This window comes from Wenyingzhuangia sp. 2_MG-2023, assembly GCF_030548295.1.
Classification (GTDB): Bacteria; Bacteroidota; Bacteroidia; order Flavobacteriales; family Flavobacteriaceae; genus Wenyingzhuangia.
Genome location: NZ_JAUOSB010000001.1, coordinates 519,041 through 634,383 on the forward strand (window position 1 = coordinate 519,041; position 115,343 = coordinate 634,383).

General features: G+C 31.5%; 87 protein-coding genes (2 of these 87 running past the window's edge). 37 read left to right on the forward strand and 50 right to left on the reverse strand.

Going from position 1 to position 115,343, the window contains the following annotated elements; all coding sequences use genetic code 11:
• Positions 1-1,445: the 5' portion of a Fe-S cluster assembly protein SufB gene (gene sufB, locus Q4548_RS02035; RefSeq protein ID WP_303450874.1), read on the reverse strand. Its footprint begins 4 nt before the window's first position; the window shows 1,445 of its 1,449 coding nt (coding positions 1-1,445); it begins with the start codon at positions 1,443-1,445; its stop codon lies off the left edge, out of view.
• A 329-nt stretch (positions 1,446-1,774) separates the two neighbouring features.
• A complete protein-coding gene (locus tag Q4548_RS02040; protein ID WP_303450876.1) occupies positions 1,775-2,104 on the reverse strand; it encodes an iron-sulfur cluster assembly accessory protein in 330 nt (109 codons plus the stop codon).
• 197 nt (positions 2,105-2,301) lie between these two features.
• On the opposite strand from Q4548_RS02040, the gene thiL reads away from it, so the two are divergent.
• Positions 2,302-3,366, forward strand: a complete 1,065-nt coding sequence (gene thiL, locus Q4548_RS02045) for a thiamine-phosphate kinase (RefSeq protein WP_303450878.1) — start codon at positions 2,302-2,304, stop codon at positions 3,364-3,366.
• Positions 3,367-3,399: 33 nt separating this feature from the next.
• Here thiL and Q4548_RS02050 read toward each other — a convergent pair whose 3' ends face one another.
• From Q4548_RS02050 to Q4548_RS02070, 5 genes are all read right to left on the reverse strand, one after another.
• Entirely contained in the window at positions 3,400-4,650 is a 1,251-nt protein-coding gene (locus Q4548_RS02050; RefSeq protein ID WP_303450880.1) for an ATP-binding cassette domain-containing protein, read from the reverse strand.
• Between the two features lie 2 nt (positions 4,651-4,652).
• A complete protein-coding gene (locus tag Q4548_RS02055) occupies positions 4,653-5,438 on the reverse strand; it encodes an alpha/beta fold hydrolase (protein WP_303450884.1) in 786 nt (261 codons plus the stop codon).
• 122 nt (positions 5,439-5,560) lie between these two features.
• Positions 5,561-5,935 (reverse strand): hypothetical protein, encoded by a 375-nt coding sequence (locus Q4548_RS02060; protein ID WP_303450887.1) that lies wholly within the window; start codon positions 5,933-5,935, stop codon positions 5,561-5,563.
• 101 nt (positions 5,936-6,036) lie between these two features.
• A complete protein-coding gene (locus Q4548_RS02065) occupies positions 6,037-6,228 on the reverse strand; it encodes a hypothetical protein (protein ID WP_303450890.1) in 192 nt (63 codons plus the stop codon).
• Positions 6,225-6,869 (reverse strand): hypothetical protein, encoded by a 645-nt coding sequence (locus tag Q4548_RS02070; RefSeq protein WP_303450892.1) that lies wholly within the window; start codon positions 6,867-6,869, stop codon positions 6,225-6,227. Before Q4548_RS02070 ends, Q4548_RS02065 begins: the two co-directional genes overlap by 4 nt.
• 299 nt (positions 6,870-7,168) lie before the next feature.
• On the opposite strand from Q4548_RS02070, the gene mfd reads away from it, so the two are divergent.
• A complete protein-coding gene (gene mfd, locus Q4548_RS02075; RefSeq protein ID WP_303450895.1) occupies positions 7,169-10,492 on the forward strand; it encodes a transcription-repair coupling factor in 3,324 nt (1,107 codons plus the stop codon).
• A gap of 51 nt (positions 10,493-10,543) precedes the next feature.
• On the opposite strand, the gene Q4548_RS02080 is transcribed toward mfd, so the two are convergent.
• The gene (locus Q4548_RS02080) at positions 10,544-10,936 is read right to left on the reverse strand and encodes a hypothetical protein (RefSeq protein ID WP_303450897.1); all 393 of its coding nucleotides are present in this window, start codon (positions 10,934-10,936) and stop codon (positions 10,544-10,546) included.
• 134 nt (positions 10,937-11,070) lie between these two features.
• On the opposite strand from Q4548_RS02080, the gene Q4548_RS02085 reads away from it, so the two are divergent.
• Positions 11,071-12,363 (forward strand): aminopeptidase P family protein, encoded by a 1,293-nt coding sequence (locus Q4548_RS02085; protein ID WP_303450899.1) that lies wholly within the window; start codon positions 11,071-11,073, stop codon positions 12,361-12,363.
• Positions 12,364-12,504: 141 nt separating this feature from the next.
• Here Q4548_RS02085 and metE read toward each other — a convergent pair whose 3' ends face one another.
• Complete coding sequence (gene metE, locus Q4548_RS02090) at positions 12,505-14,820, reverse strand: 5-methyltetrahydropteroyltriglutamate--homocysteine S-methyltransferase (RefSeq protein WP_303450901.1); 2,316 nt, start codon at positions 14,818-14,820, stop codon at positions 12,505-12,507.
• Positions 14,821-14,977: 157 nt separating this feature from the next.
• On the opposite strand from metE, the gene Q4548_RS02095 reads away from it, so the two are divergent.
• Positions 14,978-15,439: an Lrp/AsnC family transcriptional regulator gene (locus Q4548_RS02095; RefSeq protein ID WP_303450904.1), complete on the forward strand. Its 462-nt coding sequence runs from the start codon at positions 14,978-14,980 to the stop codon at positions 15,437-15,439.
• A gap of 9 nt (positions 15,440-15,448) precedes the next feature.
• Here the strand turns inward: Q4548_RS02095 and Q4548_RS02100 are convergent, their stop codons facing one another.
• Together Q4548_RS02100 and Q4548_RS02105 are read right to left on the reverse strand one after the other, a co-directional pair.
• Positions 15,449-17,704 carry a BamA/TamA family outer membrane protein gene (locus Q4548_RS02100; RefSeq protein WP_303450907.1) on the reverse strand — a complete coding sequence of 752 codons (2,256 nt, stop codon included), beginning with the start codon at positions 17,702-17,704 and terminating at the stop codon, positions 15,449-15,451.
• Positions 17,701-22,677, reverse strand: a complete 4,977-nt coding sequence (locus Q4548_RS02105) for a translocation/assembly module TamB domain-containing protein (protein WP_303450910.1) — start codon at positions 22,675-22,677, stop codon at positions 17,701-17,703. Before Q4548_RS02105 ends, Q4548_RS02100 begins: the two co-directional genes overlap by 4 nt.
• A gap of 240 nt (positions 22,678-22,917) precedes the next feature.
• Here Q4548_RS02105 and Q4548_RS02110 point away from each other — a divergent pair, with 240 nt between their 5' ends.
• The gene (locus tag Q4548_RS02110) at positions 22,918-23,370 is read left to right on the forward strand and encodes a CBS domain-containing protein (protein ID WP_303450912.1); all 453 of its coding nucleotides are present in this window, start codon (positions 22,918-22,920) and stop codon (positions 23,368-23,370) included.
• Positions 23,371-23,474: 104 nt separating this feature from the next.
• Here Q4548_RS02110 and Q4548_RS02115 read toward each other — a convergent pair whose 3' ends face one another.
• On the reverse strand, positions 23,475-24,779 hold the full coding sequence (locus Q4548_RS02115; protein ID WP_303450916.1) for an esterase-like activity of phytase family protein: 1,305 nt from the start codon (positions 24,777-24,779) through the stop codon (positions 23,475-23,477).
• 219 nt (positions 24,780-24,998) lie between these two features.
• On the opposite strand from Q4548_RS02115, the gene Q4548_RS02120 reads away from it, so the two are divergent.
• Positions 24,999-27,995 carry a gliding motility-associated C-terminal domain-containing protein gene (locus Q4548_RS02120; RefSeq protein ID WP_303450919.1) on the forward strand — a complete coding sequence of 999 codons (2,997 nt, stop codon included), beginning with the start codon at positions 24,999-25,001 and terminating at the stop codon, positions 27,993-27,995.
• 2 nt (positions 27,996-27,997) lie between these two features.
• The gene (locus tag Q4548_RS02125) at positions 27,998-28,909 is read left to right on the forward strand and encodes a type IX secretion system membrane protein PorP/SprF (protein WP_303450922.1); all 912 of its coding nucleotides are present in this window, start codon (positions 27,998-28,000) and stop codon (positions 28,907-28,909) included.
• On the opposite strand, the gene metG is transcribed toward Q4548_RS02125, so the two are convergent.
• Entirely contained in the window at positions 28,906-31,008 is a 2,103-nt protein-coding gene (metG, locus tag Q4548_RS02130) for a methionine--tRNA ligase (RefSeq protein ID WP_303450925.1), read from the reverse strand. The two genes, Q4548_RS02125 and metG, sit on opposite strands and share 4 nt — an antisense overlap.
• A gap of 153 nt (positions 31,009-31,161) precedes the next feature.
• Here metG and Q4548_RS02135 point away from each other — a divergent pair, with 153 nt between their 5' ends.
• Positions 31,162-32,094, forward strand: coding sequence for an LD-carboxypeptidase (locus tag Q4548_RS02135; RefSeq protein ID WP_303450928.1), 933 nt, complete (start codon positions 31,162-31,164; stop codon positions 32,092-32,094).
• Between the two features lie 42 nt (positions 32,095-32,136).
• Here the strand turns inward: Q4548_RS02135 and Q4548_RS02140 are convergent, their stop codons facing one another.
• Entirely contained in the window at positions 32,137-32,283 is a 147-nt protein-coding gene (locus Q4548_RS02140) for a hypothetical protein (protein ID WP_303450930.1), read from the reverse strand.
• Positions 32,284-32,359: 76 nt separating this feature from the next.
• Positions 32,360-32,482, reverse strand: coding sequence for a hypothetical protein (locus Q4548_RS02145; protein ID WP_303450933.1), 123 nt, complete (start codon positions 32,480-32,482; stop codon positions 32,360-32,362).
• Positions 32,483-32,752: 270 nt separating this feature from the next.
• Here Q4548_RS02145 and Q4548_RS02150 point away from each other — a divergent pair, with 270 nt between their 5' ends.
• Both Q4548_RS02150 and Q4548_RS02155 read left to right on the forward strand, forming a co-directional pair.
• Positions 32,753-33,115, forward strand: coding sequence for a YraN family protein (locus Q4548_RS02150; RefSeq protein ID WP_303451551.1), 363 nt, complete (start codon positions 32,753-32,755; stop codon positions 33,113-33,115).
• 51 nt (positions 33,116-33,166) lie between these two features.
• A complete protein-coding gene (locus Q4548_RS02155; RefSeq protein WP_303450936.1) occupies positions 33,167-34,273 on the forward strand; it encodes a TlpA disulfide reductase family protein in 1,107 nt (368 codons plus the stop codon).
• A 1-nt stretch (position 34,274) separates the two neighbouring features.
• Here Q4548_RS02155 and Q4548_RS02160 read toward each other — a convergent pair whose 3' ends face one another.
• A complete protein-coding gene (locus Q4548_RS02160; protein ID WP_303450939.1) occupies positions 34,275-35,591 on the reverse strand; it encodes a TlpA disulfide reductase family protein in 1,317 nt (438 codons plus the stop codon).
• Between the two features lie 32 nt (positions 35,592-35,623).
• Positions 35,624-35,965, reverse strand: a complete 342-nt coding sequence (locus Q4548_RS02165; protein ID WP_303450941.1) for a hypothetical protein — start codon at positions 35,963-35,965, stop codon at positions 35,624-35,626.
• Between the two features lie 79 nt (positions 35,966-36,044).
• Between Q4548_RS02165 and Q4548_RS02170 the strand changes: the two genes are divergently transcribed.
• The gene (locus Q4548_RS02170) at positions 36,045-36,572 is read left to right on the forward strand and encodes a CvpA family protein (protein ID WP_303450944.1); all 528 of its coding nucleotides are present in this window, start codon (positions 36,045-36,047) and stop codon (positions 36,570-36,572) included.
• Entirely contained in the window at positions 36,553-37,365 is an 813-nt protein-coding gene (locus Q4548_RS02175) for an NAD(P)H-binding protein (protein WP_303450947.1), read from the forward strand. The genes Q4548_RS02170 and Q4548_RS02175 overlap by 20 nt, the downstream gene beginning before the upstream one ends.
• Here Q4548_RS02175 and Q4548_RS02180 read toward each other — a convergent pair.
• Complete coding sequence (locus Q4548_RS02180; protein ID WP_303450949.1) at positions 37,362-38,264, reverse strand: TIGR01777 family oxidoreductase; 903 nt, start codon at positions 38,262-38,264, stop codon at positions 37,362-37,364. The two genes, Q4548_RS02175 and Q4548_RS02180, sit on opposite strands and share 4 nt — an antisense overlap.
• 116 nt (positions 38,265-38,380) lie before the next feature.
• On the opposite strand from Q4548_RS02180, the gene Q4548_RS02185 reads away from it, so the two are divergent.
• Positions 38,381-39,211 (forward strand): mechanosensitive ion channel family protein, encoded by an 831-nt coding sequence (locus tag Q4548_RS02185; protein WP_303450952.1) that lies wholly within the window; start codon positions 38,381-38,383, stop codon positions 39,209-39,211.
• Positions 39,212-39,266: 55 nt separating this feature from the next.
• Here the strand turns inward: Q4548_RS02185 and Q4548_RS02190 are convergent, their stop codons facing one another.
• The 9 genes from Q4548_RS02190 to Q4548_RS02230 form a co-directional block, all read right to left on the reverse strand.
• Complete coding sequence (locus tag Q4548_RS02190; protein WP_303450955.1) at positions 39,267-39,821, reverse strand: NUMOD4 domain-containing protein; 555 nt, start codon at positions 39,819-39,821, stop codon at positions 39,267-39,269.
• A gap of 147 nt (positions 39,822-39,968) precedes the next feature.
• Positions 39,969-40,721 carry a tetratricopeptide repeat protein gene (locus tag Q4548_RS02195; RefSeq protein WP_303450958.1) on the reverse strand — a complete coding sequence of 251 codons (753 nt, stop codon included), beginning with the start codon at positions 40,719-40,721 and terminating at the stop codon, positions 39,969-39,971.
• Positions 40,722-40,732: 11 nt separating this feature from the next.
• On the reverse strand, positions 40,733-42,529 hold the full coding sequence (locus Q4548_RS02200; protein ID WP_303450961.1) for a BatD family protein: 1,797 nt from the start codon (positions 42,527-42,529) through the stop codon (positions 40,733-40,735).
• Positions 42,513-43,346, reverse strand: coding sequence for a tetratricopeptide repeat protein (locus tag Q4548_RS02205; RefSeq protein ID WP_303450965.1), 834 nt, complete (start codon positions 43,344-43,346; stop codon positions 42,513-42,515). Before Q4548_RS02205 ends, Q4548_RS02200 begins: the two co-directional genes overlap by 17 nt.
• Before the next feature lies 1 nt (position 43,347).
• On the reverse strand, positions 43,348-44,388 hold the full coding sequence (locus Q4548_RS02210; protein ID WP_303450968.1) for a VWA domain-containing protein: 1,041 nt from the start codon (positions 44,386-44,388) through the stop codon (positions 43,348-43,350).
• A 2-nt stretch (positions 44,389-44,390) separates the two neighbouring features.
• Entirely contained in the window at positions 44,391-45,392 is a 1,002-nt protein-coding gene (locus tag Q4548_RS02215; RefSeq protein ID WP_303450971.1) for a VWA domain-containing protein, read from the reverse strand.
• Positions 45,379-46,314, reverse strand: a complete 936-nt coding sequence (locus tag Q4548_RS02220; protein WP_303450974.1) for an LPXTG cell wall anchor domain-containing protein — start codon at positions 46,312-46,314, stop codon at positions 45,379-45,381. The genes Q4548_RS02215 and Q4548_RS02220 overlap by 14 nt, the downstream gene beginning before the upstream one ends.
• Position 46,315: 1 nt before the next feature.
• A complete protein-coding gene (locus Q4548_RS02225) occupies positions 46,316-47,182 on the reverse strand; it encodes a DUF58 domain-containing protein (RefSeq protein ID WP_303450977.1) in 867 nt (288 codons plus the stop codon).
• 71 nt (positions 47,183-47,253) lie between these two features.
• Positions 47,254-48,243 carry a MoxR family ATPase gene (locus Q4548_RS02230; RefSeq protein ID WP_303450980.1) on the reverse strand — a complete coding sequence of 330 codons (990 nt, stop codon included), beginning with the start codon at positions 48,241-48,243 and terminating at the stop codon, positions 47,254-47,256.
• Positions 48,244-48,436: 193 nt separating this feature from the next.
• Here Q4548_RS02230 and Q4548_RS02235 point away from each other — a divergent pair, with 193 nt between their 5' ends.
• Positions 48,437-49,855: a sulfatase-like hydrolase/transferase gene (locus Q4548_RS02235; RefSeq protein WP_303450984.1), complete on the forward strand. Its 1,419-nt coding sequence runs from the start codon at positions 48,437-48,439 to the stop codon at positions 49,853-49,855.
• 14 nt (positions 49,856-49,869) lie between these two features.
• On the opposite strand, the gene Q4548_RS02240 is transcribed toward Q4548_RS02235, so the two are convergent.
• Genes Q4548_RS02240 through Q4548_RS02250 form a run of 3 tightly spaced genes read right to left on the reverse strand, consistent with a single transcriptional unit; the run spans position 49,870 to position 52,608 of the window.
• Positions 49,870-50,622, reverse strand: coding sequence for a UDP-2,3-diacylglucosamine diphosphatase (locus Q4548_RS02240; RefSeq protein WP_303450987.1), 753 nt, complete (start codon positions 50,620-50,622; stop codon positions 49,870-49,872).
• The gene (locus Q4548_RS02245) at positions 50,622-52,178 is read right to left on the reverse strand and encodes a S41 family peptidase (protein ID WP_303450990.1); all 1,557 of its coding nucleotides are present in this window, start codon (positions 52,176-52,178) and stop codon (positions 50,622-50,624) included. The genes Q4548_RS02240 and Q4548_RS02245 overlap by 1 nt, the downstream gene beginning before the upstream one ends.
• Complete coding sequence (locus Q4548_RS02250) at positions 52,162-52,608, reverse strand: deoxycytidylate deaminase (RefSeq protein ID WP_408068624.1); 447 nt, start codon at positions 52,606-52,608, stop codon at positions 52,162-52,164. The genes Q4548_RS02245 and Q4548_RS02250 overlap by 17 nt, the downstream gene beginning before the upstream one ends.
• 116 nt (positions 52,609-52,724) lie before the next feature.
• Here Q4548_RS02250 and Q4548_RS02255 point away from each other — a divergent pair, with 116 nt between their 5' ends.
• A complete protein-coding gene (locus Q4548_RS02255; RefSeq protein WP_303450993.1) occupies positions 52,725-53,651 on the forward strand; it encodes a formylglycine-generating enzyme family protein in 927 nt (308 codons plus the stop codon).
• Between the two features lie 136 nt (positions 53,652-53,787).
• A complete protein-coding gene (locus tag Q4548_RS02260; RefSeq protein WP_303450996.1) occupies positions 53,788-55,947 on the forward strand; it encodes a tetratricopeptide repeat protein in 2,160 nt (719 codons plus the stop codon).
• Between the two features lie 57 nt (positions 55,948-56,004).
• On the opposite strand, the gene Q4548_RS02265 is transcribed toward Q4548_RS02260, so the two are convergent.
• From Q4548_RS02265 to Q4548_RS02275, 3 genes are all read right to left on the reverse strand, one after another.
• Positions 56,005-58,650, reverse strand: a complete 2,646-nt coding sequence (locus Q4548_RS02265) for a leucine-rich repeat domain-containing protein (protein ID WP_303450999.1) — start codon at positions 58,648-58,650, stop codon at positions 56,005-56,007.
• Positions 58,651-58,882: 232 nt separating this feature from the next.
• A complete protein-coding gene (gene rpiB / locus Q4548_RS02270) occupies positions 58,883-59,314 on the reverse strand; it encodes a ribose 5-phosphate isomerase B (protein WP_303451002.1) in 432 nt (143 codons plus the stop codon).
• Positions 59,315-59,356: 42 nt separating this feature from the next.
• Positions 59,357-60,664 carry an NAD(P)/FAD-dependent oxidoreductase gene (locus Q4548_RS02275; RefSeq protein WP_303451003.1) on the reverse strand — a complete coding sequence of 436 codons (1,308 nt, stop codon included), beginning with the start codon at positions 60,662-60,664 and terminating at the stop codon, positions 59,357-59,359.
• Between the two features lie 691 nt (positions 60,665-61,355).
• On the opposite strand from Q4548_RS02275, the gene rnr reads away from it, so the two are divergent.
• The 4 genes from rnr to Q4548_RS02295 all read left to right on the forward strand — a co-directional run bounded on the left by rnr (position 61,356) and on the right by Q4548_RS02295 (position 66,048).
• A complete protein-coding gene (gene rnr / locus Q4548_RS02280; RefSeq protein ID WP_303451007.1) occupies positions 61,356-63,566 on the forward strand; it encodes a ribonuclease R in 2,211 nt (736 codons plus the stop codon).
• 38 nt (positions 63,567-63,604) lie between these two features.
• Positions 63,605-64,264, forward strand: coding sequence for a GIN domain-containing protein (locus Q4548_RS02285; RefSeq protein ID WP_303451010.1), 660 nt, complete (start codon positions 63,605-63,607; stop codon positions 64,262-64,264).
• Between the two features lie 67 nt (positions 64,265-64,331).
• Positions 64,332-64,526: a twin-arginine translocase TatA/TatE family subunit gene (locus tag Q4548_RS02290; protein WP_303451013.1), complete on the forward strand. Its 195-nt coding sequence runs from the start codon at positions 64,332-64,334 to the stop codon at positions 64,524-64,526.
• A gap of 136 nt (positions 64,527-64,662) precedes the next feature.
• A complete protein-coding gene (locus Q4548_RS02295) occupies positions 64,663-66,048 on the forward strand; it encodes a DUF5723 family protein (protein WP_303451015.1) in 1,386 nt (461 codons plus the stop codon).
• Position 66,049: 1 nt separating this feature from the next.
• On the opposite strand, the gene Q4548_RS02300 is transcribed toward Q4548_RS02295, so the two are convergent.
• Positions 66,050-66,946: an SPFH domain-containing protein gene (locus Q4548_RS02300; RefSeq protein WP_303451018.1), complete on the reverse strand. Its 897-nt coding sequence runs from the start codon at positions 66,944-66,946 to the stop codon at positions 66,050-66,052.
• Positions 66,947-67,036: 90 nt separating this feature from the next.
• Entirely contained in the window at positions 67,037-68,551 is a 1,515-nt protein-coding gene (gltX, locus tag Q4548_RS02305; RefSeq protein ID WP_303451021.1) for a glutamate--tRNA ligase, read from the reverse strand.
• Positions 68,552-68,690: 139 nt separating this feature from the next.
• Between gltX and ybeY the strand changes: the two genes are divergently transcribed.
• The 3 genes from ybeY to Q4548_RS02320 all read left to right on the forward strand — a co-directional run bounded on the left by ybeY (position 68,691) and on the right by Q4548_RS02320 (position 72,644).
• Positions 68,691-69,104, forward strand: a complete 414-nt coding sequence (gene ybeY, locus Q4548_RS02310) for an rRNA maturation RNase YbeY (RefSeq protein ID WP_303451024.1) — start codon at positions 68,691-68,693, stop codon at positions 69,102-69,104.
• A 66-nt stretch (positions 69,105-69,170) separates the two neighbouring features.
• Positions 69,171-71,048, forward strand: coding sequence for a tRNA uridine-5-carboxymethylaminomethyl(34) synthesis enzyme MnmG (mnmG, locus tag Q4548_RS02315; RefSeq protein ID WP_303451027.1), 1,878 nt, complete (start codon positions 69,171-69,173; stop codon positions 71,046-71,048).
• 588 nt (positions 71,049-71,636) lie between these two features.
• On the forward strand, positions 71,637-72,644 hold the full coding sequence (locus tag Q4548_RS02320; RefSeq protein ID WP_303451030.1) for a bifunctional 2-polyprenyl-6-hydroxyphenol methylase/3-demethylubiquinol 3-O-methyltransferase UbiG: 1,008 nt from the start codon (positions 71,637-71,639) through the stop codon (positions 72,642-72,644).
• A gap of 143 nt (positions 72,645-72,787) precedes the next feature.
• Here the strand turns inward: Q4548_RS02320 and Q4548_RS02325 are convergent, their stop codons facing one another.
• From Q4548_RS02325 to Q4548_RS02350, 6 genes are all read right to left on the reverse strand, one after another.
• Complete coding sequence (locus Q4548_RS02325; protein WP_303451033.1) at positions 72,788-73,165, reverse strand: hypothetical protein; 378 nt, start codon at positions 73,163-73,165, stop codon at positions 72,788-72,790.
• 13 nt (positions 73,166-73,178) lie between these two features.
• Entirely contained in the window at positions 73,179-75,449 is a 2,271-nt protein-coding gene (locus Q4548_RS02330; protein WP_303451036.1) for a TonB-dependent siderophore receptor, read from the reverse strand.
• Complete coding sequence (locus tag Q4548_RS02335; RefSeq protein WP_303451039.1) at positions 75,449-76,345, reverse strand: FecR family protein; 897 nt, start codon at positions 76,343-76,345, stop codon at positions 75,449-75,451. Before Q4548_RS02335 ends, Q4548_RS02330 begins: the two co-directional genes overlap by 1 nt.
• 11 nt (positions 76,346-76,356) lie before the next feature.
• Entirely contained in the window at positions 76,357-76,872 is a 516-nt protein-coding gene (locus Q4548_RS02340) for a sigma-70 family RNA polymerase sigma factor (RefSeq protein ID WP_303451042.1), read from the reverse strand.
• Positions 76,873-76,932: 60 nt separating this feature from the next.
• Positions 76,933-78,162, reverse strand: a complete 1,230-nt coding sequence (locus Q4548_RS02345) for a hypothetical protein (RefSeq protein ID WP_303451045.1) — start codon at positions 78,160-78,162, stop codon at positions 76,933-76,935.
• A gap of 81 nt (positions 78,163-78,243) precedes the next feature.
• Positions 78,244-78,582, reverse strand: a complete 339-nt coding sequence (locus Q4548_RS02350) for a hypothetical protein (RefSeq protein ID WP_303451048.1) — start codon at positions 78,580-78,582, stop codon at positions 78,244-78,246.
• A 283-nt stretch (positions 78,583-78,865) separates the two neighbouring features.
• Here Q4548_RS02350 and Q4548_RS02355 point away from each other — a divergent pair, with 283 nt between their 5' ends.
• The 3 genes from Q4548_RS02355 to Q4548_RS02365 all read left to right on the forward strand — a co-directional run bounded on the left by Q4548_RS02355 (position 78,866) and on the right by Q4548_RS02365 (position 82,929).
• Positions 78,866-79,381, forward strand: coding sequence for an RNA polymerase sigma factor (locus Q4548_RS02355; protein WP_303451051.1), 516 nt, complete (start codon positions 78,866-78,868; stop codon positions 79,379-79,381).
• Positions 79,382-79,444: 63 nt separating this feature from the next.
• Positions 79,445-80,353, forward strand: coding sequence for a FecR family protein (locus Q4548_RS02360; protein WP_303451054.1), 909 nt, complete (start codon positions 79,445-79,447; stop codon positions 80,351-80,353).
• A gap of 2 nt (positions 80,354-80,355) precedes the next feature.
• Entirely contained in the window at positions 80,356-82,929 is a 2,574-nt protein-coding gene (locus Q4548_RS02365; protein WP_303451057.1) for a TonB-dependent receptor domain-containing protein, read from the forward strand.
• 680 nt (positions 82,930-83,609) lie between these two features.
• On the opposite strand, the gene Q4548_RS02370 is transcribed toward Q4548_RS02365, so the two are convergent.
• Entirely contained in the window at positions 83,610-84,734 is a 1,125-nt protein-coding gene (locus Q4548_RS02370; protein WP_303451059.1) for a DNA polymerase III subunit delta', read from the reverse strand.
• 325 nt (positions 84,735-85,059) lie between these two features.
• On the opposite strand from Q4548_RS02370, the gene Q4548_RS02375 reads away from it, so the two are divergent.
• Positions 85,060-86,244, forward strand: coding sequence for a phosphoglycerate kinase (locus tag Q4548_RS02375; RefSeq protein ID WP_303451062.1), 1,185 nt, complete (start codon positions 85,060-85,062; stop codon positions 86,242-86,244).
• 76 nt (positions 86,245-86,320) lie between these two features.
• Here the strand turns inward: Q4548_RS02375 and Q4548_RS02380 are convergent, their stop codons facing one another.
• The 4 genes from Q4548_RS02380 to Q4548_RS02395 all read right to left on the reverse strand — a co-directional run bounded on the left by Q4548_RS02380 (position 86,321) and on the right by Q4548_RS02395 (position 90,794).
• Entirely contained in the window at positions 86,321-87,103 is a 783-nt protein-coding gene (locus tag Q4548_RS02380; RefSeq protein WP_303451067.1) for a hypothetical protein, read from the reverse strand.
• 108 nt (positions 87,104-87,211) lie between these two features.
• On the reverse strand, positions 87,212-88,759 hold the full coding sequence (gene pgi / locus Q4548_RS02385) for a glucose-6-phosphate isomerase (protein WP_303451070.1): 1,548 nt from the start codon (positions 88,757-88,759) through the stop codon (positions 87,212-87,214).
• Between the two features lie 11 nt (positions 88,760-88,770).
• The gene (locus Q4548_RS02390; RefSeq protein ID WP_303451073.1) at positions 88,771-89,994 is read right to left on the reverse strand and encodes a peptidoglycan DD-metalloendopeptidase family protein; all 1,224 of its coding nucleotides are present in this window, start codon (positions 89,992-89,994) and stop codon (positions 88,771-88,773) included.
• A 41-nt stretch (positions 89,995-90,035) separates the two neighbouring features.
• A complete protein-coding gene (locus Q4548_RS02395) occupies positions 90,036-90,794 on the reverse strand; it encodes a DUF3108 domain-containing protein (RefSeq protein WP_303451076.1) in 759 nt (252 codons plus the stop codon).
• Positions 90,795-90,897: 103 nt separating this feature from the next.
• Between Q4548_RS02395 and Q4548_RS02400 the strand changes: the two genes are divergently transcribed.
• The 7 genes from Q4548_RS02400 to Q4548_RS02430 all read left to right on the forward strand — a co-directional run bounded on the left by Q4548_RS02400 (position 90,898) and on the right by Q4548_RS02430 (position 103,088).
• Positions 90,898-92,145 (forward strand): 3-deoxy-D-manno-octulosonic acid transferase, encoded by a 1,248-nt coding sequence (locus Q4548_RS02400; RefSeq protein WP_303451078.1) that lies wholly within the window; start codon positions 90,898-90,900, stop codon positions 92,143-92,145.
• Positions 92,142-92,543: a hypothetical protein gene (locus Q4548_RS02405; RefSeq protein WP_303451081.1), complete on the forward strand. Its 402-nt coding sequence runs from the start codon at positions 92,142-92,144 to the stop codon at positions 92,541-92,543. The genes Q4548_RS02400 and Q4548_RS02405 overlap by 4 nt, the downstream gene beginning before the upstream one ends.
• Before the next feature lie 85 nt (positions 92,544-92,628).
• Positions 92,629-95,721, forward strand: a complete 3,093-nt coding sequence (locus Q4548_RS02410) for a two-component regulator propeller domain-containing protein (RefSeq protein WP_303451085.1) — start codon at positions 92,629-92,631, stop codon at positions 95,719-95,721.
• Between the two features lie 36 nt (positions 95,722-95,757).
• The gene (locus Q4548_RS02415; protein ID WP_303451088.1) at positions 95,758-96,348 is read left to right on the forward strand and encodes an AraC family transcriptional regulator; all 591 of its coding nucleotides are present in this window, start codon (positions 95,758-95,760) and stop codon (positions 96,346-96,348) included.
• A 182-nt stretch (positions 96,349-96,530) separates the two neighbouring features.
• On the forward strand, positions 96,531-99,602 hold the full coding sequence (locus Q4548_RS02420; protein ID WP_303451091.1) for a TonB-dependent receptor: 3,072 nt from the start codon (positions 96,531-96,533) through the stop codon (positions 99,600-99,602).
• A gap of 23 nt (positions 99,603-99,625) precedes the next feature.
• Complete coding sequence (locus tag Q4548_RS02425; RefSeq protein ID WP_303451094.1) at positions 99,626-101,221, forward strand: RagB/SusD family nutrient uptake outer membrane protein; 1,596 nt, start codon at positions 99,626-99,628, stop codon at positions 101,219-101,221.
• 67 nt (positions 101,222-101,288) lie between these two features.
• Positions 101,289-103,088, forward strand: a complete 1,800-nt coding sequence (locus Q4548_RS02430; protein ID WP_303451097.1) for an alkaline phosphatase — start codon at positions 101,289-101,291, stop codon at positions 103,086-103,088.
• Positions 103,089-103,165: 77 nt separating this feature from the next.
• On the opposite strand, the gene Q4548_RS02435 is transcribed toward Q4548_RS02430, so the two are convergent.
• From Q4548_RS02435 to Q4548_RS02450, 4 genes are all read right to left on the reverse strand, one after another.
• Positions 103,166-103,810: a DsbA family oxidoreductase gene (locus tag Q4548_RS02435; RefSeq protein ID WP_303451100.1), complete on the reverse strand. Its 645-nt coding sequence runs from the start codon at positions 103,808-103,810 to the stop codon at positions 103,166-103,168.
• 26 nt (positions 103,811-103,836) lie between these two features.
• Complete coding sequence (locus tag Q4548_RS02440) at positions 103,837-104,412, reverse strand: haloacid dehalogenase type II (protein ID WP_303451102.1); 576 nt, start codon at positions 104,410-104,412, stop codon at positions 103,837-103,839.
• A gap of 201 nt (positions 104,413-104,613) precedes the next feature.
• Positions 104,614-105,162: a carboxymuconolactone decarboxylase family protein gene (locus tag Q4548_RS02445; RefSeq protein WP_303451105.1), complete on the reverse strand. Its 549-nt coding sequence runs from the start codon at positions 105,160-105,162 to the stop codon at positions 104,614-104,616.
• A 69-nt stretch (positions 105,163-105,231) separates the two neighbouring features.
• On the reverse strand, positions 105,232-105,795 hold the full coding sequence (locus Q4548_RS02450) for a TetR/AcrR family transcriptional regulator (RefSeq protein WP_303451107.1): 564 nt from the start codon (positions 105,793-105,795) through the stop codon (positions 105,232-105,234).
• Between the two features lie 284 nt (positions 105,796-106,079).
• On the opposite strand from Q4548_RS02450, the gene Q4548_RS02455 reads away from it, so the two are divergent.
• The 3 genes in view from Q4548_RS02455 to sprA are tightly spaced (at most 5 nt apart) and all read left to right on the forward strand, a layout consistent with a single transcriptional unit that may run on beyond the window.
• On the forward strand, positions 106,080-108,344 hold the full coding sequence (locus tag Q4548_RS02455) for an NADP-dependent malic enzyme (protein ID WP_303451109.1): 2,265 nt from the start codon (positions 106,080-106,082) through the stop codon (positions 108,342-108,344).
• Positions 108,345-108,347: 3 nt separating this feature from the next.
• A complete protein-coding gene (ruvA, locus tag Q4548_RS02460) occupies positions 108,348-108,929 on the forward strand; it encodes a Holliday junction branch migration protein RuvA (RefSeq protein WP_303451110.1) in 582 nt (193 codons plus the stop codon).
• Between the two features lie 5 nt (positions 108,930-108,934).
• Positions 108,935-115,343, forward strand: partial view of a cell surface protein SprA gene (sprA, locus tag Q4548_RS02465; RefSeq protein ID WP_303451112.1) — the 5' portion only. Its footprint extends 602 nt past the window's final position; 6,409 of the gene's 7,011 nt are visible here — the first part of the coding sequence; the start codon lies at positions 108,935-108,937; its stop codon lies off the right edge, out of view.

The window sequence follows — 115,343 nt, forward strand, 5'->3', positions numbered from 1 at the left end:
CCAACCGATCCTTCTAAACTGATTTCTAATAATTTTTGTGCTTCTACCGCAAACTCCATTGGCAACTTGTTTAATACATCTTTACTAAACCCGTTTACAATTAAAGCAATTGCTTTTTCAGTATCTATTCCACGTTGGTTACAGTAAAACAATTGGTCTTCTCCAATTTTACTTGTCGTTGCTTCGTGTTCTATTTGTGCTGATTTGTTTTTTACTTCAATGTATGGAAAAGTGTGTGCTCCACATAAATCTCCCATCAATAAAGAATCACATTGTGAAAAGTTACGTGCATTTTCTGCTTTTGCATTTACTTTTACCAAACCACGATAACTATTGTGAGAGTGACCCGCAGAAATACCTTTAGAAATAATGGTACTCTTGGTGTTTTTACCCAAGTGAATCATTTTAGTTCCTGTATCTGCCTGTTGGTAATTGTTAGTGACTGCAATGGAATAAAATTCACCAGTAGAATTGTCTCCTTTTAAAATACAAGAAGGATATTTCCATGTTACTGCAGAACCTGTTTCTACTTGTGTCCAAGATACTTTTGCATTTTTCTCACAAACTGCTCTTTTGGTTACAAAGTTGTAAACTCCACCTTTACCCTCTGCATTTCCAGGAAACCAGTTTTGCACTGTAGAGTATTTAATTTCTGCATCATCTAAAGCTACTAATTCAACCACCGCTGCGTGTAACTGATTTTCATCTCTACTTGGTGCTGTACATCCTTCTAAATAACTTACAAAAGAACCTTCATCTGCAACAACTAATGTTCGTTCAAATTGTCCTGTTCCTCCTTCGTTGATACGGAAGTAAGTAGACAATTCCATTGGACATGTAACTCCTTTAGGAATGTAACAGAAAGATCCATCTGTAAACACGGCCGAATTTAAAGCTGCATAAAAGTTATCTGTTTTTGGAACTACAGATCCCATGTATTTCTTCACCAATTCTGGATGCTCTTTAATAGCCTCAGAAATTGGACAGAAAATAATTCCTTTTTCGTTTAAAGTCTTTTTAAAAGTAGTAGCTACAGAAACTGAATCTACAACAATATCAACCGCAACGTTTTGTAATTTCTTTTGCTCGTCTACAGAAATTCCTAATTTTTTGTACATCTCTAACAACTCTGGATCTACATCATCTAAAGTTTTGTTAGGATCTGATTTTTTAGGTGCTGAATAGTAACTAATTGCCTGAAAATCTGGCTTTTCATAACGCACATTTGCCCATTCAGGCTCGTCCATGTCTAACCATTTACGAAAAGCGTCTAAACGCCATTCCGTCATCCATTCAGGCTCTTCCTTTTTTAAAGAAATTGCTCTAATTACATCTTCATTCAGTCCTTTAGGAAAAGTTTCAGCATCTAAATAAGTATAAAATCCATATTCATACTCTTTCGTTTTTAGCTCTTCTCTTAAATTGTCTTCTGTATACTTACTCATTTTAATCTTATTAAAAGATTTAAGAATTGAAAGATTAAAAAATTATTTAATCTTCCTATTTTTCAAATACTTGATGAAATTTGCTAATTGCGTTTGCTATTTCCATCATTTTCTTTATTATTTCATCCCCATTATATTTAATGCGAATTTGTTTCAAACGAACTGCAATAATAATCAAAATTCTACATTCCTCACAGGTCTTTTGTCATATCTAAAAACTTAACAAAATTCTGCTTAATTGCAATTCAAAACCTCCAGTTATATCAATTAAATACTGATAAAAATTGTATTTGATGTTATTAGCTTTTTTGTCTATTTACATCAAACAATTACAAAGAGAAACTCTCTCCACATCCACAAGTTCTGTTAGCATTAGGATTGTTAAACACAAATCCTGTTCCATTCAAACCTCCAGAATATTCCAAAGTAGTTCCTACTAAGTACAAAAAGCTTTTTTTATCAACAATAATTTTCACACCATTGTCTTCAAATACTTTATCGCCATCTTGTTGCTCTTTGTCAAACTTTAGATCGTATGACAATCCAGAACATCCTCCACTCTTTACTCCTACCCTAACAAAATCTTGGACAGCATCATAACCGTCATCGGTCATCAATTCTACCACTTTTTTCTTAGCTATATCTGATACTTTTATCATAACTTTATAGATTAAATCTAAACTTGATGCAAATTTACCATTTTTAAACTGATTTTTATCATAAGCTAGATGAATAATATTTATATCACCATAGACATCATCAATCTAAAATGTATCTTTGCAACCCTTAATTTAGACACATTAATAATTGTCTATTTAGTAGGATAAATCATCAAACCTTTCAACCTTAAAAAATTATGTTAGAAGATAAAACACCTCAAAGAACAGACATTGCTAGTCTTGGAGAATTTGGATTGATTCAACATTTAACAGAACACTTTAACATACATCATTCTTCTACTGTCAAAGCCGTTGGTGATGATTGTGCTGTTTTGGATGCAAAAGGATTAAAAACGTTGATTACAACCGATTTATTGGTAGAAGGAGTTCATTTTAATTTGTCTTACATGCCTTTGAAGCATTTGGGTTACAAAGCTGTAATGGTCAACTTATCGGATGTATATGCCATGAATGCTGAAGCTTCTCAAATCACCGTTTCCATTGCTTTGTCTAACAGATTTCCTTTAGAAGCCGTGGAAGAATTGTACAGCGGAATTTTATTGGCTTGTGACAAATACAATATTGATTTGGTAGGTGGAGATACAACATCGTCCACCAAAGGTTTGTTGATTAGTGTAACTGCTATTGGCCATGCTGATGAGAAAAAAATAACCTACCGAAACACCGCTAAAGAAAACGATTTATTGGTGGTTACAGGAGATTTAGGTGCTGCTTATTTAGGATTTCAGGTTTTAGAACGCGAAAAGCAAGTGTTTGAAGTAGACCCAAACAACCAACCCGATTTGGATGCTTATACGTATTTGATAGAACGACAATTAAAACCCGAAGCTAGAAAAGACATTGTTAAAATTTTAAACGATTTGGAGGTAGTTCCAACGTCTATGATTGATATTTCCGATGGATTGTCTTCTGAAATTATACATATTTGTACGCAATCTAAAGTGGGTTGTAACCTGTACGAAGATAAAATTCCTTTAGACCCACAGGTAATTTCTGTGTGTGAAGAATTTGATTTAAACAGCACTACCGTTGCCTTAAGTGGTGGAGAAGACTACGAATTGTTATTTACCATTGCCCAAAGTGATTTTGATAAAATTAAGGGAAACCCACACTTAACCGTAATTGGTCATATGACCGATGCTAATAACGGTATGAATTTGATTACAAGAGGAACAAATCAGGCAGTACCACTAACAGCACAAGGTTGGAACGCTTTGTTAGACAAAAACGAAGAAAACTAAAACTAAAAATCCTCAGCAGATGCTGAGGATTTTTTATACCACTACTTTTCCTACAGATCCTTTTTCTGTTGGAATCAGTTCATACACTTTATCCGGATGTAAACCTACTAACATTCTATGAGATACGTATAAAATAGCCGTATCTGTTTCTTGATGAATTTTATTGATAAAAGCTGTTAACATAGAAGTTGCATAATCATCTAATTCATTAGTAGGTTCGTCTAAAATTAACAAAGGAGGCTGTTTTACCATGGCACGAATAATCAATATTATTCTTTGCATTTCTGGAGATAATCGCACAAAATAGGATTGTTTTTTTTCTTTTAACCCCACCAAATCTAACCATTTATCGGCTTCATAAATTTCATGGCCTGTAGGTTTTTCATACAGTCCTATAGAATCGTAAAAACCAGATAACACCATATGTTGAACTGTGAATAATTTGTTGAAATTAGCTATTAAATTGGGTGAAAAATAGCCTATTTTTTTCTTAAGCTCCCAGACAGTTTCACCTGTTCCTTTTTTTTGTCCAAACAAGATAATGTCTTCTCCAAAAGCTTTGGGATTGTCACCTGTTATCATGGTTAACAAGCTTGTTTTTCCAGATCCGTTAGGACCTTTTAAATGCCAAAACTCACCTTTATTTATAGTCCAATTAATGTTATTTACAATTTGTCTAGTTTGCTCGTAAAAAATATTCACATCCGTAAATTTTACCAACGGATTTTCTACTTCAATTTTGTTTAGTACTAATGGCAAATTCTTCTCAAAAACGTAAGGCTTTAATTGTGTGTAAAAATGAATATCATATTCTTTAGCAGAACCCGAAAACAAAATTTCTTTTTCATCTACCAAATAAAACTCATCGATAAAAGGCAAAACCTCATCTCTAATTTTAAACAACTGAATAAAGATTACTTCTTCAGATAGTTTTATCAATTCCTTTTCCAAATCTTCTTGAGAGGCAATGTCTAAACAGTCATAAGGTTTGTCTAAAACTAAAAAATCATAATTCTGTTTTCTTAAATAAGCTAACAATAATTGTTTTTGTTGACCGCTAGAAAACGATGTCAAACTTCTTACATTCCCATTACCATCTATTTTATGATTTGTTAGTGTAAAATCATCGTGTTTTTGCTCTTCTTCTATAAATTTCTCAATCACAGAAAGACTGAATACTCCTCCTTTTCTCTCCTTGAATTCAGGAAACAATTTTCCTTTTAATAGATTATTTACCACCGTATTTTGCGTGGTTGATTTGTTAAAAACAGCTATGTGATTCATAATTAATTTTTTTTCACAAACTCTAAAATAGCTTGTTCTGCAGCTTCTTTGTCTTCTATCAAACTCATATGACCATTTTCTAACTCTACAACTTCAGTATTTGCCCCATGAGTCTGAGCAATCAAATCATCATAATTTAAAACAGGATCTTTCTTTCCTAGAATAATCATACTTGGATACGGTCCAAAATGCAATAAAACCTCTCTATCTGATCTCAATTTCATCCCCTCTAAAGCGGCAATAATTCCTTGCCTAGAAGTTGCCAATGCTTCTTTTTTTACCTCAGCAATTTGTTCTGCATATATTTTTCTACACTTAGACCTAAACAACATAGGAATTGAAGTTCTTATAAACGATTTGTGATTTTCTTTGACCACAGCAATAGCTCTATCTCTACCTATTTTCTTTTGTTCAGAATCTGGTCTAGCCGTTGAGTTTAATAAAATCAACCCTTTTACATTGTCTGGATACAAATCTGCAAAGGCCAATGCTACGTATCCTCCCATAGAATGTCCTACAAAAAAAGAACGACGAACATTCAACTCGTCCAAAACAGCTTTCACACTCTCTGCCATTTCACTCATGGTGTGTACATAACCTAAGTTTTCAGATTTTCCATGGCCTAATAAATCCACACAAATCACACGGTATTTTGTTGCTAACAATGTTTCTAGACTTTTCCACATAGAAATATTTTCTAAAAAACCATGCAACAAAACAATTGCAGTTCCTTTTCCGGTTTCAGTATAATGTATTGGGGTATTCTTGTAATTTACAAATGCGCTCATGCTGCAAAAATATCAATAGTAAACGGATAAAAAAAAGTCTAACCTATGAATAGATTAGACCATAATGCCTGAGTAAATAATAGGGGTAATTATTGTTTATCTTTTAGGCATCAATTGATATTTCAATCATCAGATATTATGTAACTCAAAGCAGCATTTTCATCTGTAAAAAACTTTACTTTGCTTCTAGTATAAGATATGTAAATACGAAATAATAAGGACAACATTCCCACAGCACCTACTACAGCGGACTTTTTAATTTTGGGCTGTACCTCCATCCCTATTTTTAATACTTTTCGTAATGCGGTTGGGGTTAATTTACCCCCTTTAGCCAATCCAATAATGATGACACTTTTGTCAGGGCAAAGCAAACACATTTCATAAGCCTTATGTAGAATACGTATTCCCAAATCGTCATTAGTAACATTTGTAAAATCTATTATTAAGTATTTTACATTTTTATTAACTGACCAATAAGAATAGTCTTTATCATCCATATGATACTTTAGTATAACGACGTATAAAACAAAACTAAATTCTTTTCTAAAAAATTTAAATAAAACACCGTGTGAATAAATAAATGTCTCCCAAATGTCTCCTAAATATTAAATAAAAATGCTCTTAATGAATCTTTGGGACTTAAATCTAACTTAAGTTTCAATCTTTGGATTGATTTTTTTACAGCAGCTAAAGAAATGTTTAATAAAAAAGAAATTTCATTATTATTAAAACCCATCTTTAAAAAAGCTAATAATTTTAAATTATTGTCTGTTAATTTATAGTTTATCATAAATAACTTTTTATAAAAAGAGGATGAACTTCTTCAAAATGAACTTTAAACAATTGATAGTGATACTCTTTATTTAATTTTTGGTCTATTTCAGATATTAAGTATTTTAAATGTTTAGCAGAAACCTCTTCTTGTAAATTTATCAACTTTTCAAGCTTACTTTTAGTTTCTTCAAGTTGCTTATTTTTAGCATCAATAATTAAATAATTTGTACTTAGTATTCTATTTAATTCGTTTGCTTTAAGTTGTTCTTTTTTAACTTTTTTACCCTGGATTATTGCAGAAGTACAAAGTATAGACAATTGATCTAGTTGATGATTATTTACAACACCAAAAAGGCCTTTGTTTAGTAACTTTAAAAGTGATTTTTTGTTTAAAAAACAAGATGTTATTAAAATAAAAGGAAGGTCTTTAAAAACATCTATCTTTTTAATTTTTTTCCATTCTTTCTCCCAATCATCTAAACAATTGCTATTCAACACTATTAAATCTGGACTAGCTAACCAATCATCAACAGAATCAGGAGCTTTGTTTAAGTTTAAAACTTCTTTACTACATCTTGTCAACTCTTCTTTAATTTCTAAATTTTCAACACTTCCTATATAAGCAATTAGTGTTTTTTCTTTTCCTCTAATATTCATATTTGATTAGAAATAATAAATTTTGTTGCTATCTATAAAGCATTATATGTAACAAATTACGGGATTTAATGGTAATATAAATTAACGATCAATATCTAGTTACATTATTTTAGGTTAGAATTTATAACTTTCAACAGAAAAAAATATCAAAATAAATTACATCTCAATAAAATATTAAAGGAATATTAACAAACATTATCCAAAAAGGTCTCTTGTATGTCTTCTATAGAAAGTAATATAAAGAGACTTGTTTTAAAACAAATTCAGAATCCTACATTTGTATCAAAATTTATATAGTCTTGAAAATTCAATCTCTTCTAGAAAAAATTCAGAATGCTAGCAGTACACAAGCATTTGTTTCTCAAATCTCTCAAGAAAAATCGCACAGTATTTTAAGCAAATATCACGGTGCTTTTTTGTCTTTTTTAATTGCCGAAGCTTTTGCCAAAACAGACAAAACTTTGTTGCTTATTTTTGATGATAAGGAACAAGCTGCTTATCATTTAAATGATTTGGAAAAGTTGATCAACGACAAAGATGTCTTGTTTTATCCGGGTTCTTACCGTAGGCCATATGAAATAGAAGAGGTAGACAATGCCAACGTGTTGATGCGTGCTGAAGTATTGAACCGATTGAATTCTAGAAAAAAACCAGCCATTATTGTTACCTATCCAAACGCATTGTTTGAAAAAGTAGTTACCAAAAAAGATTTGAATAGCAATACGCTTAAAATTACCCAAGGTGATGAATATAGTATTGATTTTATCAACGAAGTTTTGTTTGAATACAAATTCAACCGAGTAGATTTTGTAACTGAACCTGGTGAATTTGCCGTGCGTGGAGGAATTGTTGATGTATTTTCTTTTGCCAATGATGAACCTTATCGTTTGGAATTTTTTGGAGACGAAGTAGATAGCATCAGAACCTTTGATGTGGAAAGTCAGCTGTCTACAGGCAGACCTAATAAAATCAACATCATGCCCAATGTGGAAAACAAACAATTTTCCGAAAAAAGGGAATCATTTTTAAAATTTATTCCCAACAACAGTGTGATTTTCACACTTAATATGGACATTTTACAAAACGATTTGAACACCCTTTTTGAAAAAGCAATTCAGCGTTTTCAAAACCTATCCGAAAACCTAAAACATGCTTTGCCAAGCGATTTGTTTGTGGATGGAATTCAAATCAAAGAACAACTCAATCACTATAGCAGAGTAAGCATCAGCAATAGCAACAATAATAACGCTATTGACGGAAATACCACGCCTCAACCCTCTTTTAACAAACAGTTTGATTTGTTGATAGACAATTTAAGAGAAAATACAGCTAAAGGATATACCAACTATTTATTTTGTGCCAATGAGAAACAGGCACAACGTTTTCACGATATTTTTAGCGATGCAGAACACGAAGTGGAATACGAAACCGTAGTTTTTCAGATTCACGAAGGCTTTGTAGACCATACTCATAAAATGGTGTGTTATACCGATCATCAAATTTTTGAACGTTATAATAAATTTCAATTAAAAAATGGTTTTGCCAAAAAACAAGCAGTTACTTTAAAAGAAATAAACAGTTTAGAGATTGGTGATTTTGTAACTCACATAGATCATGGAATTGGAAAATTTGGAGGTTTGCAAAAAATTGATGTTAGTGGAAAAAAACAAGAAGCCATCAAACTGATTTATGGTGATGCAGATGTTTTGTACATCAGTATCCACTCACTTCATAAAATTTCTAAATTCACTGGAAAAGATGGTAAAATACCTAAAGTTCACAAACTAGGTTCCCCAGCGTGGAAAAAAGCCAAACAAACTGCCAAAGCCAAAGTAAAACAAATTGCTTTTGACTTGATTCAACTCTACGCAAAACGAAAAAATCAAAAAGGATTTAGATACGATCCGGATAGTTATTTGCAACACGAACTAGAAGCTAGTTTTATGTATGAAGACACTCCAGATCAATTTACCGCTACCCAAGATGTAAAAACAGACATGGAAAATGACAAACCTATGGACAGATTGGTTTGTGGTGATGTCGGTTTTGGAAAAACAGAAGTTGCCATTCGTGCTGCTTTTAAAGCGGTAGACAATGGTAAACAGGTAGCCGTTTTGGTGCCTACAACCATCTTGGCTTTTCAACATTTTAAGTCTTTTCAAAAAAGATTGGAAGATTTTCCTGTAAACATCAATTACCTAAACCGTTTTAAAACTGCCAAACAGAAAAAATTGGTATTAGACGATTTGGCAAGTGGAAAACTAGACATTGTTATAGGAACACATCAATTGGTTTCTGATAAAATTAAATACAAAGATTTAGGTTTGTTAATTATTGATGAGGAACAAAAATTTGGTGTGGCTGCCAAAGACAAGTTAAAAACCATCAAAGAAAATGTAGATACGTTAACCCTAACCGCAACCCCAATTCCAAGAACGTTGCAGTTTAGTTTGATGGCTGCAAGAGACTTGTCCGTAATTGCTACTCCACCTCCCAACCGCCATCCTATAGAAAGTAATGTAATTACATTTAGCGAAGAAACCATTCGTGATGCCGTCATGTATGAAATTTCTCGTGGAGGTCAGGTTTTCTTTATTCACAACCGAGTTGACAACATTAAAGAAGTAGCTGGAATGCTACAACGTTTGGTTCCTGATGCCAGAATTGGAATTGGTCATGGTCAGTTAGAAGGAAGAAAACTAGAAGAAATTATGGTAAATTTTATGGATGGAAGCTACGACATTTTAGTAGCTACTACCATTATAGAGTCCGGATTGGATGTACCGAATGCCAATACCATTTTTATCAACCATGCCAACAATTTTGGATTGTCTGATTTGCATCAAATGCGTGGTCGTGTAGGTCGTTCTAACAAAAAAGCTTTCTGCTACTTTATTTGTCCTCCTTATCACATGATGACCGAGGATGCTCGTAAACGTATTCAAGCATTGGAAATGTTTAGTGAATTGGGTAGCGGAATCAATATTGCCATGAAAGATTTAGAAATTCGTGGAGCAGGAGATTTATTAGGAGGTGAACAAAGCGGGTTTATTACCGATATTGGTTTTGATACGTATCAAAAAATACTAGAAGAAGCCGTAAAAGAATTGAAAGAAAAAGAATTTAAGGAATTGTACGATGAAGATACTACCGATAAAGAGTTTGTTTCGGACATTCAAATAGATACTGATTTTGAGATTTTATTTCCTGACGATTATGTAAATGCCATTGCAGAGCGATTGAATTTGTATAAAAAATTAGGAGAGATATCCGATGAAAAAGAACTGCAAGAATTTGAAAAACAATTGACCGATAGGTTTGGGGAACTTCCAACGCAAGTGGTTGATTTGTTAGACTCAGTAAGAATAAAATGGTTAGCTAAAAAACTAGGATTAGAAAAAATTGTGCTGAAACAAAAACGTATGATTGGTTATTTTGTGTCTGATCAGCAGAGTGAATATTACAGTACTCAAGCTTTTACCAATGTATTAAAATACGTTCAAAACAATTCTAAAATGTGTGTAATGAAAGAAAAAGAAACCAAAGCAGGCTTGCGTTTGTTAATTACTTTTATTAGGATTGATAGTGTGAAGAAAGCTTTGAGTATTTTGGAGAATATCTAATAAAAAAAGGGAGTAGTCTTCACTACTCCCTTTTTGATTATTTGCTATGATTTATTCTACAATAACTTTAGCTGTATTAACAGTAGTAACTTGATGACCACTTAACCATTGATTAAATGCTTCTTGTCCCATTTTCGCAACCATTGTTTCTGAATTTACAGCAGTTCCTTCAACCTTTATAGTAGCTACAAAAGGAAAACTAGAATATCTAACAACTCCATCAATCAACATATCATATTGAGGACCTGCCTGTTCTAAAGCTTTATCTATTCCATCTTTAATATTCCATCCAATTCCTAAAAAATAACTTTTTGATGCTTCTACTCTTACACCTTCAGACTTTTTAATCCCTGCTAAGTTTACATTTTTACTACTAATTACAGTAAAATCAACTAATCTCATTGAACAACTTGTCATTACTAGCCCTACCAGTACAAATGACATTAATAATACTTTTTTCATATATTTTTTTTAGCACCTACTCTTTAATTAAGGATTTTCGGCATGCTCCTTTTAATTGATAACAATTATAGTAATAAATAAAAAAATAAAAAATAAGTTTGTTATATTTTTACATTATGAAATACACTCCTATCAATCCGAAACTTTTTGTAGAAAACAGAAAGCATTTTACGGCTAAAATGGAAGCCCATTCCATTGCCATTTTTAACTCCAATGATATTTTTGTAACTGGAGCAGACAGTACCGTTCCTTTTCATCAGCACAGAGATATTTTTTACCTGAGTGGAGTAGATCAAGAAGAATCTATTTTGGTCTTGTTTCCAGATGCTCAAAATCCCAACCACAAAGAAATTTTATTTCTCAAAGAAACTAGTGAACTTATCGCTATTTGGGAAGGTGAAAAATTGAACAAAGACCAAGCTACACAAACTTCTGGAATAAGTACCGTTTATTGGCTTTCTGAGATGGAAGATGTTATAAGTGCTCTTATCAAAGAAGCAACAAACATTTACATCAATGAAAATCATCACAAACGAGCTCCTCGCTACATGCAATCTCGTGAAGATAGATATGTGGCTCAGTTAAAACAAACCTATCCTGCGCACAACTACTTGTCTTCTTTTGATATTTTATTTGAGATAAGAGGAGTCAAATCTCCTATAGAAATCGCATTGATTGAACAAGCTTGTAACATTACTAAAAAAGGGTTTGACCGTGTGTTGAACTTTGTAAAACCCGATGTTTGGGAATACGAAATTGAAGCAGAATTGATTCACGAATTTGTACGCAATCGCTCCAAAGGTTTTGCCTACACTCCCATTATAGCTTCTGGTTATTCTGCTTGTGTGTTGCATTATATTGAAAACAATCAACAATGTAAAAGTGGAGATTTAATTTTAATGGATACCGCTGCAGAATATGCCAACTATTCTAGTGATTTGACACGTACCATTCCTGTAAATGGTAGATACACAGATCGACAAAAAGCTGTTTATCAATCTGTTTTAAATGTAAAAACCGAAGCTTCTAAACTACTGCGTGAAAGTTTACTTTGGAAAGATTACAATGATGAAGTTGCTAGATTGATGACTGCCGAATTGCTTTCTTTAAAATTATTAGACAAAGCAGATATCCAAAATCAAACAAAAGAAAACCCAGCTTATAAAAAATACTTTATGCATGGAACTTCTCATCATTTAGGTTTGGACACGCATGATTATGGAGATTTTGAAAACGAAATGAAAGCAAATATGGTTTTAACTGTAGAGCCTGGAATTTACATTCCCGAAGAAAATTTAGGAATTAGATTAGAAGACAACTTGGTGCTTCAAAAAAATGCAGAACCTATCAATTTGATGAAAAACATTCCTATTGAAATTGAGGAAATTGAAAGTATTATGAATGCTTAAAACCTAGAGTTGATCCATCTTAAGTTCTCAAATCCATTCAAACACCACGATGAACTGGTGAAGTCGAAATGAAGAAACTATTACTGTTATTCTCAATTAAAAAATCCCAGATTCCATTTTGGAATCTGGGATTTTTTAAACCTAACAACTAACTACTACTTTTTCTCTTATTTGTTGTGCTGCTTTTACCATTATTTCCAAAGCTTTTTTGGTTTCTGGCCACTTTCTGGTTTTTAAACCACAGTCTGGATTGATCCATATATTTTCTTTAGGAACATACTTTTCTGCTTTCTCTATCAAATCTACTACCTCATCTACCAAAGGAACTCTTGGGGAATGAATGTCATACACTCCTGGTCCAATTTCATTAGGATAATTAAATTCTGCAAAAACATCTAGCAATTCCATCTGGGAACGAGAACATTCAATAGTAATAACATCGGCATCCATATCTGCAATAGATTCAATAATGTCATTAAACTCAGAATAACACATATGTGTATGTATTTGCGTTTCATCTTTTACGCCGCTCGCAGAAAGCCTAAAAGCTTTTACCGACCAATCTAAATATGTATTCCAATTGGCTTTTTTTAATGGCAAACCTTCTCTAATTGCAGGTTCATCTATCTGAATAATTTTAATTCCTGCTTTTTCCAAATCAACCACTTCATCTCTAATGGCCAATGCAATTTGGTTACAAGTAGTTTTTCTTGGCTGATCGTCTCTTACAAACGACCATTGTAAAATAGTAACAGGCCCTGTAAGCATTCCTTTTACATACTTTTTAGTCAATGATTGTGCGTATACTGTCCAACCTAAAGTCATGGACTTTAATCTTTCTACATCTCCAAAAATAATAGGTGGTTTTACACAACGTGTTCCATAACTCTGTACCCAACCAAATTGTGTAAATGCAAAACCTTCTAATTGTTCTCCAAAATACTCCACCATATCGTTTCTTTCAAACTCACCATGTACCAAAACATCTAGACCTATTTCTTCTTGAAATTTGATAGATGCTGCTGTTTCTTCTTCTAACAACGATTGATATTCTTCTTGAAACAACAAGCCTTTTTTGTACTGAGCTCTCCAACTTCTTACCTCTGGGGTTTGAGGAAAAGAACCAATAGTTGTTGTTGGGTACAAAGGCAAATCTAAGGCTTGTTTCTGAAGTTGTTTTCTGTGCACAAAAGCACTTGTTCTTTGCGCATCTTTTTCTTCAATAAAACTTTCACGATTTTTTACATGAAACTTGTGAATTCTCACAGATTCTCTTCGTGTTTCAATGGCTTTTTTATTCGCTTCTAAAGCCAACAAATCTGCGTTAGAAGGATGTGTTCCTAAGTTAGAAAGCACAACAACTTCTTCTAATTTTTGAGTTGCAAAACTCAACCAAGAGAGTAATTCTTCATCTAACTTTTGCTCACTTTTTAAATCTACCGGTACGTGTAACAAAGAACTAGATGGAGCTATCCAAACACGATCATTTCCTAAAATTTCTTTGGCTTTGTTTATTTTTTTGATGGATTTGCTAAAATCATTTTTCCAAATATTACGTCCATCTACCAACCCTAATGATAAAATAGTGTTTTTATTTTTAAAGTCTGATTTTAGAATCTTTTCCAATTGCAATTCGTCTCCTCTTGTAAGATCTACGTGCAATACTTTTACTGGCAACGTTATGGCTAATTCTAAATTGTCTACAACATCGTCAAAATAAGTGGTGATGATGATTTCAACCTTAGGAAAACTCTTTGCTAAAAATTGATGTGTTTTTTGAATTACAAATTTTTCTTTGTCAGACAATGTCAACGCTAGAAAAGGTTCATCTATCTGAATTTGTGTAGCTCCTAAGTCTTGTAATTCTTCTATAATTTGTTTGTATACGAACAACAAATCGTCTATCAAATCCAATTTATCAAAACCATCTTCTTTTTCTTTACCCAATAACAAATAAGAAGCTGGACTAATCAATACTGGTTTTGCATTGATGCCTAAAGCAACGGCTTCTTTATATTCTCTACTTATTTTTTTTGATAAAAACTGAAAGGATTGATTTTTTACAAATTCAGGAACTATATAATGGTAATTGGTATCAAACCATTTGGTCATTTCCATGGCTGTAATATCGTGTTTTGCTGTTTGCAATCCTCTAGCCATTGCAAAATACAAATCCAACTCTGACACGTTTTCATCGTTTGCCAATTCCTGATATCTTTCTGGAATGGCTCCTAGAGTCAATGTCAAATCTAACACCTGATCGTAAAAAGAGAAATCATTTACAGGAATCAAATCTATTCCTGCATCTTGTTGTTTTTTCCAATTGTTTGCTCTAATATCGGCAGCTACTTTTTGCAACTCATTTTGATCACAATTTTTAGCCCAATAGCTTTCAATGGCTTTTTTCAACTCTCTTTTGGCTCCAATTCTAGGAAATCCTAGCGTATGATTTTTCATAGTATTTATAGATAAAAATTCTACTACAAAACTATATAACAACTATTAAAATCTAAAAAAACAGTCCAAATACAGATAATAAACCTAAATTTGAACATCGTATAGAATTTTAATCTATATTGAAATACTGAACATACTTTTAAAAGAAATATTTTCTATGTACATACCAGACAGCATTGATTTATTACTGCTAAAACAATTGCAAAAAAACGCAAGAATCACCATTAAGGAACTTGCCAACATCATAAACTTATCTAACACACCTGTACATGAGCGTGTTAAAAAACTAGAAAAAAATGGTTACATCACGAAACATGTAGCTTTATTGGATAGAAATTTATTGGGGAAAAAGCTTATTGTGTTCTGTAACATCAAACTAAAAGAGCACACTATGGAAATAGGAAAACAGTTTGTAAAAGACATTACCTCTCTAAAACAAGTTACTGAGTGTTATAATATTTCTGGAGATTTTGACTTTTTACTAAAAGTGATGGTAAATGACATGGAAGCTTATCAAGATTTTGTATTAAACCATTTGGGAAGTGTTAAAAATGTAGGAAGCGCTCACAGTACTTTTGTAATGGGAGAAATTAAAAATACTACTGAAATTCCAATTTAAGAAAACATCTTAAAAAGGATAACCAATAGCAAAATTTAACACCGATTCTTTTAACTGAATTTTTTCTATGGTAGGAGATGTTGGTAATTTTATAGGAGTGGCATAATCTAACCTAATCACAAAACTCTGAATGTCTACTCTCAAACCAACTCCTGCACTGACTGCCATTTCATTTAAAAATTTTGACGAAAATTGTCCTTCTCCATCAACTCCATTTTGACCGTACAACCAAACATTTCCTGCATCTGTAAACAACGCTCCTTTTAAAACTGAATAGACAGGAAAACGATATTCTAAATTTGCTTCTAAACGAATATCTCCCGATCTATCAAAAAAGGAATTGTCGCTACTAGTTCCCGCATAAGCTCCTGGCCCTATAGATCTTGAACTAAATCCTCTGACACTATACGGACCTCCTGAAAAAAATTGCTTTGTATAAGGCAATACTTCTGAGTTTCCGTACGGAATTCCAATTCCCCCATACAATCTACTAATCAGTTGTTGCTCTTTGCCCAAGTCTATGTAATGTCTAAAATCTGCATCTATTTTGGCATATTGGGCATATTCCAAGCCTAAAAACTCTTTCTCTCCACTTGCTGATTTTGAACTCATCAAACTTAATACGTTACCCGCAACATCCAAATTAGAAGAAAAATAAACTTGGTTTTTCTTAGAAGATCTTCCAAGCTCATTGTACGTAAAATTAAATGTAAGTCCTGCTATAAATTGTTGATCAAAACTACTTTGTAAAAAAGTGTTGTTCTCCAAAATTTCTTCAAATTCTGCAGTTGTGTTAGACAGCTTAACATAATTTATATTGATAGGATTCAACTGATAACTTAAGTATTTATTGGCATCCCAAGTGTACCCAAAAGAACTTGTAAACGATGTTAGGTTGTACAAATTAGACCTGTCTAAATATTCAATATCCAAGGCTACTTTTGTTTTTGGAATTCCATATTTAAAACGTCCATTGTAGTTTCCAGGAAAAATCAATCTAGGAAAAACCAAACTTGTATTCAATCCCAATTGTGTTCCATTCAAATCTTCCGAATTGTTTCCTACTTGCGTTTCATAAGCTGCCGTTGCCATAATGGTTAACAACTCTCCCCCTTTAAATAAGTTTCTATTTCGATAATTGACAGACAAACCTGGACCCGAAAAATTGTTAGACTTGGTGACCGCTTGTAATTCTATTCCCAAAGCCCTTTTGTTTAATGGAGATAAATAAATATCTGCATTTAAATGACCAACGCTATCTACGTTTTTGTATTCTTCAAACTGTATGTTTACATATTTATAAGTTCCAATAGACGACAGTCTTTTGCTTGTTATTTTAGAATTGTACGGATTGTAAAAATCATTTTCTTTAAGCAATAAATAGTTTCTTAATCTTTCTTTTTTAAAGAAAACGGTGTCTTGCAAAAAATAAACATCTTTGTATTTAAGAGTGTCTTGTGTGCTTTTCTGTGAAGCTAAATTATAATTAGGATGCACCGTTACTCTATCTATTTTATAAGGAATTGTAGCTTTTTTAGGTGTTTCTTTTTTCAACCTCAAATACAAATCAAATTTTTTCTTTTGATATTGATTGGTATCTGCTTCAAAAATTAAAAAATCTTGATTAAAGTTGTAATATCCTTTTGCTTTTATCTTATCGTCTATTTCAATTCTTTCTTGTTTAAAAGCCTCTAAGCTGTATCTCGTCCCTTTTTTGAGCAATGTTTTTTCTAAATTCTTTTGAATTTCTTTGTAAATAGGCAAACTATCATTTTCTAGCTGATAGGTTTCTAACGTATAAGGTTCCGCCAATTCTACTATATATATTACACTTTTGGATAGCTTTTTCTCTTGAACACTGCTTGTTACTTTGCTATTGAAAAAACCTCTATTGTCTAATCTATTTTTAATCAAATCTAAAACCCTACTTTGAGAAATATCTGAAAAATATACAGGCTCTTCTCCTATTTTTTTATCTAAATATTTGGTGATAAAACCTTTTTCCTCTTTTTGAGCTTTGTAATGGTAAAACAATCCCACTCTAGAACCTAAAAATTTACTGTTAGGTTCTGGTCTTAGCAACTCATTTAATTCTGCTTCTATTCCCGAAATCTTTTTTACGTGATTGCTATTGATGATTTTTATTGTAGCTCCTCCGTACAATTTTTCGTTTTCGGGTATAAAACGTTTTACACGACAAGCATTAATTGTAAAAACCAACAACATCAGACTTGTACCGTATAGAAATTTCTCCTTTATTCTCATTTGCTTTCTGATGTTTCTTTAGAAAAAAGTTCTCTAAATTTGTTAAACTCTCTATTAAACAACAAAGCGATTCCGGTAGCAACAACTTGTCCATCTATCACGCTTTCAAACTCATTTTTACGGAATCCTTTCAATCTATATCTTCTATTTTCTGTTAAGGCATATTCTATTTTTACATTTCCGATAATTGGGGTTTTTTCATCAGAACTGGCTGCATTGTTTTCTATTTCAAAACCACTTCCAACCTGTACTGTTAGCCTATCATTAAACAAACGTTTTTGCGCACTTACGTTTAGTTGTGTGTTGTTTTCTTCTCCACTATCTGTGTAATCGGTATAGCTATCTAGTTCAAAATCCAATTCAATTCCTGTGTTTCCTACCAGTTTATTGGAATAATTATTCAACTGATTGGACAGTACTTTATTTACATTGTTACGTGCAATTGACAGTGAACCACCGCTACTTCCATCGCTCATATTAGAGGAGAAAAATTGATTTAAAACCAATAATGAAAACACTTGTTTGTTCAATTCTTCTTCTCTATTGTTCAATTGCTGAACTTGTGTGTATACCTGTCCTCCTAATTCTCCTCTTGATTCTTCGGGGATGTCTAGGTCAAACGAAATTTCAGGTTTTAAAAGTTCTCCTCCTAAATTTAAATAGACCCAGAAAGGCATTTTTTTTCTGTACTGATTTAATTCTGATGCTTCTAATCCTGATGTTACGGCAGCCATCAATCCACTTGCCGAAGCTTGAACTTTATAAATTGCTTTGATGTCCATATTTGCATCAATCGGATCTCCTTGCCAAGTAATGGTACTTCCTTTTGCAATGTCAAACTTACGTTTTACCAAATTGTACAAACTAGCTTCGTAATGACCATCTTTTACTTCATATTTACCCGATAATGTGGTAATTCCGTTCGGATTCATTCCAAAATTTAAATTTGCTATTCCTTGTAATTTAAGATTGTCTCCCGTTTTTTTATCTACAACTACATTCAAAACCGCATTCTTGTCTATCTCTAAAACAGTTTCAATATCCAATCCTGTTAAAACTTTTGAAGAAGATTCTTCCTCTGTATTAGATGTTAATACACTATTTTTAATTTCCTTGTTTACAAAAATCACCACTCCGTCTCTTTCCACAGCATCAACAGTAGTTTCTGGAATGACATACGTAAAGTCTGTGTCTTTGTTTATTTTTAAGGTTCCAGATATTTTTGGAATGTTTAAATCTCCTCCTATTTTTAAATCAGTATCCAGAAACAATTTTCCATAATACAAATCGTTGTCTTTTTCTGTGGAGTTTAAAACTTGCAAACCATTTGTTTTCAGAGTCAAATCAAACTTAGGATTTGTAATTTCATCTGTCGTTACTTTTCCGTCCAACACAAAAGCATTTTTATTACTATCTAAAATGCTAAATTTTTGCAACACAATGCTAGAATTATCTACTTTAATGGATTCTTCTGGAAGTGTAAAATCTGTATTAAACATTTTCACCTTTAACTTTGCATTGTTAAAATTTACCTTCCCATCATAAATAGGTTTTGCAAAAGATCCTTTCATTTTAAAATTGGCTGACAAATTTCCTGAAGGATTGGAAATATAATCCTTAGCAAAAGAAGCTACAGTGCTCAATCCTAAACTATTTAATTTTACATCTAAATTTAAAGGAGTCTCCGCTATAGCAGAGTTGTAACTACCCGCCACTTCTAAATCAATGTTTTTAGAATCTTTTAAACTCAGTTCTACATCCACGTTTTTATTGTCTACGGTTTTTGCATTTAGTTTTAACAATCCTAAAGGTGTTTGCAAAACGTTTAGTTGATTTATTTCTAAATCCGAAGTCAGTATGTGAGCTTGGTCTAACTGACGAGTTTCCACTTTTCCAGAAACCAATCCGCTAGCCAATTCATTTTCTGTATTTAAAAAACTTAATAAATTGATCAAATCAAAATCATCAAAATCAATTCCAAAAATTTGATTCGAATTTTCACCTGCTTCTGCCCGCAATTTTAACGATTGTTGATTTCTAGACAATGTAAAATCAGTCGCTATCACTTTTTCATTTTCTAAAACAATCTTATTGCTTTCTGCTATTTTCCACGGTTTTTTATTAAAAATTAAATTTAGCGGATGTACATGAACTTCTATTGCTTTGTCTGTTTTAGAAATTTCTGTGTTGATGTTGATAATTTTATCCGAAGCATCTGAAGTGAAAAAATCTAAGTGAAGAACTTCTTCTTTTACGTTTCCTTGCAAAGACAAATTTTGAATGTCAATAGGATTGTATTTAATGTTGTCTACATTAAAACTCAAATTAAAATCTTCTTTAGAACTATTTAAAGAAAAAATTGCATTGTTAATGTTACTTCCTTGATATTCTATATGAGGAATGTCAAACGTAGAAATCATACTTTGATTGGCTTCCGAAAATTTAAAATCAAAATGCAACGGTTCAAAACTCTCCAATCCTTCTAAAAAAACTTGGTCTAAAAGCGGATTTTGTGTCAACGTAAAAGAAGCTTTCAACATCGTATTTTGAACTACAGACTCTTCATTATTTTTTTGGTTGATTTTAAAATACGACTGAAGGTGATTGTTGACCGCCTCCATAAAAATTTCTGGACTTTTATTGGATGTCATTTTAAAGTTGATCAAATCACTCTCAATAGTGACCAAAGTAGAATCGTTCGCTATTTTTGTATCAATGTCAAAATTGCTAATAGGTATAGATTCTTCGTTGTAAATTATAAGTCCGTTTTCTGTCTGTGCTTTTAACTTAAAACCTTCAGAAGTATTTTTTAAATTTGCGGCAACATCTGTTCTAGCTTTTATATTTTTTTGAGTCAACCCTAAGCCTTGACAATTGATTCCTTTGATCGAAATGTTCGTTTTTACATTTGATGTTAAAGAGTCCAATTGAAGATTGGTTTTCATCTCAAAATCCAAATTATCATCTTTAAACGTTGTGTTTACAACTCCTTTTCCATCTTTAATTTCCACATTTAATTGCAAAGGCTTGTAATTGTATTCATTGTAAACCAAACTGTTAAAGGTAGTATTGATGTTTGCGCTTAACGTTTGTATATCTTTTCCTAAAAGTTTCAATTCCGATGTAAAATCTAACAAACCTATTTGTTCGTTTTTTAGAATTTTCCCCAATTGCAATTGACTCACATTTAATTTTCCTTTAAAAGCTTTCAACTCTTTGTTCTGAATCAATCCTTGCAGTTTTATAGTCCCATCACTAGTCTTCAATTCGGTTTGGGTTTTCATTCCTTTAAAAGTTCCATTAACTTTAGAAGTCAATGCTATTTCGTTCGGAATTCTAATTCCTAAACTATCTTCTTGTATTAACTTTAGTAAATCTTTTCGTTTTGTTTTCAATTGAAAATCAGGAATGTCTACAAACAAACTATCTGGTAACATGCCGTTTTTAATGGTTCCATTCAGCCCAACAGAAGTAGATGCTCCCCAAGAAAAATTAAAAGCGTTCACCTTTATATTTTCCAAATTTCCTTCTAGATTTAAGTTTCCCGTTAAATTTTGTTTTGAAAACTTGTTAAGAATTTTATTTTGCTGTAAACTGTCTTTAAAATAAAATGCATCTTTCGGATTCAAAACTGCTTTGTTAATATTTACAGCAAATTTGCTTTTTTCAGGATTGTTGATCAAATCATTTACAGAGGCATATTTTAATTCTAACGTAGACAACAATTCATTGTAATTTGTTGCTACTTCAAAAGATGAAATATCTGTCTTTCTATCATTGATTCTAGCGTTTAAATTCAACTTATTCAACACAAAGCCACTTTGTTCTACAAAAGAAACTTCTTTAAAATGAAACCTCAATCTTTTTGATTCCAAGGCTACGTCTTGCAATAAAATGTTACTATTGGTGACTTTGATGTTCTCAGGATTAAAAATTCCTTTTTTAGTGATAGATTCCCCTGTTTTTACAGCAATGTCATTGTTTTTAAAATTCAATTTTTGCAATTTCACTCTCCAGTCTGGCCAAACAAAATCTGTTTTTTCAGCCTCCAAATCATTCGTTTCCTGGTTAGGTTTGCTCGAATTTAACAACACTATGTTTGCAGAAGTGTTATTTAAACCAATAAACCCAATACCCAAATGTTTCTTAGTCAAATCCAACAAAGTGTTCTCTATTTTAAAAACACCTAAATTTACATTTGCACTGGTTTTATCTACCTTATTCTGGTAGGCTACTACAATATTTTCTAACTCTAAATCATCTATTTCCACATAAGGCAAAGTAGATTCTGTCTCAGAATCTTGCGAAGCAGCAAACGGTTTGGTTTGTAGATACTCCACATTTGTAGTAGAGAGTCTAAATTTTTCTACAGGAAAATGGGAAGTCTTTAAATTGAATTTCTTTCCAAAACTCAACTTCAAATTCTTTAATTTTAAATGAGTATCCACCCCCATTACTAAATCTTTAAAACGGAGATCAAAGTCAGAAAAATCCAGTTTTCCTATTTTAATTTCAGGAGATACAGTAGTTGTATCTTTTTCTACTTCTGTTGCTTCAGAATCTGAAAAAGCTTTTAGAATGTAATCAAAATTGTACCCATGCAAACTGTCTTTTTTACGAACATTTGCTTTTAAACCTTGCCATTCTACAGATTTTATATTGATTTTATTTTTAGTTATAATAGGCAAAATAGATGTAGAAACTTCTAACCTTTTACTATACAGTAACGTATCCTGTTGCTGATCTTCTAAATACAATTCTTCAAGAATCAAATTCCCAGTAAAAGTCAGATAAAGTCTTTTGATCTGAAAATCCGTATTTATTTTATCTGCAACAAAAGAGGTTATTTTTTCTTTGATGATATTTTGACCAAAAGGACTACGGATGAATAAGACCAGAATCGTAAATAAAAGTAAGACACCTAAAAATATCCATTTGATAAAATGAAATGTTTTGATTAAAATTTTGTTCAAATTGTAGTTGATTTTTACCCCATTAACATATAAAGATAAGTTCTTACCCAAAGATAGTTATTGCTTTTAACAATTATAAACATTCACAAAGAATGATTACGAATGTAAATTACTCAAACAAAACCTACTTTAAATGAATAAAATCCACAAAAAAACAAACTTATCAGAAAATAAATCAAAAAAAGTATTGATTTAATGTAAATTTAATAGTATCTTAGGATTGAAGATAAAAAGAATACAATGGCGATAAAAAATTACAAAGCACCCAACTCTAATGCAATAGTTCTTACAGATAAAATAAGAGTTTCCGATTATATGGTTCCTAGAAATAGGTTGATTACATTTTCGGAAGATTTAAGAGTTGTTGAAGCTATGGAAATTTTAGTTTCTAATAATATTTCTGGAGCCCCTGTTGTAGATGAAAATGATCATTTATTAGGAATGATTTCTGAAGGAGATTGTATGAAAAAAATTGCCAATAGTAGGTATTACAACATTCCATTACACGATCAAGTTGTGAAGGAATATATGGAGTCTATTGTAGAAACCATAGAAGGAGAAACCAATATTTTTGACGTAGCACATATGTTTTGCACGTCTAGAAGAAATAGATTTCCCGTAATGAGCGGTAACAAAGTTGTAGGACAAATTAGTAGAAAAGACATCCTAAAAGCAGCTTTAGAAATCAAATGATTTATAAACATTACTACCCTGAACTAAACTATAAATAAAAAAAAGAGCTGTATAAATTTATACAGCTCTTTTTGATTTTAATTTGTTGTATTTAATCCTTATGATTAAAAGTTTACAATGTACAGTGTGTTTCCATCAATGTTCTCCGTAGTTTCAGTTCCTGAAATATATTTTTGAGTGGTTGCACTATTCTCTCCTGTCCAAACAGCAAAATCATCATCGTTAATAACACCAATAGTGCTATCATTAATCAACCAAATTCCTTCTAACTTGTCGTGAGGATAATCTCCCAAAACAGCAATTAAATCAACCGCTAACGTTTTGGTTGCTGGTAAAATTCCTGCAGTTTCCAACTCACTCCAAGTACATTGTTCAATTGTTTTTCCGTCAATCAACTTTCCATTTGCAGAATCTTCTGAATCTGAAACATCTGTTGCATTAGAGATATCAATTTTATAAATATGTTTTTGAACTGTGCCTTTGTCTGTATCTTTTGTAAAAGCTCCATCCCTTTCTACAATTAAAAATTCTGTATTGCTCAAAGCAACAATTTCAGAATTAGAATTTTTAGCTTTTTCTTGTTTGTGCAAATATTGCTTTGTAGCTCCTGTTGCAATGTCAAAAGTTACAATTCTAGTAATGGTGAAATCTGCTACATCTGCCTTTGATGGATTGTACAAAGTAGATTGCATAATTCCTACCAATGTTTTTTCATCAGGAGTAATTGCCAAACCTTCCATACCTCTATTTGCCCATCTTGTAGCAAAAACGGCTGGTAATTTTCTATCACCTGCATCTCCATTAATTCCTTTTGGACTCAATCTCTCTAGTTGATTCCCCTCTGCATCAAAATGTGCAACATGAGGTCCGTATTCATCAGAAACCCAGAAAGAACCATCTTTCATAGCAACCAAACCTTCACTATCCAAACCATAATTATCTGTAGCTAAAACTGTAGTTTGATCTTCATCGTAAGCAATTTCTCCCGTTGCTCCGTATCCTGCTGCATTAGGTCTACCGCTAATTAAGTTTCCTGATGGATCTTTGAACAAAATTTCTTTTACCTTTTCAATAGTTCCCTCAGAAGTTAATTTAAAGTGACCAATTCTAGGAGTGTAATCTGGTGTAGGAAAAATTTTATTGCTTCCAAAAGAAATATTTGCTCCTCTATCTGTAAGTGCGTAAAATTCTCCCTCGTTGGTTGGATGTGCAGTAGCAGCAGAACCAAATCCACCGTTTCTTATTTCCACATTGTCTTCTGTTGTTCTCAAAACCGTATATGGCAATTTGATTCCAGAATTTGAAACCTCAGGTAATTCCCATGGTTTAGAATCATCATTGTTACAAGAAGTAACCAAAGTAGAAACCCCAATTGTCAATAGGACTGTTTTCAATAAATTTTTTTTCATTTTTCTAAATAGTTTGTATGAGGGGCTAAACTAAGTGACATATGTTAAAAAACAGAAGTGTTAAGGTTAAGGGATAATTATTCTTATGTGACCTAAAAAAAATTATTGTTTATTATTTAATTTGTAAATTCATTTTTATTTAATCAACTAGTACCCCTTTTTTATTATTACAATACTCCAGAACCTAAATCATTACGATTTCATGAAAATTAAAGCTGTATGATTCAAAAATTACTTTTAGTATGCTTGAGTCTTTTTTCTTGTATTGTTTACGCTCAATTAGATAGCACACACTATTTTCCTCCACTAAAACAGGAAGGAAATAATTCCATTGTAGAACAAGCGTTTTATATTTCTACTCCAGAAATCACACCTTTTGACATAGAGATTTATACAGGAAATTCTACCATTCCAATAATTTTATCAGGACTGTCTAACATGAACCCTATAAAATATACGGTTGCCAATGGAACTAATGATATTACTGTAGTTTCAGATGCAAACACGGGTATTGTCATTCATAATAGTGGTTTACGATTTGTAGCACCTGGCGGACAAAAGTTTTATACAAACTATCGATGTAAATCTGGAGCTCAAGCAGGTTCTCTTACCTGTAAAGGACAAAGAGCACTAGGAACTGATTTTAGATGGGGAGGTATTCCTAGCGTAACAAGTTCTACTGCCATAGACATACAAAACTCTTTAGGAATAATGGCGTCAGAAGACAATACCGTTATTACCATTAGTGGATACAATTCTAATTGTACATTTAGACAAGGAGCCAACCCTAGTGGTTTGAGTGAAGACACAATTACCATAACCTTAAATGCATATGATTCTTTTGTATTAGAAGCCATTCCTCACGTAACTTCTCAAAACTTTGAAGGTTGGCTAGGTGCAACCATCAGTACTACTAAGCCTATTGCAATTAGCTCTGTAGGATTAACAGGATTAAGCGGAGGTACCAAAGATTTGACCATGGATCAAATTGTTCCAACAGATGTAATTGGTCAATTGTATGGATTTATAAGAGGAAACGGAAGTAATGCATCTGAATTTCCACTTATTGTAGCAACAAAAGACAACACCGAAATTCGAGTAAATGGTACTCTGTATCAAACCATAAACAATGGAGATTTTCTAATTGTTCCAGGAAGTTTTTATTCTGATTCAACCTCTGGTGCCAATCTTTTGGTGGAAACAAACAAAAAAGTATATGCATATCAATGTTTGACTGGAGAAACAAACGACATCAAAACCATTGGAATGAATTTTATTCCCCCTTTAAGTTGTTTACTTCCTACTAATTTTAATCATATTTCTGACATTTCCGACATTGCAGGAACACCTTCAGCATCTTCGGCAATTACCGTAATTGCATCTAATGATACTAGAAACGAAGACATTAAAGTATATCAAAACAATATAGAAATTACAAAACCCTCCCCTATAAATTTTCAGGGAACAGCAGATTGGAAATCTTTTTTTATAGACAATTTATCTGGAAACATCAAAGTGATTTCTACAGGTAATATAGCTGTTGGTTTTTTTGTAAATGATGGAAATTCTGCAGGTTATGCTGGTTATTTTTCTGGGTTTGATTCCGTTCCTGACACCGAAATTGTACTTGTGACCGAAGGAGGTTGTCTTCCTAATGGGAAAATTAGCATCAAAGATACAACCCTTACCTATCAATGGTATAAAGATGGAATCATAATTCCTGGAGCTACTTCCTATGAATTAGCACTCACCGATATTGGCGATTATTATGCAGATATTATCACTTCTTCTGGTTGTGTGTATAAATCTGAAAGTTTCAATGCAAAATATTGCTACGATCTTGAAGTTCAGAAAACAGCAGATAAAAATATCCTACTAGAAGGGGATCAAGTTACCTATACCATTCATATAGAAAACAAAGGGGCTTTACCCCTAACCAATTTGAACATTTCTGAAAACGTTCCTAAGGAGTTGTTGATTGATTCACAAAGCAGTACACTTGGTGTGTGGAATTCTCCTAATTGGGAATTTACAAGTTTAGAAGGGGGAGAAACTGCAGATTTGATCTTAATTTGCTCTAAAACTCCTGAGAGTAAGACAGCTACTGTTACTAATAATTTAATAATTACGTATGATGAAAAAGATTTAGATAGCAATACTAGTCCTGATGATTTAGAAGAAACTATACAAATTGTAAATGGAGAAATTGAAATAAACACTATAAGTGCTGAGTTAGAAAATCCCTACAGAATTGTTCAAGGGGATGTTTTAAATTATACGTTTACAGTTAGAAATACAGGAGATATATTACTTTCTTTAATTCATTTATTCAATAATATTTTTGATTTTGAATTGAATGAAGTTTATGTCAGTGGAGATACCAACTCGGATGGAATTCTTGATTTTGATGAAACATGGCTTTATAAAACACCTTATAATATTACTCAAAATCAAATAAACAAGCTAGAAGTAAATAGTAACACAGAAGCTTACGGTGAACAGAATAATTTCTACAACCAAACTCATCTATTAAACCACGTATTTCCTATTGACCCAAACTATGTAGTTCCTTACAATGACTTGTCTTTGCAGTTAAAAAGCGATAAAACAGAAGTCTTTTCTGGAAACGAAGTTCATTTTGAATTGTTCATAAATTCAGATGACACATCTGATGTTACTGATTTGGAAATTTTAACAGAGCTACCTTCAGGATTCGAATTTGTAGATTACACTAGCTCCGTTGGTTCTTATAATTCTACAACTGGTATTTGGAAAATTGATCATTTAGAAAAAAACGCAGAAGAAGTTTTAAATTTAAATGCAAAAATATTCTATGAAGGAAACCATACGTTAGAAGCCGAAATTATGACTTTTAATGAATTGGACAGTATTACAGAAAACAATAAAACTAGTCTGACAATTACTCCTATTTGCGAAAAAATATTTAATGAATTTTCTCCAAATGATGATGGTATTAATGATTATTTAGTAGTACAATGTGATGAATTTATTTCTAGAATAGCTATCAAAATTTTTAATAGATCTGGTACTATGGTTTATGCAAATAATAATTACAAAAATGACTTTAATGGTTACGGAAACAGCGGAATTTACATCAACCAAAACAAAGCCTTACCTAATGGAACTTATTTTTACGTTTTAGAGACCAGTAGCGAAAACGGAACTAAAAAAGGTTGGATATACATCAATCGATAATTATGAAAAAACACAAATTTTGTTTTCTGTTATTGGTTTCTCTTATCAGTAAAATTTGTTTTGCACAACAAGAAACACAATACACACAATATACTTATAATTTGTCTAGCATCAATCCTGGTGCTTTGGGGCTACACAATGAAGTTAAAATTTTTGGAAGTGTTCGTTCTCAATGGACAGGTGTTGAAGGTGCTCCGCAAACACAGTATTTAAGTATTGAAACTCCTCTTAATTATAAAAATCTAAGTCTTGGGCTTAGTCTTATCAATGATAAAATAGGACCTTTGACAGCTACTGAGTTTGTAGCGAATGTTGCTTATCAAGTACCTATTGATCGGTTTAAAAAAATATCATTTGGAGTTAGAATTGGTGCTAGAGCTTTTAATGTTGATTGGAGCAAAGGGACTCATCAAAATGACGATCCTTTATTTTCACAAAACATTCAAGAATACTTAATGTCTTTTGGTGCTGGAATCTATTATGAAGGCGAAAAATTATTTGGGGGAATTTCAAGCAACAATTTACTTCCTAACCAACTGACATCTGCAAACGATGCTTATGAAATTCCACATTACAACATTTTACTAGGTTATAAATTAGCTCTAAAAGAAGACCTAATCGTAAAACCTACACTATTTACCAAAATTGTAGATGGTGGAGCAATTAACATTGAGACCTCAGCGATGGTGGAATACCAAGAAAAACTGTTTGGAGGTCTGTCGTACAGGTACAAAAGTGCTGTTGCACTAACTGCTGGAATGCAAATAACCCACTCTATAAAAGTGGGTTATTCTTATGATATTTCTATTTCTGAAACAAGTTCATTAAACTCTAGTGCTCATGAAATTTTATTAATTTACATACTTAAAAAAGAAAAATATAGCAAAAAATATCAGCGAGAAAACAGGTATTAACTTACAAATTCTCCATTGGCAACATTCTCTTCAGAAGGAGCTATAAATGACAACTTTCCATCTTTGGTATCTGTCATTAAAATCATTCCTTCACTTTCTACACCTCTTAATTTACGTGGAGCTAAGTTTACCAAAACAGAAACTTTTTGACCTATGATGTCTTCTGGCTTGTAACTTTCTGCTATTCCAGAAACAATCGTTCTTACATCAATACCTGTATCAACTTTTAACACCAATAACTTTTTAGCTTTTGGCATTTTTTCAGCTTCTATAATGGTTCCTGTTCTGATGTCTAATTTGGTAAAATCTTCAAAACCGATGGTTTCTTTCTGAGGTTCTACTACTTTAGCTTCGGCAGCATTGGCCAATTTGGTTGCTTCTAACTTGTCTATTTGTGCTTGAATTTCTGCATCTTCTATTTTTGCAAACAACAATTCTGCTTTTCCAATTACATGACCAGGAGCAATTAATTCCTCTTTATTCTCTACATCTTCCCAAATTAAGCCTGACATATCGACTCCATCTTGACTACGCTCGATAACCACACTCGATGATTCTAACTTTAAAATTCCCTTTAATTTTGTAGCGCTAAATGGTAAAAAAGGCTCTGATAATACAGACAATGCTGCGGATATTTGTAAAGCAACATACATAATAGTTTTGGTGCGTTCTTCATCTGTTTTCACCAATTTCCAAGGTTCTTCATCTGCCAAGTATTTGTTACCCAAACGAGCCAAGTTCATCATTTCTCCTAAAGCTTCTCTAAAACGGTAACGCTCCATAGATCTTGAAATAATATTTGGAAACTCTCTTACTTGTGATAACACATCTTCATCCAATTCTGATAAACTTCCTGGTGTTGGCACTTCTCCATTATAATATTTGTTGGTTAACACCACTACTCTATTGATAAAGTTTCCGAAAATAGCTACCAACTCATTGTTATTTCTTGCCTGGAAATCTTTCCACGTAAAATCGTTATCCTTAGTTTCTGGTGCATTGGCTGTTAAAGCATAACGTAAAACATCTTGCTTATCTGGAAAATCTTCTAAATATTCATGCAACCAAACCGCCCAGTTTTTAGAAGTAGACAATTTGTTTCCTTCTAAGTTTAAAAATTCATTTGCTGGTACATTGTCCGGCATAATATAATCTCCATGTGCTTTTAACATGGCAGGAAAAATAATACAGTGAAACACAATATTATCTTTTCCTATAAAGTGTACTAGTTTGGTGTCTTTATCTTTCCAGTAAGGTTCCCAATCTTTTCCGTTGGCTTCTGCCCATTCTTTAGTGGATGAAATGTATCCAATAGGAGCATCAAACCAAACGTATAATACTTTTCCTTCAGCATCTTTTAAGGGAACTGGAATACCCCAATCCAAATCACGAGTTACCGCTCTTGGACGTAATCCATCATCTATCCAAGATTTTACTTGTCCGTAAACGTTAGGTTTCCAATCATCTTTATGCCCTTCTAAAATCCATTCTTTTAAAAATGCTTCATGCTTATCTAAAGGTAAAAACCAGTGTTTCGTTTCTTTTACTGTAGGTACATTTCCAGTAATAGCCGACTTAGGATTGATCAAATCTGTAGCATTGTGAGACGTACCACATTTTTCACATTGATCTCCATAAGAATTCTCATCCCCACATTTTGGGCAAGTTCCTAGTACAAATCTATCTGCTAAAAATTGATTGGCTTCTTCATCGTACAATTGAGATTCTACTTTTTCTATAAACTCTCCTTTTTCATACAATTTTGTAAAAAACTCAGAAGCTGTTTGGTGATGAATAGGTGCAGAAGTTCTAGAATAATTATCATAAGAAATTCCAAAATCTTCAAAAGATTTTTTAATAATTCCATGGTACTTATCTACAACATCCTGCGGCGTAACTCCCTCTTTTTTTGCTTTTATCGTAATAGGTACTCCGTGCTCATCCGATCCTCCAACAAATGCAACGTCTTTCCCTTTGTTACGCAAATAGCGCACATAAATATCAGCAGGTACGTAAACACCCGCTAAATGACCAATGTGAATGGGTCCGTTGGTATAAGGCAAAGCCGTAGTAATGGTATATCTTTTAGGATTGTTCATCGGATATCTAAATTTTAGACCGCAAAAATACAATTATGAACGGAAACTTTACAAAATAGGTAGTTGAAAGATTGTAAATTGCTTATTTTCGAATCTCAAATCAATGGTATGAAATCCTTTCTTAGGCTCATTTTATTTTTTTCAGTCAGTTTTATGAACAGTCAAAACATCACTTTTACGCAACCTGATTTTTTACAACAAGGAGATTTGATTCTTATTGTGGCCCCTGCGGGTATTGTAAAACAAGCCGAAGCCATTTTAAAAGCCAAAGAAACTTTTGAAAACATGGGCTATCAAGTAGCATTGGGTAAACATGTTTTTAAAAGTGCTCATCATTTTGCAGGAACCGATAAAGAACGACTAGAAGACATGCAATGGGCTATAAATCATCCTACCGCAAAAGCCATTTGGTGTGCCAGAGGAGGTTATGGTTCCGTAAGAATTATAGATGATTTAGATTTTAGCCAATTTGCCAAACAACCCAAATGGATGGTAGGCTATTCAGATTTCACCGTGTTTCACAACAAACTACACAATCTAGGTTTTCAGAGTTTGCACGCTCCTATGCCTATCAATTTTAAAGAACCTTGGCTAGAAATAGAAGAAAGCATTCAACAATTACATTCTATTTTAGAAGGAAATTTAACTTCTTATAAAATTACAAACAACCCCAACAACATAAAAGGAACCTGTAAAGGAATACTGATTGGTGGAAATTTGACCATTTTAGAAAATATGATTGGTACCGAAAGTTGCATTTCAACCAAAAATAAAATTCTATTTATTGAAGAAATTGGAGAGTACAAATATCAAATTGATCGATTGTTTAGAGCTTTAGACAGAAAAGGATATTTTAAAAATTGTAGTGGTTTGATTTTGGGAGATTTTACCAACATCAAACAAAACAGTCCTTCTTTTGGTCAAACTATTGAAGAAATTGTTTTACAAATTGTAAAAAAATATAAAATTCCTGTTCTTTTTGATTTTCCAGCTGGACACGAATATAAAAATATGGGGCTTATTTTTGGACAAGAAATAATCTTAAACGTGAACAAAGAAAATTCATCTATTAAATTTACAAAATAAAAATCACGACAACTCAATATTAGCAGTCGTGATTTTTAGTGCCTAAATAAACAAGATAGGTTCATCATCTCCACCATTTTCTTCTTCCAAAAAATAAGGTCTAGGGTAAAGTCTTTTTGCAATGATTTCTGCATTGCTTATAAATCTGTTTTCTATAATTCCGTTGATTTTATTTATTATTGTATTCATTTTATTTAAATTTTGCTCAATAAAAAAGACACTTTAAAAAGTGCCTTTATAAATATTGAATATGTTGATAATTAAGTTATCTATAATCTGTTTTATAAAGGACTATGTTTTTGGATTTGACCTGTTGTAAAGCCATCATAAACTTTACTGCCAAAGCCTGTTTTGATTTTAAAATAGAGATGTGTGAATGTGTGTTCATGATATAAAAATTTAGGATTGGTGTTAAACGAAAAAAAGCATCCGAATGGATGCTTTTATATATTGTTGATTTTAATTTTCTTAAAATTTAGAAATACACAATAACATCCCAGCAGTATGGTTCTTGACCATCATGGCTTGAAATAATGACTTTGTAGAAGTAATTAATTGGGTGTTATGTAAAATATGCTTTCTCATTGTTAGTACAAAATTGAAAAATTTTTATTTGATAACCAAATATTTACTTAAAAAAACTACTTTAGAAAATAAAATGGCATCTCATAACGATTTAGGAAACTTAGGTGAAGTTTTGGCTACTGAATATTTAATAAAACAAGGTTATTCAATTCTTGATAAAAATTGGAGATATCTAAAAGCTGAAATAGATATTATTGCTCAAAAAGAGAATACGCTTGCTATTGTAGAAGTAAAAACTAGAACTACTGATTTTTTTGGAAATCCCGAAGAGTTTATTACCAAAGGAAAAATAAAGTTATTAATTGCTGCTACTGATGCATATGTACAACAAAAAAACATAGATGTAGAAGTTCGTTTTGATGTAATTGCTATTGTAAAAAACAACAAAGAAACAAAGCTTAACCATATAAAAGAAGCTTTTTTGGCTTTTGAATAACAATTGTTTTGGCTCTTTAAAAACAATATATTTAGTAAAAAAATTGCAAAAATGAAAAACAGCCTTATTCTCTTTACTTTACTCTTTATTTTAAGTAGTACCTCTGTCTTTTCTCAGTGGAAATATGAGAACCTTAAAAACTTAAAACAAGATGTAGTTATTAATTATACCATTACCTACGATAAAAAACCAACAGACAAACAAAAGACATCCTCTAGCTATGCAAGAGAAATTGTAGTAATTTTAGACCAAGATCATTTATTAGAAAGGAAAATTGGAAATGGTAAATCTTTAGGAAACTTTAGTCTTTACAATTATAAAGAAGAAAAATACTATCAATGTTACGAATCTAGTAGCTCTAAAAATGCCATTTCTTTTGATTTTAAGGAACCTATAATTGAAGGTGTTTTACAAGAAGGAGAACAAAAACAAATAGCAGGTTTAAAATGTGATAAATACATAAGTCTGTTAAAAGGAAAACCTGTAGAAGTGTACACCACTAAAAAAATGGGGCTTAGATATATTAAAAATTACAATATTCCAGGTTTGCTTATGCAATATAGAGGTTATAGTAAATATTTAGGATTCTATACTGTAAAAGCCACCAAAATACAATTTCTTAAACTCCCTAAAGAAACATATTCTATTGCTGATTATAATGTAATAAGTAACAAAGAATATCAGGATAGAATTAAAGAATCTAAGCAAAAAAGAGAGAAGCTTTTAGCAGAAAGTATTGGTAAAAAAAGTCCTAGTTTTTATGCCAGAACTATAGAAAACAAAAAAATATCGACAAAAAAAATGTTAGAAAACGATATTGTTGTATTGAATTTTTGGTTTACTGCTTGTGGCCCTTGCAAATCCGAAATTCCAAAATTGAATGCTTTAAAAGAACAATATCAAGATTCTGAAAATGTAAAATTTATTGCTATAGGTTTGGATAACAAAGACGCTATAGAAAAGTTTCTGATAAAGTATCCTTTAACTTATGATATTGTAGATGAAGGAAGGTGGATAGCCTCAAAATTTGATATTACATCTTACCCAACAAATATTATTATAGACAAACAAGGGAACATTCAGTTTTTTGAAATTGGATACAAATCCAGCATTAAAAGCATGATGACTAACAAAATTGATGAATTATTAGATGAATAAATTATTTCATTAGTTGTTTCAACGCACCCAAACTTTGAGGCTTAGAAATGATGCGTTTGTCTTTGTTTAGTAAAAAATAAGAAGGTGTAGCGCTTACGTTATAATCATCAGCTGCTTTACTTTCCCATTTTCCAATAGCGATAGTGTGTTTCCAATTTGGGAATTTACGTGACATTTCTTGCCACTTTTTTTGATCTTCTTTGTCTTCAATTCCCACAGCAACCACTGTAATGTTGCTTTTAGTCGTCAATATTTTTTTCACCTGAGGTAATTCTTGCAAACAATGAGAACACGTACTACTCCAAAAAATTACTAAATATTGATCTGTAGCATTCAAATCATACAATGTTTCTTGTTCTGAAATAGTAATATTGGGAGCTATTACTCCCAACATAACTTTGGCAAACCTATTAGTTTCATTAATAAACATCTGTTTTTGAACTTCTTTTGGCAAACCTTTATATATTTCCATCGTTTTCACCAACACTTCATAATTTTCTTTTTCAACCACCGTTTGCATCAAAAAACGTAGAATTTCTTCTTTTAAAGAAGCATCTTCAGTAAGAGACAGAACGGTATTCATTGCATTTAAAAGTAGTTTATTTTGTTGTCCAACATCTTGTGATTGATGCAAATAAAATACATATTCAGAAATTTTATTTTTTAAAAAAGAGGCATTTCTTAATCGTTCATCTTTAAAATCTACAAAATCAAAATAATGATGTACCAAACTCTCTAAATATTCTCCTGGAAGAGTAAAAGGCAAAGGAGCATTGTATCTTTTAGACGCTTTTATTTCTCCCAAGCAATAATCATTTTGTGCTAAATCTTCGTAATATTTTTGAGCTCCATCAACTTTAGATTTTACTTCTTTGTACAAAACCACATCTCCGTTTGGATGGTTGAAAAAAGAAAACTGAATAGAGTCTAACTTTCTCTGTAAAGTATTCATATTGTATTGATAAGCACCTAGAAGTTGATTTTCTCTTGACGCTAAAAACCCTACCGAAGACTGACCAACTCTACTATCTACTTCAAAAAGAACATTCTCTTTGTTGTAAATAAAATCAACATATCCTGTTTTTACATTTTTGTACAAAGCTCTATAGTATCCTTTGGTCAAGTTTGCCATAGAAATGCGAAAAGTATCTTTTTTTACCTTGGTGAATTTTAAATACCTTGGTTCTCCATTTTCTATTTTGTACAAAGCAATGTTCTCAACTTTGTGTAAAGAATCCGTAAAAACTCCCGTTACCGTGTACTCTTGACTTTGTGCTGTTATAAAAGCAAAAAAGAATAAAAATATAAATTGTTTCATACTAAATTTTAAACAAATAACATTCCAAAAAATTACTCATCAAAATAACGAACAATGGCTTCTTTCATCAACAAAGTTTGTTCTCCTGGTTTTAAACTTGGCAACGCTTCTAAAGCTTTATAATGTGGCCATCCTTCTTCATCAAAATACTCAAACTCATAATATCCATAAGGTTCTAACAACCTACAAATAGCTATGTGCATTAAATTTAACTTTTCGTCTTTTTTAAAAACTTTATATCCTTGCCCCAATTCTTGTACTCCTATTAAATATAAAATAGCGTCTACATCTAGTGTATCTCCATCTGCAAACTTGTTAGACAAGTCTTTTACCACCTCGTGCCAACGCAATTTTAATTGCTCGTCATTAACCATCTTTACTTTTTTGAACAAATATAAGAAGACCTAAAGCCTAAAATCGATAAAACTGTATCTTTGAATCAAATTAATTTAGATGGAAGTTATAGACATCATTCTTGGAATTGTATTATTATATGGTCTTGTCAAAGGAGTTGCCAGAGGTTTCTTAGGAGAAGTTGCTGCGTTGGCTGCTCTCTTACTAGGAATTTACTGTGCCATTCACTTTTCTTTTTATGCAAAAGATCTCTTAGTAGAATACATTGATTGGGATCCAAAGTACATTTCATTGATCGCTTTTGCAATTACCTTCATCTTAGTCGTAGTTGCCATTTCGCTTATGGGAAAATTATTGACCAAATTGGCTAAATTAATTTCCTTAGGTTGGCTAAATCAAGTATTGGGAGGTCTATTTGGTCTGATAAAAGTAGGATTGATTTTAAGTATATTATTAGGTTGGGTAGAGCGAATTAATGGTATTATTCCTTTTGTTGAAAAAGAACAAATGAGCAATTCTATACTATATACCCCTGTTAAAAATTTGGCTCCTACTATTTTTCCAACTTTATTAGACGAACTAGGCAAACACACAAACAGTGTCAAAAATGAAAAGCAAAGTATTTAGTGTTTTAGGTTGTGGTTGGCTGGGATTGCCTTTGGCAGAAGCCTTAATTGAAGATGATTTTACCGTAAAAGGAAGCACCACTTCTGTAGAAAAATGTGAACTTTTATTAAGCAAAGACATTCAGCCTTATGTATTGATTATTGATGAAGATATTGAAGGAAATCTAGAGCATTTTTTGCAAGCAGATATCTTATTCATCAATGTTCCTTTTAGGAAACAAAAACCATTTTTAAAAAACTATAAAAAACTAGTCAACGCAATAGAAATTTCTTCAGTAGAACATGTTGTTTTTATCAGCTCTACCTCCGTTTATCCCGATGTAAATGGAGAAGTAACCGAAGACATGCATTTTGATGTAAATCCTGCTAAAAAGGAATTGATTGCTTTTGAAAACTTGTTTTTAGACAACCCCAACTTTAACACTACCATTATCCGTTTTGCTGGTTTGATTGGTGGTACAAGAAACCCCGGAAACTTTTTTAAAGATGACCGAATTGTAGAAAATGCTTTGGCTCCTGTAAACTTAATTCATTTAGAAGATTGCATTGGTATTGTAAAAGCCACTGTAAAACAACAAAAATGGAATGTTACCTACAATGCAGCTGCAAGCACACATCCGTCTAAAGCTAGTTATTACAAAAAAGCAACAGAGCAATTAGGAAAAAAACCTGCAACCTTTGTTGAAGAATTAAAGACTTTTAAAGTTGTTTCCAATCAGAAATTAATCAAAGAATTGAATTATAAATTTGTTTATCCTGATTTGATAGAAGGTCTAAAAGAATTTAAAAACTAAAGAGAAGCTTCTATTATTTGAGTCAAATTGGAGTATTGAAATTCAAAACCTGTATTTTTTATTTTTTCATTACTAATGGCACTTCCTTCTAATAAAATAGAAGCCATTTTACCAAAAATAAGATGTAAAACAAATGCAGGAACCTTAGGTATCCATAACGGTTTCTTTGCTTTTTTTGCAATTTCTTGGGTAACATTGTTATTGGTAGGGTTTACAGAAACAGCATTGTAAACTCCTTGTAAATCTGTATCTAAGATTGCTTTGATGTACATTTGACACAAGTCTTGAATGTGAATAATTGGCATGATTTGCTTACCAGAACCAATTGCAGATCCTACTCCCAACTGAATAGGTGTTGCCATTTTTTGCAAAGCAGATTTTTCTTTAGCAAAAACAACTCCCGTTCTCAAACTCACTGTTCTTATCCCTAATTTGTCAAATTGCAAAACAGATTGTTCCCAAACTTGACAAACTTTTGCTAAAAAATCATCACCCAAAGCATCTTTTTCATTAAATACCTGATTTGTAGTTTTTGTTCCATAATAGTTAACTCCCGATGCAGAAACAATACTTTTTACTTGATGTTCATTTTCAGAAAGTGTTTCATACAATAGGTTTGCACTTTTTACACGACTATCAATTATTATTTGCTTTTGTGCATCTGTCCATCGTTTATCAGCTATACCAGCACCAGCCAAATGAACAATACAATCCGCACTACAAATAGTTTCTTCATCCAAAACTTTGTTGTCTATATCCCACTTTGCAAATAAAAGTCCTTTTGTGTTTGATACTTTTGCAGATCTAGACAAAACAATAACCTCCATATTTTTGGCTAGCAGTAATTCTTGTAAATAAGATCCTATCAAACCTGTTCCTCCTGTAATCAGTACTCTCATTTCTAATAATTTAATGAACATTAAAGCTATAAAAACAAGTTGAATTACTAAAATTATGTTAAATGTTGGTCCTATTTAAATTCATTATATTTGAAACCTAACTTAAATTAAAAAAAATGGATATTACAAACATGTGGCAAACAGTAACAACTACTGGTTCTGAATATATTACAGAATGGGGAATGAAACTAATAGCAGCTATTGCTGTATGGGTTATAGGAGGATTTATTGTAGGAGCGCTTGTAAAAGCTTTTAGTAAAATGCTTGATAAAAGTAAAACAGATGCCTCTTTAAAACCTTTCTTAAAAAGTATTATTGGGGTTTTATTAAAAGTTCTTTTGGTCATTACCGTAATGTCTACTTTAGGAATTGAAATGACATCATTTATTGCAATTTTAGGAGCTGCTGGTTTGGCTGTAGGTATGGCTTTGTCTGGAACTTTACAAAACTTTGCTGGTGGTGTAATGATTTTAATTTTTAAACCATTTAAGGTTGGAGATTTTATTGATGCGCAAGGACATGCTGGTTCTGTTAAAGAAATTCAGATTTTTAACACTATTTTAAAAACTCCAGACAACAAAACAATCATTATTCCTAACGGAGGCTTATCTAACTCTTCTATGGTAAATTATTCTACTGAACCTACACGTAGAGTTGATTTTACTTTTGGAATTGGTTATGGAGATAGTATTGAACAAGGAAAAGAAGTTTTATTAAACATCTTAAAATCTGACCCTAGAGTATTAAGTACTCCTGCTGAACCTTTTGTAGAAGTAACTGCTTTGGCAGATAGCTCTGTTAATTTTGCAGTTAGAGTATGGGTAAATGCAAGTGACTACTGGGGTGTTTATTTTGATACAAACGCTAAAGTTTACAACGAGTTTAATAAAGTTGGTTTAAACATTCCTTATCCTCAAATGGATGTGCATGTTCACAAAGCCAATTAATACATAACCATCTTTATAAAAAAAGGCTATTTGAAAAATTTCAAATAGCCTTTTTTTAATCATCTATGGTAACAGAACCCCAATTTTCACCTGTTTTAATTCGGTGAATTTGCATGTCTGAAACACCAAATTGTTTGGCAATCATTTTCAAACGAGTTTTGTTATTTGGATCTGCTAATTTCCTTTTGATAATTTTTACCCTACCTTCTGTTAACTTTGCGTAAGTACGTTTGGGTTTAGACTTTAAATACTCTTCATTTGCATATTGATGCAATTCTTTTTCTCTTTTAGTTGCCCATTTTAAATTATCTACATGATTATTTTTCTTGTCATAATCTAAGTGAATAACATACTCATCTCCTTCTTTTTTTTCTAGAAAATGCTGAGCAACCAACTTGTGAACATACCTACTTGTTCTCTTTCCGTTTGCTTCTTGGGTTAATGGAATGGATGTATACCCATTGATATGATGGTATCTTAAAATCTCATTTTTTCCGTCCTTACAATTTAATATTCGTCCGTAATTAGAAATTTTATACTTCTCAAATTTGGCTATCACACTGTCAAATTCCACGTCCTTCCACTCTTCATTTCTATAACCATTAATCATAATTTAAGACTTTAAAACATTAATAATATGCTCAAGAAAAAATCTCAAACAACATTTAAAAATCTTAATCATAGCAGTGATTTGGGCATAAGACCCAAAAGATTATATATTTTTTGAATAAAAAAAAGTAATACTATTGTACCAAATTTACAATTTTTTTATAAACTTTTTTAAAATCCATCCAACTTGTCCATCGGCTATCTTAATTTTTTGCCAATCTCCAACAACATCTAACACGCGTAATTTGGTTCCTTCATGCAATATAAATAATTCAGAAGCACTGTCTCTAGGTGCGTTTTTTATAGATACTTCTTCTGAAAAAACTATAGCAAAAAGTGTGTTTTTTGTTCTGTTGTATTGCTGAACGGTAATGACAAAACTTGTCAAACAACTTAGAGTAACAATGATAGACATTGTAAAATATACTTTTTTAATTCCTGGCTGTGTACTAAAGAAGAAAATCATCCAAAATAAACCAGCCAGCAATGAAGTTACAACGGTAATTTTAGACCAATTATTGTATGAAAATATACCTAAAATATTTTTATTTAGCTTCTCATATAAAGATTTTGGAACTTCTTTAATACTATCAATAATACCACGATTGGCATACTCTAAATTTACATTCGCATCCTTATTAGATGGGTCTAGCTTCAAAGCTTTTTCATAATGGTAAATAGCCTCTGCCAATTGATTGGTTTTGTAATAAGAATTACCCAAATTAAAATATACTTCAGATGACTCTAAACCTTGATCTAAGATGTTTTGGTAAGATTCAATTGCCAAATCATAAGCTTCTGTCTGATATTGACTATTGGCTTCTTCAAATAACTTTTGTGAATCCTGAGCACTCACAAAACTAAAGGTGAACCATAAAATTCCAAATATAAAATTTTTCATTTTTTCCTGTTTTATAAGTTTTTATCAATCAATGTGATGGCTTGTTTTGCTTTTTCAAAATCCTCTTTCATCTTTTCTTCAGAAGAAGGAGCATACCTAGCAAACTCACAAGCACTAAACACCTCAATAAATTGTGTTGTAATCTCTTTAGAAACCCCTCTAGACTCTAGCATATCTACAATCTTATCTTTGCTAATATCTGTAGTTTCTACGCTTAATTTAGCCTTTAAGTAGTTGTGTAATGCTTTTTCTAAAGAACTATAAAACGTTTCTTTATTTCCTAATTCTTTTCTAGCACTTGTTAAATATTTTTTGGTCAATTTGTCTGCGTTTTTCAATTTATTACGCGTTTTATCTTTGCTCAATTCTCTTTGTTTTTGAGAAGCGAAAATTCCTAAAGGCAATACAAAGAAGGGCAACAACAACAAAATATAAAACAGTTTAGAGGCATAAAAATCTTCTTTTTCTATTGGTTCTAAATTTGTAGTCGTTTGAATGTATCTAAAATCATTTCCTGTAGCTTTTACCGTTTGTTTGATGGTTCCACTAGTAAAATCTTCAGAAGCTGTAGCAACCAATTCTTTTCCTTCTGTTACATCCAATACAATTTCATCAGAAGTAATGGTGTGGTATTTTTCATCCTTAGGATTGAAATAAGAAAATGTAGTTGAAGGTATGATAAACTTCCCTTTGTACTGAGGAACCACCGTATATGCATTTTCTAAACTACCTGACATTCCTGAAGAAGTAACTGCAACTTTTTCTTTTCTTTCCGGATCGTAAACTTCCAATTCTTTTGGCGTTTTGATGGCCGGAATTTCAAACAATTTGATGTTTCCTTTTCCTTCAACCTTTACTTTTATTTGAGCCGATTCGTTGGCTTTAAATACCGCTCTACTTGTGTTAACATCATAGCTATAAGTACCAACTGCTCCGGTAAAATCTAACGGTTTTCCTTCTAATGGCAATGGTTTTACCTGAATGGTTCTTTGTTCAGAGGCTAATTTTTGATTTACATTTCTGCTAATCATATTTCCAAAAAAATCTCCTCTTCCCGTAGGAACAGCTACTACAATATCTGCAGACATGGAATTTACGTTCAGCTTTCCTTCTCTTTGTGGAATTAACAATACTTTGTGTAAAACAGCATATTGCCATTGTTCTCCCTTAAAATCACCATCTCTAAACTGTGGTCTTTTGTTTTCTATATTCTGGCTCCAAAATCCTTCGTAATTAGGTGGTGTGTCCACATCAAAACCATTGATTCCCATTTGATTAACATACAAACGGTATTCCGCATAAATAGGCTCTCCTACATAAGGGGTTTCGTTAGAAATTGTTACAACCATTTTTACATTTTGACTGGCAATGTAATTTGGGTCGTTAGGATTTACAGGAATGTCTACCGGATCTACCACATTTATAGTTATGGCGTTAGATTCTATTCGATCTCCTTTGTACTCAATACTTGCTGGGGGTAACGTAAACGTTCCTTTCCTCTTAGGTTCTAAAATATACGTATAGGTTTTGCTAAAATTACTTTTAAGTTTACCATTCGTAATTGAATATGAATTACTAACCGATTGACTCGGTCCTTGGACTACTTTAAAATTTTTGAAATTTGGCAATTTAAAATCATCCGCCTCTTGATTGTTGATTTGATATTCTAATCTTAAACGTTGATTTTCTCCTAATGTTTTTTTACTTACGGATGCTTTTAATTCTACTTGAGCCACAATATTGGCACTCACTAAAAACAATAGTAAAAAAATAGATTTGAATAAAAATGTGTTACCAGTCTTTTTCATTTTTGTTCACTTTTGCTTTTACTTTTTGAGCATTCACTTTTTTCTGAGTTTTTTGCTCTTCATTACTCATAGACTCTAACAATTGCTCCATTTGCTCTGGAGAAAGTTTGGATTTTTGAGGTTGAGGTTGTTCCTTTTTCTCATCATCTCCCTTGTTGTCTTTTTTATCTTCAGGATTCTCTTTTTGATCATTTTTATCTTGATCTTTTTTGTCATCTCCCTCTCCTTTATCGTCCTTGTTATCCTTATTATCTTTGTTGTCCTTATCTTTATTTTTATCGTCTTTGTTATCTCCTTTATTATCCTTATTGTCCTTGTTTTTATCGTCTTTATTATCTTTCTGATCGTCCTTTTTTTGTTGATCGTCTTGCTTCTGTTTTTCTTGTTTGGCAGCTATAAATTTTTCACGTAAAATATCATCCGTAGGATTTTTTAACAAGGCTTGTTTGTAAGCTTCTAACGCTTTTTCTAGCTCTTTTTGCTTTTTAAAAGCATCTCCTATTAGTTCACTTGTTTTGGCCTTATTCTCTTTCTCTTTAGCTAACTTGTTTGCTAATTGGTACTGTTCTATTGCCTCTTTGTATTTTTTTTGCTGAAAATACGCATTTCCTAAATTGTAGGCTCCTTTGTAATACGTTCCGTCTTCGGCCAAACTTTTTTGATAGGCTATAGAAGCTTCTGAAAAATTCCCTTTTTCATAATCATCATTTCCTGCTCTCAATTGTTTTTTTGCTTCGTACAATTTTTCTTTTGGCAATTCCTGTCCAAAACTCAAACACGTGGTGATGATAAAAATGAAGGCTATTGTTTGTCTCATCTTACTTTTCATTTTCGTTAAACAAATTGACACTCTTTACCCATTTTGTTTTCTTTTCAAATACAAACAAGTCTAAAATCAACCACAAAATACCCAAACCAATAAACCATTGAAATTGACTTTTATAATCTGAAAATTGTTTGGTTTCAAATTCTGTCTTTTTAGCTTTGGATAAAACCTCAATAATTTTATTTACCGATGTAGCCGTTTTGTTACCATCCACATAAAACCCTTTTGTGTTTTCTGCTACTTCTTTTAGAACTTGTGCATGTCTTTGGGTAATAACAACTTCTCCGTTTTTATCCTTTTTCAATCCTTTGTTGTAACCATTAATCATGTCTGGAATTACACCTCCTTTTTCTGTACCAATTCCAATTGTAATTACTTTAATTCCTTCTTCTGCCAATTCTTTAGCTTTGTCAATAGTATTTTCTTCATGATCTTCACCATCGGATAAAATCACCAAATATTTATTGGTTTGCTCTTCGTTATTGTAATAATTTTTGGCAGAATTTAATGCTTCGTTAATTGCTGTTCCTTGACTAGAAACCATGTCTGGAGATGCATTTTTTAAAAACAATTTTGCTGCAGCATGATCTGTGGTAATAGGCAATAGGGGATAGGAGTTCCCTGCATAAATAATAATTCCTATTCTATCACTACCTAATTGATCTATTGTTTTTAAAATAATTTGTTTTGCTTTTTCCAATCGGTTAGGAGCAATGTCTTCGGACAACATACTTTTAGAAACATCCAAAGCAAACACAATATCTACTCCTTCTCTTTTTACGGTTTCTAACTTGGTTCCTATTTTAGGATTGACCAATGCAATAACCAAAAAAGCAATTGCCAACGCTAAAAACACATATTTAATGGTTGCTTTGTACACCGAATAATCTGGAGCTAATTTTTGAAGCAATTCGTGTTTTGCAAATACTTTTTGTGTTCTTTTTTGCCACCAAAATTTATACAACAAAACCACCAATAAAAAAGGTAGCAATGCCAAAGCATAAAAATATATAGGTTCTTCTAATCTTTGCATATTTATATAAAACTTTTAAATAGGGTGTTTTTTAACAAATATTCAAGTACCAATAAAGCCAAAGCCATCAATACCAAACCTCTGTACATTTCTTGATAATTGTAATATTTAAACTCTTCTATTTCTGTTTTCTCCAATTTATCAATTTCGTCATAAATGGTTTCTAACTTCGTGTTTGACGTAGCTCTAAAATATTTTCCTCCTGTTTCAGTAGCTATATAATTCAACAATTTTTCGTCAATTTCTACTTGCATTGGTTGGTACAACAATCTACCATTGTAATCTTTTGCATAAGGCATTTCTGCCATACCGTTAGTTCCAATTCCAATGGTATATACTTTAATTCCAATTCCTTTAGCCAATTCCGTTGCCAATTTAGGATCTACAGAACCCGCAGTGTTTACTCCATCCGTTAGCAAAATAATTACTTTGCTTTTTGCTTTGCTATCTTTCAATCTGTTAACGGCCGCACCCAATCCCATTCCAATAGCAGTTCCATCTTCTATACCACCATATTCAATAGTTTCAATGGTTCTTTTTACGATAGATTTATCACTAGTTATAGGAGTTTTTGTATAACTTTCACCTGCATACAAAACAATTCCAATTCTATCATTTGGACGTTTGTCAACAAATTTTTGTGCTACTTCTTTTAGTGCTTCTAATCTATTTGGCTTTAAATCTCTGGCCAACATAGATCCTGAAACATCCGTAGCCATTACAATATCAATTCCTTTGTTTTTTTTGTTCTTAGTAGTAACGGCAACATTTCTAGGTCTTGCCAATGCTACAATTAACAATGCGATTGCTGCCAATTTTAACAACCATAAAAATCTATAAATTACTGCATACACAGAAGGTTTTTGAATAGATTTTGTAGAAGCAATAGACAACTTAGCTTGATTTCTATTTCTGCTCATGTACAGCCAAACTGCTAACAAAGGAATGACTAACAATGTCCATAAAAAAACAGGATGTGTAAATTCAAAATTACTGTACTTCATCTTTCTCTTCTGTCTTTTTTGATTCTACTATTTCATGAATGGTGTTGATAACAAGTTCCGCATCAGACTGATGTCCTTTGATGTCACTATCCAAAGGTTTTTGTTTGGCAAATTTCACAAAATCCGCTTGCGATAAGAACGATTTTAATCTAAGTAAAACTTCTTTGTCCAAACCTAAACTACGTTGTTTATTTTCCGATGTTAACAACAACATCAATTCATCCGTTGTAATTTCCATCGCTTGTACCATCAACTCATCACCAATATATTTTCTTACAATATCTGTTAGTTCAGAATAGTATTCTTTTATTTTATTGTTTTGCCAAAGTTCTTTGTTTTCTAATTCTTCCAATTCTTTTTTAGCTGCTATGTAAGGTGGAATTTTAGGAACAACCACACGTTTTTCTTCCTTCTTTTTACGGAACAAAAAGTACAAGGCTAATAAAAATGCCACAATTCCCAAGGCTATATACACATATGTTTGACTTCTGTACCACAGTTCTGCCAATGTATACGATTCTTTTTCAAAATCTTTTACCGTGTAATAAGGAGCTAATTTGGTGGTATCTACTTGAACTGTAGCAACATTTACTAACAAAGAATCTGTAAAATACGCTTTTGCATCTATAAAAACTTGTTGTTTTTTAATGTAAAAAGCTCCACTATCAAAACCTGTAATTAAATACTTTTTCACCAAGTTGTTGGTCAATGTATCTACTGGTAAATCTTCTGCAACTTCTAATCCTTGTAAATTTAACTTTGGAAAAATTACCTTTTCTTGATTAGGAGTTGAAATTGAAAACGTTAATTGTTCTCCTATTTTAATATTTGTGGTGTCTGTTTTAACGGTGATTGAAGGCTCTTTTTGTGCCATCATTTGCAATCCTAACGCTAAAAACAAACAAGTAATGATCTGTTTCATTTTACCCTCTTTGTTTAAAATATGTCAACAATTTTTTAGCATAATTCTCTTCCGTTCTACAACTTAATATTCCAGCTCCACTTTTTTTGAAAGCTGTTTCAAAGTTGTTTTTCCAGTGTGCAAATTGCTGTTCGTATTGATTTCTAACTTTTTTAGACGATGTATTTACCATAACTGTTTGACCAGATTCAGCATCTACCATAGGCACCAACCCAATTTTAGGAAGGGTAGCATCGTATTGATCGTAGATTCTAACACCCGTTACATCGTGTTTGTTTCCCACAATTTTTAATGTATGCTCATAACCTTCATCCATAAAATCAGACAATATAAAAACGATGGCTTTCTTTCTCATTACATTAGAAAGATATTTTAACGCTTCATTAATATTGGTTTTTTGACTCTTAGGTTCAAATTCTATCAATTCTCTAATAATACGCAATACGTGACTTTTTCCTTTTTTAGGAGGAATGTACAATTCTACCTCATCAGAAAACAACAACAAACCTACTTTGTCATTATTTTGAATGGCAGAAAAAGATAAGGTTGCAGCAATTTCTGCAATGGTTGCTCGTTTGAACTGCTCCTTAGTTCCAAAATTTCCAGAACCACTAATATCAACCATCAACATCATGGTCAATTCTCGTTCTTCTTCAAAAACTTTTACATAAGGTTCATTGTAACGTGCAGTTACATTCCAATCTATACTACGAACATCATCGCCAAAACCATATTGCTTTACCTCACTAAAAGTCATACCACGTCCTTTAAAAGAACTGTGATATTCTCCTGAAAAAATATGATCGGACAAACGACGTGTCTTGATCTCTATTTTTCTAACTTTTTTTAAGATTTCTTTGGTTTCCATTTTCTTTTGGCTTTTGGCCATTAGCTTTTGGCCATTAGCTAAAGACTAACAGCTAAAGACTAAAAGCCATACTATGGTACTTCTACTACATTCACTATTTGGTTTACAATATCTTCTGCTGTTACATTTTCTGCTTCAGCTTCGTATGTAATTCCTACTCTGTGACGTAAAATATCTAAAACTACAGCTCTTACATCTTCTGGAATTACATAACCTCTACGTTTGATAAATGCATGACATTTAGCGGCTTTTGCTAATGAAATACTACCACGTGGAGAAGCTCCAAAAGAAATTAATGGTTTTAAGTTTGCCAATCCATATTTTTCAGGATAACGAGTTGCAAAAATCAAATCTAAAATATATTTCTCAATTTTCTCGTCCATGTAAACCTCTTGAACCACTTTACGAGCATTGACAATTTGTTCTAAAGATACTACCGGATTTACTTTTTCATACGTTCCTGATAAGTTGGCTCTCATAATCAATTGTTCCTCTTCTAACTTAGGATAATCAATAACAACTTTTAGCATAAAACGATCCACTTGCGCTTCTGGTAATGTATAAGTTCCTTCTTGATCTACAGGGTTTTGAGTTGCCATTACTAAAAATGGTTCGTCCAATTTAAACGTTTCATCACCAATGGTAATTTGACGTTCTTGCATGGCTTCTAACAAAGCAGATTGTACTTTTGCAGGAGCACGGTTGATTTCATCTGCCAACACAAAATTTGCGAAAATAGGACCTTTCTTTATAGAAAAATTATTTTCTTTCATGTTGTATATCATGGTTCCTACCACGTCAGCAGGCAACAAATCTGGTGTAAATTGAATACGGCTAAAAGCACCGTCTACAGCTTTTGCTAAAGTATTAATAGCTAAAGTTTTTGCCAATCCTGGAACCCCTTCTAATAAAATATGTCCATTCCCTAGCAAACCAATCAACAAACGGTCAATCATGTGTTTTTGACCTACAATTACTTTGTTCATTTCCATGGATAACAAATCCACAAATGCACTTTCTCTTTCAATTTTTTCGCTGATAGCTCTAACGTCTACTTCCATTGTTTTATAAGGTTTTATTCTTAATATAGTACTGTCCAATCAATTTGCGTACCAAAATACAATATTGATTGCAATTAAGTAAATATGACAGATTAATAATTACTATTCAAAATATTCTTAACTCACATTATTCAAATAGATTTAATTTTGTTTATTTTGATTTAAAATTCCATTTAAAAAAGAAAATTCCACAATGTATAAAACTTTAAAATCTATTCTTAAAAAAAGTGCTCTACTTACTATTTTACTAATAATATCTTGTAAATCTAGTAATAAAAAAGACTCTTTATTAAAACAACCAAACATTATTGTTATTCTTATTGATGATGCGGGTTATGTAGATTTTGGTTTTATGGGATCTAACGATTTAGAAACTCCTAACATAGATAAATTAGCAAAACAAGGAGTTGTTTTTACAGATGCACATGTATCAGCTACCGTTTGTGCACCTTCAAGAGCAGGATTAATTACTGGAAAATATCAACAGCGTTTTGGTTTTGAAGCAAACAATACAGGCGATGAAAAAACTGGAGATATTGGCCTTTCTGACGATGTAGTTACCATGGCTGATGTTTTTAAAGAAAATGGATACAAAACAATTGCCATTGGTAAATGGCATTTAGGTTATCATGAATCTGACCATCCAAACAATAGAGGTTTTGATGAGTTTTATGGTTTTGAAACTGGAAGCAGATCTTATTTTCCTATTAAAAACCCATCAAAAAAAGTCATGTTACAACACAACGGAAAAAAAGTAACTTTTGATGGATATATGACAGATGTTTTAGGTGATAAGTCTGTAAAGTTTATTGAAGAAAATAAGGATAAACCCTTTTTTATGTATTTAGCCTACAATGCCGTACATACTCCAATGCATGCCAAAGAAGAACATTTAGAGAAATACAAAAATCATCCTAGACAAAAATTAGCCGCTATGACTTGGTCTTTAGATGAAAATATTGGAAAATTACAACAAAAGTTGAAAGAACTTAACATTGAAGAAAATACTTTGATTTATTTTTTAAGTGATAATGGGGGAGCAGCTAATAATACCTCAAGCGGTGGTCCTTTAAAAGGATGGAAAGGTAATAAATTTGAAGGAGGGCATAGAGTTCCTTTTATTGTAAGCTGGCCATCACAAATTAAAGGAAATCAAACATTTTCTGGACTGTCTTCATCTTTAGATATTTTTACCACATCTTTAGCTGCAGCTACTATTAAAAAAGACAAAAATCTTCTATTAGATGGTGTTGATTTATTGCCTTATTTGAAAGGTAAAAAACAAGGAAATCCGCACAACAAACTCTTCTGGAGAAAATTAGAAGAAGCTGGTGCCAGAGTAGGAGATTATAAAATGATCCGTTTACAAAATTATGGAGCAACCTTATATAACTTAAAAAATGATATTGGAGAAACTGTAAATCTTAAAACAATAGATACGCTACAATATCAGCTATTACAAAAGGAACTGACAAACTGGGAATCTAAAATAATGCCTCCTTTATGGGCAGAAGAACGCAATTGGATGGATGTTACTTATCATATTCACCAAAGATTAATGGAAAATAAAAAAGTGCTTTACAAAAGTCCTTCTGAAATGAAAAATAATTAAAGATCGCTAAAAAACTATATTTTAAACTCCTTTAAACTAAACACGCCATTTACTAAAACTCCATACGTAAAATAGGTAATCCAATCTCCAGTATTTACATATTTTGAGTTTTGTGGCAAATCAAAAATCATGGGTAAATGCCTGTGTCCAAACACAAAATAGTCGTAGTGTTTTTCTTCTAAAACTTTTTTACAATGTTGAATTAAAAACTCTTTTTCTTCTCCTAAAAATTTAACATCTTCATCTCCAGAAATCAATTTGTTTTCTACAGACATATATTTTGCCAAACCTACACCCAAATCTGGATGAAACCATTTAAAAAGCCAATTACACAAAGGACTAGTAAATACTTTTTTCATCATTTTATAGCCCTTGTCACCAGGTCCCAAACCATCTCCGTGACCTATTAAAAATGTTTTATTTTGCAATGTAAACTCTTTAGGTTGATGGTATACTGGAATATTTAATTCTTGTTCAAAATAACCATTCATCCACAAATCATGGTTTCCTACAAAAAAATAAATTTGTATTCCCGCATCTTTCAATTCTGCCAATTTTCCTAAAACACGTACAAATCCCTTAGGAACAACATGTTTGTATTCAAACCAAAAGTCAAACAAATCACCCAATAAAAATATAATTTCTGCATCTTGTTTAACGGTATCCAACCACTTTATAAAAAGCTGTTCTCTAGGAAAACTTTTTTCAGAATTTGGAGCTCCAAAATGTTGATCGGAAGCAAAATATATTTTTTTAGTCATCGTCATTACTCTTCATGTTTGTGTAATGAAAGTACCTTTTTAATATAAGGATCTCTTTTCTGAATCAATTTGTAATATACCTCATCGTTGATCAAAGTAGAAGCAAAATTTTCTTTCAACAACATTTCAATTTCGTCTTGATTTTTTAATTTATAAGGTCTAATATATTTATCAAACTGATTTTTAATTTCTGGAGTAATTTTAAAAGAATCTATAAAATTATTTTCGTTGTAATTTGCCAATTCCTTTCTGTGTGTATCTACATATTGATACACAAAATTATTGATCATATTCAACTCATAATAATTAGCACCACCCATAGTGTCTAAAGGAATAAATACGTCGGGAGTAATTCCTCCACCACCGTAAACAACTTTTCCTTTAGGCGTAGTATATTTTAAAGAATCTATAACTTTAATACTGTCTTTGTAAAACAATTCTCCACTTTTAAACCTACTAGAAACTTCATTATCATAATTGTTATCACCGTATGGCTTTTGAATAGAACGACCAGTAGGAGTGTAGTACCTAGCAATGGTCAGCCTCATGGCAGAACCATCGTTAAAATCCATTTCTTGTTGCACCAATCCTTTTCCAAAAGTTCTTCTACCTACAATGGTAGCTCTATCATGATCTTGCAAAGCTCCAGAAACAATTTCACTTGCCGAAGCTGAATTTTGATCTACCAAAACATACACATATCCTTTTTCAAAAGAACCTTCTGAAGTGGCAACTGAATTTTTTTGACGTCCTTTTTTGTTTTTTGTGTACACAATCAATTGACCATCTTCTAAAAACTCATCCGAAATTTGATCAGCAATGTGCATGTATCCTCCAGGGTTTCCTCTTAAATCTAACACCAAATCTTTGATTCCTTTTTTTTGTAAAGTATCCAATGCCGTTTTAAACTCATCATAAGAAGTCATGGCAAAACGATCTAGTTTTATATACCCCAAACTGTCTGTTAACACATAAGAAACTGGCACACTTTTAATGGCTACTTTTCCTCTAGTGATGTTTATATCAATTAAGTTTTTTTCTCCCGGACGATAAACTTTTACAAGTACTTGAGTATCTTCAACACCTTTTAATTTGCTAACAATATCATTGCTATCTAAATTTTTACCAAACAAAGTATCTTTGTCTGCCATTAACAATCTATCACCATCTCTTAACCCTGCATTTTTACTTGGTCCGTCTGGTATTACTTTTACCACCACAACGGTGTCTTTTTTAACTACAAACTGTACACCAATTCCAACAAAATTACCATCCATGGTTTCTTTTGCATACTGCTGCATTTCTTTAGGTAAATAACTAGAATGGGGATCTAGTTTGCCCAACAAATCTGTAATAATTTCTTCGGTCATTTTTTCTGCATCTACATCGTCTACATATTCGCTTTCAATGTATTTTATAACCGCGTTTAGTTTGTTTTCAGATTTTTTTTGAGAAGGCTCGTAAACCGTTCCTGTATTTTTTATGTTAAAAAAACTTCCTATCATAATCCCTAATGCAATAGAGATTCCCATAAAAAGAGGGATATTATTGTTCTGTTTCATCAATTTCTAATTTCAATAGTTGTACACCTGCTTTTCTTAAAAAATCTATACCTGTGGTGTCTTTATATTCTTTGGCATATACTACTCTTTTAATTCCGGATTGGTGAATTAATTTGCTACAATCTTTACAAGGAGATAGTGTAATATACAACGTTGCATTTTTAGTAGATTGTGTAGATGCCGCTACTTTTAAAATAGCATTGGCTTCTGCATGCAAAACCATCCATCTAGTTTCGTTATTTTCATCTTCACAACAATTGTCAAAACCTGAAGGAGTTCCGTTGTAACCATCAGAGATAATCATTCTTTCTTTAACAATTAAAGCACCCACTTTTTTTCTTTGGCAATGAGACAACTTTGCCCATTCAAAAGCCATTCTCAAATAAGCTTTGTCGTATTTTAATTGTTTTTCATCCAACACTTTATTCATTCTCAATCATTTTAAATAAAAATAATGACACAAAAATAGTATCTTATTCATACTTCCTATCAAAAATATAGATATAAATGGATAATATTGCATTTACATTAAACATATATATCAAAATGAAATATTTACTAAGTCTATTCATTGTTGCTTCTTTATTTTCTTGTAAAAATGACAAACAAACTAAAGATGCACAAACAGATAAACATATTGTATCACCTACAGAAACCGTTATACCTGATCAAGCCGTAAAACCCGTTAGCGATACTTCTGAAATGGTTTATTTTGAAGGAGGAACTATTACGATTGGTGCAAATGATAGAACCCCTATAGAAACTCCAAGTTTTACCACAACTGTAGCTCCTTTTTATTTGGATGTAAATTTGGTAACAGTTGCTGATTTTAGAAAATTTATTGAAGCTACAAATTACACAACGGAAGCAGAAAATTTTGGAGATTCAGGAGTTTTCAACTTTCAAACACTTAAATGGAATTTAGAAAAAGAAGTAACTTGGGAATATCCTTTTGGTCCTAATGGAGATAAAGCTCCTGACAATCATCCGGTAACGCACGTAAGTTGGAACGATGCAAATGCTTATGCAAATTGGATAGGAAAAAGATTGCCTACAGAAATAGAGTGGGAGTACGCTGCAAAAAATGGAGAAAATTTAAAATATCCTTGGGGAAATACCGTTATGGTAAATAAAAAATTCATGGCCAATGTTTGGGATGGTAAAACTATAGAGGATCAAAATGTACTAGATGGTTATCTATATACTTCTCCTGTAGGTACTTTTCCTAAAAGTAAAAGTGGAATTTACGATATGGTAGGAAATGTTTGGCAGTGGACTTCTTCTGTTTTTGAACCTTATGACAAAGCTGCACCTTTTCAAAAAAATCCTCAAATTGTAACAACAAGAGGAGGTTCTTTTATGTACGATCAGGCATTAGAATTGAGCTTTACCACAACTTTTAGAGGTCAAAATACCATAGAATCTTCTTTATTCAATACTGGATTTAGATGTGTAAAATCAGCAAATAAATAAAACACTATTTAGTATTTTATTTGTATTTTTAGCTACCTAATAAATCTTACGTCTTTTGAAAAAAATAGTTTTCCTTTTCGCATCTCTCTTGTTTATTGTTTCCTGTCAGAACAAAAAAGAAGAAACTTATAAAAAAATGGATCCAATGTCTGTTTTTACCAATACAGATAGTATTCCCAACAAACATTATGTAGGAAGTAAAAAATGTGCTGAATGTCATCCTGATCAATTTAAAGACTGGGAAGGATCTCACCACGATAAATCCATGCAAAAAGCCAGTAGAGAAAGTATATTGGCTCCTTTTGATGGAGAAGTTTTTAAAAGTCAAGGTGTTACTTCTACTTTTTTTCAAAAGGACGGAAAATTTTATGCAAACACAGAGGGTAGAGATGGTAAAAATCATGATTTTGAAATTATCTATACTTTTGGATTTACACCTCTACAACAATACATTGTTTTGTTTCCTGATGGACATTACCAATGTTTAAGAACAGCATACGATACGGTAAAAAACAAATGGTTTGATTTGTATCCAGATTTTAAAGTGGTACATGGCGAATGGTTGCATTGGAGTAGAGGTGGACTGAACTGGAATACCATGTGTTCAGATTGTCACAGTACCAATGTAAAAAAGAACTACAACGAAAAAGACCATACTTATGAAACCAATTATGCAATTATAAATGTAAGTTGTGAAGCTTGTCACGGACCTGGAAAGGAACATGTTTCCAAAGCTGTTATACAAGGTGATAGGTATGAAAATGATGGAACCATGCAAATGACCAACTTGGGTTCTAAAGAATTGGTAGATGCTTGTGCTAGATGCCATGCAAGAAGAGAAAATATAAGCTTATTTCACACACCACAAGGAACATTTTTAGATCATTATTTTCCACAGTTGCTAAGAGAAAATTTATACCATGCTGATGGACAAATTTTAGATGAAGACTATGTGTATGGTTCTTTTACACAAAGTAAAATGTATCATGAAGGTGTAAGCTGTAAAGATTGCCATAACGTACATTCTACCAAACGAAAGTTTGACGACAATAGATTGTGTTTGCAATGTCACGAAGGTCCAAAATTTGACACACCAAGTCATCACAAACACACCATGGGAACTGAAAGTGCTTTGTGTATCAACTGCCACATGCCAGGAAAATATTACATGGGAAATGATTTTAGACGTGATCATAGTTTTAGAATTCCTAGACCAGATTTAAGTTTAAAATACAATAGTCCGAATGTTTGTTCTGGTTGTCACAAAGACAAAAACGATGAATGGGCTTATGAAAATTTTGTCAAATTATACGGAGAACCTAAAAAGAATCATTTTTCTGATAAGTTAGCTCCAGGAATAACAGGAGCAGAAGGAGGAAATGATAGTTTGATTTTATTAGCAAAAGACACTACTTATCCTAACATTGCAAGAGCATCGGCAGTGTCTAATTTGGTCAATTACACCAATGTTATAAACATCAATCAAGTTCTTCAATTTTTGAATGATAAATCTCCGCTGGTAAAAGGAGCTACAGCAGATTTGTTATTTGATATGAAAGCCGGAACTGAGTATTACAAAGCATTGTTGCCTTTGTTAAAAGATGAAAAAAGAGCAGTTAGAGTGAAAGCTTTTTATGCATTAAGTGCTGTACCTAGCGCTAATATTCCAAAAGAATACAAGGCTTTTTATGACAAAGTACGAATTGAATTTGCCAACAACTTGAAAGTTACTGGAGAATTTTCTGGAGGAAAAATGAAACGTGCTCAATATTACATAAGTGTTGGTAAAACCGTAAGTGCTATAAAAACACTAGAAGAAGCTTTAATATTAGATCCTATCAATAATATTGTGAGAACATCACTTGCTAACTTATATTATCAAAACAAGCAGTACAAAAAGGCTGAGGAGGCTTATAAAACAATTTTGGAACAAGAACCTGGTTTTGGATTGACTAATTTTGATTACGGTTTGTTATTAAACGAAATGGGCAGACCTATGGATGCTATTGTACAACTAAAAGAAGGACTTAGATTGTTACCAAATAATGATAGAATAGCTTATAATTTAAGTTTACTGTACTTTCAAAACAAACAAACAAACAACGCATTTAGTGTTTTGAAAAAACAATTGAAAAAGAATCCTGAAAATACAGACTTAATTTATTTGTTGGCTTATATCTATCAACAAAATAAACAAACAAACTTAGCAAAAGAACAAGTTGAAAAACTATTGCAATTGCAACCAAACAATCAGCAATACCAACAGTTTTATCAGATCTTAAGATCTGATAACTAAAAATAAAAAGCTCACCAAATGGTGAGCTTTTTTAACATTTGATAAATTCTTAAAAGATTACTGTCTACCTATTTTCTTTACAAAAACACCTTTGTCTGTACTTACTTTTAAAATGTACATTCCTACAGAGACATTTGATAAATCAATTACATTAGTCTCGCTTAATTTCACAACCTTTCCGTTAATACTTAACAACTGAATCTCTTCTATATTGATTCCTGTTTTAGATTGGATATCTATGTTATTTTGAACATATTGAATGGTAAAATTCTCCTGGAACTTAATTTCTTTTGTACTCAACGAAGGATCTTCTATAATGGTTCCAAAATCTTGCCAAACATTCGAAGTTTCATATGTTGTTTTGGTAGATGGAGGTACATTTAAAATTACTGATGATAGAGTAACATTGTTAAATATAGCTGAAGAAATAGCCAATGGACTTGTATGGTAAACACTTACATTTTCTAAAGGACAAGAATTAAATGCATCTTCTCCTATACTGCTAACAGTATTAGGCAAAGTAATGTTTTTTAAAACCGCACAATAATAAAAAGCAGCATTTCCTATAGTTTCAAGTCCCTCAGGTAACTCAACGGTTGACAACGCATAACAAGAATTAAAACTTCCATCTCCTATACTAGTAACAGAACTAGGAACTACCACATTATTCAAAGCCCAACAACCAGAAAAAACAGTATTTTCTATACTTGTCATAGAACTAAAAAGACCGATACTGCTTAATTTTTTACAATCCTTAAAAGCAGACTCTCCAATACTAATAACTGAATTTGATAGATCTACACTCGTTAAGTTTTCACAACCCTCAAAAGCTTTATTTCCGATGCTTTGAATTGAAGTAGGAAATGTAACACTAGACAAACCAATACAACCATAAAATGTATCTGCTGCTATACTGGAAACAGAATTAGGAATTGCTATACTTGTAAAGCTACTACAATACAAAAAAGCCTCGTTTCCAATAGTTGTCAACGTATTTGGAAGCGTAACATTATTTAAGGCATAACATGCTTTAAAAGCTCCAGATCCAATAGTTTCAATCGTGTTTGGCATGTTTGCATTTTGTAAACTTGTACAACCATAAAAAGCTTCAACACCAATACTTTTAATAGTATTCGGTAAATTTAAAGTTTCTATCTTATCACAAAAGTAAAAGGCCTCATCTCCAATACTTGTCAACGTAGTTGGAAGACTTACATTTTTTAAGGCGTAACATTCTCTAAAAACTCCAGTTCCAATACTTGTAACTGAGTTAGGAATACTAATATCTGTCAGAACCCAACAATCTAAAAATGCAGTATTTCCAATACTAGAAATAGAATTTGGAAGATTGATAGCTCTTAATTTTTTACATTTTTCAAAAGCAGATTCTCCTATACTAAGAATCGTATTAGGAAGTACCACATTTGTCAAACTGGTACATTCATAAAAAGCATAATAACCTATACTTTCTAACGTATTTGAAAGCGTAATACTTGATAATTTTTCACACTTGAAAAAAGCAGATGGTCCAATTGTTTTGATAGAATTTGGAAGTACTAATGAAGTCAAATTTCCACAAGCTACAAAAGCTGAATTTCCAATACTTGTTACAGAATTTGGAATATTTACAGTTGTCAAAGCTGGACAACCATAAAATACATAATCTCCAATACTAGACATAGAAGTAGGAATAGAAACACTCACCAAACTAGCACAGTAAAAAAATGCTGCTTCTTCAATGCTGGTAAGAGACGTAGGAAGATTGATACTTTCTAAAAAATAACATTCTCTAAAAGCAGCTTTACCAATTGTTTCAATAGTAGTTGGAAGTACTAAGTTTTTTATACCCCAACAACCTAAAAAAGCTTCTTCACCTATAGTCTCTAGAGTATTTGAAAGTGTAATATTTGCTAAAATAGTACATCCTGAAAAAGTAGATTCTTCTATACTTTTTACAGTATTTGGAATCACAATACTCGTTAAACTAGTGCAATAATAAAAAGCATATTTACCTATACTACTCAAAGAAGTAGGTAGAATAACATTATTCAACTTATAGCATTCACTAAAAGTATACTCTTTAATTGCATCTACAGAGCTTGGAATATTAATACTACTCAAATTACTACAACCCTCAAAAGCATTGGTACCTATACTAGAAACAGTATTTGGAAGTACAATACCTGTCAATCCTGTACAATATTTAAAAGATGAATTTCCTATAGCGGTCACTGAAGTAGGCAAAGTAATAGTAGTTAATAAACTACAACTATCAAACATGTTATTTCCTACAGTATCCATAGAATTTGGAAGACTTACACTGGTCAAACCACTACAATATCTAAAAATTGCATTTCCAAAAGTAGTTACTGTTTCTGGAATACTCACACTCGTTAATGAAGTACAACCTTCAAAAGCGTTGTTCCCTATTTCAGTTACATTACTTGGAATAGAAATACTTGTCAAACCAGAAGCATATTTAAAAGCAGTATCCCATATTTTAGTAACATTGTAAGTAGTTACATGATTTACTGTATTGGGTATGACCATATCACCACTATAAGTTCCAGAAGCAAGAGGGATGACCTCAACTGTAGTACTACTAGTGGTATTGTAATGGATACCATCCACCATAAATGTCTCTGCTTTTGCCATATAGGCACAAAGAAATAGAGACAAAATCAATAATAATTTTGTTTTCATAGCTATGTTTTTTTTTAGCTAATGTATACCCTAGTTGTAGAAAATAAAAATAAAGTTATATTAATTATTTGTTAAAAATTAACAATTATCATTTAGATAAAAAATTACAATATATTTAACATATATCATTATTTTTTAAAATTTTGAGAGTAGAATGATAATCTTTATCACGCATAAAAAAACCCGCTAAATTTCAAATATTTAGCGGGTTTTAACTTTTTGTAATAAAAATCTAACTACATGCTATTTTACTAACTCTATTTTGATGTCTTCCTCCTTCAAAATCCGTATTTAAAAAAGTTTCAACCATTTCTAAAGCTTGTTGCACTGCCGTAAAACGAGCAGGTATACACAATACATTTGCATTGTTATGTTGTCTTACCAAAGAAACAATTTCTTTAGTCCAACATAAACCAGCTCTTACATTTTGGTATTTATTAGCAGTCATAGCCACACCATTGGCACTACCACAAATTAAAATTCCAAAATCAACAACATTGGTATCTACATCTTTGGCTACTTTGTGTGCATGATCTGGATAATCTACGCTATCAAAAGCATCTGTTCCATGGTTTACAACTTCAATGCCTTTATCTTTTAACAATTTAACAATAGCTAACTTGTAATCTGGTCCTGCATGATCATTCCCTATGGCTATTTTCATTTTTTATATTTTATAATTTGCTACAAATTTACGTAAAAAAGGCTACAATTCTGCGTTGGTTCTTACTCTACGTTTGGTGACACTAAACCTTCTAATAATTAAACGAGCTCCTTTGTTGTAATTGGTATAATTGTAAATCCAACTAATTAAAATAACCATTCTATTTTTAAAACCTACCAAAGAAATTAAGTGTACAAACATCCAAATTAACCAAGCTATAAATCCACCAAATTTTAATTTATTGATATCTGCAACAGCTTTGTTTCTTCCTATAGTAGCCATAGAACCTTTGTCTTTGTATGTAAAAGATTTTAGATTATGAGTTCCTTTTAATATTTTAGGAAAGTTTTTAGCCAAATTATTTGCTTGTTGAATGGCTGGTTGTGCAACCTGAGGATGTCCTCTAGGATAATCTTCAGAAACCATTAAAGCTACATCACCCAAAGCAAAAACATTTTTGTATCCTTTAATTTGATTAAATTCATTTACAAAATACCTTTTACTACGCGGTTCTGTACATTCTTCTGGTAAACCTTTTATATTGTTTGCAATTACTCCTGCAGACCAAATTAAAGTACGGGTAGCAAATTCTTTTCCATCTTTAGTTTTAGCCAACTTCCCATCGTATTCTGTAACTATAGTACTAGTGTGTATTTCTACACCTAACTCTTTTAAAAATTTTGTAGATTTTTTAGAAGCATGTTCACTCATAGGAGGCAAGACTCTATCTCCACCTTCTAACAAATTTATTTTCATTAAACTTGGATCCAAATCAGGATAATCTAAAGGCAGCACACTTTTTTTAAATTCTGCAATAGCTCCAGCCAACTCAACTCCAGTAGGACCTGCACCTACAATTACAAAGTTTAATAAAAACTTTTTAGTTTCTTCATCAACTTCTACAGTAGAACGTTCAAAGTTCTGTAAAATTAAACTTCTCAAATTCAATGCCTGAGGAATTGTTTTCATCGGCATTGCATGTTTTTTAATTTCTTTATTTCCAAAATAATTTGTTTTGGTACCTGTATTGATGATTAAATAATCATAAGACAAATTACCTATATCAGATTTTATTATTTTAGTTTCAGGATCTACCTCTTTAACATCCGCCATTCTAAAATAAAAATTCTGCTGTTTTTTGATAAACATCCTTAATGGATACGCAATGGAATCTGATTCTATACCACTTGTAGAAATTTGATACAACAAAGGTTGAAAAGCATGATAATTGTGTTTATTGATCATTACCAATTGTATAGGTAATTTTCTCAATCTTTTTACCAAAGTAAGACCTGCAAATCCTCCTCCAATAACTACAACTCTAGGTAAATCTGATTTAGGTACATTCATATAAATTATTTTTAAGCCGCTAAATTACAAAATGGTATACTTGTGTATGCATTTGAACACAATTTATTTAATTGACTTGCTTTCAAGGATTCATATTATTGTATATTTAATTTTAGTACTATTTTTTTACGTTTTTAACATCTTAACTAGTTATTAACATTAAAAATGATAACTTTAATAGAATTGGTTTAAAATCAATGGTTTATAAAAACGGTAGTTTTGTTAATAACATGTTATAAAAAAGAGCAAACTAAATTTTGATTTTCATCTTTAAAAAACAATACAGCGAACGACCAATACAAGCCAAATTTATTTACTATAAAGTTACCACAGGTTGTTAACAATTTATTCACACTTTATCAAGATTATCAAACTGTAATTTTATAAGCTAATTGTAAAAAAAACAGTTATTAACAACTGTGGATAACTATACATAATCCCTTTAATTACAAATATTTATTACTTTAAAAACTTGTTGATAAAGTAAACTTAGTGTTAAGTAAAAATATTTTAATGTTAATTTACTGTGTAAGTAAACAGCTAATAATACTCCATAATTTGTTTTATAAATTTTAAAAAAGAAAAAATTAAATATTATATAGTTGTTGAAAAGGTTTACATAAAATTTATTTAGATCAACTTTCCTTATACGTATTTGCTGTACCTTTATCGGAGATAATAAATAAAAAATATGCCAAGAGCAAAAAGAAAAGGGCTTTTTAAGAAAAAAGGTGGAGTTGTAAAAGATTTGACTCGTAAAGTATTTAAAGTACTTAATGAAAATAGTAATAAAGCTTTAAATTATAAACAAATTGCCGCTGCTTTAGATTTAGAAGATCATGGTAGCAAACAACAATTGTTGTTAAAATTAGAAGAGCTCAAAGCTCAAAAAAAAATTATAGAACAAGATAGAGGTAAGTATCTTTTAGATGCCACTAAAAACTATCATATAGGTACTTTAGATTTAACAAGTACAGGAAATGCTTATTTTATTTGTGACGATTTTGAATCAGATGTTTTTATAAATAAAGCTGATGTAAATGGAGGTTTGAATGGTGATACCGCAAAAGTTTATGTTTACAAACGCAAACAAAGAAATAAATTTGAAGGTGAAGTTGTAGATATATTAGAACGTAAAAAATCTGAATTTGTTGGTACGTTACAATTGAGTGCTCGTTTTGGTTTTGTGGTTACTGATGACCGTTCTATGCCTAACGATATTTTTATACCAAAAGATAAAATTTCTACTGCTGTAGATGGTGATAAAGTGGTTGCCAAAATTACAGATTGGTCTGGTGATTCTAAAAATCCTTATGGAGAAATTACAAGAGTTTTAGGACAGGCGGGTGAACACAATACAGAGATTCATGCCATTTTAGCGGAGTACGATTTGCCTTACGAATTTCCTCCTGGTGTAGAAGCAGCTGCTGAGCAATTGGATGTTGCTATTACAGAAGAAGAAATTGCCAAACGTAGAGACATGCGTGATGTATTAACATTTACCATCGATCCACGTGATGCCAAAGATTTTGACGATGCTTTGTCTTTTCAAATTTTAGAAAACGGAAATTACGAAATAGGAATTCACATTGCTGATGTTTCTCACTATGTAGCAGAAAATTCTATTTTGGATGAAGAAGCTTACAATCGTGCAACTTCTGTTTATTTGGTTGATAGGGTAGTACCTATGTTGCCAGAAATGCTGTCTAACGGTGTTTGTTCTTTACGTCCAAATGAAGAAAAATTAACGTTTTCTGCCGTTTTTCAAATGAATGACAAAGCTGAAATTAAAAATGAATGGTACGGTAGAACCGTTACTTATTCTGACAAACGTTTTGCTTATGAAGAAGCCCAAGTTATTTTAGAACAACCTGATGAGAAGAATCATAGTATTCCTGCTGAAATTTCTTTGACGGATGAAGCTTATGATGTAGATGTTAAAATTTCTGAAGCAATTCTTAAAATGGATATTTTGGCAAAAATTATGCGTGGTAAAAGATTAAAATCTGGAGCTTTGGCTTTTGATAAAGTTGAAACCAAATTTAATTTAGACGAAAATGCCAATCCTATAGGTGTCTTTTTTAAGGAATCTAAAGATGCTAACAAATTGATTGAAGAATTTATGTTGTTGGCCAATAGAAAAGTTGCTGAATTTGTAGGTAAAACAAAATCAGGAGAAGCTAAAAAAACATTTATTTATAGGGTTCATGATGAACCTAATATTGATAAATTAGAAGCTTTAGGAACTTTGGTTTCTAAATTTGGATATGGCATCAACACAAAATCTAGAATGACTACTTCTAGTTCTTTAAACAAATTGTTAAGTGATGTACATGGGAAAGCAGAATCTAACATGATTGAAACGCTTACCATACGTTCTATGAGTAAGGCTGAATATACAACTGAAAATATTGGACATTACGGTTTGGCTTTTGATTATTATAGCCATTTTACATCGCCAATTAGACGTTACCCAGATGTAATGGCTCATAGATTGTTACAACATTATTTAGACAAAGGTAAATCTGTATCTACTGAAGAGTATGAAGAAAAATGCAAACATTCTTCAGAAATGGAAATGTTAGCTTCTAAAGCTGAGCGTGATTCTATCAAATACATGCAGATAAAATACATGCAAAACTTTACTGGTATTGCTTTTAAAGGTGTTATTTCTGGAGTAACAGAGTGGGGAATTTATATTGAAATTATTGAAAACAAATGTGAAGGAATGGTAAGAACTAGAGATATTACTAGTGATCATTTTGCCTTTGATCAAGACGAATATGCTTTGGTAGGTCGTAAGTATGGACAAATTTACCGTTTGGGTGATGAAGTTTGGATAAAAGTTAAAAATGCTGACTTAGAACGTAAGCATTTAGATTTTTATTTAATTGAGGAATAGTTTTTGTTCCTTATTCATTTATTGAAATTATAAATATTATGAAAAAATTATTATTGCTGTTATTGATTACTAATTTTGTTTCTGCTCAAGATTTAAAACAAAATTTAAAAGAATTCAAATCAATAACAATTAGTAGTGACATGGATGTTGAGTTGATTGTTTCGGATTCTTACAAAATAGAAGTTTATGGAAATGATGTAGATAAATTAACTATTGATAACAAAGGACATGAATTAAAGTTGACAACATCTTTAAGTGCAAAATTCAAAAGTGATTTAAAAACCAAAATTTATTACAAACCTGGAATTCGCTACATCAAATTGTCTAACAACGTAAAAATTACTTCTGCGGATGTAATTCAAGAAAATTTTCTTGAATTAGAGTTGATTAACAACGTTAGAGCAGATTTAAAGCTAAATACAGTTGATTTTATAGCCAAGCTTGAGTTAGGTAGTGATATTGTCTTAAATGGCGTTACTGAAAGTCAAAAAATTGAGGTTTTAACTAAAAGTAATTACAATGCTTATCAGTTAAAAAGTAAAAAAGCGTATGTAAAAGTAAATGCTTCTAATGCGTTTATTTTTGTTTCTGAATTTTTAGAAGCCAATGCACGTATAAAAGGTGAAATTAGTTACAAGGGAAATCCTTTCTCTGTAAGTGAAAAAACTTTTTTAGGAAAAGTTATAAGAATAGAGTAGTCTAAAGATTCTTTAGTTTTCTTTATGGGTAAAAAATGTATATTTGTAGAATAAAAAATAGATAAAAATGAATATTTTAAATATATCTCTAGGTTTTGTTGGACCTCAGTCGATGATTTTAATAGCTGTTGTTGTATTATTATTATTTGGAGGTCGTAAAATTCCTGAATTAATGAAAGGTCTTGGTGGCGGAATTAAAGAATTTAAAAAAGCAACCAAAGAAGACGATGAGCCTACCAAAAAAGTAGAAAAAGAAAAATAAGCGTATTTATATTATAATATTAACACCAATAGTTTAAGAAGCTATTGGTGTTTTTTTATGCATTTGTTTAAGATATTTTACTCTTTATTTCTTTAGTTTTGTATAAAACTATCCCCAATAGTTTTATACCCCTTGAATGAAGTATATTTTATACTTATTTTTTTTATTTCCTAATTTCACATATTCTCAAAACACAATAATTTCTACAGATAATTATTCTGGTGTTTTAGGTGTACTTGTCAATCCTGCTCGTAGTGCCAATACTCCTTATAAATTAGATATCAATTTATTTTCTAATTCATCTGTCTTTACTAACAACGTAACTAATATTGATTATGCTGCTATTGTAAAAGATGTAAATGTAGGTTTTAAGGATTTTGAATTACTTTCTAAATCTAACAATTCTAATATCAATTCTTTTTTAAAAGATTTAGGCTTTGGTGATTTTGAGAGCTATTTATATAATTTTAATGCAACTAAAAATTCTTTTGGTTATTTAAATTCTACAACTTTAGGACCTTCTTTTTTGTTAGCTATCAATCCAAGAAGTTCTTTTTCATTTACAAGTGCTTTAAGAGTTCAAGGTTTGGCTTACAATTTAAATGGTTATTTTTTATCAAAGGACAATACGATAGGTTCAATTGATGATTTTTTAGATTTTCAAAAAAACAATTTGAGAGGCTATGGTCAAACTTTTTCTTGGGGAGAACTAGGGTTGAGTTATGCTACTATTATTCGACATGATTATGACAAATTATGGAAATTTGGTTTGACTCTAAAGTTTTTAAAAGGAATAAAAACGTTTTCTTTTGCCATGAATGATTTTCAATCTACGTTAAATTATTACATTCCTAATCCTTTGCAAAGCACTTTAGATGTTTCTGGTGTTATCACTGTTCAAAATTCTTCTAATGGAGCTAATTATGGTCAAGCTTTAGATTTTGGTTTTACTTTTGAAAAAAATAGGAAACATTATCATTCTTTATATAAAGATAAAAGCAACAATATTCATTTGAACACTGTTGCTTATCAATATAAATTATCGTTTTCAGTTACAGATTTAGGTTTTATAAATTTTAACAATGTTCGTAAAAAAAATAACCTCGTAGATTTTACACTTCCTAACAATACGATCAATTATTATAGTTATTTAACAATTGACAAGGAACAAAAACATGAAAAAGTTAGCTATATTTTACCTACCACAATTCACTTAAATTTTGACTACAATTTAGGAAAACATTTTTTTATGAATACTAATTTGGATTATTTTCCATTGAATGGTAAAAAACTTGAATACATAAAATCCATCTCAAATTTTTCTTTCAGTACTCGTTTTGAAACATTAAAATTTACTTGTTCCTCTTATTTTAACTATGATAGTTTTGGAAGTCTTACTACGGGACTTTATTTAAGAACCGGATATTTTTTTATGAACAGTTCTTTTATTCTAGATAGTAAAAGATTCAATATGAATCAAGATCAAATTTCTTTAGGATTTAAAATTCCTTTTTATCAATAATTTATTTTGAATTTTCTTGAACTTTATTTGCAGCTACCAAACTTGTAACCATATCGTTTAACATGCTACTTGCAGCATTTGGATTGTTTGGCAACAAAATTAAATTGCTGTTTGTTTCAGAACCTATAGATTGTAAAGTATCATAATGCTGCGTAATTACAATCAATGCAGATGCTTCTTGACTATTAATACCAGCTTTGTTTAAAACATCAACAGATTCTTCCAAACCACGTGCAATTTCTCTACGTTGATCCGCAATACCTTTACCTTGTAAACGTTTACTTTCAGCTTCTCCACGTGCTCTTTCTACTATAGAAATTCGCTGAGCATCTCCTTCAAATTGAGCAGCAATTTTTTCACGTTCTGCAGCATTAATTCTATTCATTGCAGCTTTTACTTGTGCATCAGGATCTATGTCTGTTACCAATGCTTTTACAATGTCATATCCGTAGTTTAGCATTGCTTCTTTCAACTCTCTTTGTATAGCTAAGGCAATATCATCTTTCTTTTCAAAAACATCGTCTAACTTCATCTTTGGAACTTCTGCTCTTACTACATCAAAAATATAAGCAGTAATTTGATCGTGTGGATTTTGTAATTTGTAAAATGCATCTTCAACTTTTTCTCTTAAAATTTGAAATTGAACAGATATTTTCATTTGTACAAAAACATCATCTTTTGTTTTTGTTTCTACTAAGACATCTAGTTGTTGAATTTTTAAACTTACTCTTCCTGCTATTTTATCTATAAATGGAATTTTAAAATTCAATCCTGCTTGTCTTGTTCCCACAAATTTGCCAAATCTTTCTATTATGGCAGTTGTTTGTTGTTGTACGGTAAATATTCCTAAAACTAATAATAGTACTATGGGAATTAAAATGGGTAAGATGTTTAACATGTTTTTTCTTTTAAAGATATGTTTTTTAAGTCACAAAAAAACCGTCTAAAATATTTTTTTAGACGGCTTATATGAAATATTTTGAATTGATTAACTCAACGTTTGAATCGCATTTTCTATTCTTAAAATAGTATTTTCTTTTCCAATCATTTCTATGATATCAAATAGGTGAGGACCTTTCATTGCACCAACAATACTCAATCTTAATGGTGGCATTACACTTCCAAATCCTAATTCTTTTTCAGTCAAATATTCTTTTACTTTTGTTTCTATTTTCATGCTATTAAATTCAGAAGTATTCTCTATTATATTTTTAACATCTTTTAGAATAGCAGGAGTATTTTCTTTCCATTGTTTTTTAGATGCTTTTTCATCGTAAGTTTCCGGGTTTTTAAAAAAGTAATCTGATAATTCCCACAAATCTTTTGTAAATACAGCTCTTTCTTTTACCAATCCAATAACTTTAACAATGTATTCTTTGCTAAATGTATTTAATTTTTCGGCATACAACTCTGTAAATAATAAAGCAATTTCTTCGTTGCTTTTCGTTTGCATATATTGTTGATTGAACCAGTTTGTTTTTTCTGGGCTAAATTTTGCTCCAGACTTAGAAACACGTTCAATGGTAAATTCTTTAGCTAACTCTTCTAAAGAAAATATTTCTTGTTCTGTACCAGGATTCCATCCTAATAAAGAAAGCATATTTATAAAAGCATCATTAAAATACCCATCCTCTCTATAACCTCTAGAGATTTCACCAGTCTGTTCATTTGTATAACTCAATGGGAATACTGGAAATCCTAATTTATCCCCGTCACGTTTACTCAATTTCCCTTTACCAACTGGTTTTAGAATAAGAGGTAAATGTGCAAATTTGGGTGAAATCCATCCAAATGCCTCGTACAATAAACTATGCAGTGGGAGTGAAGGTAACCATTCTTCTCCACGAATCACATGACTAATTTCCATCAAATGATCGTCTACTATGTTTGCCAAATGGTAGGTTGGCATTCCATCAGATTTGAATAAAATTTTATCATCCAAAGTATTTGTATCAATCACAATTTCACCACGAATCATATCGTCTAAAATTAATTTTTGATCTTTAGGTGTTTTAAATCTTATTACATATTTTTCATTAGCTGCTATTTTTTTAGCAATTTCTTCTTTAGATAAATTGATAGAATTGTTCAATGTTTCACGTGAAACATTATTATATACAAATACAGTTTTGTTTGCTTCTGCTTGTTTTCTTAATTCATCTAATTCTTCTGAACTATCAAATGCATAATAGGCTTGGTTACTTGCCACCAAAGCATCTGCATATTTTTTATAAATTTCTTTTCTTTCAGACTGACGATAAGGACCAAACTTTTCATTTTTTCCAGGACCTTCTTCAAAAGGAATTCCACACCATTCTAAGGCTTCAGTAATGTATTTTTCTGCATTGGCAACATATCTAGTTTGATCTGTATCTTCTATTCTTAATACAAAAGTTCCATTGTGTTTTTTTGCAAATAAGTAATTGAACAATGCGGTTCTTACTCCTCCAATATGCAAAGGTCCTGTTGGACTAGGTGCAAATCTTACACGTACATTTTCCATGATTGTGTTTTTAAAATTAGTGTTGTTTTATTCGATTGCAAATATACTTTATCCGTTAATTTTTAAGCATATATACTTTATTTTATTGTGTTTCTAGGTACAATCCTTTTTAGTACCTTTGCAAAACTAAATTTGTTATATGATTGTTTTTAATTACGAAGCTGATTTTGAATTGGTTAACGAAGATATGTATAGTGATTGGATTTCACAATCTATCATAAAAGAAGGCTTTCAAGAAGGTGATATCAATTATATTTTTTGTGATGATGAGTATCTACATAAATTGAATGTAGAATTTTTAGATCATGATACTTTAACCGATGTGATTAGTTTTGATTATACCATGGGAAAATTGATTTCTGGTGATATTTTTATTTCTATTGAAAGAGTTAGAGACAATGCTATTGATTTGAATATTTCTTTTGAAGATGAATTGCCGAGAGTCATTATTCATGGAGTTCTACACTATTGTGGTTTTAAAGATAAATCTGATGACGATGCAAAAATGATGAGGTCTAAAGAGGAGGAGTATTTATCTATCTTAACAAATTAATTTTATACAGTTCCACGTGGAACATTAACTAATATTGCTCTGTCAATATTTTAATTTAAATGATTTATGAGTTTATTTACGGATACTTATGATGTGATAGTTGTTGGTGCAGGTCATGCTGGTTCTGAAGCTGCTGCTGCTGCTGCTAACATGGGTTCAAAAACTTTATTGGTAACAATGAGTTTGCAAAATATTGCTCAAATGAGTTGTAATCCTGCTATGGGTGGAATTGCAAAAGGTCAAATTGTAAGAGAGATAGATGCCTTAGGTGGTTATAGTGGTATTGTTACCGATAATACAGCTATACAGTTTAAGATGTTAAACAAATCTAAAGGACCTGCTATGTGGAGTCCAAGAGCTCAATCTGATAGAATGCGTTTTGCTGAGGAGTGGAGAAACATGTTAGAGCAAACTGATAATTTGGATTTTTATCAAGATATGATCAAGGGTTTGATAATTGAAGATGGAGAAATTAAAGGAGTTAAAACGGGATTGGGTTTTGAGATAAAAGCAAAATCTGTAATTATTACTGCTGGTACTTTTTTAAATGGTCTGATTCATATTGGAGAAAAATCATTTGGAGGGGGGAGATCTGGTGAAAGTGCTTCTACAGGAATTACAGAAGATTTAGTGAAAGTTGGTTTTGAAGCAGGGAGAATGAAAACAGGAACACCACCAAGAGTGGATGCTCGTTCTTTAGATTTTTCTAAAATGATTGAACAGCCAGGTGATGAAAATCCTGAAAAGTTTTCTTATCTACCAACTACTAAAAAGTTAACGGAACAACGTTCTTGTTATATGAGTTATACTTCTCAAGAAGTTCATGATTTGTTAAGAACAGGTTTTGATCGTTCTCCTATGTTTAATGGTAGAATTCAATCTACAGGACCAAGATATTGTCCTTCTATAGAAGATAAAATTGATCGTTTTGCTACGAAAGATAGACATCAAATTTTTGTAGAACCAGAAGGGTGGAAGACTGTAGAGATTTATGTAAATGGTTTTTCTACTTCTTTACCAGAAGATGTTCAAGACAAAGCTTTGCGTAAAGTAGCTGGTTTTGAAAACGTAAAATTCTTACGCTATGGATATGCTATTGAATATGATTTTTTCCCACCAACACAATTAACTCATTCTTTAGAAACTAAATTGGTTAAGAATTTGTTTTTTGCTGGACAGATTAATGGAACCACAGGTTATGAAGAAGCGGGTGCTCAAGGTTTGATGGCTGGAATAAATGCTGCTTTAAAAGTTCAACAAAGACCTCCTTTTATTTTAAAAAGAGATGAAGCTTATATTGGAGTTTTAATTGATGATTTAATTACAAAAGGAACAGAAGAGCCTTACAGAATGTTTACTTCTAGAGCTGAATATAGAACTTTACTTCGTCAAGATAATGCAGATATTAGATTAACACCATTATCTAATGCTATTGGTTTAGCTTCTGATGAGCGTTTAGAAACAGTAAAAGAAAAGATTAAAAATTCTGATTTATTAGTTCAGTTTTTACATGAAACTAGTATAAAACCGAAAGACATCAATCCAATTTTAGAAGCTAAAGGATCTGCTGTTATCAATCAATCTGTAAAGATGTTTAAGGTTGCTTCACGTCCTCAAATTGATTTTAAAGATGTGATTACTTTTCCTGGAGTTGCAGATTTTGTAGCTGAAAATAATATAGATGCTGATGCTATTGAGCAGGCAGAAGTAAAGGTTAAATATGCTGGTTATATTGAAAAAGAAAAGAACAATGCAGATAAGTTACAACGTTTAGAAAATATATCCATTCCTAAAACGTTTGATTATTACAAAGTAAAATCTTTGTCTATAGAAGCACAACAAAAATTGACTAAGATACAACCTGTAACCATTTCCCAAGCGAGTAGAATTAGTGGAGTATCTCCATCAGATGTATCTGTTTTGTTGGTTTATATGGGACGTTAATTGATAGTTCCACGTGGAACAGTTTTAAAATAGTTAACCGATACTTTGTGAAAAGTATCGGTTTTTATTTGGAATTAAGTCAAATTTTAAATCTGTTTTTGAGATGAAAAGAAGGAAAAAATGATCTATTTTTCTTTTCTATTGGTTGTAATTCTTCCTTATTATTTTGTGAAATCAAGCTATATCAAAAGTTTTTAATTATGTGAGTTTAATAAAGTAGACAAGATTGCAAAAAAATATGTGTTGTTAATTGGTAATTATAATACTCAAGAATATAATTATCCAATAAATTTTAAAAGTGAGTTGATAAAGAGGAATTCTAGCAGCTATAAAATATTTATATTTTTGCTGGTTTTAGAAATTCCAAAAGATAATTCCTTAACTATTATTTCACAAGAGCTCTATGATAAAAGTGCTGTGTACCTTGCTTAGTTAAATTGGATAAAAACAAAAGTATTTAATGCAAAAGACATAAGTAGAAAATATGGTTTTAAAGTATATTTGTGTAAGCATTTAGTAAGAACAAAAATGTGTTTGTATTTTCTATCTAATGCAAAATTTAAATTTCAGGTAAAATAAAATAAAATAATGGCCTTAGAATCGTATTTAAAAACCAAAGATTATTCTGTTTCAAAAGAAAATTTTGAATTGTTATTAGATGATAGAATTGATTTGTTAATTACAAATCCTAGACCTGAAAAAGAAGATTTGGGATCGTATTATGAAAGTGAAAATTATATTTCTCACACAGATAGTAAAAAAACAATTACCGAAATTGCTTACAATTTTGTCAAAAAATATGCATTGAATAAAAAATTAGAATTGTTAAATTCTTTTTCTACAGAACACAAAACAGTTTTAGATATAGGTTGCGGAACAGGTGATTTTTTAAATACATGCCAACAAGCAGGGTGGAAGGTAACCGGAATAGAACCTAGTAAAAAAGCACGAGAAAAAGGATTAGAAAAATTAAAGAAAGGAACATATATTTATTCTGATATTCATGCTTTTTTTGAAGATGACTTTGCTGGAGAAGAAAAAGAGATAGATTACAAACAAAGTTACAAGCATACAAAACTATACCATCATTCCGAACATGAAACTAAGAATGTAGAAAAAGAAGTTTTAAAATTTGAAGGAAAAGAAATTCAAAATGAATCCAATCCTTATCAATTTGATGTAATTACACTTTGGCATGTTTTAGAACATGTGTATGATTTGGATATGTATATTTATAGGTTAAAGCAATTGTTAAAACCAGATGGAGTATTGGTTATTGCTGTACCAAATTATAAAAGTTACGATGCAGAACATTACAAACAGTTTTGGGCTGCCTATGACGTACCTAGACATTTGTGGCATTTTTCTCAAACTTCTATTCATAGATTGTTTTCTACAGAATTAATGAAAGTAGTAAAAACCATACCTATGAAATTTGATGCATTTTATGTTTCGTTATTAAGTGAACAATACAAAACTGGAAAAAAGAATTTTATCAAAGCAATTATCAATGGAATAAAATCTAACAAGGCTGCAAAACGTACAGGAGAGTACTCTTCGTTAATTTATGTGCTTAAAAATATGAAAAACGAATAATAAGCTGTTTTAAGACATTTTTATAAGTTTATGTTATAATTGTATTTCTTTTTTTAAAAAATGGATTAAAATTTATTTATGAATGTCATTTTTAAAAGAGATTATTTATAGAGTATTGCTTTTTATATAAATAATCTTTATAGTTATAATTGAATAGCAATAGAAGACAAATACCAACCAAAAATTACAAGCAGCATGTAAATTCCCAAATTTGCTGCTCCTTGAAAATCTCCCGCCATTCTTTGTCCAAAAAGTAATATTAAAATTGTGACAGCAGAAAATTTAAAGATTAATGTAAAAGCACAAAAGTTAAAATTGAAAAGTAGTTGAAAAATTCCGATACATAAAAAAAGAGTTGTTACTGAATTTATAATAACTAAAAACCACCAAAATAAATTTGCTCGTTTTTTATTTTTTAAATGATGTGCTAAGAATTGAGTGTATCCTTTTTTATCTTTTAATTTTTCAAAAAGTGAGTACCCAAAAGAAATACCTAAAAAAGCTAGAATGGATAATATCATATTCTGGTCAAATTTAAAAACGAATGTTAGTGCTAATATTTGGTGTAAATTTTAAGGATCTATTGTCAATTTGAATCACACCATTATTGTCGTCTAAAGTATAATATCTTTGAATGATATTTTGTTTATTGGTCAAATTTAAAATTCCAATATTAAAACTTCCAGTAATACGATTGTTCATTTTAAATTTGTATTTCAAAGAAGTGTCAATTCTAAAAAAATCTTCTAAATTTTCTTTGTTAGGAAGATCGTAATTGATAGCTTCAATTCCATTGATTTTGATTACAGGATTGTCTTTTATAGGTTTTGTGTATACATTTCCTTTTTTCCAATTTAGACCTACGGACAATTCAATATTTTTAAGCAATGTATAGTTAAAACCTAGTGATGAAGATTGATTTACATTTAAATTGTTTGGAAAAACTTTCGGATCAAATTTGCTAAAAAAGTAATTGTTATTGCTAATAGTGTAACTAATCCAAGTACTGTATTTTTTACCCGTTTTATTGATTAGAAATTCGGTACCATAAGTGTTGTAATTCCCGTGTGCTTGCTCAAATTTAAAACTATTGTAAAATCCTTGACTAGCTGCGGTTACTCCTGTTACACGCTTATAAAAACTAGTGATTTCCACATACATATTTTTGAAGCTATAATCTATACCGTAAGAAATTTGTTTGCTTTTTACGATAGGTGTAAATTTATTATCTGATAAAATCCATCGTCTATTTTCAACACCTAAAAAATGATCTTTAAAATCTACTTTTTGATTGACAGTTTGATGTTTGAATTCTCCTAACAATTTAAACTTTAGATTATCGGTTATTTTTTGTTTTAAAACAAATCTTGGTTCAAAAATTAATTTGTCAAATTTTTGTAAATAATTGATTCTAAGTCCTGATTTTAAAAAAGTGTTTTTATTTTTATAGACCATCTCAGAGAATACAGCTTGTGTTTTTAATACTTCTTTTATATTTCGTTCTATAGTAGGTTTGTTGATTAGAGTCCTATTTAAGACACCTGTTTCTATAAATTCTGCACCCAATAAAAGATTGTAATTTGTTTTGAATTTGAGGTGATGCTGTATTTTTATATTGTTTTCTGTGACTAAATTTTTCTGAAAATTAGTTTGATTCAAATTGTATTTTTTATCAAAAGATTCAATATTATATTGAGTATGATAAGCTAAAATTTCTGTTAAATTGTTAGAATTCCACTGTGTTTTCCAATCTAGCCCAATAGCTTTTTTTTCCTGATTTAAATTGCTCTTTTTCTCATCTGTAGATAGTTCATGATAGTTTAAACTATTGACTATGTTTATATAATTTACACGTAGCTTGTTTTTAGAATTGACATCGTAAAGTAGTTTTGCACTATAATCATAAAAGGAAAATTTAGATTTTGTATCTATTATTTCATCTTTCTTAATTTTAATTTCACTATCCTGAAAACTTTTGTAGAAATAATTATCATAAGTAATGGTTTCAAAAAAATTTGTCAGAGATTTTCTACCAGAAACTTGTAATTCTAATTTTTGATTGATTGGGATCTTTAAAAACATACCAGCATTGATCAAATCTACATTGATATTTCCCGAAAAATTATGAGTCAATTCATCTTTGTTAGACATAAAAATGGTGCTAGAAATACCATTTCCATAAGCACTGCTAGTTCCGTTTTTAGTAACGGTAACTTTATCTATAAAATTTGAATTGTAAGCAGAAATGAGTCCAAAAAAATGACTGGAATGATACATTTTCATACCCTCCCAAAGAATCAGATTTTGATCGTTAGTTCCACCTCTAACATTTAGGTAGTTAATACTTTCATTTTCACTTTCTATACCTGGTAATATTTGTATGGATTGCATGATGTCTGGACTAGACAAACCCGGTAAAATACCAAATTTTTTAGTATTCAAAACAATGCTTCCATCAGTCTTTTTTTGCAATCCTTTTGTTAAGTATTTGGTTAAAGTAACAGTGTTTAAAACCTCTATAAATTTGTTTTTTTTGGTAATGGTAATGTAGCGCTTGTTTATTCTTTTAAAACGCAATAGACTGTTATTGTTTATGAATAAAATAATTTCATCTAAATTAGTTGTTTGTGTTGGTTGAGAGATGGTTACTTTTTCTAAATCTGATGGAGAAAAAGCAAATTTAACATCAAATTTTTTCTCAAGCACAGGAATATAATCAATCAAAAAAAGTGATGATTTTTTTGATTGAGAATACACCCAAATATTGGTTGATAACCAAAGAAAAATCCAAAATAGATGTTTCATTATTTCGAAATAATTACTTCATTTTGATTAATAGTGTAGGTTAATTTTAACGGAATTGTAAGAGTTTTTAATGCTATTTCTAAATTTGTGTGCGTAAATGTACCCGTAAAAAGAGTTTTGTTGTCTACGTTTTTTAGAACAATATTGATATCATACTGTTTTTCCAATTCCTCTATTACTTTAAATAAAGGAGTCTGATTAAAAGAAGATTCCTTAAGAATCCAACTAGGTTTTTTATTAGGGGTAGTTAAATGTTGAATTTTATTTTCGGTAAGAATTTGAATTATTTTACCTGGAAGTAGAATTTTTTCATGATTTTGATAAGTTACTTTTACAGAACCTTCATAACAATCAACTTGAAAAAAACCGGTACGATCTTGTACATTAAACTGTGTTCCTAAAACTTGAACTGTTCCACTTTGAGTATGCACAGTAAATTTTTTTCCTTTGGCTACTTTAAAATAAGCTTCTCCAGTTAAATTTATATTTCTATGTTCGTTCCAATTATTTTCAGCATACGAAATAGTAGAGTTACCATTTAAAACAACTTCAGAATTGTCTGGCAAAACAAGGATTTTAGTTTCTGCTATGCTAGTTGTAATGGTGGTAGAATTGTTTTGCGTTACAAAATAGTAAGTAGGGTAGATAAGTAACAATATAGCTGCAGCTACTTTAAATACTACAGAAAAGTTTACAACCTTTCCTTTTTTGTGCTTTTTTAGTTGTTGAAAATTCTGAAAAGCTTCTTCAGAATTTTCTTTAGGAACATTGATATGTGTGGTATAATGAGATAATTTTTTCAATGCTTCCAATTCCTTAAAACCTATTTTTGATTCTAATTCCTCAGAAGTCAACTCATCATTCATCCATTGGTGTATGTATTTTTCATTTTCCATTTTAAGATGTTTTATTTGCTGAATTTTGTTTTAAGCTGTAAATTTTTAAGAGCTTCAGACATATGTTTTTCTACTGTTTTTTGGGAGATATTTAGCAATTCAGCTATTTCTCTATACTTTTTATTTTCTATTCTGTTCAATAAAAAAATCTGTCTTTGTTGCGCAGGTAAAGCAGCAATTTTAGTCAGCAATTGTTGTTTGTATTCTTCTTCTAAATAAAGATATTCTGGGGAGTGATTGTCTTTATCGTAATTAGGAGTTTCTTTTTGATAAGCAAATACAACATTTTGATGCTTTACTTTGTTTAAAAAAAGATGATTGATAGTTGTAAACAAATAACTTTTGGCTTTTAGATAGTTGATAGAAGCGCAATTTTCCCAAATTTTAGCAAAGGAATCTTGTAAAAGATCTAAAGAATCACTAGAACTTCCACATTTGTAAAAAGCAAAATTATTTGCAGCTTTAAAGTTTTGTTTGTAAAATTTTTCAAACAAAATTTCATCACATAGATTAGGACTTTTACTCATATATATTTTTTTAAAACCGATGAGTAATTCCATGAAAAGGAACTACTCATTAGTATTATTTTATAAACAATCATCTACTTTTAAAATAAATTCACCATCGTTGTTAATGGTTGTATTAGTCCCATTTGCATCTTTTACTTGAATAGGATAAGCAATGTCAATCAAAGAGTCTGAATCACTATAAAACTGGATATCATTTTCAATTGAATAAATTCCTTGTGTTGTATTTATTTCTACAGGATATACAATCTCAATACATGAAAATGGGTTACTACTCGTATAAGTAAAATCGTTGTTATAATTGGTTTGTAAACTGTTCAATTCATCAATAGTATTGATGGTATATACACCATCAGAACCTGTAACATTTATAGGATATTCAATATAAATAGGGGCATTGTCGTTGTTTATTTTTAATGATAAAAGATTGTCAAAATTACTTTCATTGGTCAAATCTATAACTTCATTTACAATGGTTACACTAAAAGGGAATTGAATAGAAATATTAGGAGAATTGTCTATAAAATCATCTGTTGTACCGTTGTGTTGAGTTATGAATTTTATGGCATTTTTAATGTCAATTTGCTTAGATTCAAAAAAGACTTCTAATTCTAAATTGGAACGAACAGTTGTGTTTTCAATTTCAATAGGATATTCAAAAGCTACCAATAAATTTTCGTTAGAATTAGTAGGTAGAAAATTGATCAAATCTTGCTTGTCGGTTGCTTGGTAAGTACTGATTGCCAAACCGTTCTGTAATACATTTTGCAAACCCGTTGTAAATTGAATAGGATATTCAAAACCATTGTAAGAGCTTAAATAATCTCGTATCTTATCTAATAAATCGTCTGTTAAATAGCTTTCTGTAAGTGGCAGATATACTTTGATGGGTTTTATAGTGTTTTCAATAATATCGTCCAATTCTGTATTGTTTTTTAGTGTATAAGAATCTTTGTTTCTGTCTAATACTTGAATAGGATATTTGATAGAAGCCAGAATATTACCTGTTTCAGAACTCTTTAAAAAAGAAAACAAATCATCTTCATTTTTAAATTCATTACTTCCAGATTGTTCAGAATTTAGATAATAAGTAACCACAGTTACAGGAAAACTTATTTCTGCAGAAGCATCTAGAATTAAGTTTTTTAGATTGGCTATAGATTTATTACTCAAACTACTGTTGCTAGTTTCAGTACTACCAAGCATATTATCAGAAGTTTCTTTTTGACAAGAATTTAGAAATAGAAAGGCTATAAAGATTATTTTGTATAGAAAAGGAATTGTTTTCATAAGATAATTGGTTGTGTTTGATTCAAATACGACTAAGAATCAGAACGATATAAATATATTGAGAAATAATGGGATGAGACTTTACAATTTATTTGCTTTGTCAACTTCTTCTTGAGTTCTCTTAAATGTTTTGCAAGTAGTTATTCCTTCTGAATTTTCGTCAGTAACCAATTTTATACAAAATTCGGTAGTACCTATATTAGATCCCAAATGTAATTCTGCACCACTATGCTCATCTATTTGGGTATAACTTCCTTCAATTTTTGTGGCAATAACTTTGATATCTAAATTATTTTCAGCCTCAAAAGTTCTAAACTCTATTTTAATTTCTACTTCTTCATTGTTTTCAGATTCAGAACAAGAGATAAAGATAAAAGAGAATAGTAATATTTTGTAGATAGATTTGCTAATGGTTTTCATAATAAGATTTGTTTGTGTTATATAAGTAAGACAAACAGCTTATGAGTTTCCCTATAAAAAAGACAAAAAAAAATCCCTGTAATGATAAACACCACAGGGACCGACTGGTTTTTGCTATGAAACGAAAAACTATCTTTGTATTTTTTTATGTGCGATAGACGTTAATAAAACATCTAATTTTTAAAATACCCTACCATATTTTTTGACTTTTTTAAGAATAGATTTTAATTTAAAACATAATATAACTAAGAATCATTTATTTTTGAGATTACAAACAATAGATATGTCAAAAGAAACTTCGGTTTGCGAGGCCAAAACATATGAATCCATTTATAAACAATACAGTAGGTCTTTGTATAGATTTATGTATTTTAAATGTGGCGATCAAGATAGGGCAGAAGATTTGGTGCAAGAGGCTTTTATAAAACTCTGGAATAACTGTGCAAAAGTAATTTTTAGCAAAGCAAAATCTTATTTGTACACCATAGCTAACAATCAATTTTTAAATGAAGTGGCTCACAACAAAGTAAAACTTAATTATCAGCAAAGTTCAGCAAAAGATAGAAACAACAATGAATCTCCAGATTTTATTTTAGAAGAACAGGAGTTTATGATTAAGCTTGAAAAAGCAATAGAAGAATTAACTCCGGGAGAAAGAGAGGTTTTTTTATTGAACAGAATAGAAGATAAAAAGTACAGAGAAATAGCAGAAATGCTAAATATTTCTGTAAAGGCAGTCGAAAAAAGAATGCACGGAGCTTTGCTAAAATTAAGAAATAGCATTGGAAAAAAAATATAAGGTTAAAACAAATTAGAGTAGGGTTTTTAGGCTTACAAATGTTATAGTTACAAATAGAAAATAATGAAACAAAATCATATAAATAACGATACTTTTTTAGCAAGGTGGTTGAGCAATGATTTGTCTGATAATGAGTTAAAAGAATTTAAAGAGTCTCCAGATTATTCTCTGTATTTAAAAATTGCTGAGAAAAGTAAAGAGTTTAAAGTACCCGTTTTCAATCAAGAAAAAGTATACCAACAAATACAGTTGGCTATTCAAAAGGAAAAAAATAAAGTTAAAAAATTAATTTCTACTTGGGTATATGGTGCTGCAGCTGCAATTTTGTTATTGATAGGTGTTTCTTTCTTTTTCAATCAAAATAATACAATACAAGTAGCAAAAGGGCAAAAATTAGCGTATATTTTACCAGATGGATCTACGGTAAATTTAAATGGCCAATCGTCTATTAGTTTCAATGAAAAAAAATGGAAAGAAGGAGAAAGAGAATTGGAATTAGAAGGAGAGGGGTATTTTAAAGTAAAAAAAGGTTCTGCTTTTTCTGTACATACAGAAGAAGGATCTGTAACAGTTTTGGGAACACAGTTTAATGTACAAACCATAAAAAATTATTTGTCGGTTGAGTGTTATGAAGGAAAGGTATATGTTGCTAACGGATTTTTGGATACAGTTTTAACTCCAGGAAAAGGAGTAAATTTTAAAGATAAAACCAAAAAAAATTACAACATTCATTGGTCTCAACCAGATTGGGTTAGAAATACATATCAATACAACGGTACTCCTTTAAGCATTGTTTTTAAAGATTTGGAAAATGTTTACGGAATAACTGTAAAAAATAAAAATGTAGATATAACTCAAAAATATTCAGGGAAACTTTTGAATGATGATTTAACCAAAGCGGTAGAAATTATTGGTAAGTCAATGGATATCAACTATAAAATTAAAGAGAACACAGTAACGATTGATCAATAATTATGAAGAGATTTTTAGGTTTTCTTTTTTTGCTATCATTTTCTATATTTTGCCAAGAAAAACAAACGCTAAAAGAGGTTTTAAATCAATTATCTCAAAATAATAACATCACTTTTTCTTACAACGAAAATCAAGTTCAACAGTTTTCAGCGATCACTGTTTTTAAGCATAAAAATTTAGAAACTATTTTGCTAAACTTAGCAGAACAAACACAATTGGTTTTTGAAAAAATTGATGATAAAAATTATATTGTTAGAAGAAAAAAAGCCCATAAAATTAATGTTTGTGGAAGAGTTTTAGACGCTAAAACTAAAAAAGGTCTTTCTTTTATTGCTTTGTTTTTTAATGGAAAAAGTACCATAACAAATGAACAAGGGTACTTTGAAATTGAAAATATTTTGGAGGATGAAATCATCTCAATTAAAGAATTAGAGTATAAAAAAATGACCATTCCTGTTGCTTATTTTAGCAATGATTGTTTAAAAATTTTCTTAGAAGAAAACATTCAGCAACTTTCAGAAATTGTAATTACAGATTATTTAGCAAGAGGATTGGATCAAAAAAAAGACGGAAGTATTGTTTTAAATCCTAAAAAAATAGGAATTCTTCCTGGAGTTATAGAACCCGATGTATTGCAAACTTTGCAATTGATTCCTGGAGTTCATAGTCCAGATGAAACAGCTTCGGGTATTCATGTAAGAGGTAGTACTCCTGACCAGAACTTGGTGCTTTTTGATGGGATGAAAATGTATCATTTTTCCCATTTTTTTGGATTGATATCTGCGTTCAACCCTTACATAACTAACGATGTTAAATTGTACAGATCTGGCACACATGCAAAATATGGTAACAATGTAGGTGGTGTTTTAGATATCAATACGCAAAACAACATTCCTGATAGTTTTTCTTTTGGTTTAGGTAGTACGTTAACACATTCTGATTTTTATGTAAAAACACCCATGTTTAAAGACAAAGTTGGATTGATTTTTTCTGCACGAAGATCTATTACAGATGTTTTTAATACAATTACATATAAAAAATTTGCCAAAGTTGCTTTTCAGAATAGCAGAATATCTGAAGCTTTAGAAGATGAAAAATTAAGATTGGAAAATATAGACAATGATTTTTTCTATGAAGATTATCATTCTAAAATAATAGTAAAACCTAATTCTAAAAACAAATTAACGTTTAGTTATTTGTACAATCTGAACAATTTAAAATTTAGTGGAGAAATTCCTGGAGCAGAGGAATCTTTTGAAGATAAAATAAATATAGAAAACAAAGGATTTCACTGGAGCTGGAAATATGGATCATTACAAAAAGGTACTTCTCAAATAGCTTTTAGTAGTACCAATTTCAACAAAGAATATGATGGTTTTAGAGAGTTTTCATCCGTTGATGGAACCTTAGAAAACACTTACTTCATAAAAAATAATTACATCAAAGAAAACGATGTTGAGTATGTTTTTGAAAAACAAACAAAGAATAATAACAAATGGCAATTGGGATCTCAATACAACAATTACAATGTTTATTATTTATTTGGGAGAGATGTAGCACAAGACACTAATCAAATAAATGATATAATTAGTGATAAAACTTATAATTATGCTTTTTTTACGGAGTATGAGTTCAATATAAAAAACAAATGGCTTGTTAATTTAGGGATGAGATGGCAATATTTTAACAATTTAGATAAAAGTTTTTTTGAACCAAGGTTGAATGTAAATTACAAAAAAAATAAAGCAATAAGTTTTAAGTTTTCGTCGGAGTTAAAACACCAATCTATAGCGCAAGTAGTAGATTTTAGATCAGATGGTCTTGGTGGTTTATTTGATAGATTTTGGGCTTTGTCTGACAATCAAAGTATTCCTGTTTTGAATAGTTTTCAGACCAGTTTTGGTTCTAGTTATCAAAAAAATGGATGGACTTTAGATGCAGAATTGTACTATAAATTTACGGATGGCATTTTGTATTTAATGGATGAAAACATTCGCGTTAGTAAATACTTCAACGGTAGTAATACCGTAAAAGGTATAGATCTTTTAATCAAAAAACAGTGGAAAGATTACAGTAGTTGGATTAGTTATACGTTGTCAGATAGTAGTTATCTTTTTGACAATTTGAATGAAGGTGAAAAATTTAAAGGTTCTTACGATGCTCCTCACAATCTTATTTGGTCGCATAACTATACAATGAATAAGTTAGAATTTTCTATGGGATGGAGATTCCATTCAGGAATTCCATACACGCTCAAAACGGCTGTTTTAGACAAAAAGAATAATTTAAGAATTGATTTTGAGGAGTTGAATAGCAAAAGATTACCAGATTACCATAGAATTGATTTTTCGATGTTCTACATGTTTAAATTTAATAGTAAAAGCAAAGTAAAAGGTAAAATAGGGTTGACTTTACAAAATTTGGTGAACAGGAAAAATATTTTAAATAGAGATTACGACATCGAAACAATTATAGAAGAAGAAGGTCCTAACAGAGTGGAAAGGCAAGTCTTGATTCAAAAAGATAGAATTTCTTTAGGCTTTGTTCCTAATCTGATTTTTAGAGTCGCTTTTTAAAACTATATAGGATTGTATTTTTTGCTTTTTTTTGAATTTAAAAAGGAATAACATCTGTTGGTCAATAAAAAATAAGTGTACATACGGTCACAACTTGCACATTGGTAAAATTTAAATAAAATAAATAGCCGCTTAATTCCATGCTTTTTCAATCTAGACCTTGATCTAGATTGACAATGAGGACAATGTTTTTTATAAGACATTTTTTTGCGAGAATTAGAACCAAATAGATTGTTGTGCATTTAGGAATTTCAATCAAATAAACAATAGGTAATGTAACTATCACATATTAATCTAAGACAAATTTAATCAAACTTCACCAACAAATGTTAGTACTAAAGTATGGTGTAAAAATTAAGGTTACCTTTAATCTTATTTATATTTTTGTTTTCAAAGAATTTATTGATGTAATGAATCTTAGTCAAAGCTATTTTTTGATTCCTTCTCTTAGGTGTTCAATTTGATAGTTGTGTTTGACAGATAGGTATCTTTTTATTTATCAAAAGCGTATAGCTTGTAAGTCATGCTTAAAAGTAGTCATCTTTTTTTCTAAAAGGCAGAAATAATTCAATTTACAAAACAAATTATCTGTAACTTAATAACCATAGTAATTCATGTTTTGATTAGCACAAAATGCTTTTTTAGAACGTGTTAAAAATTTGAATTACAGTTTTTCTCTTTTATTTTACGTGAAGTAATCGTGTTAGTTTTATAGACGTATCTAACAAAACTAGTTTAGCATTTCCATTTCTTTCTATATGGTAAATAGCATCGTTAAGTTCTTTGTTAATGCTTTCTATGTTTCCCCCATGTACAAAAGGAGCAAATTTTTCTAAAGAAAAACCCTGGGTTTGTGGTTGAAAAAAAACCAAATCTTTGGCTCCATAATTTAATAATAATGCTTGTCTAAAGAACTGTAGACAAAAGTCTAAAAATTGTTTTTGTTTTTCCCTTCCAAAAGAAGCTACCATATCAGACCATTCAATCAAATCTTGAATCACACTAGCGTTTCCTTTTGCCTTAAATGCAGCTCTTACCCAAGTGATAAATAATTGTTCAAATTCAAGATCGTTTCCTTCTTTTTTAAGAGTTTCTAAAGCTTTTTTATAATTTCCTTCGGATCGGTGTGCTATTTTTAGTGCTTCGGCCGGAAATGTATTTTCCCTTTCTATCAAACCCTCTGCAATGCTGTTTTCGCTCAAAAGAGGAAATTCCAAAAGTTGACAACGAGAAAGTATGGTATTGATCATTTGTTCTTTTTGTTCAACAACCAATAAAAAAATGGTTTTGCTAGGGGGTTCTTCTATCAATTTTAACAATTTATTACTAGCAGCAGTGTTCATTTTTTCTGCCATCCAAATAATCATAATTCTATAACCTCCTTCGTATGATTTTAAAGTCAAAGATTTTACAATTTCTTCAGCTTCGTCAACACCCATTTGTCCCTGTTTGTTTTCAATACCTAGTTGTTGATACCATTGGAATAGACTACCGTAAGGATTTTGTTTTACAAACGTTCTCCATTCTTCCATAAAGAGTTTGCTTACAGGATGTTTTTTTACTTTATCATTTACGGCTACAGGAAAAGCAAAATGCAAATCAGGATGTTGCAATTTTTCAGTTTTAAGATTGCATGTTTCATCATTGTTACAAAGAATATATTGAGCATATGCAATAGCTGTAGCCAAAGTACCAACTCCTTCTTTTCCAACAAATAATTGCGCATGAGCTATTCTACCCGAATCAACCGTTTTTTTCAAATGATTGACAATGTGTTCTTGACCGATAATTTTGTTAAAAAGCATATTCAAAGATAAAGCATTTTAGATTGAAGAAGAATACAGGGGCTAATTAATTAAAACTTTTGTGTGTTGAAAGATAGATAAGGTTCAGATTTTTAGATCTTTGTTTTTTTGGTAATTTGTCAATAATTAAGGAAATGTTTTGCGTAAGTAGAGTAGATAATTGATGATGAGATAATAGCTTGTTAAGAATAGAAATTTATACACAATAGCAAGCTAAATAATTAATGATAGTCAAACAAAAACGTTGTAGTATCTTTTTTTGTTTGAGGGTAACTGTTTTAGGAATTAGATTATATTTGTTATAGAATTTTAATTAAGAATATAGATGAAAACCATTAAAGATTTTAATTTCAAAGGTAAAAAAGCCTTAGTTAGAGTTGACTTTAACGTGCCGTTAGATGCAGATTTTAACGTAACAGACACAACAAGATTAAAGGCGGCAAAGCCTACTATTATTAAAATATTAGAAGATGGTGGTTCTGCGGTCTTAATGTCTCACTTAGGACGTCCAAAAGGAGTAGAGGATAAATTTTCTTTAAGACATATTGTAAAAACGACTTCAGAAATTTTAGGTGTTGAAGTTAAGTTTATAGCTGCAACTGTTGGTGCTGAGGCCGAAGCTGCGGTAGCTGCTTTAGAACCAGGAGAAGTATTGTTGTTAGAAAACTTACGTTTTTTTGCTGAAGAAACTAAAGGTGACTTGGCTTTTTCTGAACAATTGTCTAAACTAGGAGATGTTTATGTAAACGATGCCTTTGGAACTGCACACCGTGCACATGCATCTACAACTATTGTAGCTCAGTTCTTTGAAGATAAATTAGCTGGTTTAGTAATAGAAGCAGAATTGGTAAATGCTGATAAAGTATTAAAAGGTGGAGTTAAACCGGTTACTGCTATTATGGGTGGTGCTAAGGTTTCTGACAAAATTTTAATCATAGAAAAATTATTAGACGTTGCTGATAACATCATTATTGGTGGAGGTATGTCTTATACTTTTGCAAAAGCAGAAGGAGGAAGTATTGGAGGATCTTTGTGCCAAGATGATTTGTTAGAATACGTTCTTGAATTAGAGGCAAAAGCAAAAGCAAAAGGAGTTAACTTGATTTTCCCTGTTGACAACTTTTTAGGAGATGCTTTTTCTAACGATGCAAATACTCAAATAGTATTAAGAGGACAAATCCCTGATGGATGGGAAGGATTTGATATTGGACCAAAATCAATTGAGAAATTTTCTGAAATCATTAAAAATTCTAAAACTGTTATTTGGAATGGACCTATGGGAGTTTTTGAAATTCCGTTGTACGCAACTGGTACTATTGAAATAGCAAAAGCGGTAAAAGATGCTACAGAAGGTGGAGCATTCTCTTTAATTGGAGGAGGAGATTCTGCTGCTGCAATCAACAACTTAGGGTTTGGAGATGATGTGTCTTACGTATCTACCGGTGGTGGAGCATTGTTAGAATACATGGAAGGGAAAACATTGCCTGGAATTGCTGCTCTACAAGCATAATTAGAACATAAAAAAATAGATAATAAAAATCCCAACTTGTACAAGTTGGGATTTTTATTTTTTTGAAATAAGTAGTTTATTCAATCATAAATTTTACGGGTAAAGAATAAAGTAAATTTACCGCTTTTCCATTCTGTTTTGCAGGCTTCATTTTAGGCAAGTCTTTTAAAACTGTTTTAATTTCTTCTGCAATTTTTGGATGCGTTCTAGAAGTTTGAATATCTGCTTTGACTTCTCCATTAGAATCAATGATAAAAACGCAACCAATTCGTTGAATTCCAGATAAATTTAAATCATTGGCTATTCCTGTGTCAAAATGATTGTTAAAAAACTTAGAAATCTTTTTACTAAAGCACTTTTTTGATTTCTCTTTATCATACATATATTTTTCACAACCAGGAAAAACAGGAACGTTGTCTATGCTGACGTAAGGAACAGTTTCTTCAACCAAATCTTCTATTTCTCTAACATGCTTAATTTCTGTTTCTGTAGTGGCATTATTGTCTGAGTCATCATTTTTAATCAAAGTACTTTCTAAAACATCTACATCGTTGTCTTCTTTCTTAATGATATTTGGGTCTATAACATCCAAAGGCTTTTGAATTTCTACAGGTTCTTTTGTAATTGGTTCTTGTATTTTTTTAGGAGCTACTTTTGGTTTTTCTACAGTGTATACAAATGTTTTTATTTCATCATCTTCAATTGTAGGTTTTGCATCATACACGGTTGGTTTGTTAATTGCGTAGGTTTTGTGTTCAATAAGAATGTAAGAGATAAAAAGAGTAAGAACTAGACCTAATAGTGTAAACACTTTGCTGTACTCTTCCAAATTGGCTTTTGGGTTTTTCTTGATTTTCATGATATTAAAGTTTATGGTTAACATATGTTTACTATCAAGTTCGGTGCCAAAAAAATCCCTAGATTTTGAATGCTAGGGATTTAAGAATTAAAAGTGTATAAAAAGATTTTATTTCAATAATTTTTTAGCCATTTCTTTTCCTAGTTCTACACCAAATTGGTCAAAACTAAAAATGTTCCAAATAACACCTTGAACAAAAATTTTGTGTTCATACATTGCAATTATTTTTCCTAAACTATTTGGGCTTAATATACTTGCGGTGATACAGTTACTAGGTCTATTACCTGTAAATACTTTAAACGGCAATTCTATAGCGTCTGGAGCAACGTTTTCTAAAACTTGCTCTTTAGTTTTACCAAAACACAAAGCATCTTGCTGTCCGTAAAAATTAGCCATTAATTTTTTATGATGATCTACTTTTCCGTACAAAGATTCTTCAAAACCAATAAAATCACATGGAATTAATTTAGTTCCTTGGTGTACCAATTGCATAAAAGCATGTTGCATGTTGGTTCCTGCTGCTCCCCAAATAATGGTTCCTGTTTGGTAATCAACTTCGTTACCATCTCTATCTACAGATTTACCATTACTTTCCATAAAAGCTTGTTGTAAATATGCTGGTAATGTGTTTAAATATTGCGTGTAGGGTAAAATAGCTTCACTTTCTGCACCATAAAAATTGTTGTACCAAATGCTTAACAAAGCTAAAATAACAGGAATGTTTTCTTCAAAACTTGCAGTTTTAAAATGGTTGTCCATTTCGTACGCACCGTTTAGCAATGCTGCGTAGTTTTCATAACCTACAGATAATGCAATCGACAATCCAACGGCAGACCACAAAGAAAAACGTCCTCCAACCCAGTTCCACATTGGAAACACATTTTCTGAGTCAATTCCAAACTCAGCAACAGCTTCTAAATTGGTAGATACAGCCACAAAGTGTTTTGCAACATCTGTTTTTGAGGCAGTTTGTAAAAACCATTCTTTAAGAGTAACTGCATTACCAATGGTTTCTTGTGTGGTAAATGTTTTAGAAACAATTACAAACAAGGTGGTTTCTGGATTTAGTTTTTTGATAACTTCAGAAACATGATCTCCATCTATGTTTGAAACAAAATGAGTTGTAAGGTGATTTTTATAATACTGCAATCCATCTACAACCATGTTTGGTCCTAAATCAGAACCTCCAATACCAATGTTTACAATGTCTGTAATTTCTTTCCCTGTATATCCTTTCCAAGCTCCAGAAATTACTTTTTCAGTAAATGCTTTTATGCTTTCTTTGGCTGCATTTACCTCGGGCATTACATCTTCTCCTTCAGACAAAACAGCATTTCCACTATTGTTTCTTAAGGCAGTATGTAAAACAGCCCTTCCTTCTGTAGCATTGATAACGTCACCTCCAAAATATTTCTCAATAGCATCAGCCAATTCTGTTTCTTTTGCCAATGATACTAACAAATCCAAAGTTTCGTCTGTAATTCTATTTTTGGCAAAATTTAGCTTGAAATCATCTAGAGCTACGGTAAACTTTGTGTCTCTATTTGTATCTGTAGCAAAAAGCTCTTTTAACTTTAGATCTTTTGTAGTTTCAAAATGCTCAGTTAACTTTTTCCAAGCATTTGTTTGGGTTGGGTTGATGTTTTTTAATGACATAATTTTTTGGTTTAATATGGAATAGCATCCAATTTTTCTTTTATTGAAGCAATATAAATTAAATATTTCTGTTGAATTTCTTTTTTCATGGGTTCTGCTTCAGGTAATTTCTGTTTCAATGGATCTACCTGACTTCCGTTTTTCCAAAAACGATAACAAACGTGTGGTCCAGACGTGTTTCCTGTCATTCCTACCCAACCAATAACATCACCTTGTTTTACGTAATCACCAACTTTTACATTTCTTTTTTTCATGTGTAAATATTGTGTGGTATAGGTACCGTTGTGTCTTACTTTTACATAGTTTCCGTTTCCTCCTCTATAAGCAGATTCTATTACTTTTCCGTTGGCAGTACTCATAATAGGGCTTCCCACAGGAGCAGCAAAATCAGTTCCTAAGTGAGGTTTTATTCTTCCGTAAAAAGCAATACGTCTTTTTAAATTGTATTTAGATGAAATTCTACTAAATTTTAATGGAGCTTTTAAAAAAGCACGTCTTAAATTGTTGGCTTCATCATCAAAATATTCTTCAATTCCTGTAATAGAATCTGGAACGTAATTAAAAGCGTAAAAAGGTTTTCCTACATGTTCAAAATAGGCAGCTTTAATTCTACCAATTCCAGCAGGAATGGTATCATCAATATATTTTTGTTCGTAAATTACTTTGAATTTATCGTTTTTTTGCAATCTAAAGAAGTCAATGGTCCAAGCGTATATATCTGCTAAATCATTTGCTACAATAGGACTTACATGTTTTTCATCTAAGGTTTGAGACAAAGAACTGGTAATAACACCAGAAGATTTTTTTAATTGAATGGTAATTGGCTTCTGAATTTTTTTGGTATAAATAGAATCTTGAAAATCAATGATAGAGTAATTGATCAAATCGTGTTGATAAATAAATATTTTGGCTTGTTCTGTAGAATCTTTGCTTGTTAAAACTGTATAGTTTTTTCCAGCTCTTAATCTACGAACGTCAAATTCAGGTTTTACCACATTGGCAATTTCGTATATTTTGGGCGTAAAAACATGGTGTTTGTCTAAGATAGTTCCAAACGTTTCTCCTTTTTTTATCTCCTTTTCTACCACCCTAAAGTCTTTTAAATCGTACCCAAAAAGTTTTTTAGAAGGTTTTTCTATTACTTTTTTAGGGATGACTTTTGTGGTTTTTTCTTGCTTTTTTCCACAAGAAATAATAGACGATAAAATGATGATAACTAAAGAGAATTTTTTCAAGGTAAATAAGGATTTAATCCGGCTAACAAAAGTACAATTAATTAATTTAAATCAAACAAGGTTGGGTGGGCAAGACCTTTGTATTGGTCAATATCTGCTTTTAAAGAACCTACGGCTAATTCTGCTTGAATTCTTACAGGAATCCTATTTTTATCTGCGGTAATCCATAAGGTCAAACTTTCTTTAGCTTTAAAAACTCTTCCCGATTGCACCATGGGTCTGAATACAATACAGTTGACCTTTCCAAAGGCGGTGTTTATTTTTTCTTCTCCTAATTTTACCAATTTAAAAGGGAATTTTTTATGATCAAAAAACATATCAATCTCTACAGATTCATCAATTTTTAGATCTTCGGGCACATTGTTTCTCAAATAATAAAAAGCAGAAATCATGTCTTGAACTTCTTTTGCTGCAACGTATTTTTCTCTTTTTCTTTTATGATCTACAGTTAAAACACTGTCTTTTAAAAAGAAAAGTTCAACGTTTTTGGTGTGTTTACCTTCTTTTAATTTTCGGATTGCTCTTACTGGAAAACTCGTTTTTTTGTTGATAAAAGATTGATAATCATCTTTTACAGGGAATACCCATCTTAACATGCCAGTAGTCCAACCTTTACCTTTTACATGTTCTATAGATTGATTGTTTATAATAGTGTCATTTACCTCAATAGATGCGTAACCCGCGTTTATGATTCCATAGTGAATTCTAAACGTGATTTTTTCTCCATCTTTATATGCTTTTAATGGCTGAGCTTGCAGAGTTGCGATTGTGAAAAATATAAAATATATAAAATGTTTCATGTCTGTGTTTTCAGTTATAAAGGGTAATATCAAAACGTATTCCAAAATAAAAAATAAAACTCCAACTCAATTAAATACTGTGCTAATTTTTTAGCTTTGCTTTATGCAATTTATTTACAATATTTTTACACAGCTGGCTGTTTTAGTGCTCAAATTTGTGGCTTTGTTCAATGCCAAAATAAAATTATTTGTGCTAGGTAGAAAACATGTGTTTTCCGAAATAGACTCTAAATTAATTACAACAAAACCGGTTGTTTGGGTTCATGTGGCTTCTTTAGGAGAGTTTGAACAAGGAAGACCTTTGATTGAAGAAATTAAAAAAAAGTATTCCAATCATCAAATTCTGTTAACTTTTTTTTCCCCTTCGGGCTACGAAGTTAGAAAAAATTATGAATTGGCAGATGCGATTTGTTATTTGCCTATGGACACTCTTGGAAATGCCAAGAAATTTATAGCCAAAACCTGTCCGTCTGTAGCCATTTTTGTTAAATATGAATTTTGGCCTAACTATTTATTGGAGTTGAAAAAACATGAAATTCCAACGTTATTAGTTTCTGGTATATTTAGAGAAAATCAAATATTTTTCAAATCTTACGGAGCTTGGATGCGAAAATCTTTAGAAGCATTTACACATTTTTTTGTACAAGATGAGGTTTCTAATATGTTGTTAAAAAACAGTGGATTTGACAATGTTACCATTGCGGGTGATACTCGTTTTGATAGAGTTCAGAAACAATTAGAAGCCAACGAAAAATTAATTTTTATTGAAGAATTTGCTAAAAATTCTCATGTTTTGGTTGCAGGAAGCACTTGGCCAGAAGATGAAGAAAAGTTGGTAGAATATATAAATAACAAAGCAAATCAGAACGAAAAATTTATCATTGCCCCACACAACATAAACAAAGAGGGAATAGAACATTTGAAAAAAAGTATTCATAAAAAGGTGTTATTGTTTACGGAACATGAAACCCAAAAAAAAGAAGATTTTCAAGTGTTTGTTATTGATACTGTTGGAATCTTATCAAAAATATATGCCTATGCAGATGTTGCTTACATCGGTGGTGGCTATACCAAAAGTGGAGTGCACAATACTTTAGAAGCAGCTACTTTTGGACTTCCGATTCTTATAGGTCCTAATTACAGAAAATTTAAAGAAGTAAAAGATTTAATTGCATTAAAAGGTTGCATAAGTGTAAATAATAAAGAAGATTTAGCTAGTTGGTTGACACTATTTTACGAAGATGAACTTAGTAGAGTTGAAAAGGCAAAAATTACAAAACAATACGTAACACAGAATTTAGGTGCTACAGAAAAAATAATGAAAACAATAGATAAAGTTCTTACTCTATGAAAAAACATAACATCATAGCCGTAGTTTTAACGGTAATTACTCTTTTTGTATTGACTGATTTTGATTTTTTTAACACACTTGTGTGGATGCCCAATGTGTTGTGGACCTTGCCATTGTACCTTTTTTTTATGATGAGTGTGCTTTATTTTAAAATGGCTTTCAAACCTTTAAAGACGATTACTTATAGAATTTTATTGATTTTAGGAAGTATTGCAATATCAATAGGATTGTTGTCTGTGGGATTTCACGTATGGAAAATCAATAGTGGGAACATTTTTATGGATGAGATTCAAGATTTTCAAATCAACGTTAAAAATATTTGGTTTTGGTGTATCTATCAATCGTATTTACTTTTGTTTTTCTTTTCAGCTTTTAAACAGTTGGTAACTATTAAGTAAACCATAGTTTGTTGTAAAGTTAATAGCTTCTTTATGTTGGCGTAATATTATAAGTATAAAATTGCAAGTTACTAATAGAGTGACTATGCGTTTTGCCCCTTTTTTGTTTTTTTACTTTTTTTTAGCATCTTTATTTGGTCAACACATTAAATTTGAGAGTTTTACTACCAACGAAGGTTTGTCTAACAATTCTGTTGTTGATATAGAAAACGATAAAGATGGTGGGCTTTGGATGGCTACTTGGGATGGATTGAATTATTTTGATGGTCATAAATTTGTAACGTACAAACACCATATCAATAATAAAAATTCTATTCCAGGCAATTATGTCTTAGATGTAGATAGAGATGCCAATGGAACTATTTGGATTTTTACGAACGAAGGAAAAGTAGCTCGGTATTTAGGGAATCAACAATTTCAGAATTTTCAGTTTGTCGGTAAACCAGCCAATCTAACTATTTCTAAAAAAGGAAATGCACTTGTTAGGGTTGGCAGTAATTATTATGAATTTGTAAAAGGTGCTTTTGTAAAGAGTGCAAACAATTCAATTCAGACAGAAAAATATCAGGTTTTTAGAGATATGTTGTTGGCAAAATATCCAAGTTTAATTATCAATGATATTTTAAAAGACAAAACAGGAAATATTTGGATCGCCACTAGAAGAGATGGCTTATATATTATACCCAATAGTTCTAGAAATTTACAAAATGCGCAAATAGACCATTATGTGTTTGATTTGTATTCCCCTTATAGTTTTAATAGCAATGAGATTGTAAGACTGCATACTGATGTTTTTGGAAATGTATGGTTGGGTCAAAAGGATGGAGGTGTTAGCATGGCTTATCAAGGATCAGAATTGATTTCTTCGGTAACACCACACCCTGTAATTTACCCTCATTTGCCAAGTGAAACTATCAGGGCTATTACCAAAGATTTTAGTGGACAAGTGTGGCTGGGATATTACACTCAAGGACTGTATTACTATGATTATCCTACCGGTTGTTACTTAAAATATACATTTAAAGAACAGACAGAAAACCCTGATTGGAACCGAATAAGAAGTTTGTTTACCTCTTCGGAAGGAAGTGTTTGGGTAGGAACTTATGCAGGATTGTTAAGAATAAACAAGGGAAAGTATCAATTGTATGAATCTAAGAAAATATCGAATTTTCCAAACGATAGAAATTATTCTGTTTACGAAGATGAACAAAACATATTGTGGATTGCTTGTTGGGGAGGTTTGGCAAAATTCAATTTAACTACCAATACTTTTGAATCTTTTAAAGGACAGGAATTGCTCTCAACTTACAATTTTAGGAATGTAAAAAAAGTAGACAATGAGTTGATTTTGGCTACAGAAACTAAAGGAGTTGTGTTGTTAAATATTGTTTCTGGTAAAAAAGAAACCATCACCGTGACAGATGGAATTTTAGGAAACAGTGTGTATTCTGTGTTTAAAGATACGGAAACTAACAATTATTGGATTGCCTCTTTAGGTGGATTAAGTGTATATAATAAAAAGGTTGGAGTTGTAAAAAACTTAACGGAACAAGAAGGGTTGCCAAGTCATATGGTTTATGGTTTGTTGCAAAATGACGATCAGGTGTGGCTAAGTACAACCAAAGGATTGGTTTTTGTAGACAAAAAAAGTTATAAAATAACGGTTATAAATCCTGAAGAGGGTTGGCAAGCACCCGAATTTTCTGAAGGAGCATATTATCAAGATGCCAAAGGAATTTTGTTTTTTGGAGGGGTAAATGGGTTGAATTATTTTCTTCCAAGTCAGATAAACATTCAAAAAACAGAACCTAAAATAAAAATAGAAATAGAAGGTAATGAAAAGTATAGCAAACACATTGTAAAAAAACATATGGACAATCGTTTGGAAGTTAACATTGTTCCGATTGTTTTTCCGGTGGGTAGAATAGAGGAGTTTTCTGTTTTTTACAAACTAGAAGGTTATGATAAAGATTGGGTTCTATTAGATCCTAATAATTCAAATGTTATTTACGATGATATTCCGTCCGGAAATTATCAGTTCTATATAAAAAACAAAGATGGAGAGGTAAATGAACTTGGTTATTTTTCATTGTACATTAGAAAAGCGTTTTACCAAACTGTTTTGTTTTATGTGATTTTGTTATTGTTGTTGGTCATAGCGTTGTTTGTAATTATTTATATCAAAAATAAAAACACACTGCTGCAAAAGAAAAAGTTAGAAGATCAGATTGCAGAACGTACCAAGGTGATTCATAATCAGAAAGAAGATTTGCTTTTAGTCAATCAAAAATTAGATGATAAGAACAAAGAAATCATCATTCAAAAAGAAAAATTACTAGAACTTCATAACAACTTAAAAAATGAAGATTTTGAAATTGAAAAGTTTAAAACCTTTGTTTTGTCAGAGTTTCAAGATCCTATTTCTAAAATCATTCAAACATCTTACAAAGTAGATGATGAAACACTTCAAAAAAAATTAGTTTCTCAGTCTGCAAAATTAATCAATTTAGTTTCTGAGTGGAATTATTTAGATCACATTAAAGACATCAAAAATCAAAAGAAAAGCTCGGTAAACATATATCCGATTGTTAAAAAAAGCATCGAAAAAGTAAAACAAGCATTGCAAAACAATCAAGTAAACTTCAATGCAAGTATTGATAAAAACTTAGGATGGGTTGAGATAGACTTGCTAAGATTTAGACTGTTGTTGCAATATTTTTTTAACGATATTATTAAATATTCTGATGAAAAAAGCTCCGTAAAAATAACAATTAGTCACGATCAAGAAGTTTTAAACATCAAATTAGGATCTAACAGTACGGTGCTTAAAAACAGTTGGGATAGCATTGTACATTTTAGTCCCTATTACAAAGCGGTAAAGGTGATGCTTAAAGATTTAGAGGGAAGTTTGATGGTTGTGCAGAACAATGATGTTGAATTGCAATTAAGCATTCCAATGATTTTGGTAGATACAGAAACCAAGCCGATAGAAACCATTGCTTGGAAGCATTTAAACTTAGAAGAAAAACTAGATGCTAGCAAACAAACCATTTTGGTCTTTAGTGATGATGAAAATTTAGGAGCTGCCAATCAAATTTTAGAAAACGAACAATACAATTTATTATTTGAGACTTCTGTTTCTGATTTAAGTTCTGCTTTGCAACAAATTAGTATTTAGGCTATTGTTTTTTACCAAGCATCTTTTAGCAAAGAGTTGGTTTATTTTTTAAATCAATACAAACAAGAAATCAACAATAGTTTTAGAATACCTATCATATACATTTCTGAAGAAATTAACTATACGTTACAAGAGCAGTCTGTAGAGTTGGGTATTGATGTGGTGATTCAATTACCCGCAAGTGAGAGTTTTATCATGAAAAAATTGACATCGGTAATGCAGCCTAAAGACAAGGTGGTAGAAAATAAGTTTCAACAAGAAATTTTTCAAATTTTAACAGAAGATCAAGAAGTAGAAACGGCTAATGACAAACTCTTAAAAAAAGGACTGAAGATTATTAAAAAAGAATTGTCCAATCCGGAGTTTAATGTAGAAATGTTGATAGAGCTTTTAGAGGTTTCTAGAGTAAAATGTTACCGATTGTTTAAAGAAGTATTGAATCAATCGCCATCGGATGTTATTACCTCACTTAGGTTCCAAAAAGCAACTTATTTGTTAAAGAATAAAAACTTAAATATATCCGAAGTAGGTTTTGAATGTGGTTTTAACGATCCTAAATACTTTAGCAAGTCGTTTAAAAAACATTTTGGGGTAACTCCTAAGGCTTACAAAAAAGAAAATGAGTAGTCAGTCTTGTTATAGTAGGATTATCCCAATGTTAACTCACTGTTAGTGTAACCAAAAGACACCTTTTTATTTTTTAACACCCCCATATTAGAAACAATTTTACCCTTTTCAAATACAATTTCACCCCGTTTTGGGTGTGGTCAAAATTACTTTTGAAGCAAATCAAAAACTAAATTTTTCAAATGAAAAAAGCTTATTTATTTTTATTATTTGTGGTGGGATGTATGTCCTTTTCTATAGCCCAAGTAACTGTAAAGGGAACAATAGTTTCTGAATCAGATGGAATGCCAGTACCAGGAGCGTATATTACGGCAAAATCACAAGATCAAAAGGAAGTTTTTACGGTATCAGACTTTGATGGAAACTTTGTGATTGAAAACCTTTCTAAAGAAGGTGTTTTAAACATATCTTCTTTAGGATATCAAACAGTAGATTTTTCTTACAAAGGAAATCAAGAAGTGAACATTACTTTAAAAGATGTAGCAAGTACATTGGATGAGGTGGTTTTAATTGGTTACGGTTCTGCAAAAAAAGGAGATTTAACATCTTCTATTGGAATTGCTACCAATGTTAAAAGTTTAGAGAGTAGACCCGTAAAAGATTACAAAAATTTTTTACAAGGAAACATTGCAGGGGTAACTGTATCTAACGCTGGAGGAGATCCTTCAGGAGGAGCGGATATTAGAATTAGAGGTATTGGTACTTTTAACTCAGAATCTCCATTAATCGTTGTAGATGGAGTTCCAAATGGACCAGTTGCTAACGCTAACGACATTGCTTCTATTTCAGTGTTAAAAGATGCAGCATCTGCTTCTATCTATGGAGCACAAGCTGGATCAGGAGTTATTGTGATTGAAACTAAAAAAGGAAAAATTGGAAAGCCAAAATTAAGAGTAAATTATTATACAGCTATTGAAAGTGCTACAAACTTACCAACTCCATTAACTGCTAAGCAACAAGCAGAGGTGTACAACACAGCTGCAGACAATGCAGGTTCTCCTAGGCAATCTGCTCACGATGCTACTCAAAACCCTTACGGACAAGTAAACCGTACCAATTGGATTGATGCTATTTTTAGAGATGCAAAGGTGAACAACTTAAACTTAAATTTAAGTGGAGCAGGAAAAGCGTATAATTATTACACTTCGTTTGCTTTTAGAGATAGAGAAGGTTTGTTAAAAGGGACAAGTACCCAAGAATATAACTTAAGATTAAAAGCAGATTATGATATTACGGATAAAATTAACATAGGAGAAAATGTGTATTTATCAAGATCTGAAGCCTATGGAACTAATACAGATAATCCATATTCTGGAACTATCATCAATGCTATTTACATGCCATCTGCTTCTCCAACTCGTTATGCAGATGGAAGTTTTGCAGGAACAGCACCAGAAGATTTGTCTCAGTTTGCCGGAGCTTATGGAGATGTTTACAATCCTTTAGCATTATTGTTAAGACCTAATAAAAAGTCTCCAAGTACTTATTTAGTAGCAAATATGTATTTAAAGTACGATATTTTAGATAATTTTTCTTTTAAGACGAATTATTCTTTTTTATATAGAGAGGTTAATAGAAAAGAATTTTATCCTAAAGTTCCTGAATTAGGAAGAACAAATCCTCAAAACTCGTTGTCTGAATCAAGTACTGTTTATGATAAATGGATTTGGGACAACCAATTGAATTATAATAAGTCTTTTGGAGAGCATAAGGTTGAAGCTACGGTAATTTATTCTGCACAAAAAATGATCAATAATTCAATTTCAGTATCAGGAACTGGTTTTGCTATTGAAGATCCATATTACCAATACATTCATAATGCAACAACTGTAAAGAAACCTTCTAACAGTCCGTATGAGGTTGCTTTGACTTCTGCTATAGGTAGGCTTATGTATAATTATGGCGATAAATACTACGTGTCAGGTAGTTATCGTAGAGATGAATCGTCAAAATTACATGTAAATAATCAGTCTGATAATTTTCAATCAATTTCTGCAGGTTGGAGAATTTCTAAAGAATCCTTCTTTAATTTAGAGGTTATCAACGATTTAAAATTAAGAGGTTCTTGGGGAGAAATCGGAAATATAAATACAGTTGGGAATTATTCATTTGATGTACCCATTGCTAACCGTGATGTAGTTTTAGGAGAGAAACCAAATTTTTATGGAATACCAGGGAGTTATGTAGCTAGAAATGAAAATCCAAGTCTTAAATGGGAAAGAATTGAATCATTAGACTTTGGTTTAGACGCAACTTTGTTTAATCATAGCTTGAACTTAACAGCAGATTATTTTGAAAAAACAACCAAAGGAATGATTCTTCCAGGTTTGTCAGATCCACATCAAGGAATTTCTCCAGCAAGTGTAAATGGAGGTGAAGTAAAAAACACAGGATTTGAAATAGCACTGTCTTATAAAAATAAAATAGGTAATTTAAATTATAATGTAAATACCAATTTAACCTCACTAAAAAATAGATTGGTAAACTTAGAGGGATATGGTTCAATAGGTCAGGTAACTTTTATTCATGGAGAAAATGTAAGAAGTGTTTTAAAACCCTATCAAACTAGAGTTGGAGGAGAATTATTCACACCTTTCTTGATTCCATATTTAGGAATCTTTCAAAATCAAGCAGAAATTGATACTTATGTAAAAGACGGAAACCTAATTCAGCCAAAAGCAAAACCTGGAGATTTTAAATTTCAAGACACCAACAATGATGGTAAAATTAGCGAAGCAGATAAAAAATACTATGCTGCGTATCAACCAAAAATCACTTATAACTTTGGGTTAAACCTAGACTACAAAGGTTTTGATTTGGGAATGATTTTTCAAGGAGTAGGAGGTGTAAAAGCGTTTAACGGATACAAGTACACTACTTACAATGCATCTTTATCAGGATATAACTTAGACAATAGAGTTTTAGGGGCTTGGTCAGAAACAAACACAGGAAGTAACATTCCTAGATTGTCTACAAAAGACGATAATAAAAACTTTGGAACTACCTCTAGCTGGTATTTAGAAAATGCTTCTTATTTAAGAATTAAGAACGTGACTTTAGGATACACATTTAGCAAAGATATTATGGATAGAGTAGCGAATGGAGCTTCATTAAGAATGTACCTGTCTGGAGAAAACTTACTGACTTTTACTAACTATTCAGGTTTAGATCCAGAAGTAGGAGGAAGAGGATTAGACGTTGCTAAATATCCAGTGGCTAGAACATTATCATTAGGATTGTTATTGTCATTATAATTTATTAAAACTTAGAATATACAATGAAAAAAATATATAGAAAAATAGGAATAGTAATGTTGACTGCTGTATTAGTAGGAAACACGATATCTTGTTCAGACGATTTTACAAACTTAGAACCAATAGGAAGTGTTTCCAATGGTAATTATTGGAAGACAGAATCTGAAGCAATAAAAGCTGCAAACGGTTTACAAGGAATAATGTTTGAAGAAGAAATGTTTGGTAGGGGTTTTTTTTGGTATATCAATGCTTCTGATGATATGATTACGGGAAGAATCAAAGCGACAGCTGATGTTATTAAAGATTTTAATATTGATGGTAGCGAAGGAAGTTATACTTCTACCTGTTATGCGAGTTGTTACAAAGTAGTGAGAAGGGCTAACGACGTACTTTTACATGTACCTGATATGGAAATTAATGAAGCTTTAAAAAACAGAGTTTTAGGAGAGGCTTATTTTATGCGTGCTTTTAGTTATTTCTGGTTGGCACATACGTATGGAGATGATAAAAGTGGAGGTATTCCAATCATTACAATTGAAAATATGTTTGATGTTGGAGGTAAATACCAACGACCAACAAGTGTGGTAGAAAACTATGCAATGATTGTTGAAGATTTAAAAAAAGCTGCTGATTTGTTACCATTGTTTACAGCATATTCTTCGGATGATTATGGTAGACCTCATAAAGATGCAGCTTTAGCTTACATTGCCAAAACTAATTTGTATTGGGCTCAATACGATGCATCAAGATATGCAGAGGTAGTAAAATATGCAGATTTGGTAACCAATTCCGGTTCTGGTAGAGCTTTGGTAAATACAGGAAATCCTGCTAAAGATTATAGAGAATTACACAGCCATTTACAAAACTGGGGTAGCGAATATATTTGGACAGTGAATTCTGGGGTAGATAGAGGAAGTATTTTAAGTGGTGTTATGTTAGAAAACAAAGGTTGGGGTAAATTTAATGGATGGGGATATTATACACCATCAGAAGGATTGTACAACGAATTTGAAGAGGGTGATGCTCGTAAAAAAGTTACTATTTTGAGTTTTGGTGATGAGTTTCAATATTTTGGTGAAACAAAAAGATATCAATCAGAAAATTCTTTGTCTGGTTTCCAATTCAACAAATATATGTATGAGTTCGGTTTACCAGATCCGATAGGAACTTATGTGAATACCAATGGAGATATTCCTTCAACTACTTACAATATACCGTTAATGCGTTATGCAGAGGTGTTGTTAATGAAAGCCGAAGCATTAATTGCAAGTGGTCAAAATGGAGATGCTCCTTTAAACTTAGTAAGAGCTAGAGCAGGATTGGCAGCAAAAACCAATGCAACTATGGATGATTTAAAACATGAAAGAAGAGTAGAGTTGGCAGGAGAATTTGCTAACAGACACTTTGATTTGGTTCGTTGGGGAGATGCACAAGCAGTATACACACAACCAATTTATGGAAGAATTTATACAGATAGATCTGATCCAGATTCTCCATATACATCAGAAATTGTATGGCCTGCAAGAACTCAATTTGATGCCTCTTATATGAATGTCTGGCCTATTCCTAACACAGTAATACAATCATCAGGAATTCCTCAAAATAAAAACTGGAATTAATATTTGGTTTGTTTCATTAATTCGAAAAGGTGCTATTTCGATAGCACCTTTTTTTAACTATTTATTTATGCTATTAATTGCAAAAAGAAAGCTTTCAATATTATTTTTTTCATTCTTAATTTCTATTGGGTTTGCTCAAAATCATGATGAAATCATCATACAATCTCACAACGATTACAAACAAAAAACACCTTTTTGGACTGCCTATACAAGTGGTTTAAATTTAATAGAAGCAGATGTTTTCTTAAAAAAAGGAAAACTATATGTAGCCCACGAAAATGGCGAAATAGAAAAACACAAAACCTTAGAAGCTTTATATTTAAAGCCATTGTTGCAAGTTTCTAGCAAAGATGAAGATTTGCACAAAGACATTATTCTAATGATTGATGTGAAAACAGAAGCTGTAAGCACCTTAACTAAAATTCAGGAAACGTTACAGAACTATCCACAAATTATAAATCACAAGCACATAAAAATTGTAATTTCTGGAAACAGACCAAATTCGGATGTTTATCATACATATCCAGCTTATATTTCTTTTGATTACCAGGAAATTGAGGAGCCAATAGCTCCTGAAAATTTAGAGAAAGTAGCATTGGTTAGTACCAGTTTTAATCAATATTCTGAATGGAACGGGAAAGGTAGATTAACACATCATGATTATGAAAAAGTAACAAACGTCATTCACAAAGGTAAAAAGTTACACAAGCCTTTTCGTTTTTGGGGAACTCCAGATTCTAAAACAGCTTGGAGAATTTTTACAGAGTTAGGAGTTGATGTAATTAATACAGACATGCCTAAACGTTGTGCAGAATATGTACACAGTTTAGTACATAGAACTACAAAACCTTTGGTGGTATCAAAAGTATATCAGCCTACTTTTAAAAATGATGGAGCTCAAACACAAGTAAAGAATGTTGTTTTGTTGATTGGTGATGGAAATGGATTGTCTCAAATTTCATCAGCAACATTGGCAAATAAAGGAGTGTTAACCTTAACTCAACTTAAAAAAATAGGACTGATTAAAACACAGTCTGCTGATGATTTTACTACCGATTCTGCAGCAGCAGGAACAGCATTAGCAACTGGTCAAAAAACGAACAATAGAGCTATTGGTACAGATGTAAATGGGGATCCTCTTAAAAATATTACAGAGTTGCTACATCAAAAAGGGTTTTCTACAGGCTGTATTACTACTGATGAAATTACAGGAGCTACTCCATCTTCTTTTTATGCACATCAAAAAGATAGATCACAAAAAGAGGAAATTGCCGAAGATTTGTTAACTAGTGATTTGGATTTTTTTGCAGGTGGAGGTGCTAAAACCTTTAAAAAATTAGAAATTAAAAAACAGTTTAGTATCGTTAATCATGTAGATGAATTGACCAATTCAAAGGCTAAAAGAGCTGGGTTGTTTTTTTCTAAAGGAGGAGTACCATCTATAATAACTAATAGAGGTAATTTGTTAGCAGAAACTACAAAAGCAGGATTGCAATTTTTAAAGCAAAAAGAGAAACCATTTTTCTTAATGGTAGAAGCTGCTCAAATAGATAGTTTTGGACATTCTAACAATACAGAAGGAATTGTAAATGAAGGGGTAGATTTTGATAGAGCCATTACAGAGGCTATAAAATTTGCGGATGAAAACGAAGGGACTTTGGTAATTGTAACCGCAGATCACGAAACATCTGGTTTTAGTGTTTCTAGTGGAGATGTTCAAGAGCATAAAATAGAGGGTGGTTTTGTTTCCCACGATCATACAGGTACTATGGTTCCCATTTTTGCTTACGGTCCTCAATCAGATAATTTTTCTGGAGTTTATGAAAACAATCTAGTTTTTAAAAAAATAGTAGAAGTATTAAAATAGATTTTAAGTTTTGTTTAAGTAAATAGCGACTCAGTTTTTAAGTAAATCAGGTCGCTATTTTTGATTAGCCAACGTTTTTATGCGTTTAAAAGTTCTGTTAGTACTTGTTTGTAAACTTTTACAGGTTGTGCTCCTGTAAGTGCACTTTTTCTATCAAATACCACAGTGGGTACAGAGCTTACTCCCATATTTTGCCAATAAGATTCCTTATCTTTAACTTCTTTACGGGTTTCTTCTGATGCTAATTTAGCAAAAGCTTCATCAGCATTTAATCCAACAGCTTCAAGTTCTTGTTTTAAAATGTCTCTTTTAGAAACATCTTTTCGTTCTCCAAAAAAAGCAGCCATTAATCTTAATTTTAGTGCTGTTTGTTTTGCTTGTTCTTTAGCATATTCTAACAATACATGTGCCTCAAAAGTATTTGCCATACGCATTTCATCAAAATAATCAAACGTAAAGCCAAGTTCTGCTCCGTATTCAGTCATTAATTCCTGAGACTTTTTTTGTTGTTCTATGGTAGAACCATATTTTTCTGTAATATGTTCTTGCACATTCTGACCCGTTGCAGGCATATTAGGGTTCAATTCAAAAGGTTGCCATTCTAGTTCAATTTTGTCTTGTATACCCATTTCATTAATGGCTTGTTCTAAACGTTTGTATCCTATGGCACACCATGGGCAAACTACATCTGAGACTAGATCTATTTTAATTTTATCACTCATTTTTTTTGGTTTATGATGAAATCATTTTAGACTTTTAAAGCAGCTAACTTTTTAGCAATTTTTAAAAGATTGATTTCGTTAATTTCTGTTTCGGGAGCCAAAGGATATAATTGTTGTCCGGGTCTGTTGATAAAAGCAGCTCTCCATCCTGCCCAAATAGCTCCAGCTACATCCCAACCATGAGCAGCAATCATCATAGACTCGTTATTTTTTACTCCTAACTCTTTAGATGCCCAATGGTATACATCACTATCGGGTTTGTATTTTCCAAAACTTTGAACACTCAACTGTTTGTCAAAATAAATATCAATTTCAGCATTTTTTAATTGAGTTTCCATCCCTTTTTTAGAAGAGTTGGTCAAAGCAACCATTTTGTACCCAGTTTGTTTTAAAAGAATTAAAGCTTCTTTTACTTCGGGGTGAGGAGGTAATGAATTAAAAGCAAGCATGGCTTCTTTGGTTTGTTCATCCGACAATTGAATGTTGTGATTGGCAGCTACCATTTTAAGAGCTGCGCTACCAATAGAACCAAAATCAGTAAACTGACGGCTTGCAGTGGTTACCAAAGAATAATGTAATAACGTACTAAACCACAAAGACAATAAATCATCTCTTCCGTTTACTATTTTCCCAATGCTTTTTTCATGTTTGATAAATCTAATAAAGATTCATTCACATCAAAAAACAATACTTTTGGAGCCAATTTCGTTGTTGATATTTCCATTTGGGTTTAGAACTTTAGGATAAAAAAATAATCTGCTCAAATTACAAAGAACTGAGCAGATTGTAGATTGGTATGTAAATTATTTAGACCAAGCAAATCCTTGGAAAGGTGCATCTACTGGAGTGTTCGCAATATGATTGGTATAGTTGCTAATTACTTTTTGAGACAATCCTAAAATAATTTCTAAGACTTGTTGCTCACCATAACCAGCTGCATAAAAGGCATTTAAATCTTCTTGAGAAACGTGTCCACGATTTCTTACAATTGTTAAAGTCATGTTACGCAAAGCTTCTAGTTTTGCATCAGCTAAAGGAGTTTCGTTACGTAATGCTTCGGTAACAGCATCATCAACCTTCATCATTTTTGCAATTCCTGTGTGTGCGGGTACACAGTAATGACAAGCGTGTTCTACGTTTATAGTTTGCCAAACTACGGTTAATTCTTCTTCGTTAAAAGAGGTATTTACAAACAATTCGTGTAAAGTTTGGTAAGCCTCAAAAATTTTTGGAGCTCCTGCTAATACACCGTGTAAACCAGGAATCATTCCGTATGCTTTTTGAGATTTTTCAATCAATGGCTTACTTGCTTCTGGAGCTGTTTCTAGGTTGTGAATTTTTAACGTTGTCATAATTTTCTAATTTTTATTTAATAATTAATATTATTTCTAAGCATTCGCTTAGTTTTGTTGTAAAAAAAGTTACAAGTTCAAAAATGTAACTTCAATAATGTTTTTTAATTGTTCTTGATTAAAAACTTTGGATGCTATGGAAAGCCCTAAAAGGCTATTCATTAAATAATCCGCCTGTTTTTCTATGGCTGAACTTTCTTTTGAGTCGTCTTGTTTTAGATTGCTTACAAACAACTCTCTAATTTCATTGGCAAAGTTTGTAAGTTCATTCATTATCAAAGTATTGTCTTCTTCTTTTATTTCGTTCACAGAGTTGGTTACCAAACAACCTTTGTGCAAAGAACCTTCTTTAGAGAATTCTAAAAAATCGTAAAAATATTGTTGAATTCCCAAAACCCCATTGTTAGATTTTCTTAGTTTCTCTTTTAGAATGTGAATTTGTGTTTTGTAATACTTTATACTTTCTAAAAAGACTCCTTGTTTGTTTGTAAAACTAGCATAAATAGAGAATTGATTAATTCCCATTTCTTTTTCTAACATACGTACAGAAGTAGCTTCATAGCCATTCTTCCAAAAAAGAGCTGTTGCTTTTTTGATGACTTCTTCTTCGTTATATTGTTTTTTACGTGCCATAATTGTAATTACATTACAAATCTAAGCAATTGCTTAGTATCTTAAAAGCTTTCAATACAAAAGATGAATTTCGGTTTTTAACGAAGCACATTTGATTTTAAATTAGCTATTGTAAATTTATAATGTATTTTTTGATGCAGTAAAAACAGTATTATCAAAGAATGGTTTCATTATTTGCAATATTTTAGCTTTCAGGCCTATTTATCTTTGAGAATGATCAAAAAAAATCTATTCATTTTGCTTCATAAATACAAATGGTATATTTGTCTTATAAATTATTCAATATGAGTTATACAAAAAAAGAACAAGAAGCTTTAGACTATCATGAAAAACCTCATCCAGGTAAAATCAAGGTAGTACCTACAAAAAAATATGCTACTCAAAGAGATTTGGCTTTAGCGTATTCGCCTGGAGTTGCGGTTCCTTGTTTGGCAATAGAAAAAAATCCAGAAGATGCTTATAAGTATACTTCTAAAGGGAATTTAGTAGCAGTAATCTCAAACGGTACAGCTGTTTTAGGGTTGGGAGATATTGGTGCTTTGGCTGGAAAACCCGTAATGGAAGGAAAAGGGTTGTTGTTTAAAATCTTTGCAGATATTGATGTGTTTGATATTGAGGTAGATACCAAAGATGTTGATAAATTTGTAGAAACAGTAAAAGCTATTGCTCCAACTTTTGGAGGAATCAATTTAGAAGATATTAAGGCTCCAGAAGCTTTTGAAATAGAAAGAAGGTTGAAAGAAGAGTTGGACATTCCTGTAATGCACGACGATCAACATGGTACAGCTATTATTTCTGCAGCAGCATTAAAAAATGCAGTTGAAATTACAGGAAAAGATATAGAGAAAGTACGTGTGGTTGTAAATGGAGCAGGAGCTGCAGCTATTTCTTGTACAAAATTGTATAAAGAACTGGGAGTTTCTGAAAACAATATCTTAATGTGCGATAGTAAAGGGGTGATTACTACCAAGCGTGAAGATTTGAATGCTCAAAAGCAAGAATTTGCTGTTGATACTGAATTTACAACTTTAGAAGAAGCAATTAATGGAGCCGATGTGTTTATTGGTTTGTCTGTTGCAGGAGCTTTAACACCAGAAATGTTAAAAACAATGGCACCAGATCCTATTGTTTTTGCCATGGCAAATCCAACTCCAGAAATAGATTACGACGTAGCAGTTGCCACACGTGAAGACGTAATTATGGCTACAGGTCGTTCAGATTATCCTAACCAAGTTAATAATGTTTTAGGTTTTCCTTTTATTTTTAGAGGAGCTTTAGATGTTAGAGCTACCGGAATTAATGAGGCAATGAAAATGGCAGCTGTACATGCTTTGGCGGATATGGCTAAAAAGAATGTGCCAGAACAAGTAAACATTGTTTATGGAGAAAAGAACTTACAATATGGTAGAGAATATATCATTCCAAAACCGTTTGATCCAAGATTGATTTACGAATTGCCTCCAGCTATTGCTAAAGCTGCAATGGATAGTGGAATTGCTAAAAAACCAATTACAGATTGGGATGCATATGTGCACGAATTGATGGAGCGCTCTGGTTCTGGAAGTAAGTTTGAGCGTATGTTGGTAAGTCGTTCTCAAAAAGATCCAAAACGAGTTGTATTCCCAGAGGCAGAACATTTAAATGTGTTAAAAGCAGCGCAAATTGTTTCTGATGAAGGTATTGCTAAGCCAATTTTATTAGGAAATGTAGAGTTGATAACAGCCTTAAAGCAAGACATTGGTTTTGATACAGAAATTGAAATCATTGATCCAAAGAGTGAAGAGTATGCTGAAAAGGTTAATGCATACGCTAAAAAATATTGGGAAAAACGTCAACGTAAGGGAATTCGTTTGTTAGATGCACAAAAGCACATGGTTACGCGTAACTATTTTGCTGCAATGATGGTAAATGAGGGAGATGCAGATGCGATGGTTTCAGGATATTCAAGAAATTATCCATCCACTGTAAAACCTATTTTTGAAACAATAGGAAAAAGAGCAAATGCTTCAAGAATTGCAGCAGCAAACATTATGATTACGGAAAAAGGACCGTTGATTTTTACAGATACTACGGTAAACATTGATCCTCAATCAGAAGTGTTGGCTAACATTGCTGAGTTGGCTAGTGGAATGGCAAAAATATTTGCAATTGAACCTCACATTGCTATGTTATCATATACCAATTTTGGAGGAGTAGCTTCAGAAGGAGTGGCAAAAGTGCAGAAAGCAGTTGAAATTTTAAAAGAGAAAAGACCAGACTTAAATGTGGATGGTCCTATTCAAGCAGATTTTGCTTTGAATCATGAATTGTTAGAAAAACAATTTTCTTTCTCTGATTTGTGTGGAAAGGAGACAAATACATTTATTTTTCCTAGTTTAGATGCAGCAAATATTTCTTATAAAATGATTAAGGAATTGACTGATGCAACCTCAATTGGTCCTATATTGATGGGGTTAAACAAACCTGCACATGTGGTACAATTAGGTGCCAGTGTAGAAGAAATTGTAAACATCACAGCTGTAGCCGTAATTGATGCACAAAACCAATAAAGAATGATTACCCATTTAAAAGGTAAATTAGTAGAAAAAAATCCAACCTACGCCATTGTGGAATGCAATGGCGTAGGTTATTTTTTGAACATATCCTTAAACACTTATAGCCAAATTCCAGATGCGGAATTGGTAACTTTATACACGCAACTTATTGTAAGGGAGGATGCACACACTTTGTATGGATTTACCACTATTTTAGAGCGAGAAATTTTTAAATTGCTGATCTCAGTTTCAGGAATTGGACCTAGTATAGCAAGAACGATGTTATCTTCATTGTCTACCGAAGAAATTCAGAGAGCATTGGCTACAGATAATGTGGCTGTCATTCAATCTGTAAAAGGAATTGGAGTTAAAACGGCTCAAAAGGTAATTATTGAATTGAAAGACAAAATTGTAAAAACGTACGATATGCAAGATAGTTCTCTAATAGAGGACAATAGCATCAAACAAGAAGCGTTATCTGCATTGGAGGTTTTAGGTTTTGTAAAACGTCAAGCTGAAAAAGTGGTTACTTCTATACTAAAAGAATCACCAGATGCAAATGTTGAAAAGTTGATAAAACTAGCTTTAAAAAAACTATAAAACTATTGAAAAATTGGTTTCAAATATGGCTTTTGTTCTGTATTGTCGTATCTCATGGGTACGCTCAAGAAAAAGAGAATGCCGTAATGGAATCAGACTCCATACCTCATACGTTTTCATTTGACAATTTTAAAGACGGAACCTTATATTTAAAAAATCCGACAGAGAAAGAAGTTGAATATGATGCAAGTATTCATAGGTACATTGTTAGAGAAAATATAGGGAATACAACATTTACCACACCTCAATATTTTACTGAGGAAGAATACAAGGAATACAAGTTAAGAGAAGACATTCGTGATTATTTTCAAGCAAAAACTGCTGCGATAGACGGAAAGAAAAAAAACTCTGAAGAAGCTCAAAAAGATTTATTGCCTACCATGTATGTAAATAATAAGTTTTTTGAAACTCTTTTTGGAGGAACAGAAATAAAATTGGTGCCTCGTGGTTCTTTAACTATCCGAATGGGATTGTTGTATCAGAATGTAGAAAATCCAATCTTATCTGAAGAAAATAGAAAAAGTTACACACCACAATTTGATCAACAAATTAGAGCAAATTTATCTGCTCAAGTAGGAAAGAGATTGACCGCAGAGATCAATTACGATACGCAATCTACATTCTCTTTTCAAAATCAAATAAAGTTAGATTTTGAACCAGGAGAAGATGATTTGATTCGAAAATTAGAAGTGGGTAATGTGAACATGGACATTAAAAATAACTTGATCAATGGTTCTCAAAGTTTGTTTGGAGTTAAAGCACAATTACAATTTGGAGCTACCACGGTTACCAGTGTTTTTTCACAGCAACAATCTCAAACTAAAAATATTGTTGCAGAAGGAGCATCGGCACTTACAGAATTTGAGTTAAGAACTACTCAATACGATAACAATCGTCACTTTTTTGTAGCACAATATTTTAGAAACAATTACAACAATGCATTGGCTGAATTGCCTCTAATCAATTCTACGGTTCAAATTACCAAAATGGAAGTTTGGGTAACCAACAGAAATACCAACACACAAGATGTAAGAAATATTGTTGGTTTGGTAGATTTAGGAGAATCAGGTACTGATGTGTATGATAATTCAACATCTAACATTACCAATAAAAATGGAGTAGTAACACAAGCGGTAGATGCTCAGTTGATTCCTAGAAATGCTGAAAATAGCTTGAGTAAATATGTTGGAACAGACAAAACACAATTAAGAGATGTTCAGAATGTTTATTCTGAATTGTCAAGTTTAGAGCAAGGTAGAGAATATGCTGTTATAGAGAATGCAAGAAAATTATCAGCTAGTGAGTTTACATATCACAGTCAATTGGGATACATTTCTCTAAATGCCCGTTTGAGCGATGGAGATGTATTGGCAGTGGCTTATGAATACACTAGAAATGGTGTTGCATATAGAGTGGGGGAATTGTCTACAGACGGAATTGCAAGTGATGAGAATATTGTGGTAAAATTGGTAAGACCACAACTGATAAACACGGAGGATGTTGTGTGGAACTTGCTGATGAAAAATGTATACAGTATTGGAGCTTACAATTTACAAAGCGATGGTTTTAGAATGAGCTTGTTGTATAGAGACGATGCTACAGGACAAGCAACAAACAATTTGTTAAAAGCTCAAGAAGAAGAAATTAAAAACAGAACCATTTTAAATTTAACCAATTTAGATCGTCTAGATGTAAACAACAATTCTACGAGAGTTTATACATCTACAAACGGAAAACAATATCAAAAAGGAGATGGTTTTTTTGATTTTATAGAAGGAGTTACTATAAGTTCTAAAAATGGATCCATTATTTTTCCTACCATTGAGCCCTTTGGACGAGATTTAGAAAACACGTTGAGCAATTCAGAAGATCAAGCAAAATATGTTTTTAACGAACTGTATACCACAACAGCTTCTGTAGCAGAAAATGATTATCAGAATAAAGACAAGTTTTTTGTTACGGGTTTGTATACATCTAGTGGCGATGACGGAATTTCATTAGGTGCGTTTAATGTTCCTAGAGGATCTGTAACCGTGTCATCAGGAGGTATTATTCTAGTAGAAGGTGTAGATTATACGGTAGATTATTTTGCGGGTAAAGTAAATATTATCAACCCCGCTATTGAGTCTTCTGGACAAGCAATCAACGTTTCTTTAGAAAACAATACGTTTTTCAATCAGCAACAAAAAACCTTTGTAGGAATAGATGTAGAGCATAAGTTTAACGACAACTTTGTTTTAGGAGCCACTTATCTAAATATTAAAGAACAGCCAATCAGTAATAAAGTTCAATTAGGACAAGACCCTATAAACAATTCAATGTACGGGTTAAATTTTAACTACAGTGCGGAAGTTCCTAGGCTGACAGATTGGGTAAATTACCTACCAAATATTGATACAGATGCTCCATCTTCAATTTCGGTTAGAGGAGATTTTGCGTATTTAAAACCTAACACACCCTCTAGTATTGATATTGGAGGAGAAGCCACCACGTATGTAGATGATTTTGAAGGAGCTCAAATTCCAATAAATATGGGAACGGCACAGAATTGGACTTTAGCAAGTGCTCCCATAGGTTTTGAGGGGCGTGATTTTGGAGCTTCTAATAGTAATAGTTTAGAGTATGGTAAAAAACGTGCAAAATTAGCTTGGTACAATATTGATCAATTATTTTACAATTCTTCGTCATTAAAACCAAGTAATATTGATGCAGATGAATTGTCTAGAGCAGAAGTAAGACCTGTAGAAAATTCAGAGTTGTTTCCAGAAAGAAGTTTAGACATTACACAAAGAAATACGTTGAGTACTTTTGATTTAACCTATTATCCTAACGAACGTGGTCCTTACAATTATGAGGATATTGTAAATCCTACAAATCCAATACAATTAGACAGCCCGGAAGAAAGATGGGCTGGAATTACAAGAGGTTTGATTACCACAGATTTTCAGAGCTCTAACATTCAATATATCGAATTTTGGATTCAAGATCCTTATGAAAATTACAGCATTACTAACAGTGAAGGAATTGTGATCAATGCTGCTCCTACAAATCAAAAAGGAAGTTTGTATTTGAACTTGGGAAGTATTTCTGAAGATATTAATAAAGATAATAGAAAAGTTTTTGAAAACGGATTGCCAGAAGATGGAGATGCGTCGGATGAGGTGGTTGATAAGACCAATATTGCCAACATTCCAATAGAAAAATCGTTATTGTATGCGTTTGATCAAGGTGATGAGTCTAGAAGAAATCAGGATGTTGGTTATGACGGAATGAATGACGAAAGAGAAAAAGAAAAATTTCCAATGTTGGCTTCGTTAGACGATCCATCATCAGATAACTTCCGTTTTTTTAGAGGTACAGAATTAGACAATCAAAATGCATCTATTTTAACACGTTACAAAAATTATAACAATTCTGAAGGAAACTCTCCTACCTCAGGATTGTCGACAGAGGATTATCCAACATCTGCAACAAACAACCCAGATGTTGAGGATGCAAACAGAGATCAGACCATGAATACCTTAGATGCTTATTGGCAATACAAGGTAGATTTGTCTCAGAATAACTTGAATAAAAACACCAACACTCACATTGTTGACGAAAGAACAACTTCTGTAACTCTAGAAAACGGAACACAAAGACAGTTCAAATGGTATTTGTTTAGAGTGCCAATTTCTACAGGAACCGCTATTAATGGAATCAGTAGTTTTCAATCCATTCGTTTTATGCGTATGTTTTTAACAGATTTTGAAATTCCGGTAACATTGCGTTTTGCAGATTTTCAAATGGTTAGAGGGGATTGGAGAATTTACGATCAGATTATTGATGGAGACGATCTTTTGACAGAGAGAGAAATTGAAGATACAGAGAATCTAGTAGAAACGGGAACGGTAAATATTGAAGAAAATGAAAACCGAGTACCAATCAATTACGTTTTACCTCCTACTATTTCTAGAGAGCAATTACAAGGAACATCTAGTGTTTTACAGCAAAATGAACAATCTCTGACCATGACGGTAGAGAATTTAGAAGAAAACAATACAGTAGGGTTGTATAAAAATGTAAGTGTGGATATGCGAATGTTTAAGCGTTTAAAAATGTTTATTCATGCAGAAGAGCTAGTTGCTAATACAGTAAATAATGATGAATTGATTGCTGTTATCCGTTTGGGTTCTGATACAAATGACAATTATTATCAAATAGAAATTCCTTTAAAAACAACAGATGTTCCCAATTTTGGAACAAGCAACACGTTAAATGCTTTGACTGTTTGGCCAGAAGAAAATAATTTGGATGTGTACTTAACAGATTTGACAGAGGTTAAATTAGAAAGAGATGAGGTAGGATTTACAACTACGTCTGTATATCCGGAAACTGTAGACAATACAATTACATCCTTAAGAGTAAAAGGAAATCCTAATTTGTCTAATGTTAGAACCATCTTTTTAGGGATTAAAAATGCAGATGTTACTCAAAAATCAGCAGAAATTTGGTTCAATGAGTTGCGAATGTCTGGTTTTGACAATCAAGGAGGTTGGGCAACCAATATATCTGCCGATGCAACCATTGCTGATTTTGCCAAAATTTCTGTAAACGGAGGATATCAATCCATTGGTTTTGGTAATATAGACGAAACAATCAATGAAAGAAGTCAAGAAGAGATAAAAAATTATAGTGTCAACACAAGTATCAATGCAGGACAATTGTTGCCTCAAAAATGGAATGTAAAAATTCCTGTAAATTATACCATTTCTGAAGAGATTAGAACCCCAAAATTTGATCCTAGGTATGAAGATGTTTTGTCAGAAAATACCATCACCCAAAATATTGAGGTTAAAAGTAAAAGAAGAGGAATTAGCCTGATCAATGTGAAAAAAGAAAGATCTAGTACTTCGTTACGAAAACCTCAAATATATGATATAGAAAATTTTAGTGTTTCTTACGATTATAGTGATGCTGTAAATGAGAGTTACGTTGTAGAAAAAGACATTCAACAAAACGTAAACACGTCTGCCAATTATGCTTTTAAATTCAAACAAATTGAAGTAACACCTTTAAAGAATGTAGGTTTTCTTAAGGACAAAAAACTGGCTATTTTACGCGATTTTAATTTCAACTTATTGCCTTCGGATATTTCGGTAAATAGTTCTGTAAAGAGAAGTTATAGTGAATATAAATCGAGAGATTTATTAGATGTAGGAGAAGATGGAATTGCAATTCCTACACTGAAACAACGTAATTTTATGTTCAATTGGGATTATAGAATAGGTTACAAATTATCTAGTGCCATCAATGTGAATTTTAGTGCGAATAACAGTTATATTTATGACGATTTTGAACGCAATATAAACACAGATGAAGATGAAGCAGTGTTAGATAAAATAGGAATTTATTCTAATTTCTTTGAAATAGGTAGACCGAGTACTTACAGTCAAACATTAACAGCAAACTACAAATTGCCAATTGATAAAATACCTTTTCTAACTTTTATAAGTGCAGATTATTCTTACACAGGTAATTTTGGTTGGCAAGGAACGTCACCAGATTTTGTAGATAGAGTAGGGAATACTATTAGTAATGGTAATACTCACAATTTATCAGGAACTTTAAATTTTTCTAAATTGTACAAAGAGATAGGGTTGGAAAAGCTTTTTCTTTCTAAAGGAAAATCGTCTCGTTTGTCACAAACTAAAAGTAAAACCTCTGTTAAAGATGTGATATATGGGGTGTTGAGTTCCATCAAAACAGGACAATTTAGTTACTCAAGCAATAGCAATAGTTCTTTAAATGGATATTTGCCAGAAATAGGATTTTTAGGAAGAGATAAATACAACGGAAGTTATGTTCCGGGGTTGGGGTATGTATTTGGACAGCAGAGCAATATTGTACAAAATGCAATTAATAACAATTGGCTGATTGCAGAAGGATCTGATGGAGTAACCTATAATAAAAATTTCAATCAAACCACATATACAAGTCTGAATTACAATTTAAACTTGAAACCTTTCAATGATTTAAACATTCAACTTACAGCAGACAGAAGTTATTCTGCAACCGAACAACAACAAATAGTAGACAATGCGCAAGTGAGTGAATCGGGTAATTTTAACATATCTTATTCTTTAATAAAAACAGCTGTTGGTAACAATCCAGATGCGTTGTTCAACACTTTTGTAAACAATAGGGTTAAAATAGTAGCAGAAATTCATCCAGATTACCAAGCGGTCATAGAAAATGGCGAAGGAACTTTGTCACAAGCATTAAACAGCCAAGAAGTGTTGATTCATTCTTTTCTGGCTGCTTATAGTGGAAATGATGTGACACAATCTAGCAAAAATATTTTTAAGAAAATTCCAGTTCCAAATTGGCAATTGACTTATAAAGGTTTGATGAAAATAGACTTTTTTAAAGAGA

Excerpts from the sequence above, each read along its gene's own strand:
- metE (WP_303450901.1), bottom strand. The coding sequence starts at position 14,820 with ATGAAAAATCATACGCTAGGATTTCCTAGAATTGGAGCCAAAAGAGAG.
- Q4548_RS02195 (WP_303450958.1), bottom strand. The coding sequence starts at position 40,721 with ATGAAAAATTTTATATTTGGAATTTTATGGTTCACCTTTAGTTTTGTG.
- Q4548_RS02190 (WP_303450955.1), bottom strand. The coding sequence starts at position 39,821 with ATGATTAATGGTTATAGAAATGAAGAGTGGAAGGACGTGGAATTTGAC.
- Q4548_RS02450 (WP_303451107.1), bottom strand. The coding sequence starts at position 105,795 with ATGGCACGTAAAAAACAATATAACGAAGAAGAAGTCATCAAAAAAGCA.
- Q4548_RS02085 (WP_303450899.1), top strand. The coding sequence starts at position 11,071 with ATGAAATACACTCCTATCAATCCGAAACTTTTTGTAGAAAACAGAAAG.
- Q4548_RS02060 (WP_303450887.1), bottom strand. The coding sequence starts at position 5,935 with ATGGATGATAAAGACTATTCTTATTGGTCAGTTAATAAAAATGTAAAA.
- Q4548_RS02425 (WP_303451094.1), top strand. The coding sequence starts at position 99,626 with ATGAAAAAAATATATAGAAAAATAGGAATAGTAATGTTGACTGCTGTA.
- Q4548_RS02120 (WP_303450919.1), top strand. The coding sequence starts at position 24,999 with ATGATTCAAAAATTACTTTTAGTATGCTTGAGTCTTTTTTCTTGTATT.
- Q4548_RS02380 (WP_303451067.1), bottom strand. The coding sequence starts at position 87,103 with ATGAAAATCAAGAAAAACCCAAAAGCCAATTTGGAAGAGTACAGCAAA.
- Q4548_RS02350 (WP_303451048.1), bottom strand. The coding sequence starts at position 78,582 with ATGAAAACCATTAGCAAATCTATCTACAAAATATTACTATTCTCTTTT.
- Q4548_RS02235 (WP_303450984.1), top strand. The coding sequence starts at position 48,437 with ATGTATAAAACTTTAAAATCTATTCTTAAAAAAAGTGCTCTACTTACT.
- Q4548_RS02290 (WP_303451013.1), top strand. The coding sequence starts at position 64,332 with ATGAATATTTTAAATATATCTCTAGGTTTTGTTGGACCTCAGTCGATG.
- Q4548_RS02180 (WP_303450949.1), bottom strand. The coding sequence starts at position 38,264 with ATGAGAGTACTGATTACAGGAGGAACAGGTTTGATAGGATCTTATTTA.
- Q4548_RS02435 (WP_303451100.1), bottom strand. The coding sequence starts at position 103,810 with ATGAGTGATAAAATTAAAATAGATCTAGTCTCAGATGTAGTTTGCCCA.
- Q4548_RS02410 (WP_303451085.1), top strand. The coding sequence starts at position 92,629 with ATGCGTTTTGCCCCTTTTTTGTTTTTTTACTTTTTTTTAGCATCTTTA.
- Q4548_RS02395 (WP_303451076.1), bottom strand. The coding sequence starts at position 90,794 with ATGAAACATTTTATATATTTTATATTTTTCACAATCGCAACTCTGCAA.
- Q4548_RS02320 (WP_303451030.1), top strand. The coding sequence starts at position 71,637 with ATGGCCTTAGAATCGTATTTAAAAACCAAAGATTATTCTGTTTCAAAA.
- Q4548_RS02365 (WP_303451057.1), top strand. The coding sequence starts at position 80,356 with ATGAAGAGATTTTTAGGTTTTCTTTTTTTGCTATCATTTTCTATATTT.
- Q4548_RS02050 (WP_303450880.1), bottom strand. The coding sequence starts at position 4,650 with ATGAATCACATAGCTGTTTTTAACAAATCAACCACGCAAAATACGGTG.
- Q4548_RS02250 (WP_408068624.1), bottom strand. The coding sequence starts at position 52,608 with ATGAATAAAGTGTTGGATGAAAAACAATTAAAATACGACAAAGCTTAT.
- Q4548_RS02100 (WP_303450907.1), bottom strand. The coding sequence starts at position 17,704 with ATGAGAATAAAGGAGAAATTTCTATACGGTACAAGTCTGATGTTGTTG.
- ybeY (WP_303451024.1), top strand. The coding sequence starts at position 68,691 with ATGATTGTTTTTAATTACGAAGCTGATTTTGAATTGGTTAACGAAGAT.
- Q4548_RS02340 (WP_303451042.1), bottom strand. The coding sequence starts at position 76,872 with ATGAGTAAAAGTCCTAATCTATGTGATGAAATTTTGTTTGAAAAATTT.
- Q4548_RS02245 (WP_303450990.1), bottom strand. The coding sequence starts at position 52,178 with ATGAAACAGAACAATAATATCCCTCTTTTTATGGGAATCTCTATTGCA.
- Q4548_RS02445 (WP_303451105.1), bottom strand. The coding sequence starts at position 105,162 with ATGACAACGTTAAAAATTCACAACCTAGAAACAGCTCCAGAAGCAAGT.
- Q4548_RS02225 (WP_303450977.1), bottom strand. The coding sequence starts at position 47,182 with ATGGAAACCAAAGAAATCTTAAAAAAAGTTAGAAAAATAGAGATCAAG.
- Q4548_RS02375 (WP_303451062.1), top strand. The coding sequence starts at position 85,060 with ATGAAAACCATTAAAGATTTTAATTTCAAAGGTAAAAAAGCCTTAGTT.
- Q4548_RS02355 (WP_303451051.1), top strand. The coding sequence starts at position 78,866 with ATGTCAAAAGAAACTTCGGTTTGCGAGGCCAAAACATATGAATCCATT.
- Q4548_RS02210 (WP_303450968.1), bottom strand. The coding sequence starts at position 44,388 with ATGCAAAGATTAGAAGAACCTATATATTTTTATGCTTTGGCATTGCTA.
- Q4548_RS02040 (WP_303450876.1), bottom strand. The coding sequence starts at position 2,104 with ATGATAAAAGTATCAGATATAGCTAAGAAAAAAGTGGTAGAATTGATG.
- Q4548_RS02070 (WP_303450892.1), bottom strand. The coding sequence starts at position 6,869 with ATGAATATTAGAGGAAAAGAAAAAACACTAATTGCTTATATAGGAAGT.
- rnr (WP_303451007.1), top strand. The coding sequence starts at position 61,356 with ATGCCAAGAGCAAAAAGAAAAGGGCTTTTTAAGAAAAAAGGTGGAGTT.
- Q4548_RS02080 (WP_303450897.1), bottom strand. The coding sequence starts at position 10,936 with ATGTCATTTGTACTGGTAGGGCTAGTAATGACAAGTTGTTCAATGAGA.
- Q4548_RS02095 (WP_303450904.1), top strand. The coding sequence starts at position 14,978 with ATGTACATACCAGACAGCATTGATTTATTACTGCTAAAACAATTGCAA.
- Q4548_RS02205 (WP_303450965.1), bottom strand. The coding sequence starts at position 43,346 with ATGAGACAAACAATAGCCTTCATTTTTATCATCACCACGTGTTTGAGT.
- Q4548_RS02155 (WP_303450936.1), top strand. The coding sequence starts at position 33,167 with ATGAAAAACAGCCTTATTCTCTTTACTTTACTCTTTATTTTAAGTAGT.
- Q4548_RS02285 (WP_303451010.1), top strand. The coding sequence starts at position 63,605 with ATGAAAAAATTATTATTGCTGTTATTGATTACTAATTTTGTTTCTGCT.
- Q4548_RS02125 (WP_303450922.1), top strand. The coding sequence starts at position 27,998 with ATGAAAAAACACAAATTTTGTTTTCTGTTATTGGTTTCTCTTATCAGT.
- gltX (WP_303451021.1), bottom strand. The coding sequence starts at position 68,551 with ATGGAAAATGTACGTGTAAGATTTGCACCTAGTCCAACAGGACCTTTG.
- Q4548_RS02300 (WP_303451018.1), bottom strand. The coding sequence starts at position 66,946 with ATGTTAAACATCTTACCCATTTTAATTCCCATAGTACTATTATTAGTT.
- Q4548_RS02065 (WP_303450890.1), bottom strand. The coding sequence starts at position 6,228 with ATGATAAACTATAAATTAACAGACAATAATTTAAAATTATTAGCTTTT.
- Q4548_RS02160 (WP_303450939.1), bottom strand. The coding sequence starts at position 35,591 with ATGAAACAATTTATATTTTTATTCTTTTTTGCTTTTATAACAGCACAA.
- Q4548_RS02150 (WP_303451551.1), top strand. The coding sequence starts at position 32,753 with ATGGCATCTCATAACGATTTAGGAAACTTAGGTGAAGTTTTGGCTACT.
- thiL (WP_303450878.1), top strand. The coding sequence starts at position 2,302 with ATGTTAGAAGATAAAACACCTCAAAGAACAGACATTGCTAGTCTTGGA.
- Q4548_RS02220 (WP_303450974.1), bottom strand. The coding sequence starts at position 46,314 with ATGAAACAGATCATTACTTGTTTGTTTTTAGCGTTAGGATTGCAAATG.
- Q4548_RS02335 (WP_303451039.1), bottom strand. The coding sequence starts at position 76,345 with ATGGAAAATGAAAAATACATACACCAATGGATGAATGATGAGTTGACT.
- Q4548_RS02230 (WP_303450980.1), bottom strand. The coding sequence starts at position 48,243 with ATGGAAGTAGACGTTAGAGCTATCAGCGAAAAAATTGAAAGAGAAAGT.
- Q4548_RS02200 (WP_303450961.1), bottom strand. The coding sequence starts at position 42,529 with ATGAAAAAGACTGGTAACACATTTTTATTCAAATCTATTTTTTTACTA.
- Q4548_RS02430 (WP_303451097.1), top strand. The coding sequence starts at position 101,289 with ATGCTATTAATTGCAAAAAGAAAGCTTTCAATATTATTTTTTTCATTC.
- rpiB (WP_303451002.1), bottom strand. The coding sequence starts at position 59,314 with ATGAAAATAGCCATAGGGAATGATCATGCAGGACCAGATTACAAGTTA.
- mnmG (WP_303451027.1), top strand. The coding sequence starts at position 69,171 with ATGAGTTTATTTACGGATACTTATGATGTGATAGTTGTTGGTGCAGGT.
- metG (WP_303450925.1), bottom strand. The coding sequence starts at position 31,008 with ATGAACAATCCTAAAAGATATACCATTACTACGGCTTTGCCTTATACC.
- Q4548_RS02055 (WP_303450884.1), bottom strand. The coding sequence starts at position 5,438 with ATGAGCGCATTTGTAAATTACAAGAATACCCCAATACATTATACTGAA.
- Q4548_RS02215 (WP_303450971.1), bottom strand. The coding sequence starts at position 45,392 with ATGAAGTACAGTAATTTTGAATTTACACATCCTGTTTTTTTATGGACA.
- Q4548_RS02185 (WP_303450952.1), top strand. The coding sequence starts at position 38,381 with ATGGATATTACAAACATGTGGCAAACAGTAACAACTACTGGTTCTGAA.
- Q4548_RS02370 (WP_303451059.1), bottom strand. The coding sequence starts at position 84,734 with ATGCTTTTTAACAAAATTATCGGTCAAGAACACATTGTCAATCATTTG.
- Q4548_RS02275 (WP_303451003.1), bottom strand. The coding sequence starts at position 60,664 with ATGAATGTACCTAAATCAGATTTACCTAGAGTTGTAGTTATTGGAGGA.
- Q4548_RS02295 (WP_303451015.1), top strand. The coding sequence starts at position 64,663 with ATGAAGTATATTTTATACTTATTTTTTTTATTTCCTAATTTCACATAT.
- ruvA (WP_303451110.1), top strand. The coding sequence starts at position 108,348 with ATGATTACCCATTTAAAAGGTAAATTAGTAGAAAAAAATCCAACCTAC.
- Q4548_RS02175 (WP_303450947.1), top strand. The coding sequence starts at position 36,553 with ATGAAAAGCAAAGTATTTAGTGTTTTAGGTTGTGGTTGGCTGGGATTG.
- Q4548_RS02325 (WP_303451033.1), bottom strand. The coding sequence starts at position 73,165 with ATGATATTATCCATTCTAGCTTTTTTAGGTATTTCTTTTGGGTACTCA.
- Q4548_RS02165 (WP_303450941.1), bottom strand. The coding sequence starts at position 35,965 with ATGGTTAATGACGAGCAATTAAAATTGCGTTGGCACGAGGTGGTAAAA.
- Q4548_RS02255 (WP_303450993.1), top strand. The coding sequence starts at position 52,725 with ATGAAATATTTACTAAGTCTATTCATTGTTGCTTCTTTATTTTCTTGT.
- Q4548_RS02330 (WP_303451036.1), bottom strand. The coding sequence starts at position 75,449 with ATGAAACATCTATTTTGGATTTTTCTTTGGTTATCAACCAATATTTGG.
- Q4548_RS02400 (WP_303451078.1), top strand. The coding sequence starts at position 90,898 with ATGCAATTTATTTACAATATTTTTACACAGCTGGCTGTTTTAGTGCTC.
- Q4548_RS02420 (WP_303451091.1), top strand. The coding sequence starts at position 96,531 with ATGAAAAAAGCTTATTTATTTTTATTATTTGTGGTGGGATGTATGTCC.
- Q4548_RS02135 (WP_303450928.1), top strand. The coding sequence starts at position 31,162 with ATGAACAGTCAAAACATCACTTTTACGCAACCTGATTTTTTACAACAA.
- Q4548_RS02140 (WP_303450930.1), bottom strand. The coding sequence starts at position 32,283 with ATGAATACAATAATAAATAAAATCAACGGAATTATAGAAAACAGATTT.
- Q4548_RS02265 (WP_303450999.1), bottom strand. The coding sequence starts at position 58,650 with ATGAAAACAAAATTATTATTGATTTTGTCTCTATTTCTTTGTGCCTAT.
- Q4548_RS02115 (WP_303450916.1), bottom strand. The coding sequence starts at position 24,779 with ATGAAAAAAAATTTATTGAAAACAGTCCTATTGACAATTGGGGTTTCT.
- pgi (WP_303451070.1), bottom strand. The coding sequence starts at position 88,759 with ATGTCATTAAAAAACATCAACCCAACCCAAACAAATGCTTGGAAAAAG.
- Q4548_RS02170 (WP_303450944.1), top strand. The coding sequence starts at position 36,045 with ATGGAAGTTATAGACATCATTCTTGGAATTGTATTATTATATGGTCTT.
- Q4548_RS02240 (WP_303450987.1), bottom strand. The coding sequence starts at position 50,622 with ATGACGATGACTAAAAAAATATATTTTGCTTCCGATCAACATTTTGGA.
- Q4548_RS02345 (WP_303451045.1), bottom strand. The coding sequence starts at position 78,162 with ATGAAAACAATTCCTTTTCTATACAAAATAATCTTTATAGCCTTTCTA.
- Q4548_RS02455 (WP_303451109.1), top strand. The coding sequence starts at position 106,080 with ATGAGTTATACAAAAAAAGAACAAGAAGCTTTAGACTATCATGAAAAA.
- Q4548_RS02145 (WP_303450933.1), bottom strand. The coding sequence starts at position 32,482 with ATGAACACACATTCACACATCTCTATTTTAAAATCAAAACAGGCTTTG.
- Q4548_RS02110 (WP_303450912.1), top strand. The coding sequence starts at position 22,918 with ATGGCGATAAAAAATTACAAAGCACCCAACTCTAATGCAATAGTTCTT.
- Q4548_RS02360 (WP_303451054.1), top strand. The coding sequence starts at position 79,445 with ATGAAACAAAATCATATAAATAACGATACTTTTTTAGCAAGGTGGTTG.
- Q4548_RS02405 (WP_303451081.1), top strand. The coding sequence starts at position 92,142 with ATGAAAAAACATAACATCATAGCCGTAGTTTTAACGGTAATTACTCTT.
- Q4548_RS02260 (WP_303450996.1), top strand. The coding sequence starts at position 53,788 with ATGGATCCAATGTCTGTTTTTACCAATACAGATAGTATTCCCAACAAA.